Here is a 115,343-nt window from a genome sequence, read left to right as displayed (position 1 = left end):
CCATGCTGGCGGAGTGGAACGCATGGGGGACGGTAGTTCACCGACGGCCGTGGCCTCGGGGTCCGCACACGGCGGCCGGTGCTTGTCGGTCGTCGAGTGTGCGGGCGGCCCGGTCGCCTTGACCGTGCCGGGGCGGCCGGCAGTATCCGAGCCGCCCTCGAACCGCGCTCGGAGCAGCACTCGGTGGTGGGGCTCCGCACCCATGTCGTATTCGCGATCTTCCGCAGTGCCGGTGCTCGCCCTGTCCGTCGTCCCCGCGCCCACGGCCGCGGTGCCCGACACGACGGCCGCGACACCCGGCACGGCGGCCGCAAGGGGCACGACCAGCAGCAGACCAGCCCGTATCCCGCCGAACCGGAGGAACCCATGGACGGCGACACCCAGTCCTATGTGGTCGTACTCAACGACGAGGAGCAGTACTCGATCTGGCCCGCGGACCGCGACCTGCCTTCCGGTTGGCGCGGGGACGGTGTCAGCGGCTCCGAGGCGGAATGCCTGGCCCATATCAGCGAGGCCTGGACGGACATGCGCCCGCTGGGCCTGCGCCGGGCCGCGGAGTAAGCCAATCCAGCCACCCACCCTCAGCAGTGAAGGATGACGTGCGAGATGGTGCTCAATGAATTCCACGCCCGGGTGGCCGAGGCACCGGATGCGATCGCGGTGCAGGACGGTGACCTGAGGCTGACCTACCGAAGCCTTGCCGCGCACGCGTCCGCTCTGGCGGCCGACCTCACGAAGCGGGGGGTCGGCCCGGACAACGTCGTGGCCGTCTACGCCGACCGGTCGGCGGAACTGGTCGTCGCCGAGCTGGCCGTGCTGCTGGCGGGCGCGGCCTACCTGCCGCTGGACCCGGCCCACCCCGCCGCGCGGATCCGCCAACTGCTGGAGGCCTCCCGCGCCTCCGCGGTCCTCAGCACCGCGCCGCTGGTGTCCGGCGGGGCGCCGCTGGGCGACGACGTCCTGCTGGTCGACCTGACCGAGGAACCCTCCGGCGCGGCCCTCCCGCCGCCGCCCCGGCCCGACGGCGCCGCGCTGGCGTACGTGATCTACACCTCGGGTTCCACCGGCCGGCCCAAGGGCGTCGCGGTGACCCACGCGAGCCTGGCCAACCTGATGCACTGGCACCACAAGACCTACCGCACGCGGCGAGAGGACCGCTCGACCCTGCTGGCCAGCCCCGGGTTCGACGTGTCCGTCCAGGACATCTGGTTCACCCTGACCGCCGGCGCCACCCTGGTGGTGCCGCCCGCCGAGGTGCGCACCTCGCCGCCCGCGCTCGCCGCCTGGCTGGCCGACGAGCAGATCACCGTGACCTTCCTGCCCACCCCGCTGGCCGAGGCCGTCCTCGACGAGACCTGGCCGGCGCACACGGCGCTGCGCACCCTGCACACCGGCGGATCGGCGATGCAGCGCGGCGTGCCGGACGGGCTGCCGTTCACCGTGGTCAACCTCTACGGGCCGACCGAGGCCACGGTGAAGGTGACGGCCGGCGAGGTGCTGCCGGGAGGAATCGTGCCGCCGCCGATCGGCGTGCCCGTCGACGGCGTGCGCTGCTACGTGCTGGACGGACTCGACCCGGTGCCCGACGGCGAGGCCGGCGAGCTGTGCCTGGCCGGCGCGTGCGTGGCACGCGGATACCTGCACGACCCGGCCGGCACGGCAGCGGCCTTCGTGCCGGACATCGGCGCCCCCGGGCAGCGCATGTACCGCACCGGCGACAAGGTCCGCCGCCGCCCCGACGGGGTCTTCGAGTACATCGGCCGCTACGACGACCAGGCCAAGATCCGCGGGTTCCGCATCGAACCCGGCGAGGTCGCCACGGTCCTCAAGCAGCACCCCGGCGTCCGGGACGCCTTCGTGGCGGTCGAACACTCCGGCCGCCCCGACGCGCGCCTGGTCGGCTACGTGGTCACCGACGCCCCCACGGCCGAGCTGGTCGAGTTCGTCGAGGCCCGGCTGCCCGCCTACATGGTGCCGGCGGCGCTCGTCGTACTGCCCGCGCTGCCGCTGACACCCAACGGCAAGGTCGACCGCGCCGCGCTGCCCGCCCCCGACCGCACAGCGGCCGGCCTGGCCGACACCGCCGTGGCGCCGAGCACCCCGACCGAGGCGGCACTGGCGCGGATCGTGGCCGGACTGCTGGGCGGCACCGAGGTCGGCGTGCACGACGACTTCTTCGCCCTCGGCGGGAACTCGCTGCTCGTCGCGGGGCTCGCGGCCCGTATCACGGCGGAGCTGCACGCCGTGGTGAGCGTGCCCGAGCTGTTCGGCGCGCCCACCGTCGCCGCGCTCGCGGCGATCGTCGACCAGCGGGCCGCCGAGGCAAAGGACAGCGGCCGCGAAGTCGTCGCCCAGGCGATCGCACCGATCGCACCGCCGGTGCGCCGAGCCGACCGCGACCGGCCGATCCCGCTGTCCCTGCCGCAGGAGAGGGTCTGGTTCTTCGAGCAGCTCTCGCCCGGCAACCTGGCCTACAACTTCCAGGCCACGGTGTCCTTGCACGGCGAGGTGGACGTCGAGGCCCTGCACGCGGCGCTGGACGAGATCGTCCGCCGGCACGAGGTCCTGCGCACCGCCTTCGTCTCCGTCGACGGGGTGGGCTACCAGCGTCCGCTGGCGCAGGCCAAGGCGTCGCTGCGGGTGCTCGACGTCCCCGCCGAGCAGGCCGACGAGGTGGTCGCCGCGCAACTGCGCGAGCCGTTCGACCTGACCGCGCCGCCGCTGGCCCGCTGGGTCCTGCTGCGCCACGGGGACGGGCACAACACCTTCCTCCACGTCGAACACCACTTCGTCCACGACGGCTGGTCGCTGTCGGTGTTCTTGAACGAGTTGCGCGCCCTCTACCCGGCCTTCGCCGCCGGACAGCCCTCACCGCTGCCCGAACTGGCCGTCCAGTACGCGGACTACGCGATCTGGCAGCGGGACTGGATGCGCGGCGAGGTGCTGCGCGCGCACGTCGACCACTGGACCGCCCGGCTCGCCGGTGCCCCGGACACCCTGGAGCTGCCCGCCGACCGGCCGCGGCCGCCGGTGATGACCTTCCGCGGCAGGGCGCCGCGGATCCGGATCCCCGCCGAGCTGGCCCGAAAGCTGCGCGCCTTCAGCCGCGAGAACCGGGTGTCGCTGTTCTCCACCATGTACGCGGGCTTCGCGGCACTGCTGTACCGCTACACCGGGCAGCGGGACATGCTCGTCGGCACCGGGGCGGCGAACCGGAACGTGCCCGAGCTGGAGCCGCTGCTCGGCATGCTCGTCAACACGCTCGTCATGCGCACCGAGGTGTCGGCCGACCAGCCGTTCAGCGACCTGCTGGCGAACGTGAGGCAGAGCGTCGCCGAGACGCTGGCCTGGTCGGACACCCCGGTGGACGCGGTGATCGACGCGATCGACCCGGCCCGTGACCCCTCGCGCACCCCGCTGTTCCAGGTCATGTTCAGCTTCCACGACTCCGCGGTGCCCGACATCGACTTCGGCGGGCTCACCGGCAGGGTCACCGAACGCTCCAACAACTCGGCCAAGGCCGACCTCAACGTGATCGTGATCCCGCGCGCCGAGCAGCGCCTGGGCCGGGAGCCCCGCCCCGAGGACGACGACCTCGCCATGATCTGGGAGCACTCGGCCGACCTGTTCGACGAAGCCACCATGGAGCGGATGGTCACGCACTACCTGACCCTGCTCGCCGACGCCGTGGCCAGGCCGCAGACGCCGGTGGGCACCCTGCGCCTGCTGCCGGACGCGGAAGCCGACCAGCTCGAGAGCTGGGCCCGCGGGCCCGCAGCGGCCGACGCCCGACCGGTGACCGAGCTGATCGCGCGGCAGGTGCACACCAGGCCGGACGCCGTCGCGGTGCGCTGGCCCGACGGGCAGCTCAGCTACGGACAGCTGTGGCAGCGCGCCGGCCAACTGGCCCACCGGCTCCGCGAATCCGGCATCACCGCCGAGGAACCGGTGGCGGTGTACGCCGACCGTTCCCCCGAGCTGGTGGTCGGCGAACTCGCGGTGCTCATGGCCGGCGGATGCTACCTGCCCGTGGACCCCGGCTACCCGGCCGAGCGGATCGCGTTCATCCTGCAGGACGCCGGCGTGCGAAAGATCCTCACCACACCCGGGACGCGGCTGCAGCTGCCGGAGACCGCACAGAGCCTGAACGTCTTCGACCTGGACGCCGACCCCACCGACGAGCCCGTCCACGCCGACCAGCTCACCTCGGACCGGCTGGCGTACCTCATCTACACCTCGGGATCCACCGGCCGGCCCAAGGGCGTGGCACTGGAGCACCGGGGGCTCGCGAACCTGGTCGCCTGGCACCTGGCCGAGTACGCCCTCGAACCGGCGGACCGCACCACGCTGTTCGCGAGCCCCGGCTTCGACGCCTCGACGTGGGAGATCTGGCCCACCCTCGCGGCCGGCGCCACCTTGCACGTCGTCCCGTCGCACCTGCGCGCCGCGCCGGCGGAACTGGTGCGCTGGCTCGGCGACGAGAAGATCACCACGGCATTCCTGCCCACCCCCGTCGCCGCGGCCGCGCTCACCGAGCCGTGGCCGGCCGACACCGCGCTGCGCACGCTGCTGACCGGCGGCGACGTGCTGCCGGCAGCGCCCTCCGACGGGCTGCCGTTCCGGCTGTTCAACCACTACGGACCCACCGAGAACACCGTGGTGGCGACAGCGGGCCTCGTCCCGCCGAACCCCGAAGGACCGCGCCCGCCCATCGGCAGGCCGATCAGCGGGATCAACGCCCACGTCCTGGACGCCGAAGGACAGCCCGTGCCCACCGGCGTCCGCGGCGAACTGCACCTCGGCGGCACGGCGGTGGCCCGCGGCTACGTCAAGCGCCCGGAACTCACCGAGCAGAGCTTCCTCGCCGACCCGTTCGCCGACCAGCCCGGCGCACGCCTGTACCGCACCGGCGACCTGGTCCGCTGGCGCCCCGACGGGCAGCTGGAATTCCTCGGCCGCGCGGACGAACAGGTCAAGATCCGGGGCTTCCGGATCGAGCCCGAAGAAGTCGCGGCGACACTCAGGGAGCACCCGCACGTACGCGACGCCGTCGTCCTCGCCCGCGCGACCGCGGCCGGCGCCGAGGCCTCACTCACGGCGTACGCCTGCGCCGACGGCCCGGCCGAAGCCGCCCCCGAGGAGAAACTGCTGGCGTTCCTGCAGGACCGGCTGCCCGTGTACATGGTCCCGGACAAGATCGTGCTCCTCGACGCCCTGCCGCTCACCGAACACGGCAAGGTCGACCACGACGCCCTGGCCGCCCTCGCGCCGAGCACCCCGGCCGAACCCGAGGCGCGGCAGGCACCGCGAACCCCCACGGAGGAACGCGTCGCGCGACTCGCCTCGGCGCTGCTCCACGACCAGCCGTTGGGACGCGCGGACGACTTCTTCCGCGCCGGCGGCCACTCCCTGCTGGCGGCCCGCCTGGTCGCCCAGGTGAACGAGGCCTTCGGCGTCCAGGTGCCGATCTCCACGTTCCTCCAGCACCCCACCGTGGCCGGCCTCGCCGACGCCGTCACCGCCGCGACGGCAGCACCGGCAACAGGCCCCGCCCCCATCAGGCCGCGCACCCGCCGCACCGCCGTGCAGCCGCTGTCCGAAACCGCCCCGCCCGCGGACGGGAAAGACGAGTCGCACCTGCGCGACACGCAGGAAACCGAGGTGCAGCAGTGAGCGCAGCCATCGAACCGGGAGCCGGCGAGGAGGACGGTCCGGCCCCGCTGTCCTACGCGCAACAGCGACTGTGGTTCCTCGACCAGTTACAGCCGGGCAGCGCGGTCTACAACGTCCCCCTCGGCTACGACATCACCGGCCCGCTGCACCGCACGGCGCTCGAACAGGCGCTGACCGAAGTCGTACGGCGCCACGAGATCCTGCGCACCGCCTTCCGCTCCACCAGCGGCACCCCGCACCAGGTGGCCCTGCCGCCCACGCCCCTGACCATCCCCGTCATCGACCTGACCGCACCCGGCCGGACTCCCGACGAGGCGGCGCGGCTCGCCGACGAGGAAGCCGGCGCCCCGTTCGACCTGGTGGCCGGCCACGTCATCCGCGCCCGCCTGCTGCGCCTGGGCGAACAGCGGCACCGGCTGCTGCTCACCGTGCACCACCTCGCCTGTGACGCCGCGTCGGTCGCCACGCTCGGCAGGGAACTCGAAGTCCACTACCGGGCCGCCCTGACCGGCCGACAACGGCCCGAGCCCGACCTGCCCATGCAGTACGCCGACTACGCCGAATGGCAGCAGAGCACGCTGGCCGGGCCCGAACTCGACCGGCTGCTGGCCTACTGGACGGACAGGCTGGCCGGCCTGCCCGCCCAGCACCTGCCCACCGACCACGCCCGCCCCCCGGTACAGAGCCACCGCGGCGCCGCGCTCACCTTCGAACTGCCGCCGGCGGCGATCCAGCGGCTCGAGGAACTGGGCAGGACGGAAGGCGTCACCCTCTACAGCGTCCTGCTCGCCGCTTTCGCGGTGCTGCTGCGGGCACACGTCGGCGAGGACGAAGTCGTGGTCGGCACCCCCGTCTCCGGACGGGAACGGCCCGAACTGGCCGACCTCATCGGGTTCTTCACCAACACCCTGGTACTTCGCTGCGACCTCACCTCCCGCCCGACGTTCCGTGAACTGATCCAGCGGCTGTGGACGGAAGTCAAGGGAGCGCTCGCCCACCAGGACCTGCCCTTCGAGAAACTCGTCGAAGAGCTGCACCCCGACCGCGACCTCGCCCAGAACCCGCTGTTCCAGGTGCTGTTCAGCTACCGCCACGAAGAGCAGGGAGCGGGACTGCGCCTGGACGGCTGCCAGGTGCACCCGGTGCTGGGCGACACCGGCGCGGCCAGGTTCGACCTCACACTCAGCCTCACCCGCACCCCCGCCGGCGTGACGGGGCGCCTGGAATACAGCACGGACCTGTTCGAGACCGCCACCGCCGAACGGATCGCCCAGCGGTACGTCAACGTCATCACCGCCGCCGCCCACGCCCCCGACCGGCCCGTCGACGAACTGACGGTGCTGCCGGCGGACGAACTCGCCACCCTGACCGGCTGGCAGACCGGCACCCGGGCCGAGATCGCCGACGCCCTGGTGCACCAACTGCTGGCCGAGCGGGCGGCCGCGACACCCGACGCCATCGCCGTGGTCGCCGCCGACACCACCTTGACCTACCGCGAGCTCGACCGGCTCGCCGACCGCTTCGCCGGCCAGCTGCGCCGACTCGGCGTGGCGCCGGACGAGCCGGTCGGCGTCCACCTCGGCCGCACCTCCCTGCTGATGGTCACCCTGCTGGGGATCCTCAAAGCGGGTGCGGCCTACCTCCCGCTGGACCCCGGCTACCCGCGCGACCGACTGGCGTTCATGGTCGGCGACGCCGGCGTACGGCTGGTCGTGGCGGACTCCACATCCGCCGCGGCCGCCGGCCGGCTCGGCGCCGCCCACGTCGTGGTCCCCGACCTGACCGGGACACCGGACGGCCCGCCCGACAACCCGCCCCCGGCCATCACCGCCGACAACCTGGCGTACGTGATCTACACCTCCGGCTCCACCGGACAGCCCAAGGGCGTCATGGTCACCCACCGCAACGTGGCCAACCTCTTCGCCGGGATGAACGACGTCTTCGGCGCCGACGAGCCCAGCACCTGGCTCGCGGTCACCAGCGTCTCCTTCGACATCTCCGTGGTCGAACTGCTGTGGGCGCTGACGCACGGCCACCGGATCGTGCTGCGCGCCGAACCGCCCCTGCCGTCGGCCCAGGCCGCCGCGCAATCGGCCGCGTCGGCCCAGGCCCGCGCCCGCGACATCGACTTCAGCCTGCTCTACTTCGGCAGCGACTCCGAAGCCAGCTCGGCCGACCGCTACCGCCTGCTGCTCGAGGGCGCGAAGTTCGCCGACCGCAACGGCTTCACGGCCGTGTGGACCCCCGAACGCCACTTCCACCAGTTCGGCGGGCTGTACCCGAACCCCTCGGTGACGGCGGCGGCCGTCGCCGCGGTCACCGAGCGGGTCCAGGTGCGCGCGGGCAGCGTGGTGATGCCCCTGCACGACCCGCTGCGGGTGGCCGAGGAATGGTCCGCCGTGGACAACATCTCGGCCGGCCGGGTCGGCATCTCCCTCGCCTCCGGCTGGCACGCCAACGACTTCACGCTCGCACCGGACCGCTACGACAAGCGCAAGCAGCTGATGCTGGACGGCCTCGCCGAGGTCCGCAAGCTGTGGCGCGGCGAGAAGGTGCCGCGGCGCAACGGCGTCGGCGCCGAGGTCGAGGTCGGCGTGTTCCCCCGGCCCGTCCAACCGGAGCTGCCGGTGTGGCTGACCAGCGCCAAGCACCCGGAAACCTTCCGGATGGCGGGCGAGGCCGGCACCGGCGTGCTCACCCACCTGCTCGGGCACAGCCTGGAAGAGCTCGCCGAGAAGATCGCGCTGTACCGCAAGACCTGGCGCGAGCACGGCCACGGACCCGGGGACGGCCACGTGGCGGTCATGGTCCACACCTTCGTCGGCTCCGACCTCGACGAAGTGCGGGAGCTGGTCCGCGAGCCGATGAGCCGCTACCTGGAGACCTCCTTCGACCTGATCGCCTCGCTCGGCGCCACCACCGGAAGCGCCGAGGACTTCAAGGCACTGCCCCCCAGGGAACTGCGGGAACTGGTCGACCGGGCCTTCGACCGGTTCTTCGCCACCGCCAGCCTGCTCGGCACACCGCAGGTCTGCGCCGACATGGTGGACCGGATGAAGGCCGCCGGCGTCGACGAGGTCGCCTGCCTGATCGACTTCGGCGTCGAGGAGAAAGCGGCACTCGACGCCCTGACACACCTGACCACCGTCCGGGAGATCAGCGACGAGCGCAGGAACGCCGCGCTGGCAAAAGCCGAGGAACCGATCGCCGAACAACTGCGCGAGCACGCGGTGACCCACCTGCAGTGCACACCCTCACTGGCCCGCGCCCTGCTGGCCGACCCGGACACCCGCGCCCAACTGCCCCGCCTCGACCGGCTGCTGGTGGGCGGCGAAGCACTCCCCGCCGACCTGGCCCGCGAACTCGCCGACACCGTCGCAGGCACGGTCCACAACATGTACGGGCCCACCGAGGCCGCGGTCTGGGCCACGACCTCCCACATCCCCCCCGACGGCAGCCCGGTGACCATCGGGCGGCCCCTGGCGAACGTACGGGCCTACGTGGTCGACCGCGACACACGGCTGTGCCCGACGGGCGTACCCGGAGAACTGCTGCTCGGCGGGGACGGCGTGGTCCGCGGCTACCTCAACCGCACCGAGACGACCGCACAACGCTTCCCGCCCGACCCGTTCACCGACCGGCCCGGCGCACGCGTCTACCGAACGGGCGACCTGGCCCGCTGGACACCCGACGGCACACTCGAATTCCTCGGCCGAATCGACGACCAGGTCAAGCTCCACGGCCACCGCATCGAACTCGGCGAGATCGAGACGGCACTCGCCGAACACGCGGGAGTCCACTCGGCGGTCGCCGTCATCCGGGGCACCGGCGCGGAACAACGCATCACCGGCTACTACGTCCCGGCAACCGACCGGCCCACCACCGGTACCGAACTGCGCGCCTTCCTCGCCACACGCCTGCCCGGCTACATGCTGCCCAGCGCCCTCCACCCCATCGACGCGATGCCGTTGACCCCGAACAAGAAGGTCGACCGCAGGGCACTGCCCGACCTGTCGGACACGCGCCCCGAGGGCACCACGGCGTACGCGCCGCCGACGAACGCGACCGAACGGCTGGTCACCGACGTGTGGCGGGACGTCCTCGGCGTGGAACGGGTCGGCCTGGACGACAGCTTCTTCGCCCTCGGCGGGAACTCCCTGCTCGTGGTCGTGGCCAGGGCCCGCCTGCTCGAACACCGCGACAGCGGACTCTCCCTGGTGGACATGTTCCGCTACCCGTCCGCACGCGCACTCGCCGAAGCCATCGACCGCAAGCCGGCCGAAGGGCCCGACGAGGCGGTCGGCGCGGCCACCGCACGGGCAGCCGCCCGCCGCGGCGCCAAACAGGCCGCCGCGCGCCGCGCGGGCAGGACGGGGACATGAGCGTGCCAGTGAACTCTTCGACACGGCATCGAGCCGATGGGAGCCTTGGGTGAGTACCGGGACGGAAGACGCAATGGAGCCGATCGCGGTCGTCGGGCTCGCCGGACGGCTCCCAGGAGCCCCCACCATCGAGGCGTTCTGGCGCAACCAGCGCGACGGCGTCGAATCGGTCTCCCGATTCAGCACCCAGCAGCTGGCCGACGCCGGATGGCCGAAGGAGATGGTGGCCCACCCCGACTACGTGCCCGCCGCCGCGGTCATCGAGGACGCCGACCACTTCGACGCGGGATTCTTCGGGTACACCAAGGAACAAGCGGAGATCAGCGACCCCCAGCAGCGGATCTTCGCCGAATGCGTCTGGCACGCGCTGGAAGACACCGGACACGACCCGTCACGGTTCGACGGCGCCGTGGGCGTCTACGCCGGCTGCTTCGCCAACAAGTACCTGCCGCTCAACCTCCTGGCCAACGCGCGGTTCCGCGGATCGCTGTCGGCCTTCTCCGCCCGCCCCTACAACGACAAGGACTTCCTCGCGACCCGGGCGGCCTACCTGTGCGACCTGCGCGGCCCCGCGATGACCGTGCAGTCGGCATGCTCCACCTCGCTCGTCGCCATCCACCTCGCCTGCCAGGCACTGCTGGGCCACGAATGCGACATGGCACTGGCGGGAGGAGTGGCCCTGCCCATCCCGCTGATCGGCGGCTACCCGGTCGTCGCAGGCGGCATCTTCGCCCGTGACGGCCACTGCCGGCCCTTCGACGCCGCCTCCAGCGGAACCGTCCCCGGATACGGCGTCACGGTCGTGGCGCTGCGCAGGCTCAGCGACGCACTCGCCGACAACGACCACATCCGCGCACTCATCCTCGGCAGCGCGGTCAACAACGACGGCTCGGCGAAATTCGGATTCAACGCGCCGAGCATGCAGGCACAGGCCGAGGTGATCACCACCGCGCAGGCAGTCGCCGACGTGCCGCCGGAGAGCATCGGCTACATCGAGGCACACGGCACCGGCACCCCCCTCGGCGACCCGATCGAACTGGCCGGACTCACCCAGGCCTTCAACACCAGCGAACGCGGGTTCTGCGCGATCGGCTCGACCAAGGCCAACATCGGCCACCTGGACGCCGCCGCAGGAGCCGCGGGCTTCGCCAGGGCCGTACTGGCCCTCGAACACGGCGAGATCCCGCCCAGCATCAACTACGACACACCCAACCCGGCACTGCTGCTGGACCGCACACCGTTCTACGTCCCGACCACCGCCCGCCCCTGGCCACGCGGCACGACACCGCGACGCGCCGGCGTCAGCGCCTTCGCCGTCGGCGGCACCAACGCCCACGTGGTGCTCCAGGAAGCGCCGACACCACAGGCCGCCACGCCGAACGCACGCGACTGGCACCTGCTCGTACTGTCCGCGCGCAGCGGCAAAGCCCTCGCGGACGCGGCAAACAACCTCGCCGACCGCCTGGACCGCCCGGACGACCTCGACCTCGCCGACGTCGCCTACACCCTGCAGGCCGGCCGCCGCGCGTTCCCGCTCCGCCGACACCTGGTGTGCCGCGACCGGACCGAGGCGACAGCCGCCCTGCGAGCACTGGCACAGCCCGGCGCCGTGGACACCGCCGACGACGTGAAAGCCCGCCAGGTCGTCTTCACGTTCCCCGGCAGCGACTCCCACCGGCCGGACGCCGCCACGGCGATCTACCGCAGCGAACCGGAATTCGCCCAGGACGTGGACCGCTGCGCCGAACTGGCCCGTCCCCTGCTCGGCTACGACCTGCGCGGCCTGCTCTTCCCGTCCACCTGGGACGGCCCGCAGCCAGCACACGACGACCCGCGCGGCATACCGGCCGCGGCCTTCAGCCTGCAGTGGGCCCTCGCACGGCTATGGCAGTCATGGGGAGTACACCCCACCGCGATGATCGGCGAAGGCGACGGCGAGTACGTGGCAGCCTGCCTGGCCGGCGTGATCGACCTCGCCGACGCCATCGACGCCACCGCCGCCCGCGCCGAGATCCGCTCCCGCGCCGGGACGGACGGCCTGCTCGACGCGCACGCCTCCGAGTTCGCCGCCAAGGTGGCGCGCTACGCGCTCACGCCACCGACGCTGCCCTACATCTCCCAGGCGACCGGAACCTGGATCACCCCCCAGGACGCCGTCGACCCCGCCCACTGGGCCCGCCACCTCCGCGAGCCGGCCCCCATCGCCCACGGCCTGCGAGAACTGGCAGACGAGCCCGACCGGATCCTGCTGGAGATCGGACCCGGCAGCACGCTCACCGAAACCGCCGCCCGGCACGAGACGGCGAAGCAACTGGTGGCACTGCCCTCGCTGACACCCGCGCACGGGAGCCGATCCGACCTCGCCGCCCTGCTCGACACCGTCGGCAAGCTGTGGCAGGCCACCGTCACCATCGACTGGGACGCCTTCCGCGGCACATCGCGACCGCGGCGAGTGTCCCTGCCGGGCTACCCGTTCCAGCGCACCCGCTACTGGATCGGCCCCGACTCCGGCAGCTACCAACCACTCGGTCTGGAGGAGGCGTCATGGACGAGCCGCTCATAGCCATCGTCGGCGCGGGCGTCATGGGCACCGGGATCTCGACGCTCGTCGTCGGCCACGGCCTGCCCGTCGTACTGGTGGACATCGACGAGGGCGTACTGCAACGCGCCACCGCCGCGTCCGCCAACGGCCTGCGGCACGCACAGCTGACGGGCGCGCTGCCGGCCGGCAGCACCCCGGCGAAGCTGCGCACCACACTCTCGCTGGACGACGTCGCGGACGCCGCGGTGGTCATCGAGGCAGTCACCGAACTGCCCGAGAGGAAAGCGGACGTCCTCGCCGCCGTATCGGCACTCGTCCGGCCCGGCACCCCCCTGATCTCCAACACCTCCGGCATACCCATCGACGAAATGGCCGCGTGGGTGAAAAGCCCGGGCGACCTCATCGGAACGCACTTCATGAACCCCGCGTACCTGATCTCGATGGTCGAGGTGATCCGCGGCCCCCAGACCACGGACACCACCGTCGCATCGGTGCTCTCCCTGCTGACCCGAATCGGCCGACGGCCGGTGGTGGTCCGCGACGCGCCCGGCTTCGTCACCAGCCGGCTCCTGCACCCGATGATCAATGATGCCGCCCAGGTGGTCAGCGCCGGCACCGCCACCGTCGAGGACGTGGACACCCTCATGCAGGGCTGCCTCGGCCACCCGACGGGCCCGCTGCGCACTGCGGACCTGATCGGCATCGACAACCTCGTCGACGCCCTGGAGGCGCTGTACGCCCGCACCGGAGACGAGCGGTGCCGCCCCAGCGAGCTCCTTCTCGAAAAGGTCCGGCGAGGCGAACTCGGCCGAAAGAGCGGCCGCGGCTTCTACAACTACAAGGAGGCACAGTCATGACCCCGGAACAGCAGACCGAAAAGGCGCCCGTCGACGCCGACGCCGTCATCGACGAGATCACCCGGTTCGTGGCCGAGCAGACCCGGACCCGCCCCGAGGCGGACCAGGACCTCTTCGCCACCGGGCTCGCCAACTCCATGTTCGCCATGCAGCTGGTCGTGTTCCTGGAACGGGCCTACTCCGTGACCGTCGCCGGACCGGACCTGCAACTGTCCAACTTCCGCACGGTCAAGAGCATGGCCGCGCTCGTCGGCCGACTCCAGGCAGAGTCTGCCGCAGACAGCGATGTCTGACGCACTCCCCTCAGGACACGAGGACATCTGGCGTTTCGTCGGGGACAACGCCGGCGCATGGGACGTCGCCGGCGAGATCCCACGAACCGTCCTGAGCGAACTCGGTGCCGCCGGCCTGCTCTGTGCCGAAGTGCGAAAGCAATACGGCGGACTCGGCATGGGCAGCCAGGAGAACGGAAACCTCACCGCCCACGCCGGAAGCCTGTGCAGCTCCCTGCGCAGCGTGATGACCTCGCAGGGCATGGCGGCGTGGACGATACAACGCCTCGGCACCCGCGACCAGCGGGACGTGTTCCTGCCACAGCTGACCGCCGGCCGCCTCGCTGCCGTCGCCTTCAGCGAACCGGACGCCGGCAGCGACCTCGGCGCCATGACCACCGAACTGCGTTTCGACGACGACACGGTGATCATCGACGGCGGCAAGACGTGGATCACCGCCGCGGCCTACGCCGACCTGATCGTCGTCATCGCAAGGGCGGGCGACAACGCGGCGGCGGTCGTCGTACCGACGAACGCCGAGGGCGTACGGATCGAGAAGATCCCGCACCCGATCGGCTGCCGCGCGGCAGGACACGCGCAGGTGCGCCTGGACGGCGTACGCCTGCCGGCCGCGAACGTCCTCGGCGGCACCGGCCTGTCGCTGCCGTTCCTGGTGACCACCGCCCTGGCCTACGGCCGGATGTCGGTGGCATGGGGCTGCGTCGGCATGCTGCGCGGCTGCCTCGGCGCGGTGACCGAACACGCCAGATCACGACGGCAGTTCGGCAAACCGATCGCGGAGCACCAACTGGTCTCCCGCAGGATCGCCGAACTCTACGCCGCCGAACGGATCGCCACCGCGGTGTGCCGGCACGCCGGCGAGCAATGGGAGTCGGGTTCCCCGGACCTCGTGATCGCCACCGTTCTCGCCAAGCACGTCAGCGCGACCCAGGCCGTCCACGGGAGCGCGTCGGCCATGCAGATCATGGCCTCGGCGGGCGCGTCGGACGGCCACGTGGTCGCCCGCGCCTACCGGGACGCGAAGCTGATGGAGATCATCGAGGGCAGCAGCGAGATATGCCAGCTCGAACTCGCCCGACACGCACTGACGACCCGAAACAGCACACACCGGCAGGAGGAGGCGCAGTGAGCGGACCATTGCCACCCGACGAACCGACCACCACCGTCAAATGCGTCGTCTGGGACCTGGACAACACCCTGTGGAAAGGCACCCTCCTCGAGGGCGACGACGTGGCCATCGACGACCAGGTCCACCGGACCATCGTCGAGCTCGACTCCCGCGGCATCCTGCAGGCCGTCGCCAGCAAGAACGACCACGGCCCCGCCTGGCAGCGCCTTGAGGACCTCGGCGTCGCCGAGTACTTCGTCCTCGCCAGGATCGGGTGGGGCCCGAAGTCGTCGTCGGTACGGGAGATCGCCGACGAACTGAAGTTCGCCCCCCACACGATCGCCTTCGTCGACGACCAGCCTGCCGAACGCGCGGAGGTGGCCTTCCACCTGCCGCAGGTGCGCTGCTACCCGGCCGAGTCGGTGCCCGACCTGCTGACGCTGCCCGAGTTCACCCCGGCGACGGTGACGGTCGACTCGCGCCGCCGCCGCCAGATGTACCAGGCCAACGTACGGCGCCAGGCCGAGCAGGAGTCGTTCGACGGGCCGTCGCAGGAGTTCCTGCGCTCGCTGGACCTCGTGATGGAGATCCGCCGAGCCACCGACGACGACCTGTCCCGGATGGAGGAGCTGACACTGCGCACGAGCCAGATGAACGCGACCGGCGTCCACTACTCCGACGCCGACCTGCGCGCTCTCCTGGACGACACACGCCACGAGGTCCTCGCGGTGACGATGAGCGACCGCTTCGGATCGCACGGCGCGGTCGGCGTCGCGCTCGTGGAGACCGCTCCGGCGGCGTGGCACCTGAAGCTCCTGGCCACCTCGTGCCGGGTCGTGTCGTTCGGCGCCGGCGCCACCGTGCTGAACTGGCTGGTCAACGAGGCGGCGACAGCCGGCGCCCACCTGGTCGCGGACTTCCGGCCGACCGTACGCAACCGGGTCATGGAAGTCGCGTACCGGTTCGCCGGGTTCACCGACGAGCTCTGCGCATGCCTCGCCGAACTGCCGCCGCCGGACAGCGAGCGAACGCAGCGACTGCACATCACACCGGCACCGAGGCCGGCGCCCGACACGCTGCGCCTCACCGCCGTCCCCCTGACCACGACCTGACACACCGTCTCCTCCGGGGAGACATCGGCCTCGCCGTACGTCCCGAAAGCGGCTCTGCCCGCACCGGTGCACACGAGGCACAAACGCTCGCCGCCCCCGCTCGTCTGCGAGGGCGGCGAGCGTTTGCGTCGTGTCACCGACGCGAACCTCCCTGCATGCGGGGCGACTTCGGCAGCCCCATGCCGCGGCCTTCTCCGCCGCCACCTCGCCGACGACCACATCCCCGCAACGGCAACGCCAATGGCAACGCCAATGGCGACGGCGACGGCGGCGGCCGACTCGCGCCGCCACCGCCACCGCCGCCGTCCCACCGGCCACGACCCGATACGTCACTTCTTCCGGGCGAGTGTGATCCCGTCGGCCATCGTGAGCATCGAGACGTCCACGCGCGGATCGTCGCGCAGCGCCGCGTTGAGCGCCCGGACCGCGAGGGTGTCCGGGTCATGGCTGTCCGGGTCGATCACCCGGCCGAAGAAGAGCGTGTTGTCGATGACGATCAGCCCCTCCGGCCGGGTGAGGTGGAGCGCGGCCTCGTAGTACGTCCCGTAGTTGGCCTTGTCCGCGTCGATGAACACCAGGTCGAAACTCGCCCCGCCCCGCTCGTCCGCGAGGGCGGCGAGCGTCTGCGTCGCGTCTCCGATGCGCACGTCGATACGGTCGGCGACTCCGGCGCGCTGCCAGTAGTCGGCGCCGATCGCCGGCCACCGCCCATGGAGGTCAAGGGTGACGACCGTGCCGCCCGGGGGCAGCGCACGCGCCATGCACAACGTGCTGTAGCCGGTGAAGGTGCCGATCTCCAGCACCGATCCGGCACCGGACAGGCCGACGAGAAGCGCCAGCAGCTGGCCCTCCTCGGCCATCACCTGCATGGCCGAGCCGCCCGGCAACCCCGCGGTCTGCGCCCGCAGTTCGGCCAGGATCGGGTCCTCCCGCAGGGACACGGCGCGGACGTACTCGCGGATTTCCGGTGTTGCCACGATCTGGTCTGCCATGCCGGGGCTCACCGCCGCCTGGCGGTGCAGGAGAACGACAGCGGGATCGGGTCGCCCGGGATCCGCCAGTTGTGGTCTCCGTCGGGCACCATCAGCGGGAGCCGCTGCCGCGCGTCGTAGGGAACCTCGCGGATGCGCTCGATGGTCAGGCCGGCGCCGATGAGCGCGTTCACGACCTCGTCCACGCTCCACCGCCAGCCGTACAGGCTGTGCGTCTCCACCTCCACCTCGTCGGCGATCCGGTCGGCGTAGCTCGTGGACATCTCGTGGTGCACGTCCCGGGACTGGAACAGCGAGCGGGTCACCCGCAGTTCCCCGTCGACGTCGCTGAAGAGCGTGAGCATCGGGTGGATCTCCACCACCGTGAGGGTGCCGCCGGGCTTGACGAACTGCGCCGCCACCTGGGCCCAGCCGTTGATGTCGGGCAGGAACGACAGGGTGCCGTATCCGGTGAAAACCATGTCGAACTCGGCGTCGAGCACCTTCGGCAAGTCGTAGAGGTTCGCCTGGACGAAACTCGCGTCGAGGTCGAGTTGCCCGGCGAGCTCGCGAGCGATGTCGATCGCCTCGTCCGAGATGTCGGTGCCGGTGACCTTCGCGCCCATGCGGGCGAGGGAGAGCGAGTTGACGCCGATGTGACACTGCAGCTCCAGCAGGGACCGGCCGCGGACGTCGCCCAGCTCCTCCTGCTCCAGCTTGCGCAGCATGTTGTGCCCCTGCTTGAACCTTTCCACGTCGTAGTACGAGGACTGCATATGCGCCCGTGCGCGCAGATTGAAGCCTTCTCGGTTGGCCGATATCTTGTCGAGGTCGCTCATGGAGGTCATTGCTGGTTCCCTTCGGCGTGGATGGGCGGTTGTGGACGGTCGCCGACGACCAGCGGGGCCAGATCGCGGCGGCTGGTCACCTCGAGCTTCTGGTAGGCGCGGCCCAGGTAGTTGTCGACGGTGCGGGCGGACAGCCCCAGCCGGTGTCCGATGGCGGGGCTGGTGGATCCGTTGGCGGCCAGCAGCGCGACGTCCCGCTCGCGGCTGGTGAGTTGGACCAGCGGGGCGGTGAGCTGTAACAGCGGGGTCGTCGCGTTCCGACACGCGATGGCGCCGCGGGGCGCGGAGGTGTGCCGTAACGCGGCCGCGGCGGTGGCGGTCTCCGTGGCGAGCAGGTCCATCCCGAGTTCGGTGAACTTCGCCGTGGCGACGTCCAGCGCTCCGGGATCGGAGCGGGCCAGCGCGGCGGCGGCGCCGGCCATGGCCGGCACGACCGGCCCCGGCACCAGGTCGGCGAGCGCGGCGAGGCGGTGCCGTACGGCGTGGGGATTGCCGAGACGGGCCACGTCGTAGCTTGCCGTGGCTTCGACGGCGTACTGCCCCAGGGCCATGGCGATGTCGGCCGCGGACAGTGCCTGTCTGGCGGCGAGAGTGGTGTTCCCGTCGGCGGCCGTGGTCCACGCCTGGCTCAGGGTCGACCACGGGAGGAACAGACGGTTCTCGGGTGCCCGGTCGGCGAGCTGCCGGGTCTGTCGTGTGCCGGCCTGATCGCCGAACACGGCGAGCTCGGCCAGGCGCGGCGCCAGCATGAGGCGCGAGCTGCCGCCGTCGAGCAGGTGCGAAGCGGTCTTCGCGTCGGCGGTGGTGGTGGCCACGTCGGCGACCTGGCCGCGCAGCGCCAACCAGCCGTCGGCCACCGCGGTGTTTCCGGCGGCCACCTCGTCCCGGTAGCCGTTCTCGGCTATCCGGCACGCGTGCCGCACCTGGCCGGCCATCAGCAGAGCGAAGCAGTGCGCGTAGCCGATCTCGGCGAACCAGGGCCGGCCCGGGCCGGGCCGGTCGGCCGGGCTGGCCGCGACGACCACGGTGGTCACCGTCGGCCGGATCGCCCCGTCGGGCACGTGCCGGTCGCACGGCGCTTTCCCGTGTACGGCCGGTGCCGCGCGGGGACAGTCGTCCAGCAGCAGCAAGCTGGCCCAGTGCGCCTCGGCCGCCGGATTGCCGACGTCGTCCGGCCCCCGGTGCGCGGCCCCGGCTCTGCCCGATCCCCAGTAGGGGATGGCCGCCGCGGTCACTGCCCAGTGGGTGCAGTGCGCCGGCGGGGTGTTGCTTGGTGGCTGGTGAGAAGGCGGGTCGGCCACCGCGACGGTGCCTAATCGGTGTTCGGTCGCTTCGTTCGCCAGAGCCGTGCCGACGGCGTCGTTGCCGACGATCACGACGCCGGCTCGAGCCGCCGGTCTTGCCTTGGTAATTGACTGCACAACAAGTACCCCCCCGTGTGCTTGTAAAAGATTCTGTAAAGAAAACCCTTCGTGCTGAGCCCACTGCCCGGATCGGACCGTGCGTGAGTGGAAAACATTATGCTCGTCCGGTTTTCGGGGCGAAGCGAAGTGGCGTCACACTATTCGTGACGGCGTCCCGAGCTGATCTCTCAAGAACTGCATCCGACTCGGGAGCCCGAACCGCTACCGGTATTCGCGGAGCCCTTGCGATGTCGCCGGAAACCCCACCGGTTCCGGGTTGCACGACCGTGGTCCACGGGACGCGTCCTATACGTCGATCGCCTTTTCGACAGGGGTATCTCCACCGGTCACGACGTAGATTCGGCCGGCGGTGTCGGGCCGGTCGATGAGCGCCACGAGCACGGCGGCGACGTCTTCCCTGGCGACTTGGTCGAACCTGGCGTGCCGGGGCCCGACCCTGTTCCCGGCGGTGAGTTCGACGGTGCCGTCGCCGGCGGCGTCGGTGAGCACACCGGGCCGCAGCACCGTCCAGTCGAGCGTGTCCCGGGCGAAGATGTGTTGTTCGGCTGCGTGCTTGGCCCGCAGGTAGACGGCGTACCCGTCACCGATGCCGCGCTCGTCGGCGCAGCCCACGTTGATGGAGCTGACGTGCAGGAACCTTCGTACGCCGGCCTGTTCCGCCGCGTCCATGACGAGCACGACGGCGGCCCGGTCCATCTTGTCCCGGCGGGCGGCGGTGGCGCTGTTGCCCGAGCCGGCCGAGAAGACGACGGCGTCCGCGCCGACCAGGGCCGCGGCCACCTCGTCCACCGTCGCACGCTCGAGGTCGAGCACGACGGCCTCCCCGCCCGCCCTCCTGACGTCGTCGACGTGGCGGGGGTTGCGCACGATGCCCGCGACGGAGTCGCCGCGTTTTGCGAGGCGCCGGGTTAATCGCATGGCGATCTTGCCGTGGCCGCCGGCGATGACAATCTTCATTCGATACCCTTTTCCGGAATTCGTGCTTCGGGTTTCCCCGGATTCGGTGCTGCGGGAGTGTAACTACCCCGCCAAGTCTGCGCCGTGCCGAATGATCAGTGCCAGCGAATTGGCTCGGCCCGGTCATTGACGTGCAAGTTCCGACAAGCAAGTGATGCTATCGACCTGCCGGCCGCCATGGCGGCCTCAGGTACGTCGCTCGAATGATGAATGAGTCAAGCACCGGTCGCACCTATTGGTCAATCGTGGCCGCCCCATTCTCCCCGGAGTCGGAGTCGGAGTCGGAGTCGGAGTCGGGTTGGGGCCGGGCGGCGAGTGACCACAGATAGCTCAGCGGCTCGCCGTCGGGTTCGTCGGGGTACTCGGCGATCAGGTCCTGGATCCGGCGGTGGAGCGACTCCACGGACTCGGGCCGCAACCGCAGGACGCCCCGCTTGGAGCCGCGGCCGGAGTCCTTGCCCGCGGCTATCAGTTCGGTGCGGTGGGCGCCGAGCACGGCCAGGTCGACCTGCTGGGCCAGACCGGAGTCGTCGGGCGGGATGATCAGGCCCCGGGTGCGTGCGGTCGCGCGGTAGGGCCGCTGCAGTGCGCCGTGCTCGCCGGTGTTGACCGGTTCGGCGACCAGGAAGTCCGTCTTCACCAGGGCGCGGACGTGGCGCAGGGTGGTCGCGGGAGCGAGGTCGAGCTCGACCGACAACTCCTTGTTGGTGAACGCGCGATCCAGGCACAGCCGCAGGATGCGCCAGCGGACCGGGTGCCCGAGTGCTTTGAGATCTTCGATCGTCGCTTCCACATCCGGGACTGTACCTTGCCAAGCCGCCGCCGGTTTGCTTGACTGCCATCGATTTCATTCTGTGCAATCGGTTGGAGGGTCTGTGATCGAGCAGCTCCGAGACTGGGTGGATGCCCAGGACCTGGATGGTGAGCTGGCGGACTGGATCTCCCGGCCGAGCGTGAGCCGGACCGGTGAGGGCATGGCCGAGGCCGCGGCCCACGGTCTTCGGCTGTTACGGGCGTCGGGCCTGCGGGCGCGCGAGGTCGAGACCGGCGGCTGGCCCGCGCTGGTGGGGACGGCGGACGGGCCCGGGCCGCACGTGCTGATCTACGGTCACTACGACGTGCAGCCGACCGGACCGCTCGAACTGTGGACGACACCGCCGTTCGTCCCGTCGATCCGTGACGGCCGGATGTACGGGCGCGGCACGGGCGACAACAAGGGACAGCACCTCGCACAACTGCTGGGGCTGCGCGCCCTGCGGGACCTGACGGGCGGATTCCCCTGCCGCGTCACGGTGTTGCTCGACGGCGAGGAGGAGATCGGCAGCCCCAACCTGGCCGCGGCCCTACGCCAGGTCGGTCAGCCCGATCTGGTGATCTGGAGCGACGGGCCCGTGCACGACTCGGGCCGGTCGTGTGTGGTCCTCGGCGTGCGCGGAATCCTGATGTTCGAACTGCGTGCGCGAGGCGCGAGACGGCCGCTGCACTCGGGGAACTGGGGCGGAGTCGCGCCGAATCCGGCGTGGACACTGGTGCAGCTGCTGGCCACCATGCGGTCGGCGGACGGGACCGTGACCGTGCCCGGCTTCGCCGACGGCGTCGCACCGATGACCGATGGCCAGCTCGCCGCGCTGGCGGACCTTCCGGTGGACGTGGCCGGAACGCTCGAAGCGATCGGGGCGGCCGGCATGGAGCCGTCGGCCGGACTGGGATTCCACGAACGCCTGGCCAGTCCCACGCTGACCGTGAACTCGCTGAGCTGCGAGGACTCCGGCGACCACCGCGCGGTGATCCCCGACGTCGCCGTCGCCCGGTGCGAGGCCCGGCTGGTCGGCGGCCAGAGACCGGAGCAGGTCGCCGACGCCATCCGGCGCCACGTCGCGAGGTACGCCCCGGATGTCGAGTTCGTGCCCGGCGCGGCGATGGCACCCTCCACCACACTGCCCGAGTCCCCTTACACGGCAACGATCCTCCAGGCGGTCGAGGACGTGCTCGGGCAACGGCCGCTGCTGGTGCCCACACTCGGCGGAAGCCTGCCGATGGCCGTGCTCAGCGACGGGCTCTCATGCCCCTGTTACGGCGTGCCGTTGGCCAACGTCGACGAGGCCAACCACGCGCCCGACGAGAACTTCGAACTCGACCGGTTCCGCGGTGGGATCGTCACCGCGGCGACGATCCAGCTCGCACTGGCGGCGCACTCATGACCGTCTGGGGCGCCTGGCCCGCGCAGGATGGCTTCGCCTACGTCAGCGACGAGTCCGGCCGGCCGCAGCCGTGGTTCCAGACCTGGGCGGGGGAGCGGCGGATGCTCCCGGTCGACGGCGCGGTCACCCGGCTGGCGTGGCGGCCCGACGGGACACGCCTGCTCGTCGTGACGGACGTGACCGGCGGCCAGGACTACCGGCTGGCCGAACTCGATCCGCTCACCGGCGAAGTGGAGTGGATGGCGGCGGAACCCGGCGTCAGGCGCGAGATAGGCGTGCCGTATTCGAGCGGGAGCCAGCCGTACAGCCCGGACGGCCGCCTGCTCGCGTACGCGACCAGCGCGCGCGACGTCACCACTCTCGACGTCTACGTGCGGGACCTGACGACCGGCGACTCCAGGATGGTCATGGAGGGCGACGACCGGTACGTACCGATATGTTTCTCACCGGACTCCAGGCACCTGCTCGTCCTGAAATTCCATCAGAACACCGACCAGGACCTGTACGCCTGCGATCTCGCGACCGGCCAGACCCGGCACCTCACCCCGCACGAGGGCCCGGCGAAGTACCAGCCGGGCGGGTGGAACGAGGACGGGATCTACCTCTGCACCACCGAGGGCCGCGACCACCTCGGTGTCGCCCTGCTCGTGCCCGGCCGGCCGTTGAAGTGGATCGCCACGCCGGACGCCGACGTGGAGAACGTGATCGTGGGCCCGCAGATCGTCTGGGCCCTGCCCCGCGACCAGCACACCGTGCTGTGCACGTCGCAGAGCGCGGTCGAACTGCCCGGATTCGCCTCCCAGCCGTTCGGCTACGACGGCTTCGTGCCACGGTTCGCCGGAGACCGCCTGCTCGTACAGGTCGGCGCCGGTGACCGGGCGACCGAGTTCTCCTTGGTGGACCTGGCATCCGGTGAGGTGCGCCGGCTCACCGACTTCAGCGAGGGGCTGCCGGACGACCTCGTCGTGCCGGAAACGGTCTGGTTCACCGGAGCGGACGGGCTGGAGATATCCGGGCTGCTCTACCGCCCGCGTTCGACGACCGGTCCCGTCCCCGCGGTGCTGACCATCCACGGCGGTCCCGAGTGGGCCGCGCTGCCGGTCCACGATCCGATGATCCAGCGGCTGGTGCGAGCCGGATTCGCCGTGCTGGCGCCGAACGTGCGCGGGTCGACCGGACGGGGGCTGGCCTACCAGCGGCTGATCTACCGGGACTGGGGAGGCGGCGACCTGGCCGATTTCGACGCCGCCGCACAGTTCCTGCGGAGCCTGGACTGGGTGGACGGCGACCGGCTCGGTGTCCACGGGATGTCCTACGGCGGGTTCGCGGCGCTCAGCTGCCTGACGAGGCTGCCGCACCACTGGCGGGCCGGTGTCGTGATCTGCGGGCCGGCGGACCTCGAAATGGACGTCCGGGCCCTGCCGCCGACATGGAGCCGGCGGGTCGTGGAGTGGATCGGGGACGTCGACGACCCGGCGGATCTGGCGAGGCTGAAGGCGGCGAGTCCGCTGACCCACGCGGCCGACATCCAGGCGCCGCTGCTGCTGGCACACGCGGTAGGCGACACCACCGTCGTCATCAGCGGCACCGAGCAGCTGTACGAGACGCTGACCGACCTGGGCAAGACCGTGCGGTTCATCCGCCTCTCCCGCGGTCATCTCCCGGACGACCGAGACGAACGGGACGCACTCGACGCCGCCGTCGTGCAGTGGTTTCGCGACCACCTCGAGCCGTGCCCGAACGACGCGGAAAAGGCCACCGAACACCCATAGCCAACGTGTCCGAACCTCGGCTGAGGCACGGCACAAGCACCGAACCAGTCACCTGCGGCACCCGCTCGACCGGCAGGGGCACGACCGCCGAGGCGCTGTCGACCGCCACCGGCCCTGCGTACGCCCCGCGTTACCGACCACCACCCGAAAACCCGGAAGGGACAGGCACAGAGAATGCCTTCTGCAGTCGCCGGCGCCGAGGCGCCACCCCGCCGACGCCTCGGCTTGATCCTGGCACTGCTGGCTTTTGCCCAGTGCATCTACGCCATTGACTACAGCATCGTCTTCGTGGCGTTACCCGAGATCAGTACCAGCATCGGCTTCTCCGCACAGACCCTCCAGTGGGTCGTCAGCGCCTACGCCGTCGCCTTCGGCGGCTTCCTGCTGCTCGGCGGCCGTGCGGCAGACCTGTTCGGACGCCGCCGGATGTTCACCTTCGGCCTGTTCCTGTACGCGGCTTCCTCGCTCGCCGGAGGGCTCGCGGACGACCCGACGACCTTGATCATCGCGCGTGCGGTGCAGGGCATCGGCGGCGCTTTCCTCGCCCCCGCAACGCTTTCCCTGGTCACCACGACCTTCGCCGAAGGCCCTGAGCGCAACCGCGCACTGGCGATCTGGGGCGGCGCCGGCGGCAGCGGCATGATCCTCGGTTCGCTGCTCGGCGGCGTGCTGACGGGCTCGTTCGGCTGGGCATCGATCTTCTTCGCCAACGTCCCGCTCGCCGGCGGTGCCATGCTGCTCGCGTTCGCCATCATCCCCAAGGACACCGACCAGGCAGCCTCCGGGCGCAAGTTCGACCTGTCCGGTGCGCTGACCGCGACCGTCGGTTCGACGCTGCTGGTGTTCACCCTCGTCCAGGGACCGGTGTCGGGCTGGACCTCGCCGACGATCCTGATCACCGCGGCCATCGCGATGGCCGTGCTCGCCGCGTTCTTCACCATCGAGGGCCGCGGCCGCGACCCGCTGCTACCGCTCCGCCTGTTCCGCAACCGCAACCTGAGCACCGGCACCGTCGTCACCTTCATCTTCATGGGGACGTTCGGCGCGCTGCCCTACTTCTTCACCGTCTACTTCCAGAGCGTGCACGGCTACTCCGCGACGAAGAGCGGTATCGCCTTCCTCCTGCCGTGCGTAGGGGTGCTCATCGGCAACCTCTCCGGCGGGAAGCTGGCCACCCGCTTCGGAGTGCGTGCCACGCTGATCGGCGCGCTCCTCATGGGTCTCGTCGGTACCGTGCTCTTCGCCTTCTCCGTCTCGCCGACCGGTTCGTACCTGCAACTGGTACCGGGCGTGCTCATCCTCAGTCTCGGCCAGGGCACCGTCTTCACCGCGATGTACGCGGCGGCGACCACCGGGGTCGCGGCAGAGGACCAGGGCATCGCCTCGGGTGTCGCATCGACCGGCCAGCAGGTCGGCGCCGCGGTCGGCCTCGCCCTCCTGGTGGCGGTCGCCAACTCCGGCCACGAAGGACTCACCGGCGAGGCGCTGCGCGTCGCCACCGCCGACGGCGTGCGCTCCGCCATGTGGGCCACCGTGGCCGGCATCGTCGTGCTCGTGCTGGTCGTGCTGAACTTCAGGCGAACCCCGGCGGTCCCGGCCGCCAAGGAGCCCGAGAAGAAGGACGGCGTGACATCCGCCGTCTGACCTCCCGACATGAATAAGTAAAAGGTGATTCCACTTCGTGTTCATTGCGCACGGGTGGAATCACCTCTTTATACGGAGCCGCTTGCCCCGGTGACACCCCCACGTACCCGAAAGAGAAGGAGGCGCAACCCCAGTGCACTCGATCGTGAACGTGGTCGGTGTCGGCGGTTCGAGCCGGCCCGGATCAACCGCCGAGCAGGCCCTGCGGGTAGTACTGGACGCGGCGCAACAACGCGGCGCATCAGTGCAACTGATCAGCGGCCCCGCACTGGCCATGCCGCTGTACGACCCCCGGCACGGCGCCACCGCACCGCAGGCCCGACGGCTCCTGTCCGCCATAGCCGGCGCCGACGGCCTCGTACTCGCCAGCCCCGCCTACCACGGCGGAATCTCCGGCCTGGTGAAGAACGCCCTCGACCACGTCGAGGAACTACGCGAGGACACCCGGCCCTACTTCAGCGAGCGGGCCGTCGGATGCGTCGCGGTCGCCAGCGGCTGGCAGGGCGCCGTCTCCACACTGGCCGCGCTGCGCGACGTGACCCACGCGCTGCGCGGCTGGCCCACACCACTGGGCGCCGCGATCAACACGTCAACGGCACGCTTCTCACCCGCCGGAGACTGCAAGGACCCCCACGTCCAAGGACAACTGGAAGACATAGCGGAGCAGGTCGTCGAGTTCGCCACCATGCGCGCCCTCGCGATGTCCAGGACGGAAAGCGCCCGGTGACCGCTGACCGCCGTCACCACCGGCGCCTCCGGCCCGCTGACGACGCCCTGGACCAGGAGGTCTCCGAGCCGTCCGAACTCGCCGAACTGTGGGGCGAAGCCGCGGACGGCCCGAAATGACGCCAAGACGTCACCCGCCTCCACGACGTCCTCGGGCCCTCCGATCCCGCCACAAGAGGAAGCCGGACTACGCCTCCGACAGCCGTGCCATGTCGGAGACCGGTCCGAGATGGCCGAGCTTGTCGGGGTTGGATACGGAGTGGATCGCCCGAATCACACCGTCGACGATGTCGAGCTCGACCACGTTGACCACACGGCCCTCAGGGTCGTACGTCACGGCGCCCGGGCGGCTGTTGACCCAGGCCGCACGGAGGTCGGCACCCAGGCTCCGGATCCGGCGGAACCCACCGACGAGCAGCTGCCCGACGCGCTGCGGCTCGGCCACCGGATACCTGGTCGCGCGCGCCTTGCCGCCGCCGTCCCCGTAGTACACGACATCGGGCGCGAGCATGCCGAGCAGCGCGTCCAGGTCACCGCCCTCGGCCGCCTCGAAGAACCTGCGGGCGAGTCCCTCGCCCTCGGCCCGCTGCGCGGGAGGCGGCGCGTTGTCCGCGTCCGGCCCGGCCGCGGCGATGCGCTTCTTGGCGCGGGCGAAGATCTGGCGGCAGTTCGCCTCCGACTTCCCGGTGGTCCTCGCCACGTCCGGGTAGTCGTACGCGAAAACCTCGCGCAGCACGAACACCGCCCGTTCCACCGGTGAGAGCACCTCCAGCAATACGAGGAAGGCCATGGACAGCGAGTCGGCCAGCTCGGCGTGCTCGACCGGTCCCGGCCGGTCGTCGGTCACGACGACCGGTTCGGGCAGCCAGTTCCCCACGTAAGTCTCCCGCCGTACCCGTGCCGAGCTCAGGTGGTTGATCCCCAACCGCGTCACGGCCGTGGTCAGGTACGCCTTCGGTGCGGAGATCGCGGTACCCGCCTGGTGCGCCCGGGTCAGGCCGAGGAAGGCGTCCTGGACGAGGTCCTCGGCGTCGCCCACCGACCCGGTCATCCCGTAGGCGATGGAGAACATCAGCGGTCGGTAGCCGGCTACGTCCGTCACATCTGTTGTTCCCGACATGGGACCCCCTCCTTCGACTCGCGGCGGCGATGCCCAGTCCGAGCGCGCCGCCCCGCCTGCTCATTCCAAGATCCACAGGACGCCCAGAGGGTATCCGAGGGGTCTCGGTCGGCCGCCGTCGGACCGTCGCCGGACCGTCGCCGTGCGACGGAGAGACGCACGTCACATCGGCCCCTGTCACAGGCTGCCGGGGTGCCCTGTCTTAGAGGGAGACAGCGAACAACGGGAACAAGGAGTGCACGATGAACGCTCGACTGAACTTCATGACCAGCCCCGTCGCCGCCAAGGCCATGAAGCACATCGTCGCCGCGAGCAGGGCACTCGCGGAGTCGACCGTTCCGGCTTCCACCCGGGAACTGGTGATGCTCCGCGCCAGCCAGATCAACGGCTGCGCCGGATGCATCGACATGCACACCAAGGACGCCGCGCACGCCGGTGAGAGCGCGGTACGACTCAACCTGGTCGTGGCCTGGCGGGAGGCCACGGTGTTCACCGACGCCGAACGCGCCGCCCTGGAGCTGACCGAAGAGGGCACCCGTATCGCCGACGCGGCCGGCGGGGTCTCGGACGCCGTCTGGGCGAACGCGGCCAAGTACTACGACGACGACCAGCTCGCCGACCTGGTCGCCCAGATCGCCATCATCAACGCCTTCAACCGCGGAAACGTCATGATCCAGCAGCCCGCGGGCGACTACCAGCCCGGCCAGCACGGCTGACCAGCCGCCCGCCCCCCGGCTCCCCGAGCCGACACCACGCAAGGACACATCCCATGAACCTCGCCCTGTGGATCGTCACCGGACTGCTCGCCGCCGCCTACCTGCTCGGCGGCGCCTTCAAGGTGATCACACCGAAGGAGAAGATCGCCGCGAGCGGCCCCAGTGCCCGCTGGACCGACGACTTCAGCGCCGGCGGCATCAAAACCATCGGAGCCCTCGAGGTGCTGGCCGCGGCGGGCCTGGTCCTGCCCGCCCTGCTCGGCACAGCGCCGATTCTGGTCCCGCTGGCGGCTCTCGGCCTGGTGCTGATGATGGCCGGCGCGGCGATCACCCGCCTACGGCGTCACGAGACCACATTCATGGTGGTGGACCTGGCCTACCTCGCCCTGGCCGCCTTCGTGGTGTGGGGCCGCTTCGGCCCCGAGTCCTTCACCGCCTGACCGGGGCATGGTCCGGCTACCCCGCTGCGATCAGCCGGTGCGCGCAGCGGGGCCGATCGGAATCGAGGACAGCACGGCGAAACGCAAGTCAGGAAGCCTGCACGGGCGTTCATGCCGAGCGCGCCTGCGCGACTGAACTTGTGTGAGTTACGCACGGGAGGGCCGTGCGGGAGCGGATCCGGCTGCAGGCCGTGAAACGCCTGCGGCGTCGACTCCGTCGACGAACGGCTGAAGGAGCGCACAGAAGTCCGCGACAGAGCCATCTCGCTGACGTCGTTCCGCGCCCAGCTGAAGGCCATCCGCCGATGGGGCCTCCAGCCGCCGGCCGACCTGTCCCGCATCGGACCGGCCGGTCCTGGTGCCAACGGGGAGAGCGACCGGATGGTGCCCAGCGAGAACACACTCGACCTGGCCGGCAGCGCACGCGACTCAACTCGTCACCTGCCGCTCCCCGGTTGCTCACAAGCGATGGCGAGCTCAAGCGGTCAGCGCATCACCGCTGTTCAGGAGGCGTGCTACACGGGCCGGTAGTGCTCGCCGAAGAGTCGTGCGACGAGTTCGCCTCGGCTGGAGACCTCTGCCTTGCCGAAGACGGCCTTGAGATGGTCGCGCACGGTGTGCGGGGAGATGAACAGTGTCGCGGCGATCTCGGTGGTGGGCAGCCCGCGCGTGACGAGCTGGGTGATCTCCAGCTCGCGCGGCGTCAGGCCGTACGCCTCGGCGATGAGGACCGCCCGGTCGGTGGCGGCCGCCGGCTCGATGACGAGTGCCACGGGACCGGGTTTCCCAGCGGGGCCGCTGAGACAGGAGGCGTGGCAGGTCAACCAGCGGCCGTCAACCGTTCGGATGCGCGTCCTCGCGCCGCCTGCCCGGTCGCGGCCCCGGGCGATCGCCCGGGCCTGCAGCGCGGTGGCGACCACCCAGATCGGCAGCCTCAGGCCCAACTGCGAGGGGATGGAGGGACCTTCAGGGAGCTGGAAGAGATGCTGCCGCGCCTCTTCGTTGATCGACGTCGGCTCGCCGGAAGGATCGAAGAGCACCAGTCCGGGCGCGGGTGCGCCGGTTCCGCCGCCGGACGCGGACGGGCGGGCGAACCGGCGCACCCGCGCGGCCAGCGGACCGGACAGACCGGCGAGCAGCCTCGTCTCGGCCGGGCCGAACGGGGCGCCACCGCTCATACGGAACAGACTCACCACGGCCCACGGCCGGTCGCCGACCCGCAGCACGGCCCGCAGCTCGTCGTCCACGCCCTGACTCCCGAGGAGCCGGCGGAAGCGCGCGCTGCGCGCGGGCAGGTCGCCGGTGGCCGCGCGCAGACCGGCCACCGGGACGGCGGCGCGGGCAAGGTCCCGAAACGGCAGGACGTTCTCCTCCAGGAGTTCGCTTTCCCAGTACTCGGCGCAGCCCTCGCCGGAGCCGAGGTTCTCCACCAGCATCGGCGCGGTGATGAGACCGGTTTCCGGGTCGGTGGCCGCCCATACGGCCGAGTCGAACGGAATGACCCGTCGCAGCCTGGCGGACGTCCGGCTGAAGAGTTCGCGTGTGTCGGTGACCCGATCCGCACCCGACAGCACCTCGGCGTGAGCTGACAACGCCTCGGCGTGGCGGCGCGCATCGGACATGGACATCCCTCCCGTGGTCTGGACGCAGGCCAGCCTGCCCGCCCTCCCGTCCTGCGCCAACCCCCCGTTTGAGGGGGTTATTTCCGGCCGGTCACCCCTCGCGGGGGATGGGGCTCGGCACCGCGGACGGCGAGTCTCGATGAGGCCGCGGCTCCTTCCAGCGGCGGCCCGGAACGTGAAGGGAACGAAGAACATGGACATCGCAATCGTCGGAGCGGGTGCTGCCGCGGTCGGTCTGCTGGACAGCCTGGCGGCCACCGCCGACAGCCCCGGGGCCATCACGGTGTTCGAGCCGTCCCCGCACCTTTGGCGAGGCCGCCCGTACGGCCCTGACCTGAACACGGTGCTCGTCAACGCACCACCGGCCATCATGTCGATCCGCCACCCGGACTTCGGCCACTACGCGGCCTGGCTGGGCACACGCGGCCCGGCTCACCTCGACGAACAGCTGGGCCGGCCGCTGGTTCCGCGCGCGCTCTACGGCGAGTACCTGGCACACACCGCGGAGACGGCGTTGGCCACCCTGCGCGAAGCCGGCTGGCGGGTGAGGGTCGTCACCGCCCGCGTCATCGGGGTAGCCCGGTCCGGGAGCAACTGGTCGCTGCGCACCGAGGACGGACGTGGACACGAGGCCGACCACGTGGCCCTGTGCGTGGGCGGGGGGACGCCGCAAGACCCCTACGGTCTCGCCGGCGCCTCCGGCTTCGTGGACGATCCGTACCCGCTGGCACACACACTCGACCAGGTCGCGGCCGGCAGCGACGTCGCCGTCATCGGCAGCGGTCTGACCGCGGTCGACATCGTCGTGTCGCTCGCCGCGCGCGGGCACACCGGGCCGATCACGCTGCTGTCCCGCAGCGGTGTGCTGCCCCACGTCTGGCAGCGCCCGGCCGAGCACCGCCCCCAGCATGTGACCGCCGAGCGGGTCGCGATGCTGCACCGGCAGCACGGTGCCGTCACCCTCGAGGACCTCATCCGGCTCCTGCGAGCCGAACTGGCCGAGACGGGAGAGGACTTCGCAGCCTTCGTGGCCGAACTGCTGGCGACCACAACCGAAGATCCGGTCCGGCGCTTGCGAGCACAACTGGACGCTGTCGACGACTCCAGGATCGGCCGCCGGGTCCTCCAGGAAACAGCGCACAGCGTCGGCCCGTACGCGTGGCGGCTGCTGCCCCAGCCCGACCGTCTGCGGCTGCAGCGCCACTTCCGCACGGCGACGAGCGTGGCCTCACCAATGGTCCCGGTGAACGCCGCCACCATGATGCGGCTGCTGGACTCCGGGCAACTCACCGTCGCCGCGGGCGTCCGCAAGATCGAGGCGACGGACGGAGCGTTCCGGGTACGCCACGACGACGGCGAACGCACTTTCGACGCCGTCATCAACGCCGTGAACCCGCCACCGCGGGCGATCCCCCGGGGGGCCGGACAATTGGTCACGGCCCTGCTGGCCGACGGCTCCGCCGCACTGCACCCGGCCGGTGGGCTGGTTCCGGCTGACCCGCGCCTGCACGTGGTGGGAGACCTCGCCGGGGGCGGTCCGTTCATCACGTCAAGCATCGCGGGCATAGCCGCCCAAGCGGCACGGGCCGCGCAGACGATCGTCGCGGCCGGCGATCGAGGAGCCATGTCTTGACCGATCATGGAACGTGCGGGTCACACGGGCTTCCCGCCGGGGTGCACAGACGGCGCACGATCTCGCGGACCGCCTGACCCTCAAGGACCTGTGGGAGCCAGGGCTGTGGGGGAACGCTCGCTTCTCTTCGCGTAAGGCCGGCCATCACGGCAGTTCAGACGCTGCCGTTTCGGGTGAGTAGTCCGGCCTTGCGGTTGCGGACGTGAGTCCCCTACCGGGTTAGGGGGGTGAGCGCCGCGTTTGCATGACACCCCACACAAGATTCTTTTCTCGCCTCCGGCCGCAGGGCACCAGGAGCAGGGCTCCACACCGAAAGTGCATGGCCCGTGTCATGCAGACGCCGCTTTCGCGCCCCTTCCCTGGTGAACGGCTCGCACGGAACCGCCGCGCGAGCCCCCGGAGGGAACACAATGGAGCTCCTCATCGCCGCGGTCCTGGTCGTCCTCGTCCCCATGGCCGACAAACTGATCAAGATCATGCAGGACCGCAACCACACCCGGGGGGAGGCCGAGGTGATCCACGCACACGCCCTCGCCGACTTCGCCCGCGCCCACGGCGAAGCCGAAATCATCCGCGCCCAGGCCACCCTCCCCACCGCCCGCACAGCCCCGAACAAGGGCGTCGGCCGTGCCTGACACCGACACCCCATTCAACGAACAGCTCCTCGCCGTCTACCACGACAAGGGCCGGACGCTCCTGCGCCTGGCCCGGCGCGAACTCCAGTACGAGGGCCTGCCCTCCTCCCGCGCCGACGCCGAGGACATCGTCCAGGACGCCCTTGTCACCACCCTCACCAACAACGAGAAGACGGAGATCGACGACCTCTACAGCTATCTGTGCGCCGTCATCCGCAACCGGGTCAGGGACGTCGGTCGCCGCAAGGCGGCCGAGCCTGTCGACACCACGGCCTCGACATCCGAAGGCCACAAGGCTCTGTGGGTCTCCGACCTCGAAGAGGACACCGACGCCGTCCTCGATGCCGGGCGAGCCCTCGGGAAGCTCTCCCCGCAGCAGCGCCGGCTCATCCTGCTCAACGAGGGCTGGGACTACACCCACGCCGAGATCGCCCAGATCACCGGCATCCACCGGGGAACCGTCGCCACCCACATCCGACGTGCCAAGGTTGCACTCACCGCGGCATTCGTCGCCGTCATCGCGGCCTTCGTCGGCTGGGCACCGGAGATCACCACCCGGCTCCGCTGGAACGATGCCGCTTCCGGGCGCTGGATCGACGAAGTCTCCCCTGCCTCCCCCGGCCTCGCTATCGGGGTGGCAGCGTTCTCACTCGGCGTCGGCTACTTGTACTTCGAGTTCCAGAAGGCGAGCCCGAAGCTCGCACGCGCCACCCAGGTACTCCACGCCATGATCGACGCATCCCCCGAACTCTCGGATGGCGGGGACCTGCCCACCCCCTCCGACTACGCCGCCCACCTGGGAATCCCTGAGGAATGGATCACCCTGGACACGCTCCGGCTCGGACGCGTACCCGAACCAGTCGGTACAAGGAAGCTCGTGAACTGCGAGTTCGACGCCCAGACGGTCAACGCCATCATCGTCAGCCGCGGGGACAACCAGATCGTCTCCGGAACCCGTACCTACTTCCCCTCGAACCGGAACGCAGACTAGCCGGAATCCGGTCGGGGCTACGCCGGCGACAGCGGCGAAGGAGCACGGTAGGAACAGGGCCAGATGGCCTCTTTCGGGGAGGATCACAACGGCCAGTAGCGGCAGCGGTCAGCTAGCGGTGAGCTGGTTCGGAACGCGGCCGCGAGAAGTTCCTGTAGGTCTGGGATGTGGTTGAAGAGGTGCCAGGGCTGACGCCGAGGAGCTTGGCAATCGAGGCGATCGAGTCCTCGGGGTTGCCGCATGTCGCGGGCGGCCCTGCTCCCGGCGCGCGCGTCCCGGCGCCGCCGGTCTTCCGCTTCCTGGTGCTGCTCCAGGTCCTGGATGAGCGCTTCCACCTCAGCCGGCCCCGGACGGCCCGGTACTTCTCCAGCCGCTCGGCTATCTCCACGGCGAGCGCCTCTCCCTGCTCATGCCGCCTCGGCGACCGCGGGCTCGCCGGCGGTGACGACGTCGGGGAGGTGCTTCAGCGCCGTACGGGCTGCGGGCCGGTGGCCTGCTCGTGGGCCGTCGGCTCAGGGGAGTGTGTGGACGAAGTGGTAGTGCTGGCCGATGCCGGGGACGGTGTACTGGTCGCCGACCGCTGTGAAGCCGTGGTGTTGGTAGAAGCCGGCTGCGGCGATCCGACCGCTGCACCAGACGAGCCGGCCTCCACGTGCGGCGCACGCGTCGAGGCCCGCGGCCAGTACGGCCTTGCCGAAGCCCTGCCCGCGTACCGCCGGGTCACTGGCCAGTTTCCGCAGCCGCCACACTCCCTCGGCGGCGAAGGGGGCCAGTGCGGGGGTGTCGGGCAGGGGTTCGGCGCTGAAGGTGGCGCAGGCCCCGAGTTCACCGCTGTCGGTGCGGGCGGCGAGGTGGAAGGTGTCCGGGAGCAGGTCGACGTCGGTGAGGGCGCTCGCGCGGGGCTGCCCGGGGCGCAGGACCCGCTGGCGAAGATCCAGGATCTCCTCGACCGAGGCGAAGGCGACGAACACGGTGCTCCCTCTCGTGGCATGGTGTGCGGCGCCCCACCTGACCGGGCGCACCCCGTACGCACTGAAGTCTCCCAGCCGCGAACACGCATCGAATCACCGGGGCCGCGCCTTCCCCACCTTCTGGCTCCGCCCGCACCCAGCTCCAGCGCGGCAAACTCGACGAGGCGTGCCACCCGACCATGGATGCCCTGGTCCCGGCAGCGGCCGTCAGCTCGCAACGAGTCATCGACCACCTCAGGGAGTTCTACGAGCAGTTGGAGCCCTTCCGCCGCGAACCGGCCGCGGTGGCATTCGAGGCCCGCCTGCGGCAGACACTGCCCCGCCAGATCAGCGGATCGCCTCATCCATGAGCACGTACAACAACCCCACGAGCGAACCGCTGCTGACGATCTCGCGACGGTCGATCATGCACCGCACGCCGGCCATCCGTGATGAAGCGGTGCCGCCACATCGGGAGACGAGGAATCAACAGGCCCACGACGACGGGATCGTGGTCCCGGTAGATCAGGTGGATAAGGAGGAGTCAGAAACCGCCGAGGGGGTTGCCACGCTGACAGCGTCGTTCGCCAGGCGGGATCGACGTCGGCGTCCGTTGTGCGCGAAGGGTGTGCCCGAGCGCGCCGCCACGGCCGACCAGCCGACCGGCTCGTCCCGTCCTAGGCGATCACAGCCGGGCGAACTTCGAAGGTCACGGCACCGCGATGTCACGCGCACGCGGCGACGCGCCCCGCCAGAGGGCGATCGTGGTCCGGGAGGGGCCCCGCGGCTCCTGGCATGTCACGTTCCAGGGGCACCGATTCGTCCATGTGGTGAACACCCAGCTGTCGTTTCTCGCGCAGGATGAAGGAGCCCCACGTGTTCGCCGCGTACCTCGTCGCCACCCTCCTCGCTTCGGTCGTCAATGGCATGGCCGCCGTCGCCAACCTCATCGGACACGACTACCCGAAGAGCCAGGCGGACAAGTTGGGCGTGCCCCACTCCTGGATGCGACCGCTCGGGATACTCCTGGGGGCGGGCGCACTGGGTCTGCTGGCCGGGTTTGCCGTGCCGGTGCTGGGGGCGCTCGCCGCTGCCGGTCTCGTGCTGTACTTCATCGGCGCCCTCTGGGCCCATCTCCGGGTCGGCGACTATGCGTTGGGCCCCTGGTTCGTGTTCCTCTGCCTGCCCTCGGCCGCTCTGGCCGTGAACCTGGCCTATCACGGCCACCGGTGAACCGGTTGCGTCGTCGGTGAGCTCCGGCCCGCGTCGTGTCATGCCTCGACCGGCCGCAACGTCGCGGTAATTGCCCATCCACCGGGCGAGAGATCCAGTTCGACTGGCTGGAGCTGCCCGATCCGCCCGAAGGCTGGAGGTGGGTTCCACGCGCGTCTGCTCGGCGGGGCCCTCGCACATTCGGGCCGGTGGAGGGCGGTGCGGGCTGAGTCGGAGGACTTCCCTCAACTGGTCCAGGCCCTGGACGACGTCGTGCGCGAGCTGGGCGGGACTGCCCGCCGGTGGCGCTTCGACCCGGATGGCCACCGTCTGTCATCCCTCCAGCGGGCAGGTCACCGCGGCGTTCGCCGCCGTCGCCAAGTACTACGGGGTCGGGGTGGACATCTGCCCGACCCGCCGCGGCAACCGCAAGGGAAGTGGGGGAGAAGGCCGACCACTCGGCGGCCCAACGCTGGTGGCGCACGGTTCCCGACGGGGATGGCCTCGTAACCGGACGAGACCGGCGACTGCATCAGCCCCAGGGTGTAAACCCGTGGGCCAATGCCCTCGCGTCGCAATCAAACGGTGGGCCGATGCCGCGCATGAGGGTCGCGTGACAGCGTTCCTCTGTGCCCACGGACTGTCCGTCGCGGCATGGTTGACGATCCGTCACCACGGGAGGGACCCATGACCACCACGTCGTTCATCAGCCGGAAGGGCATGACGCGCCGCAGCATGCTGGGAGCCGCGCTGGCCGCCGGTGCCGCCGTGCCGCTCGCCGCCGCTGCCGGCCCCGCGTGGGCCGACCAGGCCGCGGCCGCCCCCGCCGCGACGCGGCTCGAACTGCCCGGGCCCACCGGGCCGTACCCGGTCGGCACGGTCCAGCTGCACCTCGTCGACCGGTCGCGTCCGGACCACATCGCGGGCCCCGGGCACTTTCGCGAGCTGATGGCCACCGTCTGGTACCCCGCCCGGAACGTCGAGCGGTACCCGGTGGCGCCCTGGATGCCGGCCGGCGCATTCCAGGCGTTCCTCGCCGACGCAGGGTTCAGCGAGCTGGCCTCCCTGGGGCCGCTCACCGCCGGTCACGTGGGCGCTCCGGTACGGCGATCGGGCCGACGGCTGCCCGTCGTCGTGTTCTCGCACGGCGCGCACAGCCACCAGGGCGACCACACCGTCATGGTCCAGGAGCTCGCCAGCCACGGATACGCGGCTGTGACGGTGGCTCACCAGTACGACACGTACACCGAGTTCCCCGACGGTCGGGTCGCCGTCCCGCTCCGCGACAGGCAGGCGCCGACGCTGCCCGGGGACTTCGCCGCCGACCTGCGCTTCCTCCTCGACTGCGTCGAGCAGCTCGCCGCCGGGTGCAATCCCGACGTCGACCACAGGGAGCTGCCGGCCGGGCTCCTCGGCTCCCTCGACCCGACGCGCATGGGCGCGTTCGGCTGGTCGAAGGGCGGGACGGCCACCGCCTGCGCCATGCTCGCGGACGGGCGCATCCGGGCCGGACTGAGCGTCGACGGCCCGATGCAGATGAACCCGCCGTTGACCGGCGACCTGGACCGGCCGTTCATGATGATGTCCGCCGAGTTCACCCGGGCCACGACACCCGAGGCCGCCGCATTCTGGTCGCACCTGCGGGGCTGGCGGCTGAACATCCAGGCCCAGGGCGCCCTCCACATCTCGTACGGTGACAATGAGGCGCTGTTCCCGCAGGTGGCGAAGCTGTTCGGATGGAGCGGGCAGCAGCTTCAGGACGTGATCGGCACCCTCGATCCCGACCAGGCGGTCAAAATCCAGCAGGCGTACCCCCTCGCGTTCTTCGACGAGCACCTGCGCCACCGCCGCGGGCACCTGCTCGACGGGCCGTCCCCAGCCTTCCCGGCAGTGGCGTACCTCCCCTGAGTGATGGTCCGCGGGGGAGTGCCAGTGGAGGTTCGTCCTCTGGTTGGTCGGCGGTGTAGCCCCAACGCCCTGGTAGTTCACACTGACCGGCCGTGGCGGGCTGATGCTGACACGAGTGACGAACAGCCATGCCATTCGCACGCTGACCATCACCTGCTGCTGGCCGTATGAGTCCCCTCCGCCTCGCGAGGATCAGCCAGTCGGACGGTCAGGCGGCTGGTGTTCGGCTGCGCGGAGGTTCGGTGGAGAGTAGCGACCAGATCCTGCGACCTTCGTCGGAGGCGTCGGCGCCGCAGCTCACCGTGCCGGTGACGGAGGCGAGTGTGGTCAGCACGGTCTGGTCGGGCTCGGCCTCGGTGTGGCTGAGGACGACGACGAGGATCATGCCGTCCTGGTCGGCCAGGTGGACGCTGACGCGCTTGCCCGCGTCTCTGACGGCCGTGTCGACGAGAAGCCGTACGGTCTCCTCCAGAAAACCGTCCTGGGGGTGGCTGTACTCCCAGCCGCGCACAGTGTGTGTGACATGGCGGACCGCCTTGCCGGCCGCCCAGGGGTCAGCCATCAGGACCCAGTTGCTGACGCGCCGGTTCCTCACAGCCATGCGAGGGCGACGGGTCTCGATACGGGCCTGGCCCGGGCCTGGCAGGGGGAGCGCGGTGCTGACGGGCTTCGTCTTCGGCTCGGGCCGGGGGAGTTCAACCGGCTTCTTCTGCGGGGGCGGTGTGCGGGGCGGGTAGGCGGGCGGGATCTTTGGACCCTTGCTCTCCGTCGGCTCGTTCAACGGGACCTCCTCGCACACGGACTGATGTCCCCTTACCCATCGTGGCAGCAGTTCAGGACCGCGGACTGCCACTTCACCGACTTCCCGCCCAGAAACCCCAGGTCAGGAATCACCCCACGCCCGTAACTGACGGCCGATCAGGCCGACCGCCATCGCGCAGGCCTCCCCGGTCCCGCACCAGAGCGACCGCCTCCTTCGGCAGGTACTCCAGCCGACACCCGTTCAACGCCAGTGATGGTCTGCGGCGGGTGTCAGTTGGGGGTCGTCATCCAGGTGTCAGTGACGCATGCTTCGTGACCTGGCCGTTCCTACTGACAGCGGTTGCCTATGGGCCACTGACACGATGGACGATAGGCCAGGTCCTTTTCATGCAGACCCCCACCAGCCGCGTCTGGCGCGGAATTCGCGGCGGTCGATAGTGTCGGCCTATGTCCAGTCCTGGAGACGTGCCGCCGGAGATCCTGAACAGGTTGCGGTCGATCTGCCGGCAGCTGCCCGAGTCCTACGAGGAACCAGCCTGGGTCGGCGTGCGCTGGCGGATCCGTACGCGCACGTTCGCCCACGTCTACACGCCGGACGTGGATCGCTCCCCGGTCTACGCCTCGTATGTAACCGCAGATCAGGAACCGGTCGTGATGACCTTCCGGGTACCCGCCGACGACCTGCTCGGCCTGACCGCCACCGGGTTCCCGTTCCTCCGTGCCGGCTGGGGGCATAACGTCGTCGTTGCCATTCTCGGTGACCACACCGACTGGACCGAGCTTGCCGAACTGGTCACCGACAGCTACCGCGGGATGGCTCCGAAGTTCCTCGCCGCCCGGCTCCCCCTCCTGCCACCGCTCAGCTGACCGGAGTGATGGTCTGCGGGGGAGTGTCAGCGGAGATTCGTCAGCCGGCTGTCAGCGGTGTACCCCCACGACCTGGTAGTCCACACTGACAGGCCGTGACGGACTGGTGCTGCTACGAGCGACGCATAGCCAAGTCATTCGCACGCCGACCATCAGTTGGGGTCGGCCCCCACTCGCCACCCCGTGTCGAGCAGGCCCCGTTCGACATCGAGGCGCATGCGCCATACCCCTGTATGCGGGCTTATCGTCTGGCCTGGACAGGCGACGATACTCCTGACCAGGAGAAACAGGTAGGCGGAAAGGCTGTCGCCGTCAGTTGGGGGTCGGTGCGCGAGGCTAGCCACGGTTCGAGTCATAGCCTCACCGGGCACGGCCGTCCTTGCCCGTGAAGCACTTGGCCGGGCGTCCGTCCTCCGCGATCCCCAGAGCGCCGACAGGAGAGCAGGCGTATCCGAACGGGATGCCTACCTGGGCATCGGAGCCGTCGTGGTCCGTCCCACCGCTACCGTCTGTCGCTGGTGCTTCCTCTTCCCTGTCTCTGGGAGATCGGGTGAGCAGCCGTTTCCGTCTCCGTCAGCGTGATGGCAGGGGGTGTCGATGGCTCCGGGTCCGGCTCGTCGGAGTCGCAGCTGAAGACCAGGACAGCAATGCTCCGGCGGCATGAGCCCGGTCCCTGCGGACCGTGCCCGCAACCGGCAGAACCAGCGCTTCGTAGCTGCGGCCGCCGCGTGTCTTCAGCGCGCGCAGCCGCGCCGAGAACGCCTCGACAGCGGTGTCCTTCGACTTCCCCATCCGGCCGACCGTCCGTCCGATTCAGTCCCGTACCACCGGATCCCACGCCAACCACGTTCTCCCACGTCAACGGGGGTGGAATGGTTCCGGGACGAGAAGGGGCGCGGCGGCGTTGCGAGGCCCGTGCCCCGGCGTCGACGCTGGTGGAGCACCGACCGACCCACAGGGGGAATCACCAGTCATGGCAAAGCTCCGTTCCGCGCTCACCGTCACCACCGTCGCCCTCGGCCTCGCCACCGTGGCCGCCGTCCCGTCGTCCGCGTCCTCGGCTCCGGCCGCGCACCTCGCCCAGGCCGCCCGGGCCGTGGCCGCCCAGGCCGCGCTGCCCCAGTTCCTGGCCGCCCGGGAGATGCCGGCGTCCCTGACGCCGTGGGCGGCCGACCCGGTCGTCGCCGGCCTGCCGGAGGGCGGGGCCGTCTGCGCCCCGGGCGTCGTCCCGTCCCAGGGCACCCGCCACCGCGAGTTCCGCACCGAGCTCGACACCAACGGCACCCAGATCACGACGGTCGCCAGGACCGAGGCCGACGCGGTCCGCCTGGTCGACGCGCTGCGCAAGTCGCTCGCCGGCTGCGGCGCCCGCATCGAGCGCCAGAGCCCGGGCGTGGACGCGGTCAGCCGCTACCACGGCGCGCTCGCGGTGGAGGAGGGCGCGCACGTCTACAGCCTGGACACCGCCGACCCGGAGGTCGGCAACACCGACATCCACCTCTTCTCGGTGGGCCGTGACGGCCGGACCGTCACCTATGTCCGGTGGGGTCAGATGGGCGACCTGAAGGACGCCCCGCTGACGGCCTTCAAGGCGACGACCCGTACCGCCGTGAACAAGCTCTGGTCCTGACACAGCGTCACCCTGGCGCGTGCTGAACTACCCAGAGTGACAGTAGGGTCGCAGAATATCCCCATTCGGGGGATACTGGGACATGAGTTTCCGACGTCGGCACGCTCGCGCGTCGAGCCGAGCAGCCCACCCGTCACCAGACCGGTACCGGTTGGGGGGACCGTTTCGAATGTGATGCGAAAGGACGCGTCATGGAACTCGAATCTCTCCCTCTCGAATCCCTCCCCGATGAGGTCGTCGCCCAGATCGAAGTGCGGGACCGCTGGAGGCGCGCATCGGCCGCCGGTGGCCTGGAGTTCCTCGTCACCGACATCGGGAGATGGCCACTGGGCAAGACGGTGCGGGTCGCGTTCCTCGACGGGAACGACCAGCTGCACGCGGACATCGCGGGAGCGACGAAGCAGATCACCGACGCCTGCAACCTGACGCTCGACTTCGGGCAGAACGGCGGGGGCGGAACGTTCCGGCGATGGACCACGTCCGATACCGCCCTCGCCGCCGAGATCCGGGTCAGCTTCGACCTGCCTGGCTTCTTCTCCCTGGTGGGCACCGACAGCACGGACGGTGCCATCGGTGCGGGAGGAGGCCAGGTCGGTGGCAACCCCGGCCAGCGCAGCCTCAACCTCGGGCGATTCGTGTCGAACAGGCCCGCCCAGTGGGAGGGCACCGTGCGGCACGAGTTCCTGCACGCACTGGGGTTCCACCACTCCCACCAGAACATGCGCGGCACCTGCGAGGGCGAGTTCCGCTGGGAGGACGAAGTCGGGTACGTCCCCACGCAGGACCCGAGTGGTGTCTTCGTGGCGGACGCCCAAGGCCGGCGTCCCGGCATCTACACCTTCCTCGCGGGTGAGCCGAACAAGTGGCCGCGCGCCAAGGTGGATCACAACCTGCGCACCGTGGACGCCCCGGATCTCGTCGCCGGGCCCTTCGACACGAAGTCCGTGATGCTGTACCGGTTCCCGGCGTTCTTCTACAAGTCCGTCCCCAGCAGCTGCGCGCCGGCCGGCAACGGGCAGAACCTGTCGGACGGCGACAAGCGCGGGCTCGATCTGCTGTACCCGCACACCATGGGCGGGTTGGCGGACCGTCAGGCCCGTGCCGACGCGGTCCTGCAGTCGCTCGGGGCCGGTCCGGAGGGGCTTCCCGGTGCGGACGGCGGCGACCTGGCCGAGGCGTACCGCAGCCGGGTCGAGGAGCTGGCCGCCGCCCAGGCCGCGGGCGTCCACTGACCCGAGCCGAGCGGCAGAGGACCGAATCGAGGACCGAGTCGAGGACCGAGTCGAGGACCGAGTCGAGCAGGGGACGCCATGTCCGCCGGCAGCACCTACGAGCGGCTCCTCGGCGAGTCGCAGAGCGGAGGACTCGAGCACGCCGACGGGGGTGGCGTGCCGAGTCCGCCGGATCCCGAACGCCTGATCACGCAACTGTCCGACGAGGTCGGCCGGCTTGAGGAACGTCTCGGGACGAGAGCCGATCCGACGGCGCGGAATCTACTCATGCACGGCGCTGAAGACGCGCTGCGGGAGGTCGCCGACCACGGCGCCGATGCCCAGCTCGACATGCGGGACATCGCGAGGCTGGAGGCCGTCGTCCACAGCGACGGAACTCGCCCGGTGCTCTTCGTCGAGGACGACTTCTTCGACGTCACGGCACCGGCGGCGGCGAACTGGGCGGCTTCCCTGTCGCGGATCCAGGCCGAGCTCCGCACCGTCTGCCGGGCGGTCGGCCGGGTGAACGACCCCGCCGCGCTCCTCGGCTACCAGGGCACGGCGTGGGCGATCGACGACGGCGTCGTCGTGACGAACTACCACGTCCTGGAGGCCATCTCCACGCATCCGTCCCGTACCGACGGGGAGTTCGGCGGGGAGCTCAAGCCCGGTGTGGCGGTCGACTTCGGCGCGGAGATCGGCGGTGGGCCGTCGGACCGCGTCTTCCGGATCAGCCGTGTACTGGGCGTGGGGCGTGCGGGGGCGCCCGAGCACGCTCACCCCACCATTCCGAGGATCAACTTCGACGGCCTCGACCTGGCGGTACTCGAGCTCGACCGCGTGAGAGGACGGCCGTTCCCCACCCCGGTCCAGGTGGCCCGAGGCGACGACCCGGCAACGCACGGAGCGCTCGCCTCCCGTGGACGCGGCGTCTACCTCGTCGGCTTCCCCGGCAGCGCGGCCTCGACGAGGCCGGACGTCTTCGCCGAACTGTTCGCCGGGGTCAAGGGCGTGAAGCGACTCACGCCCGGACTGCTCACCGAGGGCCGGGGCGAGGTGGACAAGGACGCACGGCGCTGGATCATCAGCCACGACGCCAGCACGCTCGGTGGCAGCTCCGGGTCGCTCGTCGTCGACCTCGAGGCCGAGGGCCGGAAGGTCCTCGGGCTGCACTTCGCCGGGGTACCCGACCGTGTGAACTGGGCCCACGGCCTCGAAGGCGCGACGTCCGAACTGGCCGCCGCGATACCTGGGTGGTGATCCCCGTGACGGAGTCCTGGTCCCCCGAGATCCTCGCCATGGCGAACTCCATCACGCGCGACATCCCGCGCATCCGGGCCATCCTGGATCAACTCGGGATCCGCAACGTCGACTACGAGGATCCTGCCGACTACGTGCCGAGCGCGATCACCAACGCGATGGGCCGGGGGAAGCTCGCCGCGTTCCAGGCCGCCCTGGCCAAGGCGGACCTGATCACCGACGGGCCGGTCGACATCGGCGGGAACGTGTTCGAGCGCCTCGCCGAACTCCACTCCTTCGTCACGCCTGCCCACACACCCGTCGATGCCCGCGTGGTCGCGCGGCGCCTCCTCCTCGCCTCCGACCTCGTGTGCCGGATCGACGCCGGCCCTCGGCATGGAACCGGCCTCCTCGTCACCCCCACCCTGGTCGCGACCGCCGCCCACCTGGTGTCCGACCTCGTCGACGCGACGGGTCCGGGGCGCGCCGCACCGCGCGCCGGCTCGACGAGCCGCCTCCACGTGACTTTCGGGGACATGACGGATCAGCTCGACGACGAGGCACCGCCCACGCGTCTGACGCCGACGCCGGCCCCGCTCGCGGCCTCATCCCGGCGACGGCAGGGGCGGGGTCCTCCCGCTGCTGTGGTCGGTCGGGACGGTCGACAGACCCCTCGGAGATCCGCCTGTGCGGCTCCTGCATTCCGCGAACACGTCCGGCGGCTCTTCGGGCGCGCCGGTCTTCGACGCGGAGTTCCGCGTCGTCGGCCTCCATCAGGCGGGACTCGAACAGAGGCCGGCCAGGGGCGGTGCCGCCTTCAACCGTGCCGCCGCCGTGTCGGCTCCAAGGGCGGCCGGCCGCCGAAGTTCGACAAGAACGACTACAAGCAGCGGCACGCGGTCGAATGCGGGATCAACCGCCTCAAATGCCACCGAGCCGTGGCGACTCGATACGACAAGCTCGCCGTCCGATACGAAGCGACCGTGCTGATCGCAGCCATCAACGAATGGCTCTGACCTCCGTAAATGCTTTGGCGACAACAACTGCCGAGCAGTAGCGTGCCCCCATGGGGATCAGCGTTCTGGTTCGGACATTCACCGCCGATGGCCACCGCAAAGGGCAAGAGTCCAACCTCAGTTACCGCTCGGCTGGATCATTTTCCGGCCCGTGGTGCTTCCGCCGTCCACGCTGACCGACGCACCCGTCATGTAGGGGAAGTCGTCGGACGCGAGCCCGAGCACCGCGCGCGCGATCTCCTCGGCATCGGCCATCCGTTCGAGACCGTCGACGTTGAGCGGCCCCCACGCCTGCTTGTACTTGGCCCAATCCGCGTCCGGGATTCCCGGCGGGCGGACGAACGGGGTGTCGGTGGTGCCGGGCAGCAGGGCGTTGAGCCTGATTCCCTTGGGTCCGTACGCGAGCGCTGCGGACTTCACTATTCCCTGCACCGCCCGCTTGCTCGCGGTGTACGCGGCGCCGTTCGGCCGCGCCTGTTCCGCCGCTGACGACGAGGTACAGATGATGACGCCGCGCTGCGCCCTGAGCATGTGCGGGATCTCGTACTTGATCGCGAGGAACACGCCCCGGGCGTTGGTGGCCTGGACGTCATCCCACTCCTCGACGCTCATCTCATGGGGCAGTTTGCCGCCGCCGATGCCGGCGTTGTTGAAGGCCACGTCGATGCCGCCGTAACGGCTCGCGACCCGGTCCACGAAGGTCTGTACCTGGGCGGCTATCCGGACATCGGCCTGGATGTACGTGGCTTCGCCGCCCGCGTCCCGGATCTCCCGTTCCACCTGGCGCCCCAAGTCGGCTCGCCTGCCACAGAATCCGACATGGGCACCCTCCCCGGCGAACGCCTTCGCCGCCGCCCTGCCGATGCCCGATGTGGCACCCGTGATGAGCACCGACTTCCCCGCGAAGCGGCCGGCCGCTTCGCGGGACCTGGACTGGGCGCCGACCGCATGGGCGGTGGTGCCGAAGGCCGCGCTCGCCAGGCCCAGGGCAGCCGCACCACCGAGCAGCGCCCGCCGCCCCGTGCCCTCGGATGTCGCGTTCGCATCCGCACTCATATCCGTGTTCGCATTCGCATCCATGACGAGCACACTGGCAGCCCGCCCCGGGCACACGACTCCCTCCTCGGGCCGGACCTCGCGGCCGCTAGAAGGAGTTGCCCTCCTCCCATGGCAGGACCCCAGGAGCACGGGCGCCCGCCTATCGTGGGCAGCGTGAACCGATCTTGGATCGAGCTTGCCTTCGACAGGAGATTCGCCGTCACACGGGTCCTTGCGCTCGCCGGCGTACTGCTTGGCAATCTCCTGCTGCTGCAGCGGCCGTCCGGAGCACAGGACTGGGTCCTTGCCGCAGCCGGGCTCGTGCTGTGCCTGGCCGCGGGCAAGTGGGCGTTCGGCGCGCTCCTGGCGCAGTCGGGCCTGCTCGTCGTCGCACACGCGCTGGGCGCGAGCACCGTTTCCTCGTTGAAAGTGCTGGCCGCCGTGACCCTCTTCGAGTTGGCGGTTCGCCAGTCCGGGCGCCGCCTGGCCGCCGGAACGACGGCACTGGCACTTGCCGTCGCTGTCAACCGTCTTGAGGACCTGCCCGGCGAACTCCTCCCGGTGCTCTACAAGATGGGCATCGTCGCAGGCCTGCCACTGCTCCTGGGCGCGTACGTACGCGTGACCCGCGACGCCGCAGCGCACGCCCGTCAGTACGCACAACAGCAGGAACTGCGCGCCGAACAACAGCTGCTGGCCGCCCGCGCAGCGGAGCGCACCACCATCGCGCGCGAGTTGCACGACCTCGTCGCCCACCACGTCTCCTCCATGGTGCTGCGCGTCGGTGTCGCCCGGCATGTCATCGCCGCCACCAGCACCACCGACCCGCGGATCACCGAAGTCCTCGACGACCTGCACTCCAGTGCCGGAGCGGCACTGACCGATCTGCGGCGCCTGGTGGCCGTACTGCGCGCCCCGGACCGTACCGGTCCCGACACCGGTTCCCTGGTCTCACCCGGGGCACTGCCGGCGGCATTGGAGTCGGTGGTGCAACACAGCCGCCAGAGCGGCCTGGCCGTAACCGCTTCCGTGGACCCCCGAGTCGCACGGCTCGACGCGGTACGCGGCCTCGCGGTCCTCCGCCTGGCCCAGGAGGGCTTGGCCAACGCGGCCAAACACGGCGGGCCCGGCGCACACGCCGAGCTGGCCGTGCGGGTGGCCGATAACGCCGTACACGTGACGATCCACGACGACGGGGCCGGAAGAACCCGGCCCCCGGCCCCGGGCCCATCCGGACACGGCTTGATCGGCATGCGCGAACGCGTGGACCTGCTCGGCGGCCGGCTGGATGCCGGCCCCGCGGCCCGGGGCTGGCGGCTCACGGCCGAACTCCCCACCTCCGCACCCGACATGGAGCCCCAACGGTGATCCGCATCCTCGTCGTCGACGACCAGCAGCTCGTCCGCATGGGACTGCGCATGCTCTTCGAACAGGCTCAGGACATCGAGATCCAGGGCGAGGCGGACAACGGGGCGGAGGCGGTACGACTGGCCGAACGCCTCACTCCCGACGTCGTCCTCATGGACCTGAGAATGCCCGGCATGGACGGCATCACGGCCACCCGCCGCATCCTGGCGGCGCGCCCTGCCACCCGGGTCGTCGCCCTCACCACGTTCGACGACGACGACCACCTGTATCCGGTGCTCGCGGCCGGAGCCTGCGGTTTCCTCGTCAAGGACACCCCACCGACCGAACTCCTGGACGCCGTACGCCGGTCCGCCAACGGAGAGGCCCCCTTCAGCCGGGACGTCCTTAACCGCCTCGTCACCCAGGCTCTCCACGCCCGTCCCTCCTCCGACACCCCTACGGACCTCCCGGTACCGGCCGTCACCCCGCGCGAGCGGGAGGTACTCGGGCTGCTCGGCGTGGGCCTGTCCAACAAGGAGATCGCCGACCGGCTGCACCTCGGGGTCACCACGGTGAAGACGCACGTGGCGAGCCTGATGGCGAAGACGGGCCGAGACAACCGCATCCGTCTCGCCGTTCTCGCTGTCCTCACTGGCATCACTCCGGACTGACCCGCCCCTGCCCGAGAGAGCCGCCGCGCTGAGACGGGCGCAGCACTGCCCAGCCACATCAGTGAACCGGGGCCGGCCTTCTTCGACCTGGGCAGTGGCGGCTACGTTCACGAGTCATTCGACTGGTGGGCGTATGACCGCACGATGCGTCGGCCGACCGTGGCCAGGATGCGAGGGAGGTGTTCGTGCGGTTGGTGCGGGGCTGCGAGGTATCCATCGACTGGGAGAAGGCCCTGGCGAGTCGGTCGGTGAATACGACACCACCGGAGCCCTGGGCGGACTGGGAGGGCACACCCATGAGGGGGCCGCGCGAGCTGTGCCGCTGCCCGGAGGATACGGCCGGCCAGCTGGGGCGGCTGCATGAGCGCCTGGACGTGATTGGTGGGGACGAGCCGCTGGTGGCGCTCAAGGCGGCCGGGGAGCTGGAGGCGATCGCCGCGTCGACCGATCCCCTCGCGGCCGCGTACGTAACGGGGGACGAGATCCCGATGCCGCGGGTCGCGGAAGATTCTCGGCATGACCGAGTCGGCATGACCGAGACGGCAGCACGCTCATGCCTCTCGCCAGGAGAAATGCGACCCCTACCTGGAGGCCGTGCCGTGCGTCGCCGACCTCGTCAGCTACGGCGGCGACCTCCTCGACATGCTCGTCAACCTGGGAATCGGCGAGAAGTAGCAGTGGCCCGCACGGTGGCCCCGTAGACGAAAAGCCGGCCCGGCAGGCGGCAACCGAGAGCACGACGGCGATGTGGGTCTTGCCGACCCCGACCCCGGGCGGGCCCAGCAGGGCCGCGTTGGCCTTGGCACCGACGAAGGCGAGGGTGGCCAGGTCTTCGATCTTCCGGGGGCGAAGCAGCCGTAAGCGCTGGAGGCGTGACGGCGGTGTGCGGCCTTCCCCGGCGCGGCACCTGAGGGCCCCGCCGGGGAAGCGGGCGACGAACGGGTGCCGGGGCTCAGTCGGTGTCGATGCCCCGCGCGGCGAAGACCTCCGCCGCGTCCGGCACCGCCAGGACGCCGTCCTCCACGAAGGTGACCTCCCGCAGGTTGGGCAGCAGGGCGAGGTCGTCGAGCGAGCGGACGTCGAACAGGTCGTCCTCGCCGTCCCAGGCGGGGGCGCAGTGCCGGAAGACGTCCGCCCCGGCGTCGAAGCACAGCTCCTCGACACGGGCGAGCAGCTCGGCCGGGATCTCCAGGGCCTCGAAATGGGCCCGGGGCTGCGGCAGCACCTCCGCGTGGAGGCCGTTCTCCAGGGCGTAGGACGCGGGGTCGCCGATCCCCCGCTCGGCCAGCCGCGCGGGCAGGTCGTAGACCGGGAGGAGGAGCGGCTCGGGGCCGTACATGAGCTCCTCGATGACGAGCAGCTTGAGGTTGAAGTCGCGGAACTGGCTCATGGGACATGGGTACCACGGAGGTACGACACGGCGTCATCGCGGATGGTGCTGACGATCTTCTTGATTTCGTCGACCTTGGCGTCCAGCCGCTTTGGGTCGTGATCCATGCCACTCCTTCAGCCTGGCGGCAGCCCGCGGGTTGCAGGATGCTGACTGACAGCCCGAGCGGTACCAGACGGTGCGTCAGGTCATTCATTCCGCCACGCGGCTCGCCCGCTCTGCGCTTCCGTGCGGCCAGGAATCAGGCGGCTCGCCGAGCCGTGGCCACTGACACGTTCCCCGACAGCGACGTTCCCCCCGTCAGCCACCTGTTGAGCCGGGTCGTCACGGTGGCCGCCGGCCGGGTTGAGGCTGACGCCGCGGCCGCCTGGCGTGATGTGGAGGAACGCATCGGAGAGGTGGCGGGGGAGCTCGCTGCCAGCGGCGTGCTGGAAGACGCCACGACCGCGCCCACCCGCCGGATCAAAGCGGCCGACTTTCTCACCAGCCTGACCGGTGGCTTCCCGCCCCCGACACGGACGCTCACCCTGCTGCTCGGCCACCCGGCCCTCACAGTTCCCGGCCCTCGCACCGCCTCCCGCCCCGCGCCTGACACCCTGCCGCCGCTCTAGGGCGACGCCCCGCACCGCCCCGCCTGACCGCGGCATCCGGTACGTCTGACCGTCGCGTTGCCGGTGCGCCCCAACGGCTCTGCTACGAGGCCCGGCGCCCCTTGCGCGCGCACGCACCAGAGACCACCGGCCCTGCCCCACAGGGAGACGGCACACACCCGGACCGCCGGCTGAAAGCGGGGGTTCGTGGCACCGGTCCTGCGGGGGAGCGGATCCACGTCGGCAGCGGGACCGGACCGCTCGCGCGGGCTGCGCCGGACCGAGTCACCCCTTCCCTTCTTGCTCTTCTCTTCTCGGCGGCGGTTCGGACGTCCGTGAGTCGCCGGCGGGAGGCCACTCCAAAGGATCATTCATCATGAAATCCACCTACAGTGTTGGCCTTTGTGGTTACGGTGTGTGCGCATGAGGATTCTGCACACATCCGACTGGCACCTGGGCCGCCAACTTCACCGTGTGCCGCTCATCGACGAGCAGCACGAGTTCCTGCGGTTCCTTGTGGACACCGTCCGGGAACATCACGTAGACGTCGTGGCAGTGGCGGGCGACGTGTTCGACCGGGCCATCCCGCCGCTCGATGCGATCGGCCTGTTCGACCAGGTCCTGGAAGAACTCGCCGACATGCGCGTGCCGCTGGTGATGATCAGCGGCAACCACGACTCCCCGCGCCGACTCGGGGTCAACGCCCGCCTGATCGAACGCGCCGGAATCCACCTTCGCACCGCAGTGGACGACTGCGCCCGCCCGGCAGTCCTGCACGACGAGCACGGCCCGGTGGCGTTCTACGGACTTCCCTACCTCGAACCCGGCCTGGTCCAGGCCCATTTCGACGCGGACAAGCCCAGCCACCAGGCCGTCCTCGGCGCGGCGATGGACCAGGTACGCGCCGACCTCGCCACCCGCCCCGGGAGCCGGTCGGTCGTCCTCGCCCACGCCTTCGTCACCGGCGCCGAACCCAGTGACAGCGAACGCGACATCACCGCCGGCGGCGTGCCCTCGGTCAGTGCCTCGGTGTTCGACGGCGTCGACTACGTCGCCCTGGGCCACCTGCACCGCTGCCAGAAGATCGCCGACCGCGTCCGCTACAGCGGATCGCCCCTGGCCTACTCCTTCTCCGAGGCCGACCACCCCAAGGCGATGTGGCTCATCGACCTGGATGCACAGGCCCGCCTGAGCGCACAGCGAATTCTCTGCCCCGTACCCCGCGCCCTAGGCCGGCTCACCGGAACCCTGGACGCCCTGCTCACCGATCCCGAGCACACCCAGCACGAAGGTTCCTGGCTCCACATCACCCTCACCGACCCCGACCGCCCGCACATGGCCATGGAACGCCTCAAGGAACGCTTCCCCCACACCCTCAGGCTCAGCTTCACCGCCGAGCACCACACCAGCGACGAGTCCTACGGCACCCGTGTCAACGGCCGCAGCGACCACGACATCACCCTCGGCTTCGTCGAGCACGTGACCAACATCCCCGCCACCTCCCAAGAGCAGGACCTGCTGCGCGAAGGACTGGAAAGCGTCCGTATCCAGGCCGCGGTACGAGAGGCACACTGATGCACCTGCACCACCTCACCGTCCAGGCCTTCGGCCCCTTCGCCCGCACCGAGACCGTCGACTTCGACGCCCTGGCCGGCAACGGCCTGTTCCTCCTGCGCGGCGACACCGGAGCCGGCAAGACCAGCGTCCTCGACGCCGTCTGCTTCGCCCTCTACGGCACCGTCCCCGGGCTCCGCCCCACCCACCGCCTGCGCAGCGACCACGCCCCCACAGGCACCCGCACCGTCGTCACCCTCGACTTCAGCTCCGCCGGCCGCCGCCTGAAGGTCACCCGGACCCCCAAGCAGGACCGCCCCAGCACCCGCGCCAAGAGCGGCTTCGCCACCGACGACGCCACCGTCCAGCTCCACCAGCACACCAGAAGCACCGACGGCCACGACCAGTGGGACCCTGTCTGCGCGAACCACCAGGACGCGGCCAGAGAGATCGAAGCAACCCTGGGCCTGAACAAGGAACAGTTCTGCCAGGTCGTCCTCCTGCCCCAGGGCGACTTCGCCAAGTTCCTCCGCTCCGACGCCAAGGACCGAGCCGGCCTGCTGCGCCGCCTCTTCGGCACCGGCCGCTTCCAGGAACTGCAGACCTGGCTGACCACCCGCAGCAAAGACACGCGCAAGAAACTCGACGAGGCCCTCACCGAGATCCGGCAGCTGGCCGAACGGATCGACCAGGAGACACGCACCCTCCACCCGCAGGACGGCGAGACTCCCACCCGCCCCGCCCTCGACGACCCCGCCGCGGTCCTCACCTGGACCCAGCAGCTCCTCGCCCTCTCCCACAAAGCCCACGCCGCAGCGCACGCCGACGCCGCGCGCAGCGACGACGAACACGACGAGGCCAAGCGCAACCACGAAAAGGCGACCGACCTCGCCGAACGACAGACCAGGCACCTCGACGCCCACACCCGCCGTACCGCACTCGACGACCAAGCCGCCGGCCATACCCCCCGACGGGAAGAACTCGACCGCGGCCGGAGCGCCCAGACGGTCCGGCCCCTGCTCGACGGACTGGACCGCGCCGCTGCCGCATTGGAGAAAGCCCGCACCGACGAACACCAGGCCCGGACCCTGCTCGCCCCGGAGCATCAGCGGGAAGACCTGCGCCACCTGGGCGCGCATCTTGAGCGCCAGCATGCCGAACGAGGCCGAATCGAAGGCCTGATTCCCGACGAACAGCTCCACACCCAGCTCGGCATCCAGCTCGAAGACCTCGCCACCAAGGAACAGCAGGCACACGCAGACCTCGACGAGGCCGAGAAGTGGCTCGCCGCATGGCCCGCAGAAGAGAACCGGCACACCAGCGCCGTCGACGCCATGAACAGGGCCGCGGACAGCATCGCCCACCTCGAGCAGACCGCCATCGACGCCACCACCCGCCACGAGGCCGCCCTCCTGCGCGACAGCCTGGCCACACGCCTGACAGCCGCCGCGGATGAAAGGACGGCCCGCGCCACAGAGGCACTCCAGGCAAAGCAGGAATGGCTCGACCTGCGAGAACGCCGCCTCGACGGCATGGCCGGAGAACTCGCCGCCCAACTCAGCCCCGGAACGCCCTGCACCGTCTGCGGCTCCCCCGAACACCCGGCCCCCGCCCGCCCCCGGGCCGACCAGCCCACACGAGAGGACGAGAACAAAGCCCGGACCCTGCACGAGCAGACCGAACAAGCCCTCACAGAAGCCGACCGCGAGCACGCGGAGCTGGCCGAACAGCACGCCATGGCCATCGGCGCCGCCGGCACCACCCCCGCAGCCGAACTCGCCACCACCCTGCAAAACGCACGCACCGCCCATAAGGAAGCGTGCGACACCGCCGCCGGCCTCCCTGCCGCACAAGACGAACTCGCACGCCTGCGCACCGAACACGACACCCGCACCCGACTGCACCAGGAAGCAAGAGAACTGCTGACCGAGTGCCAGGCCCGCAGCCGGACACTGGCCCAGCAGCAGGCAGACCTCGCCCGCACCCTCGACGACGCCCGCGCCGGCCACACCAGCCTCCCCGCACGCCTGGCCGACCTCACCCGCACGGCCGAGCACCTCGACCACGCGATCGCCACCGCACAGACCACCGCGGCCGCCGAAACCGCCCACCACGACGCGCTCACCGCAGCGGACCAGGCGGCCCACAGCGCCGACTTCACCACCCGCGACGACGCAGCCGCCGCATTGCGAACCCCCGCCCTGCTCCAGCAGTGGGCCGACCAGCTCGAACAATGGGGCAAGGAGGACGCCATCGTCACCAGCATCCTCACCGACCCCGGCCTGGTCGAGGCAAGCCTCCAGCCCACCGCCGACCCCACAGCCGCAGCCCATGCCCTCCAGCAGGCCGAAGCCCGCCTCAAGGACACCGCGGGCGCCTCCCGCCGGGCCGAGGAGCGCGTCACGGCACTGACCGAGCTGGCCGCCGACATCGAGACCCGCCGCGCCGGCCTCGAACCACTCCAGCAGAGCCATCGCATCGCCGACCGCCTGGCCTCCATCGCCTCGGCCAACTCCGCCGCCAACACCCTCAGCATGGAACTCGAGGCCTACGTCCTGGCCGCACGACTCGAGGAGATCGCCGCCGCCGCCAACACCCGCCTGCAGAACATGACCTCGGAGCGCTACCTCCTCGTCCACAGCGACGAAAAGGAAACAGGCCGCCGCGGCCGCCTGAAAGGCGGGCTCGGCCTGCGAGTCCTCGACACCTGGACCGGCACCGAACGCGAGACCTCCACCCTGTCCGGAGGCGAGACCTTCACCGCCTCACTCGCGCTCGCCCTCGGCCTGGCCGACGTCGTCACACAGGAAGCCAGCGGACGCCCCCTGGGAACCCTCTTCATCGACGAAGGCTTCGGCACCCTCGACGAACAGAACCTCCAAGACGTCATGGACGTCCTCGACCAGCTCCGGGCAGGCAACCGCACCGTCGGGATCGTCAGCCACGTCCCCGAACTCAGCCGCCGCATCCCCAGCCAGCTCAACGTGAGGAAACACCGCGACGGATCCACCCTGCGCCCTCTGACCAGCGCCGACCTGTAACACCCGGGGTGTACCGCGCGCCTGCCGACGCAGCCGCGCGGTACACCCTCAGCGTCAAAGGTTTGCTCCCGCTCCCCGTGCGGTTGTCACCGGGGCTTTCTCCAGGAAGGAGGGGAGGGAAAGTTTGACCGGTGCCGCCGGCATCGCCGCGCCTCGCCGTACTCAACCGCGACGAATGATGTTGATCAGGCGATCAGGTGCCCGTCCTGCGGATCGAAGCAGACGAGACCGAGAGTCCGGGCGAGATCAGCCGCAAACGATGCGCCATCCTGGCACCTGCTGAAGACCATGCCGAGGACAAGAGCGCCTGACCCGTCTCATCGAAGCGTGACCAGTGTCAGCGAAGTTTGACCGGCACGGCTGCTGTTCTGCGGCTGGTTCAGTCGGTGGAGCTCTCCGCTGGGGGCCACGGCCCTTCGAATGCCGGCCCGCAGTCGTGCGGCAGGTGGGCCACCACCAACGCGGCCGCCTCATTCGGTGCGAGTGACTCGCCCAGGACGCGCGGCAACGCACCCAGTGGCGCGTACACGATGCACGATTGCGCGAGCTGGTCCCCTCATCCCTCGACGAGAATCATTCGATAGGGTTAAAGATGCAGGTTAAAGAAGGGGTTAAATGCTGCTAGTGTCTGTGGCATGGGCCTGAGTGAGGAAGAACTGCTCGCCGCCGCTGACGAGTTGCTGGCGGAGGTGCCGCAGCTTCCGTCCCCGGCTGAGCGTGCCCGTCTGCGTGAGGCCGCCGGTATCACGCAGGCCCGACTCGCGGTCGCGCTGAAGACCACGACGCAGACGATCAAGAACTGGGAGAACGGCAGGAGCGAACCGCGCTCGCCGCGCCTGGAGGCATACCAGCGGATTCTGAGCGGCTGGGCGGCAAAGCACCCCACACACGGCACACCGACCGCAGCGCCGGCTCCCGCCCCAGCACCACAGCCGCAGGCACCGGCCGCGTTCACCAGACCCACCACCCCTGCCTCGCAAGCGGAGCCTGTCACACCGCTACCGGCTCCCGCCGCGGCGAGCGCACCCGAGCGTCCGATCGAGTCCGAGCGTCCGATCGAGTCCGGGCGTCCGGCCAGACGCTTCACGCCATCGCGGCTGCCGACGGTGAACAAGGCCGCCACGCCCGCGTTCGACCCCCGCTTCCCAAGCGGACCGCTCGCCGTCCTGGACGGCGACGGGACCGCGTACGGCATCGGCGGGATCGCACTGGACTGTCCGGCGACCACGATCGTGGAACTGGTCGAGTGGACCCTCACGCAGTCCGGTCTCGGGGCACCGAAGCTCCACCGCTACGGGACGGACTCCGACCCCCTCATCGTCCTGACCACGACCGCGGCCGCCAAGTTCGGCCTGCCCGAACGCCTTGAGGACCGCCGCAGCCTGCGCCTGCCCGAGGATCACCCGGTCGTCAAACAGGTGACGAAAGCCAAGTGGCAGCTCACCCAACGCGGCTTCGGCCCCTGGCCCCGCATCTACCGCAAAGCCCAGGGACGCGACCGCCAGTGCGTCCAGCTCGCGATCCTGCCCTGGGACGCCCTGGACTCCCGCTCCTGGCCCGGCGTCAGCGAGGCGGAGATGCACCCGGCCGACATCGCCCGCGTCCTGGGCATCTACGCACAGCGCGTCATCACCCCCCGCGGATCCACAGCCGTCTCCGGCCTGGAGCTGATGACCGCACTACGCCCCCCGACCCGCCCGGTGCGCGACGAGGAGACCGGCAACTGGACCCGCGGCCACCACACCGGAAGCCTAGGAACCGAGCCACTGCCGCCGGCACCCCCGGAAGCCCGCCCCGAACACCCTGTCGTCGCCAAATCCGGCTGGACGGGCGGCTTCGTCAACGAAGAGGCCTACCAGTGGATCCGCGACATCGACCTGCTCACCGGTGACGAGGCAGCGCTACCGTACGCGGTCGGCCTCGACCTCAACACAGCCTTCCTCGCCTCCACCGCCCGCCTGATGGTCGGCCTCTGCGAACCCGACCACTTCGTACGCCCGAAGTTCTACCCCAAGGTCACCGGCTCCTGGCTCGTCGACCTCTCCCACATCGACCTCGACCCCCGCCTGCCCAGCCCGTTCACACCGACCGGCCAGCGCCCCACAGGCCCGGCCTGGTACCAGACACACACCGTCGCCTACGCCCAGGAACTCGGCTACAACATCGACGTCCTGGAGGCGTACCTGCGCCGCGAGACCGGCGCCTACCTCGACCCCTGGCACGACCGGCTCAAGACCGCCTACGCCGAGACCCTGGCCGACCTCGGCGTCACCCCCGACCTCACCGACGCCCAGTTCCTCGCGGCGATGGAGGTCCACAAGCAGGTCGACCCCGCGATGGCCGCCGTCCTCACCGCGATCAAGGCAACGGTGAAGGGCGGCATCGGCAAGCTCTTCGAGGGACCGCAGGGCACGGGCTACAAGGACGGCGAGGAGTGGCCGGCCATGAAACGCCCCACCTGGGCCCCCTGGATCCGCAACGCGATCATCTCCAAGACCCGCGTCAACATGCACCGCAAGCTCGCCAACATGGCCAAGTTCACCGGCATGTACCCGCTCGCGGTCCTCTCCGACTGCGTCGTCTACCCCGCCGCGAGCACCAGCCCGCTCGACTTCCTCCCCTACGCCGAGTCGGGCAAGCCGATCCCCGGCGCCTTCCGCCTCGGCTCCACACCGGGCCGGGCGAAACTGGAAGGCGCGCAGCCGATGACATGGGCGGTCGACCTGATGGAACAGGGCTACAACCCCGCCCGCCACATCAAGGGCGACGGCCACGACGCCGTCATGGACGAAGGCGAATAACCACACGCCCGCCCGGCCTCAGCTCTTCCTGAGCCCCCACCAAACCGCCCACCGACATCGGTGCCCACCCCCACTCCGCCCTCCGACGGGAGCTCAACCAGATGACCGGAGAGATCGACGACGCCCTGGAGCGCGCCGACCAGGAGCACTTCACCAGAGAGCCCCCCAAGACCCTCCAGGCCCGGATCAACTACCTGATCAGACAGCTCGGTACCGCCAAGGCCGTCGCCGCGGAGATCGGCGTCACCCCCGACTCCATCAACCGCTACCGCCGCGGCGCCCGAAAGAACCCGCCCAAGAACATCGCCACCCGGATCGAGACCGCCGTCAAAGCCCGCTGGCAGCCAGGCGTCCGCCGCCGCCGGCGCAAGCAGGCCGCCACCACCGGCATCAAAGTCTCCACCCGCGCCCGCTTCGGCTACACCGCCCCCATCGGCACCACCGACGACGGTCGCCTCCGCCGCCTCACCATCAACCTCCCCGCCACCTACGCCCAGCGCCTCTTCGACGCCCAGGACCAAGACCTCAGCGACCAGCAGAAGCGCGCGATCATGGCCGAGGGATTCAAGGAGGCCTACTTCCAGGACAACGGATCCCGCGCCGCAGGACTCTCCGAGGTCAGACTCACCGACATCGACTACCTCGACATCGAGTACTGAGCCAGCCGGACCCCCAGTCGCTGGAACATGTCCACATGAGCCACAGTACGTGAGGTGTGACAAAGGTAGGCTTGTTGTCACAGATCACCTCATCTCGCCTTCTACCCGCGGGTCATCGAGGCACTTCACGGTCTACGACGTGACCACCCACTCCGTCGCCGCTCCCACTGCGACGCAGCCCGTGCCGCGTCCGGCGCGCACCACCGGGAGCACGTCGACATCGCGCCGCCCCCGCCGCGCGGAAGGCGGCCCCGGCCTGCACCCCGACGGCCGGATCATCTTCCTGGATTCTGAGGGGGCGGGGTGTATCTGGGGCGGGTACGTGCCAAGGGCTTCAAGTCGCTCTTGGACACCGACGTTGCGCTGCGGCCGGGCGTCACGGTGGTGGTGGGGGAAAACAATGCAGGGAAGTCCAACTTCATCGATGTCCTGCGGCTGCTGACTGATCATGACGGCCAGTATCGGGGCCGCCCCGGCGGCCCGGGCAGGCTCTTTCCCCGCCCGCCCGGCGCCGGTCGTTCAGGCGGCGGGCAGGCCGGGCAGCGCGAACGAGGCACGGCCAGCGGCCATGCTGGTGGTTGCCGCCAGCGGGAGCTCAGCACCTATCCCACGGCGCGAGGGCCGCGGGTGCGAAGGAGGGCGCGCGCCGCCGTCACCCGCCCTGGAGCAGATCTCCATGCCCTCGACCTGAATGTGTACGGTCGCCGACATTCACTGATACCGAACCGTGACGGGTTCGGCGCTGGTGAACGGCAATGCCGCAGCGGAGTCACGGCCCCGGCACTCGCCGTTCTCACTGGCCGGAAATGACTGTTGGTCGGTCATGACGAAGCACTCACACGAACACGACGAGTACGTCTCCGGAGTCCGGTCCGGGCTTTGGGGCACCTACCGGACGGATTGTTCTGCTCCGGCAGATCCTCACGGCGCCCCATGCCGCTTCTGCCGGGCCTTGTGCGAGTCCGGCGACGAGACCGAGCCTTCTTCGCGGAAAGGCGACAAGAAGTGAGAGGGCGCCTACGCGCCCTGGCGGCCGCGGCCGCCTGCGCATCGGGGGCATCCTCGCTGCCCTCGGCGTCCATGCGCAGCTGGCCCGGCCTGTGCAGGGCACTGCATTCACCTCTGGCATCAACGCCGCTCTCTATGTGCCCGGCGACGTCCGCGCCCCTGGTGTCGGCGCTGTGGCGGGCCAACGTTGAGCCCGGCCTCACGACGTCGAGTGCGGGCGAGCGCGGGGCCGCCCGCACGGTGGGGGCCGCGCACCGCATGTGGCCACTGGGGTCGGGTGTGGCGGGACACTTCGAGGCGTCGGAGCTGCGTAACCGCGGCGCCTCCCGCCGGTTACGGAGGCAGGCCGCGGCGGGGGCCGCACCCCGACACCTGCACGAACGCCCGTCGGAGGCTCTGGCTGGGGCCGGGCCGCTACCGCGCGGCCGTGGACACTAACCCGTGGGGAACGTGACGAAGCGTCACGCCGGTTCCGGGGTAAAGGGGCACAGCGCGTCGGCCCCGGCGCGTACGACTCCGTAGCAGCTCTCGGGTACCTCGTTCCAGGCGCCGGGCAGATCGCCGAGGGGCTCGGACACCACCAGGCGGGTCTCGTCGGATACTTCCTGGAGGAAGGGTACGTCGGGATGCAGCTTGCGCAGCGAGTCCACGCGGGTGCTGTAGAAGAGCGACCGTGAGGAGCCCTGGCTGGAGTAGCGGAAGGCCCACACCGTCGTCCCGTCGCTGACGGCGACCGTCATCTGCATCGGGAACTCCACGCCGTGCTCGCGGCCGACGCGTTCCACCACACCCACCATCCTGGCGACGGCGCCCGGCGGATCCTCTTCCAAGCCGAAGGTGAGCGCCAGGTAGAACATCGTCTCCGAGTCCGTCGTCCCCTCGATTTCGGAGTACAGCGCGGGGTCCACGAGCAGGGTGAGGTCCCGCCGCATCGAGTGGAAGCCGGCGATGGAGCCGTTGTGCATCCACAACCAGCGGCCGTGCCGGAACGGATGACAGTTCGTCTGCTGCACCGCCGTACCCGTCGACGCCCGGATATGGGCGAAGAACAACGGGGAGGTGACGTGGTCCGCAAGCTCCCGCAGGTTGCGGTTGTTCCAGGCGGGGCCGACATCCCGCATGAGCGCGGGGGTGACATCGCTGCCCTCCGGGTACCACCCGACACCGAAGCCGTCGCCATTCGTCGTCTCGGCACCCAGTTTGGAGTGCAGGCTCTGATCGATCAGCGAGTGGGCGGGCTTGTAAAGGATGGTGTCGAGCAGCAAGGGTGTTCCCGAGTAGGCGAGCCATCGACACATGAGCGATCACCTGCGTTCCGATCCTGCGCCTGCGGGAAGCTGCGGTGTCCCGCGCGCCCTCGACTTCCCGACTCTTCGATGAGTCCGACGGCTGCTGCGCTCCGCACCTTGCCGGCTCGGCCTTGACCCCGTAGAGGACGGAGCCCCGCGTCCCGGGTCTGCCGGGCGATGTCTTGTCCGCTGATCTGCCGCTCTCCTCCGGTCACATTCAATTTTCGCCTCCCCTGCCATGCATTGCCATGCGGGCGCAGGTTCAGCTGGCTTTGATCACGACTTCCGACAGCGATTGTTCAGTGCGTGGGGAGGCGGTCTTTCGTGAGGGAAGTCGCTGTTCACGAGAATGGGCGGCACCGTGTGGAGGCGGCCGCAGCCGGTACTGGGGGTCGAACATCGCCGGCCCGCCGTGACGTGACGCAACCGCCATCGCGGCTCTTCCCCCGATGGCGGTTGCGTCGTGTCTCAGTTCAGCCGGGTGGTGGCGTAGGCCTCGATGGCGTCGCGCTGGTACGCGGCCAGGCCGGGAACGATGGCCTCGTATGCGGCGCGCCACGTCTCGTTGTCGACGATGGAACGCCCGATGGCCCGGTAGTCCTCGGCGGAGACAGCGCGCAGTTCGGTCAGTGCCCGGTACTGGGCGTCGATTTCGGCCTGGACCGGATCGGCGTCGGCCGGGTGGCCGGCAGCCATGAGTTCGGCCAGCCGGATCATCTGCGCGGTGCGCTCACGGTGCGCGGCGTCGGCGTCGGCCTGGCTCATCGCGCCGGCGCGTCGTGCGACCTCTTCGGCGAGTTCGGGGAAGTCGCGCATGTTCTCCTCGTACTGGGAAGGCGTCACGCCCTCGAAGAGGTTCTCCGGTCGGTTGATGGTCATGGGGTTGCCGTCCTTCCTGGACTGCTCCAGTTCGGCGATCGTGCGGGAGACCGTGCCGGCCAGCGCGTCGAGGCGGTCCCGTTCCGCGAGGAGGCGCTGGTGGTGGCCCCGCAGGGCATCCACCTCGTCGACCTGATCTGACAGGATCCGGCCGATCTCCGGCAGCCCGACGCCCAGCGCTCGCAACACGAGGATCTGTTGCAGGCGCAGCAGCTGGCGCTCCTCGTAGTGGCGGTGACCGTTGGCCCCGATCCGGGCCGGCGGCAGCAGGCCTGTCTCGTCGTAGTGGCGCAGTGTACGGGCGGTCACGCCCGACATCCGGGCCACCTCTGAGATCGGCCAGTCCATCACGACTCCTGCACGTGTGTGTCGCCGGGCCGGTGTCTCCGGCCCTGGTCACGACGGTAGAAGCTGCCGCAACGGCAACTTCAACCTCGTGACCCAAGATCCTCGCAATCGAACAGGCACGGTCCACGCCCCAGGCGGAACGGGCTCCGCCCGCTACCGAAACTCGTGAACATCAGGACCGCGCCTATGGCCCCCGGTGCCTCCCGAATCCCCGCAGAAAAGCTGTCGTCTCCTCGCGAACAGAGCCACCCACACCCTCCCCGGCGGCCTCAAACTGTCCAGCGAGTGAAACATCCCCGCAGCTGAACGCCACAGGGCAGGCCATCGCCGCCCCCGGGGTGCCCGGCCAGCCGCGACGGGCGGCTCGTAGCGGTCACTTGTCGGCCGTGGCCAGGAATTGGGTGGCGGCGAGCTCGGCGTACAGCGGGTCGGCGGCGATGAGTTCGCGGTGCGTGCCCACGGCCCGGACGCGGCCCGCGTCCATGACGACGATGCGGTCCGCCATGGTGACCGTGGACAGCCGGTGGGCGACCACCATCACGGTCGTGGTGCGGGCCACATCGGCCACGGTGTCGCGCAGCGCGGCCTCGTTGACGGCGTCGAGCTGGCTCGTGGCCTCGTCGAGCAGGAGCAGCCGGGGACGGCGCAGCAGCGCGCGGGCGATTGCGACGCGCTGACGCTCGCCGCCGGACAGCTTCGTGCCGCGGTGGCCCACGAGTGTGTCCAGGCCCTTGGGGAGCCGCTCGACGAGACCGTCGAGCCGAGTGGTCCCCAGCACCCTCAGTACGTCGTCCTCGCCGGCGCCGGGGTTGCCGAGCAGCAGGTTGTCGCGCAGGGTGCCGGAGAGGACGGGCGCGTCCTGTTCGACGTACCCGATCGCGGCACGGAGCTGGGGTATCTCCCAGGCGTTCAGGTCGCGGCCGTCAAGGGTGATCCGTCCGGCCTCCGGGTCGTAGAACCGCTCGATGAGCGAGAAGACGGTTGTCTTGCCCGCACCGGACGGACCGACGAAGGCCGTCATGCCTCGCTGCGGTACGGAGAAGGTCACGCCGTGGTGGACATGCGGCAGATCGTCCGAGTACCGGAACCTGACGTCCTCGAAGGCCAGCGCGGCGGGTTCGGCACCGGGTGAGGGCAGCGGCGCGGGCGCGGCGGGCGGCTCGGCCGGCAACTGCAGAGCCTCGCGGATACGGGCCAGGGCGCCGGCTCCGGCCTGGTACTGGGTGACGGCGCCGACGACCTGCTGGATCGGCGACATCAGATAGAAGACGTACAGCAGGAAGGCGACCAGCGTTCCCACGTCGATCGCGCCGGTGGCGACCCGGGCGCCGCCGACCGCGAGCACGGTGATGAACGCGATCTGCAGGGAAAGGCCGGCCGTGTTACCGGCCAGCGCGGACCACTTGGCGGCTCGAAGGCTCTGCCGCCAGGACTCCTCGGCCGCCGCGTGCACGGCCTGCTCCTCACGGTGCTCGGCGCCGGACGCCTTGACGGTGCGCAGTGCGCCGAGGACGCGTTCCAGCGATGCCCCCATCGCCCCGACGGCGTCCTGTGCCTGCCTGCTGGCCTTGTTGATACGGGGCACGAAGACACCGATCACCGTTCCCGCGACCACCACGACGCCGAGCGTGACCGCCAACAGGACCGGGTCGACCACGCCCATCATCACCAGCGTCGCGACGAGGGTCAGCCCCCCGGTGCCGAGACCCACCAGGGAGTCGGTGGTGACCTCGCGCAGCAGGGTCGTGTCCGAGGTGACCCGGGCCATCAGATCGCCGGGTTCACTGCGGTCCACGGCCGCGATGCGAAGTCGCAGCAGATACGACGACAGGGTGCGCCGCGCGCCGAGGACGACCGACTCCGCGGTGCGCTGCAGGACGTACCCGCCGAGCGCGCCGATCCCCGCGTTGGCGACGACCAGAGCCGACATCAGCAGCAGGGCCCCGGCGATCGGACGGTCGTCGGAGAGCGCGTCGATGAGGAACTTGGCCACCAGTGGCAGCGCGAGCCCGGTGGCTCCGGTGACCAGCGACAGCACCGCCCCGAGGAGCAGCGTCCAGCGGTGCGGACGTACGTAGCCCAGGAGCATGCGCCAGGCGGGCGTGGCGGTTTCGGTCGGCTCATCGTTCGCGGGCCGGTCCAGCGGTGCGGGCTCGGCGGGTGGGGCGGACTCTGTGGTGGTGGCCACGCGTGCTCCTCGTTGTCGTGCCGTGCCGGGTGGGGCGCCGGGGTCCGCCCGGGCGGGAGGAGGCATCAATGTACGTCCGAGCCGGGGGGGTACGGGCCGTGGTGTGAAACTCCAGGAAGCCAGACGCGGCGAGAGGCCCTGCGGTTGAGGAGGGCAGCCGTGTCAGCGCGCCCGCTCACCCCAACCCCAGCCGGCCGTCGTCCGATGCGTCCAGGGCGGCTCGCTCAGCTCCGAGCTGCTAGCCGTTCTCCCTGGTCCAGATCAGCGGCGGCCAGTTGTCGGCGGAAGTACCTCACCCGCACGGCTCGGTCACTCTCCGGCGGCGGTCAGTCGCCGAGCACGCCGGGGTTGAGAATGCCCCGCGGGTCGAGGGCGCCCTTCGCGGCACGCAGCGCGAGGGCGGGCCGCGACGACGCTGACATCGAGGAGCTCCTCCGTGATGTCCGCAGCACCGCAATGACCATGACCCCTTTCACCCTGACCTTCGACCGGCCCTCGGCCGGCGCGCTCGCCGTCGAGATCAGCGGATGGCCCGGCGCGCCCTTCACCGCCCTCATGGACATGGTCACCGCGGCGATGGGCCGCACGGGAGCCGCGTACAAACCCGGCCCGAGCCGTTACCCCCACATCGCCCTCGGCTACACCACGGACGCCGCCGACGTCCTGGACGCGGTCACCCTCCGGGCATCTCTCGCCTCGATCGAGAAGTCCCCGGCGGCTATCCCTGGTCAAAATGCTTTGGCGAGGGATTCACCCGGTGGCAGGGTGGCTTGGTGAACATGGCACAGAACCCCAAGCCCCCTGTCGTGCGTCCCATCACCGACGCCGACATTCCTGCCGCGGTCGATACCCTCGCCCGCGCCTTCGCCGACTACCCCTACACGCGGCACGTGATCGCGGCGGACGATCACGAGGAGCGGATCCGGCGGTCCCAGGAGCTGTGCCTGACCCGCATCGGCATGGTGTACGGCCGAGTCTGGGTCGCCGACGAAGGGCGCGCCGTGGCTGTGTGGGCCATTCCCGGCCAGGATCCCTCGCCCGTCTTCGCCGAGCTCGGGCCGATCCTCGGCGAACTCAGCGGCGACCGGGCCGCCGCTTCTGCGGCTGCAGACGCGGCCGTCGCTCCGTACCGGCCCAAGGAGCCCGGATGGTTCCTGGAAACCGTGGGAACCGCCCCCGAGGCCCAGGGGAAGGGCCTCGGCAGTGCGGTGCTGATTCCCGGCATCCAGGAGGCCGAGCGGGCTGGGTATCCGGCGTTCCTGGAGACTTCCAGCGAGGCGAACGTGCGGTTCTACGAGCGCCTCGGCTTCGAGGTCACAGCCGATGTCCAGCTCCCCGACAACGGCCCCCGCACATGGTGCATGCGCAGGGACCCGCGCTGAGAGCCTGAATTCTCACCTTCGACGGGGGGGCCGTGCTCAGACCACCTCGTCGTCCTCGTCCCACTCCGACACATCCGGATTTGCGCAGCGGGCGCAGAACGCTGCGCTGCCGCGGCGGCCTGCCGGGGGCCGGAGGAACGCCGCGATGTGCCGCTGCCCGTGCGCCCCCCACGTGCTGAGAACTGCGCCGGAACGCCCCGGCCGGTAGGAGGAACGAAATTGGCCGCCCGTACCAGCTGCCACGAATGGCAACTCAGTGACGGATACCAAGTTCTCTGCCACTTCTGGGACGAGCCGTACACCTACCGGGCGTATGCCAGCTGCGGTTACCAGGCGGAACGATCTACCGCATCTTCGGACCCACACGGCAGGCAGTCCGTGAAGGAGAGGGCGCCCAGGCATCCATCGCCGAATGCGGCTCCTTCGGGCCGGCCGTCGGAGGAGGACTGGACATCAACCCCTGAGTACACATCGGCCCCGACTGTTGGCCGGCCCGAGCCGGGCGTCTGCCGGAGCCGATGTCGTGACCGGACCAGTCGCCCGCCCGATTCCCCCGCGGCGAGTCGCAGTGCGGACAGGCCGGTGGCGGCGGCCTGGTCGGGCTCGCCAGCGGCGGCGAGGTGGGCGGTGAAGGGTTCCGTGGCGCAGCATTCGCACGCCCAGGTCAGGTCTCGTAGCGGGCGCGCATCACCTCCGCCCACTGCTGGGGCCGGGTGGCCTCGCGGCCCTCGCAGCGGTACCCCGTGAACCAGACGCGGGCGGGCTGGTTCCGCTGGGCGGAGGGGCGGAGGGCCGGCTGTGGCGGTACTCGGCGCGGAGCGGTCGCGAGCACAGCGGGCAGAGGCCGGCGTAGATCAGGTCGTTGGTCATGCGGCGGACTCTGCACACGCGGTGGGCCTCCCGTCTCGGGCTCGAGGAGTTCGGTGAGCGAGTTCACCGCCTGGAGCATGAGTTGCAGGAGGCTCGGCATACCACTGCCGGCAGGGTGGCGATTCGGGTGCTGCCGGGTCCTACAGGGTGCGTCGTTCGAGGTAGATGGAGGTGAACACCGCGACTTTGGCCCGCAGGGACCAGGGGTCGAAGGGCTTGCTGATGTAGTCGACGGCGCCGGCGGCGTATCCGCGGGCTGAGTGTTCGAAGTCCGCGCCCATGGCGGTCAGGAAGATGATCGGGACGTCGCGGGTGCGGGGTCGGCGTGTGATGTGTGCGCAGGTCTCGTAGCCGTCCATTCCCGGCATTTGTACGTCCATGATGACGACCGCGATCGTCCACCCCCAGCACCCGAGGTGTCTCCAGCGGCGGGAGTGGCACCCGCATCAGCTAGGACAGGACGGTGCACCGCGAGAGCGTGACGTTCAAGATCCTCAGCGCGCAGTACAGACGGCGTACGGACAAGTCGATACGCATCCGGCCGACCCCCAACAGAGACGTCGGCGAGGCGCCGTATATAGCGGCTGTGGCACCACTCGCTGAGTCGGCCGCATACCGTACATCCTGTGGAAACACCGGACCTCGTACGGGCGAGAACCGCCACACCGGCATCAGAGACATCAACCGAGACAACCAGCACATCAGCCAACTGCGGTAAAAGACTCGACAGTTCAACAGAGTGCAACCACAGGCTGCCCGCATCGCGGACCGGCCGACCGTGTCACCGAGATGATCTCCGCCTACGAGATTCTCGCCAGAGCCACGTTCACGTGTACGCCGACACCTGGCCGCCCGCCGCGTCGCAGGACGCCGAGCACCTTCACCAGGCGATGAACCAACCCACCCCATGTCGGCGACCACGGGCAACGGGCGACAGAAGGAGGATGCATGAACGGACCCTCACGACGCGGCTTATTGGCCATGGCGGGCGCCGCCGCCGCCGCGGCCGCTGCGGCGGTCGCCGCTGTGACGCTGCCCGACCACAGCCCACCCCACAGCCCACCCCACAGCCCACCCCACAGCCCACCCCGCACCCCACCCCGCACCCCACCCCGCACCCCAGCCCCCACCTCGTCCCCGCCCTTGTACAACGGAAATCTCCTGCGCCCCGTCTCCAGCGGCCGCCTGCACACGACGTTCGAGTTCGGTGACCTTCAAGTGACCTCCCTGCGTGACGGCTACGTCGACATGTCGCCCACCCTCCTGCGCGACGAGAAGGGCGACGCCCTCGACGAACTGCCCGGCGCCGTCCCGCTTGTCGACGGCAGCCTGCGCCTGTCGGTCAACGCCTTCCTCGTCACCGGCCCCACCGGCTCCGTTCTCGTCGACACCGGCGCCTCCAACGCCTTGGACTCCACCACGGGCTCGCTCCTGGACGCCCTGGACGAAGCCGGAATCGACCGCGCGTCCATCACGGACGTGGCGATCACCCACAACCACGGAGACCACGTCAACGGCCTCATCGCGCCGAACGGCTCCGAGTCCTTCCCCGCCCTTGAACGGGTGTGGATCGGAGAGAGCGATGCCTCCGTCTTCACCGGAAGGCTCGCTCCCGTCCGCGAGCGCGTCGTCCCCATCACCGGCGAGGTCGCCGTCAACAAGCACGTCACGGCGCTTCCGACTCCCGGCCACACGCACGGCCACACCGTCTACGAGGCCACCAGCAGCACCGGGCGCCTGCTGATCTGGGGCGACACCGTTCATGTTCCCTCGCTGCAGTTCACCGAGCCCAACGTCTCCTGGGGGTTCGACGGCGACGAGCCCCAGGCCCGCGCCGCCCGCAACGCCCTCCTCGAGCGGCTGACCCAGCCCGGACACTTCGTCGCCGGCGCGCACCTCGACTCACCCGGAGTGGGACGCGTGACCCGCCTCGACAACGGCTACGCCCTCGAATACGTCGCCCCCTCCATCGCCTGACCCTCTGACCGTCCGCATCTGTCCCCACAGGACAGCCTGCACCCGCCGGTCTCGCGTACCGCCGCCCTTACCTCCCGGCAGCACACGAGACCGGCGTAGGGCTGCGCCGACCCGCCGGGCCAGCCGGCCGTACCGCTCGCCACCACCCGTGAAAGGACCACGATGACCACACCACGCTCCCGTCCACGGACCCGGACTGGCGAGCTTGCTACCGCAGCTGGCCGATGTCCTGGTCGCCCCGGTTGATGTCTCTGATGTTGGTGTGACGGTCACGCCCGTACGAGGTCCGACGTGCCCGCAGAATGTACGTGATGCGGCCGGCTCAGCAAGTGGCGCCACAGCCGGGCCATCGAACGAGAAAACCGTTGCGGCTCTGTTGGACTGAGCAGAAGTCCTGAGCGTGACCTGCGGATTGCTCCCATCAGCTGAGCGCTTTCGGGGGTTCAAGGAAGGAGCTCTGGGGTCGGGGGAGTGGTCCTGAACTGCGGATTCTGGAGGTTGCTCTGTTGGAGCGGATGTTGCTCAGTCACTTCAGCCGTCGGGGGAGTGGTCGAAGTTCCGGGTTCGCCGCCGAATGGCCGTGTCGGTCGCCGGGCGTCGGCGAGGCGAGTCCATGATGAAGCGGTGACAGGCAAGCTGAGGTGGTACCACCAGGGCCAGGCGTCGGGTGGATGGCACGCCCCGCGCCTGATGCGAGTACGGATCGTCGCCCCGCTCGCCGTTGCTGCGGTCAGCGGCGCCGGTCACGTGATCTACCGCTTCGTCGTGGACCGCCTCGTTGCCAACACCTCGGACGCCATCAGGACCACCACCCTCGCCATCCTGACTCTGACTGGCGCCGCGCTGGCTGGCGTGTACGCCTACCGCAAGCAGGCCCCTGAGCGTTGTACTTGGCCCGGCTGAGCGTGATGGTGGGCCCGGGCCGTCCGCGGGTGGCGCCCCGCCGATCTGTTCGGCTGCAGCGTCATGGGTTTCTCGTTACTCCACGGCGCGGTCGATGAGTTTGTGGCTCCCGGCCGGTCCAAGCTCGTGACACCCCAGGAAAGGACACCGTCATGTCGGAGCTTCTCGTCGACTTCATCACCTCCCTCGACGGCCACGCATCGGGAGAGGGATGGCCCGGGTTCTGGGGCCTCGAGGGCCCGGAGTACCTCGCATGGCTCGGCGAGCAGCCCGAGGCCACCTACCTGATGGGAGCGAACACCTACCGCCTTATGTCGGGCTTCGCTGCAGGCCAGGTCCCCAGTGGCCAAGACGAGTTCAGGCCCGAAGAAGAGGCGTCCGTCGACGAGCTCACGCAAGCGTCCAAGGTGGTGTTCTCCTCCTCACTCGAAGAGCCACTGACGTGGGCCAACTCCACGCTCGTCCGCGACGACGCCGTCGAGGCGGTCCGCGCCATGAAGTCGAGTGGCTCGGGGCTCCTCAGTACGATTGGCAGCCTCAGCCTGTGCCGGTCCCTGCTAGGAGCCGGACTCGTCGACCGCTTCCGGGTCGTAATGTTCCCGGTGATCACCGGGAACACGGGCGAAGAACGCATCTACGACGGCTATCCGGACGTTGCCCTCGAGATGATCGAGCACCGCACCTTCGACGGCCGCATCCAGCTGGTCGAGTACAAGCCCCGCGTGCTCGAGCACCCGCCGCTCGGCGTCCCTGCGTGACGTCGCCCGTCCGCTGGTCTGGACGGCCGCCAGGCCGGCGCCGGCGGGTGCGGAGCAAGACCTGATAGGGGGCCAGTCAACGTCAGGACGCCGAGCCGTCGCAGGTCAGCCCATGTAGGCCGCTCCCAGACCGCAGTCTCCGCAAAGGTCCACCTTCCGGATACGGATGCGCCGCTCGACGCTTCCCTGGGCAGAACCTCGCGGCCTGAGCGCTCTACATGGCCGATGGGGCCAACTGAAGCGCTCAGTCACAAGGGCTGTGGCTCTACCTCTGCTCCCCGCCCGCGCGGGGATGGTTCCGACGGAGGTCCACGCTCACGTTCGCCGAGCCGCTCCCCCCCGCTCGTGCGGTCGGAAGCCTTGGAAGGGGGGCGGCGACAGCCCGGAAGGAGGCTGGTAGGGCAGATGATCACTGTGGGTGGCTGTAGGAGGCAACTTCGATGCCCGATGCCACGTCTGGCAGTCCGTACCAACCCTTCCGGAATGGAGCCACTCGGTGCTCGTAGGACTGCTGACCGCCATCGCCGCCTCGATCTGTTACGGCACGGGTTCCGTCCTGCAGGCCGTCGGGTCGCGCAAGTCCGCCCGGCGTGAGGCGGCCGCGGGTCGGCTCACGGAGCGCGGCGGGCCGAGTCTGTCCTCCACCGCGAAGGCGGCGACGACCTGGGAGTTCGTCGTCGGCACGATCCTGGACTTCATCGGTTTCGGTCTCGGGGCGTTTGCGGCCCGGCTGCTGCCGCTGTTCCTGTCCCAGACCGTGATCAGCGCGAATCTGGTCGTCACGGCGGTCCTGAGCGTCCGGCTGCTCGGGATCCGACTCACCCGCGCGGAGTGGACATCGATCGGTGTGGTCTGCTCCGCGCTGGTACTCCTGGCGAGCGCCGCGGGCCCGGAGGGCAGTGGGCACACTCAGGTCGCCACGCACTGGTGGCTGCTCGCGATCTCCCTGCTCCTGATGGCGGGTGGCACAGTTCTCGTACGACTCCTGGGCGCGCGGGCGGCGATCCTGGCCGGTCTGCTTTCTGGGCTCGGCTTCGGCGCGCTGGGCGTCGGGGTGCGGATCCTGAACGGCGTAGACCCCTTCGACCTCGGCACGCTCCTTACCGACCCGGCGCTGTACGCGATCCTCGTCGCCGGGATCGGCGGCATGTATCTGCACACCGTCGCGCTCCAGATCGGCTCGGTGAACGGGGCGACGGCGGCGTTGGTGGTCGGCGAGACGGTGCTTCCCGGCATGATCGGGGTGTGGTGGCTGGGCGATGCCTCACGTCCGGGTTTCGCCTGGCTCGCCGTCCTCGGCTTTGTCCTCGCGGTCGTGGGCGCGGTCGCGGTGGCGTGGTTCGGCGCGCCGGAGGGCCACGGGGCGGAGGACGGGGCCGCGCCGGAAAGCCTTGGGGCGGTGCCCGGGAGCCTTCCCAGTCCCGTACGGGTTCCCTGAGTACGCGATTCGCAAGGGACGGCACTGCGGGACTGTCCTGGTGGATGTCGAGATACACCGGCCGATCGACCTGCTGCGCGACCGGGAAGAGGATGGCGCCAAGCAGGTGAGTGAAGGATCTGTTGCGCGTTCTGTTCTTCGTGTCCGTGGGGTTGGTTCGGTGTGCGGGGGAGAGGGTGTCTGGTTTGCCGGTTTCGGTGAAAGTGGTTCAGGTGGGGGTGCTGTGCGGTAAGACTGCAGGTCACGGAGTCTGCTCCCCGCACTTGTGGGGATGGTTCCTCGGGTGGCGCGAACAGCAACGCTTGGTCGGGGCCGTGGTCCACGCCGCGGGCGGGCAGGTGCTGGCCTGTGGGTCGGTCCCGTAGGCGTGCCCCCCTCGTGGTGAGCGGGGGGCCGGCCCCGCCCCGTGGTGTGTGCCGCCCTGTGTGGCTCACAGGCTGTTTTCCCTAGTGGGAGGGCCTGTTGTGTGGGACTGTCCATGGCAGGTCTTGAGCACGGCCTTGGAGGGCTCCTGGCCCTGGTCCTCCTCAGGCGCTTTCCGAGCTTCGTGTCCCATTCAGGTTCCTCTGGCGTAGCCCGACCCGCCCGAGGTGCGTCTCGGCGGCAGTCCGGCCGACCCTGGCACCACGCCCGCCCCGGCCTGATCCGGGGGCAGCGTGTGTGTCGTGCGTGGCGGTGGAAGTGCGTGATGGTCGATGGGGGACTGGCAGTGGAGATTCGTCGGCTGGGTTGTCAGCGGTGTAGCCCCAACGACCTGGTAGTTCACGCTGACAGGCCGTGACGGACTGGTGCTGCTACGAGCGACGAATGGCCAAGTCATGCTCACGCAGACCATCAGAAGGCCTGCTGTAAGCCGTATTGTGCCGAAGCGCGATGGGGGTCGTGTGACCGAAGCTGCAGGTCCCGATGCCGTACAAGTTGTCGTCTGTCCGGACCTGGTGGTGGCATGGCCCCAGGACTTCGTCTGCGGCGGTCATGACCAGGCCGGCTATGTGGTGCCCCCAGTCGTCGAGCGGATAGAGGACAGAACCCTCCGGAAGGTCTCCCTGAAAAGTGAGGAAGACTTCATCGTCGCCAGATCGACTGCCGAGCTGGACGGCACCGGTCGCAATCATGATCGCTTCGACTGTTTCATCCACCGCCTGCGCAGCGTTGTTGATCCAGATTCCCTGCGGCCCGAGCTCGGAGCGCATCGCCTCGTCCAGTGGCCGACCAGTCCGTGACCAGGGCCTTCTTCCGAGCTTGGTTGCGCCGCGATGCCTTTGCCGGGCCGGGAGCCAGAATGGCGATGTCGTTTCGCGGGAAGGAGAACCCGCAACCCCTGCTGGAGGCTGATGTGGCGCGTGACCGGATCGGGCTGGCCGAGGTACTGGCGGCGGCGGAGACTGCCGCGCCGGTGGACTCCCTCGACGTTGTCGCACGTAATCTGCGGGACCGGTTCGGTGCCCGGTATGTGTCGTTCCTATTCGTCGACATCGTGGGCCGGCGGATGCTGCGCGTCCACGACACGGAGGGCACGCATCTGGAAGACCGCGCCGTGCGGATTCCCCTCGTGGACAGCAGCATCTACGACAAGGTCCTGCGCACCCAGCAGCTGGTGCGTGCGCCGGAGGGCGATCACGGGCAGCGGGTCCTGGCCCCGGTGACGAACCGCGGCGACACCATCGGCGTCCTGGAGCTGTTCCTCACCGAGGTCACCCCAGATGTCCTCGCCCAGGTAGAGGAGGCCGCGCACGCGCTGGCCTACATCATTGTCACCGACCGCCGATTCACCGACCTCTACCACTGGGGCAACCGCACCACCACCGTCAGCGTCGCCGCTGAGATCCAGCGCCAGCTCCTGCCCTCCGCCGCCGCCTGCGAAGCTCCCCAGTTCACGCTGGCCGGCGCTCTGGTTCCGGCCGCCACCATTGCAGGTGACACGTACGACTACAGCCTCGACAACGCCATCCTGCACCTGTCGATCACCGACGCCATGGGCCACGACGTCCACGCCTCCCTGATGGCCACCCTCCTGGTCAACACCTCACGCGGTGCCCGCCGCGCCGGAGAAGACCTCGCCGAGCAGGCCCGCCAAGCCCACCAGGTCCTCCTCGACCACGGCCACCGCACCTTCGTCACCGGCCAGCTCCTGCGGATCGCCCTCGACGGCAGCGGCGCCCAGCTCGTCAACGCCGGCCACCCCAGTCCCCTCCTCCTGCGCGACGGCACGGTCACCGAACTTGACCTGGCCGTGAACATGCCCTTCGGCTTCGGCCACCACCCGGGCATCTACGAGGTCCAGGACCTCGACCTGCGCCCCGGCGACCGCCTCCTGCTCCACACCGACGGGATGCAGGAACGCGAAGCCGAAGCGGTCGACCTGCCCGGCCTCCTTCGTAAGACGGCCGACGAGCACCCGCGGGAGGTTGTACGCGCGCTGGTCGGCGCGGTCACCGACGTCTATGACGGCCAGCCGCCGAGAGACGACGCGACCGTCCTGTGCCTGGACTGGCACGGCCCCGAAACGCGCATCCACGCGACCGCCTGAGCCCGAGCCACAGCGGATCAATCACGCGACCGGGCGGTGGACCAGGGCCGGGGTGCTCCGGCACCCGATGCGGGACGCATCCTCGGCCGTGACGTCCAGGCGCAGCCGCTGGCACCACGTGACCCCCGCTGCGCGCTCGCTATCCGCGAGACGCTCGCCATGGCCCCGCCCCGCCGCTGCGCTTCCTCCAGGTACTGCCCGACAGCACGTCACCGAACTTGACCTGGCTGTCAGTCCTTGAGGTGCGCGACATGGTCTGGCGCGAGACCAGAAGGCGCATGGGATACGGCGAGGGCAAGGGCCCGAGCACCGTGAACGGACTCGCCCCCACCTCGGCGGCGGCCAGGCGACTCCACCTCGTCTACATGGAGGTCGCCACCGAGGCCGGCGTTGCCGCACGCCACCTGGTCGACGGCGCCGCCGCGCGCGCCGGACGGGCCGGGGCAAGCTACGCCCAGCTCGGGGAGGCCGCCGGAGACCTGTCGCGGCAGGCGGCCCGCAAGCGGTGGCCCGAGGCCGTCGGCACCCATCGGGTCCTCTACACCATCACCGGCAAGGAGCCGCCCCACGGCCGGGCCACCACTCTCTACCGCAGCGCGGAGAAGGCGGTCGAGCGCGGTCGCACCGCCGTGGACGAGGGCGCCCTGGCCGACGACGGCGCCATCGCCGCGGTCGTCATCAACTCCGCGCGCGAGGTCGTGTGGGCCTGCTGGTTCAACGACGCGATCTGGGGGCCGGAGGAGACCGAGCAGCACCCCGCCCTCGCCCTGCCGGGCCGCCGCCTCGGTCGTGCCCCGCAGATGGTCGAAGAACACCTCCCGGTCCACGGCCGCCAGCTGCGGCGCGACGGCGACCGGCCCGCGCCGGGGCCGGGGTAACCGTCCGGCGAGCGCGACCGCGCCCTGGCCGAAACGATCCAGCGTCTGACCGCAGCCGCCGAGACCAACCCCGCCCTGAAGCTGCTGATCGCCCTCGTCGGCATCCATGCGCTCTACCCGCACCAGGCCCGAGCGCTGCCCCTGACCGCCATCGACTTCACCCGCGGCCGGCTCACGCTCGGCGACATCGATCACCCTCTCGACGCCTTCACCCAGCAGGCCGCCGTCGACTACTTCCACCTCCGGCACCAGCGCTGGCCACATACCCGCAACCCTCACGTGTTCATCAGCTCGCGGACCGCGCATACCCGGGCCCCGGTCACGACCGGCTGGATGCAGCCTCTGCTGCGCGGCCTCCCGGTCACCGCCCAGCAACTGCGCGAGGACCGAATCCTCGAAGAGGCCGCCGTCACCGGCGCTGACCCACAGCACCTGTGCGCGGTGTTCAACATCACTCCGGAGACCGGACTCCGCTACACCCGCTTCTTCCACCCCGACCCCACGGACAGCGACGACGTATCCGGCTGCAACATGGAGACATCGTGACCGACCACCACGCTCACCTGCTCGCCGCCATCGTCGAGCTCGGCGGTGAGCTGGAGCTCCCAGCTACCCGTAACGGGCGCTCAGGGGCGCGGTCATCCCACAGAAGGCTGCGCGGTCAGCGACGCCGACCGCCGCCGATGCGGCGGTCGTCGGCCAGTGCGGTAAGCGGGCCGAACTCGCGGGCAAGCTGGTTCCACGTCAGAACCTCGCCACAGCGGGCCGGGAACTCCTTCGGGTTGAACTCGGGCATGGTCCAGGTGCCAGTGCCCCGGTCCCGCAGCCACAGGTCCCCGTCACCGTCGACCACAGTCGGCGGGACCGGTACGGGCTCGGCCTGATCGGTGGGCTCCCAGGTGACCCGGCCCGGGTGGGAAACGCGGCGCAGCTCGGTGGTGGCCAGCCGCGCGGCCAAGTCACGGGTGGACTCTTCGGCGTCCTTGACCGACGCGAGTCGGAATGCGTCGTCAAGTACGGGCAGGGCTGGATTCTTGCTGCGCTTTGAACTCATACGCTGACTACCTCCGGTGGGGGGCGTCACATCCGTTATGGCACCCCGTAGAGGAACACGGTATCCGAGGCGGGAGCCGGGCCGGCTACGACCACTGTCCAGGTGGAGGCGCTGGCCCACCGGGCGGTGGGGCTAGAGCCTGTCTCCTTGATGGGGCGATCTACTGATCGGCGCCCCTGAATGCTTGCGGCATCGTGCATGGAAGCCTGTCCACATGGACACATTCGCGGACCGATTCGACGGCGGGTGGAAGTGGTGGGAGGCCGCCATCGAACAGGGCCGTTGCCCTGGGTTCACGTCATGGAGACGACGACCTTGCCGGCTTTTGCGCGGCCCTTTTCGACGTACTCCATGGCCTGAAGGGTCTCGTCGAACGGGAAGACGCTGTCGACGACGGGGCGGATCTTCCCGGCGTCGATGAGGGGGGTGAGTTCGCGCAGCTGGTCGCCACTGGCCTTCATGAACAGGAAGGAGTACGTGACACCGAGACGCTTGGCCTGGCGCCGGGTCTTGGCGCTGAGCGCGGCGATGCCCAGGCGGAGCACCAGGTTCGAGCCGAGTTCGCGGGCGGTGGCCGGGTCGGGCGGGCCCGCGACGGAGATGGCCAGGCCGCCGGGCTTGAGGATGCGCAGGGACTTGGCGAGGTTCTCGCCGCCGAGGGAGTCCAGGACGAGGTCGTAGCCGGTGAGGAGTTCGGAGAAGTCCTGGGTGCGGTAGTCGATGACCTCGTCCGCGCCGAGGTCCTTGACGAGGTCGACCTTGGCGGTGCTCGCGGTGGCGGCCACGTGCGCGCCCAGTGCCTTGGCCAGTTGGATGGTGATGGATCCCAGGCCGCCGGCGCCCGCGTGGATGAGGACCTTCTGGCCCGGCTGGACGTTCGCCCGCTCGACCAGGGCCTGCCAGGCGGTCAGCGCGACCAGGGGGAGGGAGGCGGCCTCGGTCATGGTGAGCGTGGCGGGCTTGGGCGCCAGGTCGTCCTGGTGGACGGCGAGGAGTTCGGCGAAGGTGCCGATGCGGTCCTTGTCGGGCCGCGCGTAGACCTCGTCGCCCACCGCGAAGCGGGTGACGGACGATCCGACGCGGACGACGGTCCCGGCGAGGTCGTTGCCCAGGACGAGCGGGAGACGGTAGGGCAGGATCTGCTTGAGGTCACCGTCGCGGATCTTCATGTCCAGCGGGTTGACACTCGCCGCGTCGATCCTGACCAGGACGTCGTCGGCGCCCACCTGGGGGTCGGGTATCTCGGCGGCACGCATGTTGGACGCGTCACCGTACTTCTCGACCATGAAGGCCTTCATCGTCATCTCCGTTCGTGTGGCCTCCCGTCCAAGCGGGAGGGGTGTTCTGTCCGTGAGGGTTTTGTCTCGTTGCAAGACGGTTTGTGGTGTTCTTCTAGTCCGCGCGCTCCGCGTCGGCACGGCAGTGGCCAGTGCCTGCGCGGAGAGCTCTGCTTCGGTCGTGTTTCCGGGCTCAGGCCACCGGCACGACCGGGGCGATGACGCTGCTCGCGTCGCCGCCCTGGAGGTGTCCCAGCGAGCCCGCGACGCCCTCGTGCGGTACGCCGAGCGGCATGGCGCTGACCTTGTCGAGGCGCGCGTACTGCTCGTCGGTGAGCTGGACGTCGAGGGCTGCGAGGTAGCTGTCGAGCTGGGAGAGGTTGCGCGGGCCGATGATCGGGACCAGCGTGGCCGTGGAGCGGGCGGCGTGCTCGCGGACCCAGGCCACCGCCACCTGGGCGGGCGTCGCACCGGTCTCCTGGGCGATGGCCAGGACGGTGTCGACGACGGCGGTCTTCTGGTCGGTGCTCTCGGTGTGGATGACCATGCCCAGGTCGCTGAGGCGCCCTTCGGCGGAGCTGCGGTACTTGCCGGTGAGCAGTCCGCCGCCGAGCGGGGACCACAGCGCGGCGCCGAGTCCGAGGCTCTCGGCCATCGGCAGCAGCTCCCGGTCGGCGGTGCGCTCGACGAGGCTGTACTCGTGCTGGATGCCGATGATCGGGGACTGGTTGCGCAGGTCGGCGAGGGTCACCGCGCGGGAGACGCGCCAGGCGGGGAAGTTGGACAGCGCGGCGTGGTGGATCTTGCCCGCGCTGACCAGGTCGTCGAGACCGCGCAGGAGCTCCTCCATCGGAGTGAGCTGGTCGGGGAAGTGCACCCACAGCAGGTCGATGTAGTCGGTGCCCAGGCGCTTCAGGCTGGCCTCGACGGAGGCGACCAGATTCTTGCGGCTGTTGCCGGTCTTGGAGATGTCCGGCCGCGGGGCGGCGCCGAGGGCGAACTTGGTGGCCAGGACGAAGTGCTCGCGGTCGGCGGAGACGAGCTTGCCGGTCAGTTCCTCCGACTCGCCGAACTGGTAGCCGTCGGCGCTGTCGAGGAAGGTGCCGCCGGCCTCGGCGAACCGGTCGAAGATGCGGCGGGCCTCGTCGGGCTCGGCGCCGGCGCCCCAGCCGGTGCCGAAGTTCGCGGTGCCGAGCGCGTACTCGGAGACGCGCAGTCCGGTCCGGTGTCCGAAGGCCGTGTAACGCATGAGATGTCCTTGCCTGAGGGGTGGGAAGGCGGTCGCGCCGGGGTGGAGGGGCGAGCGTCAGCCCGCGTTCGGCTGGGGTGCCGCGGACAGGCTCTGCTTGACGTACCGGCTGGTCTCGTCGGCGAGGATCTCGGGCAGGCCGGTCTCGATGCCGTCCAGGGCCTGGGCCGCGACGTCGGCGGCGGCGACCTTCTGATCGGCGGGCACGCCGGCGGCCATGTCGGTGTCCATGTAGCCGACGTGCAGCGCCGAGACGGTGATCCCGCGCGGTGCCAGCTCCTCACGGGTCGCGTCGCTCAGCGCCCAGGCGGCGGCCTTGGAGGCCGCGTAGGAGCCGAGGCCGGCCGGGTGGAACCAGGACAGGGCGGACAGGACGTTGAGTACGGCACCGCCGCCGTTGCCCTCGATGACAGGGGCGAAGGCCCGGGTCGCGGCGAGCGGGCCGAAGAAGTTGGTCTCCATCTCGCGACGTACCTCGTCCAGGCCGCCTCCGACCAGCGTCGCGCCGGTGGAGATGCCGGCGTTGTTGATCAGCAGTGTCGCGTCGGAGGCGATGCGGGCGGCCTCCCGTATCGACTCCTGGTCCGTCACGTCGAGGCGCAGCGGGGTGACGCCCGGCAGGTCGACCGTCTCGGGACGGCGGGCCGCCGCGTAGACCTTGGCGCCATGCTCCACGAGCTGGGCGGCCAGGTGCCGCCCGAGGCCCCGGTTGGCGCCGGTGACCACCGCGACCGCGTTCTTGAGTTCCATGCTCGCTCCTGTCCTTCGGCGGGCGCCGTCGGAGCACCCGCGTCAATTAGATTGCAAGCACAATCTAAACACAGGACTATGATAGATGCCAGTCGACATCCAAACGGGAGGTGGCCATGGGCCGCGTATCGCAGGCGCAGGCGGAGGAAAATCGCAGGCGGGTGGTGGACACCGCCTCCCGGCTGTTCCGAGAGCAGGGCACGCAGGTCAGCGTCGCCGACCTGATGAAGGCGGCTGGTCTGACCCATGGCGCGTTCTACAAGCAGTTCGCCTCCAAGGAGGCGCTCGTCGACGAGGCCACCGCCCACGCCTTCGCCGAGCTCACCCAGCGCTACAGCGCCGGGCTCGAGCGGCACGACGGGCAGCGCGAAGCCGCCCAGCAGGCGCTGATCGACACCTACCTCTCCGTCGAGCACCGCGACGACCCGGCGGACGGCTGCCCGGTCGCAGCCCTCGCCACCGACATCGCGCGCGAGGGCGGGGGGCGCGAGGCCCGTCGCGTCTACGCCGAGGGGGTGGCCGACTTCGCCGGCTTCCTCGCCACCGATGACCAGGACGGCATCGTCCGCCTCTGCACCCTGTTCGGTGCGCTGATCCTGTCCCGGGCCACCGTGGGTTCCCCGCTCTCCGGAGAGATCCTCGACGCCGCGCACGCAGCCTTGACGGAAGCAGGCTGATCAAGGGGCGGTGCGGGTGTACGTCGACGGCACGCGTGGGCGCCGAAGCATCCGCGGCCAGGCGGAGGCGGTTGCGCAGCCGACATCAACGTGTCAGCAGGACTGCGATCTGGCGCCGGACGCGTACCCGACCGGCGGCTACGTCGCCGCGATCCGCGCAGGCGGCGCCGTTAGCCCGGGCGGGCAGCCGGGTGATGGCGGAATGCCCTGGCACTGGAGACGCCGGCCGCTCTCAAGAGGGTGATCGCGACGGCAAGTTCGCCGAACGGGCGACCGCGCTTCCGAACACACCTGCGAAACCTGCGTCAAGCCCGGCCGCCTCCGCCTCCACGGCGACGGGCCGCGAGCCGGGATGCAGAGCAGCTGCGAAACCTGCCGCACCTCCTGACACCGGACAACGCATCAGCGGGCAGCACCGAAACCAACCGCCCAGGCGCCTCCCGCCCGTAGAGTTCTCCTCGGCAGCCGAGTTCGGCGAGACATGATGTTCGCCACACCCACAGCGGGGAATCGGACACCGTGCTCCGTCATAGCGCCACACGCGCCACAGGCTCGGCTCTAGCCCAAAGCGACACGACCTGCGAGGGACACGGTCTCCGCGGAAACAAACCTGCTGCGGACTCTCACGGTGAGCGCGACCGCCTTCGGTGTAGTTCTCGCCCTGGGCGCCCTGGACGAGACCGCCGGGGCACTGACCGCCCCTTGCCCTCGCCCACCGGTGGGGCCCGGGGCCGATGATGCTGACCACGCTCGCGATCACCCCGCTGACCCAGCTCCCGCTGCTGCTCGCCTCCCCAGGCCTTCGATGGCAGATCGCGATCGGAGCGGCGCTGTTCCTGCAGTTGGCCTGCGCTGGTGCCGCGGGCACCACCCAGCGATCGATTCGTCAGATCATTACCACAGCCGGGATGCAGGCCCGGATGCAGACCGTGAGCACGTGGCTGACGGCTGGCGCCCGTCTCGTGGCCGCGCTGCTCGCCGGCGGCCTGGGCACATGGATCGGAGCGCGGCCCACCCTGACCGCCGGGACCTTCCTGCTGCTCGTCCCCCTCGCAGCCCTCGCCCGCTCCCCGCTGCGCGCGCTGCGGCACATGCCGGACCCGCCGCCCGCCGCCCGCCGCGCCCGGCACAGGCGGCGATCCCGTGCCGTCGCCGCTCGCACTGCGGATGCCCTCTCCGGCCGTACCCGCACCCGCACATACGGAAGACGACCGTCCCGACCGCTCGCCCGGAGGAGATGCCACGTGAACAAGGTGCCGCACGCCGCAGCGGTGACGTCTGCCGTGCCCGCCCTACCCGAGCCCCTGGAGTGCAACAGGCGCAGTGAACCTTCCCAGTCCGCCGCGCCCTTCCTGCCGGCGCAGCCCACGGGCGACACCTCCGTGGCCGCGGACGCCCGGGCGGCGATGGTCGCCCGGCTCGAGGAGAGCGGAGAGCTGCGCCCCGGGCCTGTGCGCGAGGCCCTGCTCGCACTGCCCCGCCAGGTCCTGATGCCTCAGGCCTACGTGCGGCGCAGCGCCGCGGACGAGACTCCGCCACGCTGGGATCTGCTGGACTGGACCCGCCCGGCCGACCAAGAGGAGCTGCTGGAGCGACTGCACAGCGGGGACAGCGTCGCGATCCAGCATGAGGGCGAGCCGGTCCTGGGCCGTACTGCCGGGTCGCGTCGCGGGGGCTCCATGACCGCGATGTCGAGCACGATGGGCATGACCGCGGACCTGCTCCAACTCTTGGACCTGCGGCCCGGGCAGCGCCTGCTGGACGTCGGGACCGGCGCTGGGGTGACCGCGGCGGTGGCGTGCTTCGTGTGCGGCGACGCCGGCGTCGTCACCCTCGACATTGACCCGCACGTCACTGCCGCCGCCCGCGAGCGCCTGTCCGCACTCGGCTACCAGCCGACCGCGGCGACCGGGGACGGCACCACAGGCTGGCCCGACGCGGGCCCGTACGACCGGGTCTTCGTCTCCTTCGCCGTCCGCCGCGTACCGACAGCCCTGGTGGAGCAGCTGGCGCCGGGCGGGCGCGCGCTGATGACGCTCGGGACGTCGTCGCCGTCGTGGCCGGGCCTGGCCGTGATCGACAAACGACCGGACGGGACCGTGGAGGCGGAACTGCGCGCGGTCGAGTTCGGGCACCGCGCTGGTGCCGGCTTCGACCGGCTGTTCCTGTCCGCCGCCTTCCGCGACACGATCACCACGGCCGACGGGCCAACGCAGCGCACCCGGCTCACGCCGCCGGCGGGCACGGCGCGCGGTATGTGGCTGGCCCTGGACGCCCTGCACCCCGGGCTGGTGCGCCACTTCGGCGCCGAGGACCTGACGATCGGCGCGCCCGAGTGCGGGTCGTGGATGCGCGTGCGGGCCGCTGGCCACCGCCGGTGGGACGTGACGACCTGCGGCCCACGGGACATCTGGGCGGAGATCCAGGACGCCGCCGCCCGCTGGCGGTCGGGCGGCGAACCGGCCGCTTACCGGCTCCACCTCGACACCGACGACGTTCAGCGGGCCACCAGCCCGAACGGCGCCCTGACCTGGCGACTTCCCCACACTCCTGGAGATTCACGGTGACCCGCCCCGACCAGCCGGCCCCTGCGGCCGCTTTGGACGATGCCCTGTTCGGGGCCGAGGCCGCCGACTACGCCCGCCACCGTCCCGGCCTGCCGGACGGGGCAGTCCACCTCCTGGCCGCCCCCCAGCACGGCGTAACCGACCCCGTCCTGCTGGACCTGGGCACCGGCACCGGACAGGTGCCCCGCGCGCTGCTGCCCGTCCTGCACCGGTTGGTTCACATCGAGGCGATGCCGACGGGGTCGCAACCGGAGCGTACGCCCGACGGGCGCTACATCGTCGTCGACGGCCGCCGCTGGCGTGCCACCGATCCCGAGATCCCTCCGGAGCCCGCCGGGCGGCTGCGCGGCCATCTGATGGCGGCCCGCCGAGGCGTGGCGGCGGCGCGACGGAAGGACGACACGGAGGCGGAGCGGGCGGCACGCGCGCGCGTGCACCAGGCGAAGGTCGCTCTCGGTGAACGCGGGGACCCCTGGTGGGAGCAGAGCACCACCGAGCGGACGCCGGCGGGACGGGCTCAAGGCCCTCGACGCCGCCGCCGATGCCGCCGGTGGGGCCACCGATGACAGGTGACCCGGGCGCTCAGGCGACCGGTGCCGTCGGGTCCGGGGTGAGCGCGTCCCACGGGGCCGGGGTGAGCTGGTCCGTCCACGCGGCCAGCGCCTCGCCGTCCACGCAGATGATCCCGCAGGTGCCGGCGTACTCGGCGGCGGGCGCCGTGAACGAGCTGGTGGTCACGACCACGGCCACATCCGCCTCGTGGATGGTGAAGCAGGTGCCGCCGAACCTCTGCAGGTCCTGGGAGCCGACGCGGTTGTCCTCCGCGTAGTGCTTGCACTGGAGCACGACCCGCCGCCCGTCCAGGGTCACCGCGACCACGTCGGCGCCCAGGTCGCCCGCTCCGCCGACCACCTCCACCGCCGTGCAGCCGTCCCGCGCGCAGAGCGCGGCGACCGCGTGCTCGAAGCCGTCGGCGTCGACCGCCGCGTGATCGAGGGCCTCGGCTCCGACGTCGGGCACGTCCGGGGCGGGGGCCGGGTCGTCCGGCAGGCCGGCGGGACGCGCGCTCGCGCGGTTCCGTACGGGTGCCCTTCCGCGCCGGGTCACCGCGAGTCCGACCGCGAGGACGCCCAGGGCGGCGACCGCCACGAGAACGGCGGCCGGGACACCCGATCTGCGGTCTCCCGCCACTTCCGCCGTCTTGAGGAAGAGGGCCAGCCCGCCCGCGCATATCCCTATGAGACCGACCGCCAGCACCACGTCGCGCCACACGCGTGCCCGGGGGCGCCTCGCCCCACGCCTGTCCTCCCCGGTCGCCTTCATCCGGGCCCTCCCCTCGCCGCTCGACGGCTCACGCGCGCCGAAGCCCCGACCGGAGGGGTTTCGGGGGCCGTGTCGCTCCCGGTCCGCGGGTCGGTGCTGCGGCGTCCCCTCCGAGAAATCGCTGTTCCCGACGGACGCCGCCTATCCGCGAACGCGCCCTCGAAACCCGACCGGGAGGAGTCGGCCGGCCTCCGCCACTCCGCGCGCATCCGGATACCACCGTGGCGGGAATAGCCAGTGGACGCCGGCAGCGCGAGGGCTCCCAGCGAGACCGTGAGGGCCGCTCCGGCCTTCCGAGGGGCGTTCTGGCGGGCATGGAACCGATTGACCCGATCCACGTCAGCGAGCCCGGCCTGATCGTCCTGGACATCACCGCCACCGACGAAGCGACCCTCCAGTCGGCCGTCGAGGAACTCAGCCGGCGCTGGGCGACGTCGGGGACACCGCGGGTACGGCGCGTCCCCGGAGGGCCGGGTGTGATCGCACGGCTCTACGCCGACCTGCGGCCCTGACTCAGAAGTCACCCGGCGGCCGGCTGCGTCGACCCCGGCCGGGCTGTCCGGACCACGGCCCTCCAGCGCGTGGGGGCCGTCCCTCATCAGACACTCTTCATCGGCGACACCCCAGGACACGTCGCGACCGCGAGGTCACTCGGCATGGCCGGTCACGTGCACACAAGAACCGAGGACACCATGGCCCGGATCCAGGAATTCCTGCAGCCGCGGGACTGAGACAGGCCGCCGTCCGCACCAACCGAGCCACCATCCCCTGGCGATCCTCCCTCGATATTGCCGGTCGGGGGCGCATCGATGAGGAACACGGTGATCAGCAGAGGGACTCCGGATTCTTGAGCGGCCGGTTGCCGTGCGGGAGGGGGGCGTTGCCGGTCCGGGCGAGTGCGGTGTACGCGGCCCAGGCGTCCAGGAAGGGCGGGACGACCGTGCGGCGGGGGCCGACGGCGGTGAGCAGGAGGGCGGACCGGACGTCGGCGGGTGGGGCGGCGGGGAAGGCGGACAGGAGCAGTGCGACGGCGCCGGCCACGAACGGGGCGGCCGCGCTCGTGCCGGTGACCGCCAGCGGGCGGCCGTCGACGCCGAGGCCGACGACTCCCTCGCCCGGAGCACCGAGGCCGCGTGCGCCGATCGAACCGCCCAGATTGGAGAGGTTCATCGGCCGGCCCCGCCGGTCGTACGCGACCACGGGGACGGTCCACGGGTGGCGGGTGAGGACGGAGGTGCCGACCGCGCCCTGGTTCCCGGCGGCCACGATCGTGATCACGCCCCGGTTGGCCGCGTGGTCGAGCGCCCACTCCAGCTCGCGGTGGTCCGTGCTGGAGGGGCGGTCGGGCGCGACGCTCAGGTTCAGCACCCGAGCGCCGGCGTCGACGCACTCGACGATGGCGGCCGCGAGGTCCTCCGGCCGCGCGGCCGGGGTGACCGGGACGGCGGGGGCGGCGGGTCGGCCGGTGACGCGGCCCGCCGCGAAGATGGGGCGCAGCAGGAAGGTGCAGCCCGGGCAGATGCCGGGCGGCCGCGAGGTCCGGCCGGCGCCGAGGAGTCCGACGACGTGGGTACCGTGGCGGCAGGACGCGTCGTCGCCCGTCGGGCGGCAGGGATCGTCACCCTGCCCGCCCTGGTCGCCGGCCCCGCCGGGCAGCACGCGCAGGTGTCCGCCGGCGAGTCCCGGGTGGCCGAGGGCGACGAGGCCGTCGACCACCGCCACGACGATCTCCGGCCGACCGGCGCCGCGCGCCATCAGGCGCGCGAGCCCGGTCTGTTCCAGCGGTTCCGCCATCGCACCGTCCTCGGTGTGTCGTCATCCTCGGGCCGTCCAGGCCGTCCTCACCAGACGTTCACGGCGACGCGACGCGTGAGCGGTCCGTCGGAGCCGGGATTGTTGCACTCATGACGGCAGTCCTTCAGGCACTCCTGGCACCGGAAGCCGTAGGGGTTGTCACGGCACGCCGAGCGGCAGATGAAGGGGCACTCCACCATGCTGCAGAATCCCGCCGAATCGTCCTGCGGGATGACAGCGGACAGGCGGCCGGCACGGCCACCGCCGGATGTCCGATAGTGTCCGCCGGTCCGCTGGAGCGCCGATTCGGCGGTGAAGCCCGGAACACTCATCTCTCACACCTCCTTGGTCCCGCGCCGGTTGGGCGGCACGGATCAACGGTCGTAGTAGGGAGCAAGCTTGTTCACCAGGAACGGGAAGACTTCGGTCACGTCCACCCGGACGAAGAACTTCTCGGTCACGTCCGTCTGGCGGCCCGTGTAGGAGAGCACGACGTCGAGGACCCGGCGGGCACCGCTCAGCCGGGACTCGCGGAAGACGACCCCGCTGAGGCTCGCGTCGGCGGCGAACGCCTCCACGGTCTTCTCATAGACGCGGGGGTACCGGACCGCGAGGTAGTTGATGGCGCGGTGCTCGTCGGTGTCGCCCGCGTTGTCCCCCAACTGCATGACACGGCGCAACAGTTCGTTGGACGAGCGGGTGAACCACTCGTCGCTCGTCCCCTCCGGCTTGCCGATCTCCGCGATCAGCTCGTCGCTTGTGAAGGAGTAGACCTGCTCGAAGGCCACAACCGGGAGGGTCAGGCCGTTGCAGAGCGACGGCGGGGCGAGCGGCCCCCGGTGTCCGATGACCACATCCAGGTCGGTGCCCTTGGGTTCGGGGCGGACGGCTTCGACGAGCCGGTCGAAGTCCACGGGATCCCGGGGCCGGAGGATGTACGTCTCCATGCCCTGGACGCTCAGCACGTAGCACAACTGCCGTGCGAGGTAACGGTTCTCCGGCCGCGCGATGGCCGCGCAGACGGCTTGCCGGTCCGTCAGGTTCGCGTTCGCGGACCGGGCCACCGCCTGGGCGACCTCCTTCTCGACCGCCAGGCTCGGGACCCGGAAGTCGACCTGGCCGAGCACGTACACGTAGTTCTTGGCGGCGTTCGGTGCGACCTGCTCCGTCCGCGCGGCCCCGCATTCGGCACAGGTCGGGACGATGGCGGCGTCGGCGGCGGCCAGCGCGAGGACTGGGTCCGGATGCACTGGGTGTCCCTGGGCGATCGGCGAGTCCGTCGCGGGACCGGTCGGGAGGTCCGCCGGGAGATCTGTCGGGGGACTTGTCGGGAGGTCCGCCGCGGGTTCCTTCGGGTGGTCCATGGGTGACTCCTTGTGCCTTGCGGGGCTCGTGCCGTACGGGCCGTGGGCCTCACGATCGGTGACCGCGACCCGTCGAGAACACCAGCCATCGGTTGAGCGCGGCCGCGCGTTGTTCGCAGCCGCCGCAGGGCTTCCTCACCCCCATCGTGCTCGTCACGCGCTTGACGGCGTCCCCGAGGCCGATGGACTCGTCCGTGACGAAGCCGGGAAGGCGCACCCGGTGCGGGCGGTGTTCGCCGGCCCGGGCGGTGCCGTCCTGCTTCTCACCCTCGGTCATCCTTCTCACCCCTCGGGTGGCGGGCGGTCGCGGTCCGCGGCAGCCCGGCCGGGAGAACTGCCGGAAACGACCGGGTAGCAACCGGAGATCCGGGAACGGACAGTGACGAACAGTGGTGGGGGATGGGCAGTTGGGCACGAGGACTCACACACACTCGCGCTGATTCCAGACTGCGCCAGCCCGCTCTGTCGTGCACCTTGGCGCGCGCACCCTGCGCGTAACCTGGACAGTGAGGGCTGCTCACTCGGGGGCGTCGGCCGACCTGCGGTCGGTGCGGCCTGCTCGTCCGGATCACCCTGACGGGAGCGACACCATGACCATCCCCGGTTTCCACGCCGAGGCGGCCGTCCGCCGGATCTCCGGCCGGTACACGACAGGCCGGCCCACCCGGAGCCTGCGCCGCGCCGCCGCCGAGCGGATCGTGCCTAGCTTCACCGAGGAGGAGCGTCAACAGCTGATCTTCTGCAACCAGCGCGTGGACAACTGCCTGCGCGACTGCGAACCCCTGGCGGACAACTTCTACGAGTGGCAGCGGTGCAGCCAGGCCTGCTGGGAGTACTACGACCAATGCGTCGCCGATCCGCCGCTCGAATGGTAGGAGCCCGTCGCACCCGCGTCATGGCGGGGCCGGCAGTCCGGCCGCGGCCCTGGCGATGGTGTTCAAGCTGGTGGAGTCCCCGCAGGACCGCTGGCGCGGACTTACCGGAGCCCACCTGGTCGCGCTGGCTCCGTTCCGGCGCCAAGTTCGAGAACTCCTGGTCGAACGCGAGGAGGTCGCCGCAGCCTGATCACGCGTCAACCGATCCACAACTATTGACAATTACTCCTCGGTCAATTGTTCGACTGCTAGGTCCTTCGTTCCCCAGATTGGCGCCGCGAAGGTCGGCGCCGCTCAGCCCCGCGGACCACAGCAGTGCCCCCTCCAAGTGGGCGCCTTCCAGGACTGCCGATTTCAGGCAATCACTCCACAGATTCGATTTCTTCAGGTGAGCACCTGACATCCTGGCTCCTTCCAGACGAGCCTCAAACGGGTCTGCCCCCTCCAGATGCGCGTTGGCCTTGGCCTCGACGAACGCGAGGGTGGCGAGGTCTTTGATCTTCCGGGGATCGAGTTCGGGCTGGAAGGAGAAGTCGTATTCGTCGAGCGTCTTGTGGTGCGGCAGCTTGGACAGCCGCAGGCCCTGGCGGAAGCGCCGGTCGTCACGAATGGCGAGTTCCTCAGCCAGGACCAGGTCGAGGAAGTCGAGGTAGCCCATCTTGGCCTCGTCTGCCCGGCCGGTGTACTGGTTCAGGCTCTCGGCCAGGTGGGGGAGGCCGAGTTTGGCGGCCTGGTGCGGATTCGGGTGCTGACCAGCTCGCTCAACTGGGCTCCTCCGGCGTGGGGTGGGTGGTGAAGGGACGGGTTCCGGTCAGTTCGTCATAGACCGATAGAGGTCTGCGGCCGACCTCGACGCGGACGGCCGCGGCGCGGTTCAGGAGAGCCATCAGCGAGCCGGCCGTCTCCTCGGCGAGTGCGTTCTGATGACGGGGCTGCGGAGGGATGTCACCGGTGGTGGTCCGCCGGTTCCGGCCGTCGGGAAGACCGTCCCAGTGCTTCTCGTCGACGACGCAGGCGCCGCGGCCGACGGCCCTTGGGTGGATGGCCAGCAGGGTGCCGCCGTTGGTGTCGGGGACGTGGAATGCAGCGTGATCTGGGACTTAGTTGCTCTGACTTCCACCAGCTGGCGCGGGCGGACTTTCCGGGCCGGCACTGAGTAGAGGTTCGCGTCGAAGGCGACCAGGCAGTCCTTGCCGACGTAGCGAAGGTGCACGCTGGGTGACCACGTAAGGTGTCGCCGGCAGGGGCCTGAGGGCCATGTGGTCGCGGATCGCGCGGTGCCCGATGACTTCGCCGTGGGTGCCGTGGGACTTCGCCCGGCGCAACGGCACCCAGGCGTTGAAAGCGGAGTCCAGCTCCTCGATGGAGGAGAACGACCGGCCGGCAAGGACGTGGTCGCGGACGATCAGGACCTGCCGCTCGACGCGGCCTTTCCCGGTGGGGCGGTAGGCGGCCAGCACGTCGATGTCGAAGTCGTAGTGCCCGGCGAACCCGACCGCCTCCGGGTGCAGGGGAACGGCCTCGCCCGGTGCGACGTGGCGGCGGACGACGGTCTTGGTGCGGTCGTAGACGATCGACATCGGCACCCCGCCGAAAGGGGCGAACGCCTCGGTGGCAGTCGAAGAAGGTGGCCAGGTCCTGGCTGGTGATGAAGCAGCAGAACGGATCTCGCGAGTAGGACAAGGTCATGTGGAACGAGTAGACCTTCGGGATGCCCACGTGGGCGAGGATCTGCCCTTCGTCCCCCCAGTCGACTTGGGCCTGCGCTCCAGGCACGACCTCGAACCTGCGGCGCAAGCCGGCCAGCTCGCCCGGGCTGATACCCAGTTCCTCCGCGATCCGCGGCCGGGCCTCCTGCATGTAGAGCTTGACCCGCTGGTAGGTGCCGGTGAAGCCGTACTCGGCCACCAGCCGCTCGTGAACCACGGCACCTTTGATCAAAATCTCGGACCGCAGCATTGCGTCGATCAGAGGCGCGACCTCGTCCACCTCCGCCGACGGCCGTGTCCGGGCGCAGCCCGACGAGGCGGGGCGGCCGGGCTCTCAGAGGACAGGTACTTGCGGACCGTGCGGCGATTGAGCCCGTTCTCCCTCGCGATTTCCGACAGGCTCATCGCCCCGGACTCGAACAGCCCGCGGAAGCGTCGAAGCTCCATCCATCGTTGCGGGTCCAAGACCACGGTCAGCCGCCCTCCGCCGCCCCTTCACAGGCCGGCAGCAGACTGCCCACGATCAGTCCTCGGTACGTCAGCAAGTGGGCACGTTCATTCGTACGTGACGGGGCACGTTCACGTGTACGCCGACAACCCCCACCAATCAAGAAGCAACCCGACGCCCCAACGCTCCCGCACCGACGCGGAATTCACTCCTGACCAGCGGAATCTCAACGGTCACGACCGGAAGACAACGACTTCTGAGGGCGTCGTGTCAGTCGTGGTGGTGGTGGAACTTCACAGTGTGTGGAAGGCGTTAGCAGGGTGTTGCACGATGATGCGTGTCCAACGAGGGACGACGTGGCAGAAGCTGAGGTGGCACGAGTGGCGATGTGGGATCGGATCAAGGACCAGGCGACCAGAGGTCTGCAGCAGGCCCAAGGGGGGCGCGGCGGCTCCGGCGGCCATGGGCCGTCCGGCGCACGGTCCGGGGGCGGTCCCAGGGCCGAGCTCGTGAGCGCGCTGAAGACTCAGCTCACGTCGCTGAAGACGGAGCTGAAGAGCGGCGCCTTTAGGGACGCCAGCATGGCCATGTGCGCGCTGGTGGCCGCCGCTGACGGACGGGTCGATCCGGCCGAGCGCCAGCACGTCGAGTCACTCATCCTCACCAACGACGTCCTTCAGAACTTCCCCGCCGACCAGCTCCGCCAGCGTTTCAACAAGCACGTCGACCAGCTTTCGGCCGGCTTCGTCATGGGCAAGGCGGCGGTGCTTCAGGAGGTCGTCAAGGTGGCGAAGAAGCCCACCGAGGCACGGGCTGTCATCCAGACCGGCATCGTGGTCGCGGGTGCGGACGGCTTCATCGAGCCTGCCGAGGAGCAGATCATCCGCGAGGCGTGCGCTGCGCTTGGCCTGCCGGCGGCGGAGTTCGGCATCTGACCCGCTGACCTCGGCGAAGAGACGCGTGGCCGTGTACCTTCCGCTGGCCCGTCGGGTCCTGCGGGTCGTCCCGGCCGACCAGCGAGGCATAGGTGGCGAAGATGACGGGCCGCGACGACAGAGTGAACACGAAGAGCAACTCGTGATCTATCGACCTCCCCCGCGATAGTGCGCGGGTTCCCGATGCCATGCGGCTCCGCCTCCGGCGTTGTCGCCGGTAACCGACGCTCCACGTCACCTCCCTCCTCCTCCTTGGATCCGAAGCCGCATGGCGCCGCTCGCTGATCCACGTTCCATCTCGGGGAGGTCGTAACTCCCTGGACTTCCCGTCGCGCGCGAGGCCAGGATGACCCGTGGAGACTTTGAAGATCATCGCGGGGGATGCGACCAACCCCCAGGCCAAAGGCCCGAAGGTCATTGCCCACATCTGCGGCGGGACGGTGCAACCGCACCGTGAAGGCAGGCTGACCGCCACCCCCGCCGAATCTTCACGTGTCGCAGATCCTGCTCGACCAGCCGCACGGCGAACATCCGAAACGAATCCCGACACTGGCCACGCCGCTTGAACCGGGGGTAACGGGCGGGGACTCCCTTGCGGTGGCCGGCGCTCCTCCAGTTGTTGAAGGCGGCGTCCGCGTCCCGGAACGCCTGCTGGCACACAATCGCGTTCACGCCCTTCCACCATGGATACAGGAGCCGCGGCTCCTGGCCCGGCAGCAGAGGGCCGGGCAGGGGCTGGTCGCGCTGAGCCAGGAAGATCTTCTGAATGGTGAACTGAGAGGGCATGTCGACCTTTGGCGCGCTCCTGGCGGCTTCGGCGGGCGCCTGCCCCTGGGCGATGAGCCGGTCGCGTCCATAAGCCCAGAGCTGCTGCGCACCGTGCTTGAGGCCGAGGGCGTAGTTGAAGCTGCAGCGCGAGGCGTCAGCGTAGCGCTGGAGGATCGCTACCTGCGCGGGAGTGGGATCCAGCGTCTCTTTGACCACGACGGTGGTGGTGTTCTCGTCCATGCGCGCACCTTCGCACTCACCACTGACAAATACGGCATAAGGGTTAATAAGTCCACCAATGCGAACTTTTCCTTCGTTCCTCTCGTACGGTGTCGCTGGTTCGCCTCCTGCAAGAGGGGAACTCGTCCCCTGGATAGGGGAGTAGAGCGCCCGTGGACTGCACCAGCCGCAAGGCAAGGGCAGGCAACCCCTCGCCGCCCTGGTGCGGAGATGGAAGGAAGCGGTGCAGGACAAGGCTGGAAACAGCCTGCGACCAGTCAGCTGGTTGCCCAGAGCGGCCGGGCAACCGAGTCGCCCGTCCTTAACACGCCCATGGCGGAACACGCGGAATGCGACCTTTGCCGAAAACTCGAAAGTGGCGTCGGGAGCTCACCTTCTGGCGAGAAGGACCAGGTCGGTACGGGTGCGGTCCTCGCGTGCAGGGACGGTCCCGGCGGCCCCCCTGGCTTCCGGCCCCGGCAGACAGTGTGGTCCTCGCGTGCAGGGATGGTCCCACCCCATGGCTGCATAGGGCATAAGCAGGAACGATTGGTTGCGGATTTGAGGAACGACCAGGCGGGTGTTGGCCTGTAAATGTTGGCGAGAAGTAGGAACGGCAGGACGCCGTGTCTCACGATCCGTCGTCTGGATGCGTCGGGGCTCCGGGCTTTGCCCATCCGGGATGATCGCCCCTCATGGACAAAGGGCACCTGTGGCAGTTCGACCGAACCCGCTCGGGCGAATTCACGCAGTGACGAGCACCATGATCAAGGCGAAGGTGAAGCCAAGGCCCAAGCACAAGCAGCCCAGGGAGAGGACGACGTACCCGACAGTACGAAGCCCTGAGCGGCGAACGACCACGTTCCCCGGGTTCTGCGGGTCGTAGGCGACGTGAATGGTCCAGGCGCCGGCGCTGCCGGACACAGTGCGGCTCACGCCCACAGCGTCCGTGTAGACGTACGTACCCGAGGCGCGGAGCTTGCCAGGTGTACCGGCGGTCCTCTCCGCCTCAACGGTGATGCCGTGCCGGGTCAGGTGCCACCCCCTGCACGCCGACCACAGCCCCGCAGCGCCGCCCGCGGTGGTCACCGAGGCCATCGTGCCGCCGAACAGGGTGGTGACTGCCAGCATGAAGCCGTCAATCCCGCCTTCGCGGATCCCGAAGGTCAGGGCCAGGGCGACGATCACCAAGGCAGCGGCGAGCGCTCCCCGCTTGAAGAGGCTCTGTCTCCTCTCCGCCGGGGATTCGGTCAGGACGTGCGTGATGACCAGCCCGGAGCCGTCGACCGCCACGTCCTCTTCGGCACGCTCGGGCAGCGCACGGTTCACGGCATCCGCGAAAGCTCTGGCGGCTGCCTCGCTCACACCGCCGACCCGGCGGACGGCCGGCGTCGCCCCGGCCGCGGCAGTCAGCTCGACGGCTACGGACCGGCCCTCGGCGCGTACCCGTTCGATCGCCATCAGAGGAATGCGCAGCTCCTCGTGCGGGCGGCTCAGGAGCAGTGCCCTGCCGTCGGAACGCAGAACAGTGTTCTTGCTTCCCTGCAGGACGGGTATGGGCGATGTGATCGACATGATCGCGATCGTAGAGCGCATCCCGCAGCTTCGGGTACCGCCGATATCGGGGCCCTCCGTGAGGACTCGGAGTCGATGCCGTACTTCGGCATGAGCAACGGCAGAGACATGCCGGTGGCGAGGCACGGCAGACCGCGGCGTTCAGAATCGGCAGCATGGGCGCTCTCCCGCCGTGCAGAGCACAACCGTGGTCCCGGAGCAAGCACCGAGGTGTTCCCGAAACTCAGCGACATCACTCCCCCGAGGAACAGCACGTTCCTACCACTAAGCAACGGACGTTCCCGAGAGAATCCCCTACAAAGCCAGTGACGCAGAATAGTTGGCAAGCTGTCGTCACGTGCGGTGATCAGGACGAGTGGGATCTCGTAGGGGTGCGCGATGTCGAGAACGGTCCGTGACCGTACACGCGATACGCCTCGTGGCCACTGCTTCAGTCAGGGCGTGTTCTGGGGCTGTCGTGGTCGTTGATCAGGCATGAAGATCAAGTGGGTGGTCCGGCCAGATGGACGGACTGGATCCGAAGACAGCCGGCCCCTCTCGGCCCGCCGCGGCCGTCGATTTCCGTCGCCCGCGACTCACGGCTGTTCGCCCGTGAGTCTTGCCGGGAGGGCCGGCCGGTGACCTCGGGTGTGATTGACGTTCGGGAGATCGATCTGAGTGCTGTGCGGGAGCAGGTCGACGCGGTGCTGGAGGACTTCCTCGAGGACAAGGTGCGCGTGGCTGCTGGCAGGAGTCATCCGCTGGAGGTCGCGGGCATTTTGCGGGACTTCTTGGCTGCTGGCGGCAAGCGCATCCGGGCCCTGTTGTGCGTGGTGGGTTGGCATGCCGCGGGCGGGAGCGAGGACAGGGCGGCCGTGCTGAGAGTGGCGGCGTCGCTGGAGCTGTTCGTGGCGTTCGCGCTCATCCACGACGACATCATGGATGACTCGGACACACGCCGGGGCCGCCCTGCGGTCCACCGTGCCCTGCGTACGCGCCTTGGTCCGTCCCCGCGGGCGGAGAGGCTCGGTGCCGGCGGCGCCCTCCTGGTGGGCAATCTCGCCCTGATCTGGGCACAGGAGTTGCTGCACACCGCCGAACTGTCCGTCCAGCGGCGCCGGGCGGTGCATGCCTTGTACGACGCGATGCTGGAGGAGGTGATGTACGGCCAGTACCTGGACGTGATGGGCACCGGCCCCGATGACGACGTCGACGCGGCTTTGCAGATCGTCCGCTACAAGACCGCCACCGCGACGGTCGAGCGTCCCTTGCAGCTGGGAGCCGCCGTCGCCGGCGCCGACGACACCACGCTGGGCGTGTGCACAGCACTGGGGCTGCCCCTGGGGGAGGCGTTCCAGATCAGGGACGACCTGCTGGACGTCTTCGGCAGCGCGGACGGTGCGTGCGCGCCCGGCCTGGGGGACCTGCGGGAGGGCAAGCGCACCGTTCTCCTTGCTCTGGGTCTGCGTGCGGCCATCCCGGCGCAGCGGCGCCGTCTGCGCGACCTGGTCGGCCGGGCCGATCTCGACGCACAGGGGGCGGCCGAAGTGCGGGCCATCCTGGAGGAGACCGGCGCGCGGCAGCGTACCGAGCACATGATCGTTTCCCGCCATGACCAGGTCCTGCGGGTGCTGGACGAGGCCGCGCTGCCGCCGGCCGCGTCCCGGGCGCTGCGCGGACTGGCCGTCACCGCCACCCAGTACACCTCCTGACACACCAGCAGCTTCCGGCACACCTGGCCGGACACCGCACTGTCCGACTCCTGGCGCCGCGGTCGCGTGAGCGCCCGGTACTACGAATGGGACCTTCCTCGTGACCGATACCGCTCTTCCCGCCGACCAGGTCAAAGAGCGCTTCGCCGCTTACGAACGCATCTTCAACACACGGTTCGAGCAGTACTTCCGCGACCTGGCAGACACCTTCGATGCCCCGTCGTCCAGCCGTTTCACTCCTGAGTGCCTCGACCTGCTGCGGGATTTGTCGGTGCGGGGCGGCAAGCGCCTGCGGGTGGCGTTCATCTACGAGGCGGCCCGGCTGGTGACGCCGGATCCCGTGCCCGGCCTTGAGGAGGCCGCGCTGAGCATCGAACTGCTGCAGACGTACGGGCTGGTTCACGACGACATCATCGACGACGGTCCCGTCCGCCGGGGCGGCCCTTCCACCTACTACGCCTACCGGGAGAAGTTTCCCGACCGTCCGCAGGACGCGCTCGGGCTCGCCGTCCTCGCCGGCGACCTCGCGCTGGTCCTGTCCCTGCGGGTGCTCCTCGACTCCCCGGTCGCTGTCCCGGTCCGCCATGCCATGGTCGGGGTGCAGACCGCGGCGGCCTCCGCCATGATCGTGGGCCAGATCACGGATATCGAGCGGGACTTCACTGACATCCCGTCCGAGGAACTCCTGCATGCCGTGTCCGACTACAAGACCGCCCACTACTCGATTCTCGCCCCTCTGCAGCTCGGTCTGCTGGCCGCGGGTGAGGAGCCGGCCCGCTTCGATGCGGAACTGCGCCGCTACGCGCGGCTGGTCGGCATCTACGAGACGATGCGGGACGACTACCTCGACCTGTTCGGCGACGCGCAGACCATGGGCAAGTCCACCGGCCGTGACCTGCGCGACGGCAAGCGCAGCTACACCATCGCTGCTCTGCTGGCAGTCGTGAGCGGCACCGAGCGGGCGGTGGTGGAAGCCGCCCTCGGTGACTCGTCCTGCACGCCGGAGACGGTGTCTGACGTCCGGGAGATCGCCACGAGGTGCGGGGTCGAGCAGAAGGTGCGGGCGGACATGCGGCGGTATGCGGAACTGGCCTCGGCCGAGGCCGCCGGCTGGCGCCCGCGTTGGCGTGAGGAGGCCGTCACCCTCTTCGAGCGCCTGCCGCTGTGGAGCGTCGAACGGGCGCTGTGATCACTCCGTAGACGGCCCCGGCCCTGGGGCGGCTGCCGCAGTCGCGGCGGCTCCGGGGCCGGTCGGCGGCCGTTCAACGGCTGTCGACAGGTCTTCCAGGGCTTGGCGCCACCGTGCGGGGAGACTCTCGGCGCCGGGAAGGGCTTCGTCGATGCGGAAGCACACGCTCGCCTCGCCGGCGTAGACGAGCATGACAACCGCCAGGGGCGCGCCCGGCGGGCAGCACATGACGGGATCGATGCGGTTCACCACAGCGTCGCCGTAGCGAAGTCGCTTGCGCATCACCAGGCAGGAAGCGGCGAGGGTGAGCCGGCCCGGGGCAGTACTCATGGCCACGAGGCGCCGAAGAAGCCCGGCGGGCAGGCGGGTGAGGGCCGCGCGTAGTACGGCTCGGTGTCCGGGCAGCTTGAGAGCCGCGGTGACAGCGCTGGTGCGGGCGAGCCGCTGCGCGAGGGGAGGAAGGCCGCCCGGAAGGTCGACGCGGGTCAGGAAGAGACGATTGCCGGGGACCGCCCACTCGCCGGCCGTGCGCAGGCTGACGGGAACCATGACCGGAAGGGGGGCCTGGGCGGCGCGCGGCCAGGAGGTGCTCGCCCACTGCGCCAACGCGTGGCCCAGGGCGGCGAGATAGACGTCGTTGATGCTGGCGCCACTTGCACGGGCCACCGCCTTGAGGCACACCACAGGCACCTGGACCCACGAAGTGTGACGGCGGCTGGAAAGCGGCTGCGAGGGCGAGGACCACACATGGTGTTTCCTGGCATGCCGCAGCAGGACCGCGGCGCTGCGCAGTACCTGCCGCATCCGGGGCCGCGGCTCGGCGGGCAGGGTCCGTAGCACCGTCGCAAGCTGCTCGGTGGGCGCGTCCGGGCCGAAGAGGGCCTCCACGACCGCGACGCCGGTGACGCCGTCCTGGACGGCGTGATGGGCCAGGTACAGCAGCGCGAACCCGTCGGGGACATGCCCGTGCAGCAGGACCAGGCGCCAGGCCGGGACGGCCTTGGGCCAGGGGTCGCGCACCAGGTCTCGTACCGTGGTCTCGATGGCATCCGGGCCGCTGGCCACGCGACGCGCGCTGACGTGATGCGCCGGGTCGGGATCGGCGTGCACCCACTGCGCCTGCCGGCCGTCGCCGTGCAGGATGTGCGCCATGCAGGGAAGGCGGGACAGACGCCCGGCCACGTACTCCTGAAGGTCAGGCAGCTCGGGAACGGCGCCGGTCACATGCAGCACCATCCCGATGGTCGAGGCGGCATCCGCGTCCTCGGCGCGTAGTTCGACGTCGCGCAGGAAGAGATCGGCAGCGCTGGGCGCGAGGAATGTTCGCAAGTCCGTCATTTCTGTCATCGCAGGAGATCAAAAGCCGCGGCGCCGACGATCGCACCCACGCACGCCCCGACGGCCACCTGGGCGGTGGTGTGGCACCGCAACCGGACCCGTGACCAGCCGATCAACGCCACCAGCGGAGCTGCCAGGCCCACCATGGGCCCGTAGAGAGAGGCGAGGACAGCGAGGGCACCGGCTGCGACGGCGCAATGCACCGACACCTTCCAGAAGAAGGTGATCGCCATCAGTACGAGCAGTACGGCCAGCATCGCGGCCACCAGCGCACGGACGTCACGGGTGGCCTCCAGCCCGTACAGCAGCCCTGTACCGCTGACGACCGACGCCAGGACGACGGGGCCGGCCACCAGACGTTCCTGGCGTTGCCGTACGTGCCGGTCGCTCCAGTAGCTGCGGCGTTCGCCCAGGCGGAGGATCACCGAGGGCAGCACGCTCGTGAACACGGCCGCGAGCAGGCCCCACCCAAATCCCTTGGTGCCGTCGGCGTGCCATCCGAGCAGCGGTGCCAGGGCCAGCATCCAGTTTCTCGGCTCGAACCCGTCGCTGATGAGCCACGCAAAACGCGCGTCGCCCCGGGCCGGCACACCGGATGCTTCCCTGCAGTGGGCAGGAAGGGCCTGGTCCGCTGCCCGCTCGGTCACCACCGCGGTCTCCTGCTCGGACACTCCAGCCCCCTGCCCTCGCGACACCTGGTCAAGCGGATACGTCCCCCAGCCCAACGACCCCTAACAGCCCAGGTCACGGCACCGAAGGTGTCTCCACCACACCTGGCACGGATACTCGTGCCGACCGGTGGGTGCGGGTGCGCACGGCGAAGGCAGCCATACCGAGTCCCGCCATGCCCAGCGCCCACCCGAAGCCCAGCAGCAGGCAGCCCCAGGGCATCACGTGCAGGCCGGCGGCCGTCACCGCGGTCTGCACCGCGCCGTGCGCCGGCAGGTACCGCACCAGGGCACTGTCCGACGCCGGGTTGATCAGCGGGTTCTGCAGCAGCAGATCGATGGAGCTGATCATGATGGCCAGGAACATGCCGGCCAGCTCACTGCGCACCACGGCCGCGAGCACGATGCCGATGCTGCCGTAGATCAGCGCCCCGGTAAACATCCCGGCGGCGAACACCACCGGTTGCACCGGCCGCCAGAACAGACGCATCCAGGCGGTGGCGTAGACGGCGACCGCAGCCGCCATCAGGACGAGCGAGGCGCACTTCGCCAAGGCCAGACAGGAACGCGGAAAGCCGGCCTGCACCAGACGCCGGTCGAAGACGGCGGAGCGGGCCGTAGCGACGAACATCATGAAAGCGACGACCAGAGCGAGAGCCTGCAGCGCCCCGACGACCTGCGTCAGAACATTCCCGTCCATGACCAGGAAACGGCCGACCGGACGGATGTAGAACCGCAGTGGTGTCTGCGCCACGACTGCGTAGGCCAACGTGGTCCACAGCGGAACGAACAGGAGCACGATGAGTAGCGCCAGCCGGTTACGGGCCTGCTCGACCAGCGCGAACCGCATAGCCGTCACGAAGCAGGACCGCCAGCGCTTCACGAGGCCACCCCGACCGTGCCGGTCCGCTCGGTCTCCCGCAGCACTCCGCCGTCCAAGCGGTACAGGATGTCCAAGCGGGAGGCGTCGTAGGCGAGATGGGAGACCACCAGCACCGCGCAGCCCCGGTCCCGCAGAGCTGCTGCCAGGTCCCAGAACCGTAGGTAGGTTTCCCAGTCGAAGCCCTGATACGGCTCGTCCAGGAGCAATACCTGCGGATCGTGCATCAAGGCAAGGACCAGGTTGAGCTTCTGCCGGGTGCCGCCGCTGAGTGTCTCCACCCGCTCGTGCCGGTAGCCGCTGAAGTTCAGCTCCTCCAGCAGCTCGTAGGCCCGGGTCAGACGGCTGATGCCATAGGCGGCCTGGAAGAACCGCAGGTGCTGCTCGACGGTGAACGCCTGGTGGAGCACGGTCTCCTGCGGGCAACAGCCCAGCCGGCCCACCCGCTCCACGATGCCACTGTCCGCGGCGAGGTCCCCGGCCAGGATCCGCAGCAGCGTGCTCTTGCCGGCCCCGTTCTCGCCGACGATGCCCACCAGCTGCCCCGGACGGAGATCCAGCGACACCCCGCGCAGGACCGGACGCTGCCGGTAGCCCTTGCGCACATCCCGCACGTCCAGCACCGGACCGACCGCGCTCATCGCTCCGACCTCCACGCCCACCGCCTTCTTCAGAGTCAGCTTGTCGCGAGGCCGCGCCGACCGAATGCGGTCACGATCTCCTTAGCCGCACCGCCCCAGCGACGGCCGGACACCGGTGGTGCCCCGCAAGGGCCCCGGCCCAGTCGTGCAACGACGTCGACCGTCCAAGGACACGACCGATGACGCCGCGAAGGTCGGCTTCCGCGCCCGGGGCGCCCGGACGACACGGTCGGGCTCCCAAGGGGGCCACCAGAGGCTCTCGTGGGCAGGTGCTCGCTGACGTTGCTGCAGGGCAGGGCGCCGACAAAGCGCACAGCAGTGGCGTGCGCGGTCTCTCTGACGTGAGCCAGCAAATTGTCCTGTCGCACTGTGGCTGTCAGATGGTGGGCCGCTGACGAACCGGGATGCCAGGTCGGTTGCGACCGCGGAGGCTCGGGGTTCTCAAGCGACCTGGCTTTTACGGAAGTCTCGATCGCGATAGCGGCGGGCCACGGCCATGGAGACATCGGTGTGGCCCGCCACCCGCCTGCTGGTCTCGGCCGTTTCAGCCTTGGCTTCCGGGCTGGAGCCTCAGCTGTTGGCCAGGGTGCGGTCCAGGAGGGGGAGCAGGCGATCCCAGTGGCGCTTCAGCCCGGAGGCGCTAAAGGCGTCGGTGTCGGACATGGTGAAGCCGTGGATGGTGCCGGGGTAGATCTCGGAGGTGTAGCCGACACCTGCCGCATCCAGGGCCTGGTTGAGCTCGCCGAGGGCCTCAGGTGTCATGTCGCCTTCGGCGTGGCCGAGGTGGACCTGGGCGGTGAGCTTGGAGAAGAGGCTGGTCCCATCGACACCCACGGGGCCGTGGAACGCGGCGACGGCCGCCACATGGTCGGGGTGGGCCGCGGCGGTGCGCATCGCGTAGAGGCCGCCTATGCAGTAGCCGGTCACCGCGACCGGTCCGGCGCTGACCTCGGGCTGGGTGGTGAGGAACCTGAGGTAGGCGTCGGCGTCGCTCAGGACACGTTCGGCGGTGTGCGCCTCGATCAGGGGCATCAGCTGGGCGAAGACCGCGGGCCGGACCTCTTCTCCGATGTACTCGGGAAGCTCGACCAACGGTGCCGGGCCGTGCCGGTAGAAGGAGTTGGGGACGAGCACGTAGTAGCCGTGCCCGGCCAGTTCGCGGGCCATCTCCCGCAACACGGGCCGGATGCCGAAGCCGTCCGCGTACATCAGCACCCCTGGGTGCCGCTCGTTGTGGTCGGGGAAGGCGGCGAAGGCGTCGGCCTGGCCGTCCGTGGTGGGAATCCGCAGCGTCTTGGTGCGCATGAATGCTCCTGTCGTGGTTGATGTGCAGAGCCTGTGATCAACACGACGGAGGCGGAGCCCGCGCAGCAGCGCAAGAGCCTCGATCGGACAGCGGGCCCGAACCAGCCCGTACGGCGCTCAGAAGAGCCCCGGGTCACCGATCCGTGTGTGGCGCAAGGCCGTCCCGGTATTCATAGCCGCACAGCGTAGCCCACCGGATACGAGCCGACGCCAGCACTCCAGCCCGAGCGGATGCCTCGATCGGATGAGAACCGACACGCGCCGCATGCGACACAGTGAGAATCCGACAGCTTCAGTGCGACAGGACACAAATCCGCAGAGTAACCGCAGAGCAACGTCAGTGCCGTTTGCCAACCAGCGTGCTGATTTGCCAACTGCACTGCGTCGTCATATCCACAGATCGCCGCTCCCGGCCCAGAAATCGCCGTCCCTTATCCACAGGTCCGCGCTCATACGTTCGGTGTCCGCTTCCGGGTGTGAGGTGCCGGGACGCAGATCGAAAGGGCACGGCCATGGCACAAACGAAGTTCGATGGAGAAGGACGCCAAATCCCTCGTGTTCGGCATCGGCAGGGTGCTGGCCGGCCGGGACCTGGACGGCGTGAAGCGAACCGACGCCACGTTCTGGCACTCAGGCACCCGAGTCCTGCCGAAGGTGGAAATGCTGGACGGCGCCTATCCCGAGGACCTGCTCGCCGACACGTGGAGGGCAAGGTCCGGCGCCGCTCCTACAAGCCCGGGTGGCGCCGCCTGTCCTTCCGTATCGCTCTGGGCGCCGGCGTCTGGGAGATCGGCTACCTGTCCACCCAGGACCTGGACGCCACCGCGCAGACCGCCCAGGAGCTGTGGAACAACCGGGAGACGGCGCTTGCCGCGCTGGAGCCCGGGGGGGATTGGCGCGGCCTCCGTCCTGACCGTGGGCACCGCGGCGTACATGGTGCTGACCCGCGAGCGCCGGGAGCTGATGCGCGAGTGGGTGCTCCCGCTGCACGAAGCGCTCCACCGGCCGCTCGGGCTGGCCGAGCAGACCGACCCGCGCCGTTACCTCCACATCCCGAAGAACTTCTCCGACGACGACGCGGAGATATGGATCGACCTGCCCACGCACCTGGGCTTCCCCCGCGACGTCGTCGCCGACCTCATCTAGCAGAAGCTCGCCCTGGAGAGCGTGACGTTCGACTGGCATCCCGAGGGCCGCAAGCCGTACGTGCGGGTGAAGAAGACTCGCAAGCCCCCGGCGAAGGCCCTCTTCAGCGACTCCAAGATGCGGGAGCTGGTGGCCAAGGCCCCCGAGTCCGCACCGGTCATCGGAATCGGCGCAGGCGGCCGGGGCGTCTCCGTCGACCTGGACGCCGAATCCCCCCACATCCTGGTCAACGCCTCCACCGGCGGTGGCAAGTCGGTGACCCTGCGCTGCATCGCCTGCCAGATGCTCCACCACGGCTCGCTCGTGTACGTCCTCGACACCAAGCGCATCTCCCACCCGTGGGCCCACGGCATCGACGGCGTCACCTACTGCCGCGACATCGCCGACATCCACGACCAGCTCATCGAGCTCGGACAGATAGGCCGGCTGCGCACCCGGATCGCCGACGAACTCGGCATCGACGCCGACCCGAAAGCCATCGGCCCGCGCATCTTGATCCTCCTCGAAGAGATCAACGCCACCATGAAGCAGCTGGCCCGCTACTGGGAGAAGATCCGCGAGTCCGGCGACCCGAAGGTCTCCCCGGCCATCGACGCGCTCAACGAGATCCTCTACATGGGCCGCCAGCTGCGCATGCACGTCCTCCTGGTCGCCCAGTCCGCCACCGCCCGCGCCCTCGGCGGCCCGGAGGTCCGCGAGCAGTTCTCCACCCGCATCCTCGCCCGCTACAGCGTCAACGCCTGGCGGATGCTCGCCCCGGAGGTCCACCCGGCGCCGAAGTCCACCAAGCACCGCGGGCGCGCCCAGGTCGTCATCGGCGGCTACGCCCACGAGACGCAGGTGCTGTTCTTCACCGAGACCGAAGCCCGCGAGTGGGCCACCAGCGGCAAGAAGGCCGCCGACGGCCCGAAGCCGGCACCCCTCCCCGCCCAGGCCGGCCTGGTGCACCTGCAGAAGCCGCCCTCGTCCGATGCACAGCCCGCCGCGCCCGCGGACTGGCTCGCCGACGCATGGAGCACCGCGCCGACCACGACCGCGCCCGACCCGGCCCCGGCCGACGACGACCAGGCGGTGGGACTCCGCGAGGCCCACGAGCGTCTCCTGCCGGACATCACCATCGCCGCCCTGCGCTACGCCCGCGCCAACGACCCCACCTTCCCCAAGCCGGTCGACAAGCGCGGCGCCGAACTCCTCTACCGCGCCGGTGACCTCAAGAAGTGGGCCTGCAACCGGCCCCGCGCCGCGTCCGGGCCCACCGACCTCGACTGACCGCCCGGCCTACCCGGCGGCAGCCGGGCGGGACCTGTCCGGTCCGGCCGACACGATCGAACGACAGGATCAAAGCCCGGTACGTCGCACGAGATGTCAACCGCGAGGCCCGCAAACTGCGGGTTCCTCACGGCCAGCGAGCGTCCCACGCACAGATTCGCCCAGTTCGTGCCGACGTCACAGCCCGCCGGAGTAAGCAGATCGAGACCGGTGACAGGCCACCGGCTCACCCATCGATCACCCCAGGGAGCCAGAGGCCCGGGACGGACGAGATGCGGCCCCGGTCGGCCACGAGCGGCGCCTGATCACCATCAGCGGTCATCGCGCCATGAACCCCGAGACCATCCGGGCCAGCTGGTCCAGTGACTCGGACCGGGAGACGTCGACCAGCCGACTGACCATTTCGACACCAGTACGTTCCTCAAGGACCGTCCCCAACTCCATCAGAGCAAGGGAGTCCAAGCCCAGTTCGTCGAGAGTCGTCGTGAGGGCGAGCGAGTCGGCCGGGAACCCGAACAACTCCTCCATGAGGCTACGAAGGGTCTCCGTGTCGAACCCCGCGTCTACGGGGCAACGACACCGAAGGCGGACGGTCACGGCACCAGGACACGGCTTCCGTGGCATCCGCAGACCATGCGCCAACGCCACTGATTGCTTCATGGCAACCGGCACGCCGCTGGCCGAGACCGGTTCGCCCGCGATCACCACGGCCATCGGGCGCCGGTGGGCAGCACCGCTGGCGAGCTCAGCGACGTGCCGTCCCTCGGTGCGCGACGTGGCGGCCTTCGACGTCCTCCAGAACGGAGGCGCCGCGTCGCCCACGAGCAACGCGAAGCCCACCTTGCGGTGGTCGGCGACTTCGACTGCTCTGGCGAGGACATCGAGCGGGACTGGGTGGAGCGCACGGGTTGCTGGAGCTCGGTGACTCGGGTGCTGCTCACCTACGAGTAGATGCGTGCTACGGCTCCTGGCGACTGAGGGGAAGAGCGGCGACCCGAGGTGGCCGGCCTTCGCCCGCCGCTACGGCTTCGACCCCCGCCGCCCGGTGCAGTGGGAGGTCGAAGCCCTGGAGCCGGACGAACTCCAGCGCCTGGTCCTCGCCGCCGTCGACCGTACATCGACCGCGACGTCCTCGAGCAGCAGATCGTCCGCGAAGAACAGCAGCGTCGGGCCTTGGAGGACTTCACCGACCAGTGGCGCGCGGAGGGTGAGGGGCGGTCGTAGGCGCCTGGACGTGACTGTCGATGACGTGCTCGGGTTCGGCGAGGGCCCGGGTCTCGGCCGCTGGGTGATCGACTACCCCAACTTCACGGGGTGAGCCTGCCTGGGTGCCTTCCTGAGGGACCATTCGGGGTGATATCACTACCGTGAGTGATCTTGCGTGGCAGTAGGGGGCGGGGGTGGGCTGTGGCAGGGAGGCTTGAGCCGGGTAGGGATGGAGCCCGGCCGGTATTCGAGGGCTTTCCGGAGCCCAAGTCGCCAGAGGTCGTCGTGGTTGCCCCACCGACCCACAGCGCGCCTCTTCCCACGCCTCGGGTGTATCTGCAGTGGATCTATGACGCGGACGACTGGGAGGACTTCACCGTCGAGTGGGTCCACCAGTTCGGTACATGGTCCGGTCGCCCCTATGCCCGGGTGCAGAGGATGGGTGGGGCCGGCGACCGGGGAGCGGACGTCGCAGCCTGCCTCTCCCAGCATGGGACGGCGGGGGAGTGGCACTGTTATCAGTGCAAGCACTACGCCAAGGCGCTCGGGCAGGCGGACGCCTTCCCGGAGATGGTCAAGATCTTCGTCGCGAAGATCCTCGGTGCGTGTTCCGTAATGTGCGGAGCGCCGGAAGGGGGCTCGTGATGGCCGGCTTGAGGCTGGGACCGCTCCTGCGGCACGTCGACTGGGAGTCGGGCACGAGCGCGACGGTGTGGGTCGAGACCGACCGGGCATGCACGGCGGAGGTACGGTGCCCGGGCGACGCGGGGGGTTCGGCTCCGACGTTCCGCGTCGCCGACCACCACTACGCGCTGGTGGTCGTGACCGGACTCGCCCCTGGGGCCTCCACGACGTACGAGGTGCTGCTCGACGGCGAGCGGGTGTGGCCCCTCGCGGACTCGCCCCAGCCGCCCAGCACCATCCACACGCCGCCGGTCCCGGCGACGGGCGCGGTGGTCGCCTTCGGCTCGTGCCGGTGGGCGGCGCCTGCCGTGGGCGAGTCCGATCCGGTGGGCCCCGACGTCCTCGACACCCTTTCCGCCCGGCTCGCCGCCGACCCGGAGGCCGAGCGTCCGGACGTTCTCCTCCTCCTCGGCGACCAGGTGTACGCGGACGAGACGTCCGCTGACACCCGCTCCTGGATCGCCCGGCATCGGCAGGCCGCCGGCACCAGCTCCGCCGCCCCGCCGGACCAAGTCGCCGACTACGAGGAGTACACCCACCTCTACGACGAGTCCTGGGGCGACCCCGAACTGCGCTGGCTGCTTTCGACCGTGCCCAGCTGCATGATCTTCGACGACCACGACGTCATCGACGACTGGAACACCAGCGCCGCCTGGGTGGCCGACATGCGGGCGACGCCCTGGTGGCACGAGCGGATCACCGGCGGCCTGATGTCGTACTGGGTCTACCAGCACCTCGGGAACCTCTCCCCCGCCGAGCTCGCCGAGGACGAGCTGTACGCGGCGGTCCTGGCGGCCGACGACGCCACGGAGGTACTGCGCGCGTTCGCCGAACGCGCCGACGCCGAACCTGCGTCGGTGCGCTGGAGCTACCGCAGGGACTTCGGTCGCACCCGGCTGCTGATGGTCGATACCCGGGCCGCGCGAGTACTGGAGGAGCAGCACAGGACGATGCTGGACGCCCATGAAGCGGCCTGGCTGCGGACACAGGCGCTCGACGAGCTCGGCGGCGTCGACCACCTGCTGGTCGGGACCTCACTCCCGTGGCTACTGCCTCCGATGGTCCACTTCGCGGAGGGCTGGCACGCGGCGCTCTGCCGGGGCGAACGCGGTCCGCGCTGGGCGCGCTTCGGCGAGTGGCTGCGTCGGCGGGCGGACCTGGAGCACTGGGCGGCGTTCACCTCGTCGTTCGAAAAACTCACGGAGACGGTCGCCGAGGTAGGGAGGGCCGACACCGCCCCAGCGACGGTGTGCGTGCTTTCCGGGGACGTCCACCACGCGTACGTGGCGGAGCCCGTCTGGACCACCGGGCAGCCGCCGCACTCCCGCGTCTTCCAGTTCACCTGCTCACCACTGCACAACTCGGTGCCCGCGGCCATGCGGGCCGGGTTCCGTTTCGGCTGGAGCCGGTTCGCCAAGGGGATCGGGCATCTCCTCGCCCGCCACGGACGGATCGCGCGACCGGCGGTCCGGTGGGAGCGCACCGGCGGACCGTGGTTCGGCAACCAGTTGATGACGCTGACACTACGTGGACGTACAGCACGGCTGCGACTGGAGAGGGCCTCGGCGGATGCGAAGCAAGGGCGCCGCGGGACCGACCGCGCGGGAGCACGGCTCATCGGCGTCCTCGACCGGAATCTGACGAAGGAAAGTTGACGTCTTGCCGGATGGCGCGCACCCCCGTCCCGCCCTCCGAAGCCGCCGAGCCGCCGGGCGGGACGACCAGAGCCGGGACGCGGATCGTGCCTGGGCCGCGGGCTACACAGGAGTGGCTTTGTAAAGAGCTACGTCTTCGTCTCGACGGAGCCACCAGCCAGAAGCCGCCGCCGAAATGGGTCAAAGAATCTTGGCGCACGACGTCACGGGACGGCTTACGACAGAGCACTCCCCTCCGACAGACCTTTCGGACCGGTAGATCGGATGTGTGACGTGTCGGAAGTAGTAGTTGCTGCCTTCGTGGTGGTGGTAGGGAACCTGATCCCCTTCCTCGGTGTTTGGGTGCGAGTGCGAGGGAAAGTTCAGATCGAGCGTTTCAGGCGAGAGATGTACCGGGACGCCGCGAGGCAGCTGCCCGTAGGCAGCCGGGTTGTCGAGGACAAGCGCGGTACGACGATCGAGGTTGGTCCCCGACGTGGCGAGGAGCGTGAGGAGGCCAGTCGTGCCGGAGCCTGATGCGTGGGGTTGGCAGCTGGATGCCGTTTGCCGGCACGACCCCAACGACCCCGACGGGAATGAACGCCTCGCGGCGAAGTTCTGGGCGAAGTCACTTACTGAGCTTCTTCAGCGTTGCAGCTCCAGTGTGAGGACGGCCTTGGCGATTGACGTCATGCGGTTGGGACTGCATCGGGACCTGCGGAAGATCCGCCAGGACTTCAGGCGGGCGACGCCGCGTTCGACGGGTGCCCGTGTGGCGGCCAGGGCACGGTTGCGGGTCTTCTCAGTGGGGGTCAGTTCCTGCAGGGGCCTGCGTTTGATGCCCGTGGTCAGCCACGGACCGGCGCCCTGGTAGGCGAGATCGGCCACGATGGGAACGCCCTGGCGCTCGCAGATGCGGATGATCCGGTGGGTGCGGGCGGCGGTCAGGTCGTGAGTGCGGCCCGGCAGGGCGGGCGAGAGCCACAGCAGCCGGCCGCCGGGATCGGTGACGACCTGCACGTTCACGCCGTGGCGCCGGTGCTTGTGGGAGTAGTCGGCCCGGCCGTCGCCGACCCGGTCGCACTCGGCGAGGGTTCTGTCGAGCAGGACGAAGTCGGGATCATGCTCGCGCAGCGTCCTCAGCAGACCCGGCGCACGCGCGGCGAGCAGGTCGACGACCGCGCTGATGTAGGCATGGGCGGTGGACTCGCTGATCCCGAACCCGGCGGCGATCTTCGCCAAAGTGGTGTGCTCGCGCAGGTACACCAGTGCCACCATTGCGCGCTGGGACGGACGGAGCTTGCAGCGCCGGTCGCCCTCACGGGTGACGATCAGCATGGTGACCCACTCCACGAGTGCGTGCGGCAGGTCGATTGCGGCAGGATGGACAACCAACGAGGCCCCCGAGCAACGTAATTGAGACGTCAGACATCTCGATCAACAGCCCGGGGGCCTCGCTCGTTTCGCTTCACGGACCGTCACCCGATCGGTGGCCACATCGAAGAAGCTCAGTGTGGCCACTAACGAGTTGGTGCGTGATCGCCACAGCGGGATCACGCCATCTGCCTGGCACGACGCCTCATCCGCTATCACGCACCAACTCGTTAGCTGATCCCCTTGCTCGAGCCGAACCCGCCTTGTCCGCGGCCGTGTCAGCCGGCCCCGCCACAAGCCGGACTCGCTGTTCGCCGACCGGGGCTACGACCACGACGTCTACCGCGACCAGGTCCGCGCCCGCTCACCGACAACTCGTCTCATTGCGTTAGCCGTTGTTATAGGTAAATCGGATGCCAGCGGGACTTCTCTGGGCCGCTGGGAATGTGGAGCCACCCTGAGGGCCACACATCCTCGTTGGCCTGCAAATCTGGCAGCGTCAGGGCGTTGACCGTGTACCCCTGAGATTCCAGAAAACGCTTCAGGACCCCGCTTGGGTCCGCCTTCAGCTTCTCTCGTGATGCTTCATCGAGGTCGAGGGACATCGTGTAGACCTCAACCGTTTCCTCTCCTGCTTTGCTGACGGTACCGCGAATATCAGCCTCTTCGGGCATGACAGGCTCCCTTCTACGCCGCTATTTGCTTCTGCCCGCTCTGCAACGAAGGCGAGCGCATCGGCAACCCTGTGACGCGGGCTCAATCTCCAGTGTGCGCCGAACGCAGATGTGTACAACGGTCACGCGACCGCCCGTTAGATCCCGCCGAGATGAGGCTGTCGAGGAGCGCGCCCGGCTCCAACTCGGCTTCGAGCAGTGCTGGACCACCACATGGATGGGCGACGCCAACCGGTGAACCGCACCGGCCCTCGGCCTTCCAGACCGTTCGTCGGGGGTGCGTTGGCCGGCGTACTCGGCAACAGCCGTTCTTGCGGCCGAGTAGTGCGCGGACGTAGTTGCGCATGCGCCAGCGCAGATCGGCGCGGTGGAAGCGGTGGCCGATCCGGAGGAAGAGGTCGTCGAGTTCAGGTCCCAGGTCGCGTCCGCAAGGTCGTCGATCACGTTGGGAGGCTGCCCGGATCACAGCCCGGTCAGTTCTCGGTCCACTCGTTGGAGGGCGGTCCGGCAAGACTGCCCCTGACGCACCATCAGCGAACTACACTCTGGACGATGCCGCTGACCAGGCCAGATAGCGAACCGCTGCTGGAGTGCTAGTGGCCACTGCAATGGAAGAGAATGTCTTCCAACAGAACCTCCAGTTGGGCTTCGTCGACCTCTATTTCAGTTTTCAATTTTTCAATCGCCTCCTTCAGTTGTTGAGCCTTTATCGGATCCGTTTCATGCGTGAGCTTGAGCTTGAGCTCGGAGAGCTTTGTTCTCTTGTCTTTTAGTGCCTGTTTACTCAGCTCAGCTTCGTGGCGCATCTTGGCGCAGATGTCAGTGTTGGAGCCAGCGTGAGGTGTCGTTGCCATGCCAGCATCTCTCCCGCATAGGGCGGATGGTAGGCAGTGCCGGTCCGCTACTTCTAACGTCGCACTGCCGTGCAGTCCACGCATCTGGGGGGGAGTTGGGATGAAGCTCCACCGGCCGAACACGCCGCACACGATGGGGCGCCTGGGGAAAAGTGAGCCAGAACCGCGAAATCCGACCGACCGCGGCAAGCCCGGATCGAAAATCCACTTGCTCACCGACCGGAACGGACTGCCGCTCTCGCTCGGCATCTCGGGCGCGAACATGCATGACAGCCTCGGTCTGGAACCGCTCACTGGGCCCTGACGGAGCCGGGCGCGCGGATGATGGTCGGCGGCGCCGGTGACGTGGGGTTGGACGGTCTGATGGAGTCGTGGCAGAGCACGTGGCCGGAAGGTGCGGAGACGTTCGGGCGTATCCGTGCCGCCCACCGCGAGGCCGAGCTCGCCGGCGTCGACCTGATGGCGCAGTCCCCGATGGCGGAGGGGCTGCCCGGGCTGCTGCGGGCCGTCGGGCGGGCCGACGACCGGCTGCTGTCCGCTGCGGTCCGCGCGTGCACGAAGGCGTCCGGCACGCTGGCGATGCTGTGGACCAAGGCGTTGGGGAAGCCGGAGATCGTCCCGCAGCTGATGAGTAACGTCATGTGGGACCAGTGGGTGCGCGTTGGGGGTCTTGCTCCGACCGGAGCAGCCGGCGAGGCCGCGGTCGCCATCAGCGCCGTCCAGTACCTGCTCGTCCCCGGGTGGGCCGAGGACCTCGCCACCTACCAGGACTTCATGGACACCCTGTTGCTCGGCCAGCCGTCACACGGGCGCCGCGAAACTCGATGACCTCGCCCAGCGCCACGGGGAGGGAGCGACTGTCGGACCGTGGCTCTTTCGCTGCTGCTTGCCCGAGGGCTCGGACAGCCCCTCCTCATCAGCCGATCGTGACAGTGATGCCGTTGGCCCCTAGCTGCTGGTTCACCTGCTGCGACACCTGTGCGGCGTTCTGCAAATGCTGGGGCTGGTACAGGTGGTGGGCGCGAATGGTGATGCGGAAGCGGTGGTTGGCATTCTGGCCGAACCGAACCTGGGCCAGCCGCGTGAGTCGCTCCGCGCAGCCTTCTGCATGGGTTTTGGTGCTGGTCCCGAGCGTGGTCGAACAGGGGCTTGCCGACAGGTTGATGTGGAGGTGGTGCGCAATCTGATTCTGGTGGACGTCGATACCCGCCCGCTCCAGCGCGTTCAGATGGCCGGTGAGGGCATTCAGAATGGGTGTGCCGGCGCCGGCGGCGGCGATCGCGGGGTTGATCGCCATGAATCCGATCGCCGTGTCGATCGCGTCGATCATCTGGTCCTCGGCGTGATCTTGCGCCACCTGGCCGAAGTCGTTCGCGCTCGTCCAGGACCCGATGCCCACGCCGTTGAGGGTGGCGTCCAGGAAGACGGTGAAACCGGGGTGGCCGAGGGCCGGCTCGCCGGGTCCGAAGTATGTCATCCGCTGGACAGCTCTGTCGGACGTGGAAGTGGCCTGCTGGTCCCGTTCGGCGGCGGCGCGGGAGACCGTGGTCGGGGCCGGGCCGCTCATGACGCGGGTGGCGTTGGCCTCGGCTTCGCGTTCGAATCGGTCGGAAGGGTCGGAGACCTTCAGGCCGTCCCCGTTGTCGGTGCCGGCGACGGGGCCCTGGCGTTGCTGGATGACGTGGGTGAGCTCGTGGGCGAGCGTGTGCCCGTCTCCGCCACCGTCGCCGATGACGACGTGGTTGCCGGAGGTGTAGGCGCGGGCACCGACCTCAGAGGCGGAGGCCCGGGCAGCGGAGTCGTCGTGGACGCGGACGTCGGAGAAGTCGGCGCCGAGCCGCGCCTCCATGTCGGTACGTGTGGCGTCATCGAGGGGACGTCCGGAGCTGCGCAGCACATCGTGGACGGCGGAACGCTGTACCGCGGGCTGTTCGGCCCGCGTGTTCTGCTGGTGGCCGCAGCCGGCCGTGTGCTGGTGCTGCTCCTGGGCCCAGGGGTGACCCGCCTGGTGTAGGAGCTGAACCAGCGCGCTGTTCCCGGCGGTGCGTTGGATGTGGGGGGCCTCGGACGCGGGGAGAGGGACTCGCGCCGCCGTCTGCTGGTGTCGCTGCTCGGGATCTGGAGACCGGTCGGCTTCGCGGGCCATCGAGAGGGCGCCTTTCCGTGGAGGCAGTGGGTTCCACCCCACGACACCGCTTCAAGCAGGCCGGAGGAATGCCTCAGCGGACAGGAAGGAGGGCAGCGATCGCTGCCCGAGCGGCACGGGGCCCGCCGCGGCCCCGTGGGCCCGCAGTGCCGCCCGGTGCGGCAGGCGATGAGCTCGTAACCCCATCAGGGGGTGAGGTGGTCGACCCAGCCGAAAGTGGCGGCACAGGCCCGTCGAACTGCTTCCCTGGGGCGCCGCACCGGACCCAACGGGGACCTCGCCGGCGCCCCCGACAGTCCCTAGTGCACAGCTACCGGCTACTGAACTTGATTGAGTGATGTCGGGGCTGGCCGCCTGGCAGGAGTCGCGAGTCTCGCGGGCCTGTGGGTGTTGCCGAGCGGTCCGTTGGGAGAGGATCCTCCCGTGAACCAGCCCCTGCCGCAGTTGCCGAAACCCGAGTTCGTCTTGATTCCTATCGAGGCCCCGCCTGAGGTGCCCATCCAGGTTGCTGTCGATCTCGGGAAGACTGGCATCCCAGGCGGGCTGATCGGTTACGAGTACCGACCGCTGAGCGAGCCGGTGTACTTCGCGGGGGCTGGTGAGCGGGGGCTGGTAGGTATCGCGATGAGTGGCCTGTTCGGACATCTCGCCATTGACGTGGCCAGCGGTCGCGTTGTGGAGACTTCCGCGATCGAGTCAGCGGCGGTCAGTCACGTGAACAGGGACCTCGTCTCGTTCAACCGATGCGTCGCGGCCGTGATCGCACGCTTCCCGTTCTACGCCGAGGGCGACGAGGAGACATACGAGGTGGCGGAAGAGTTGCGCGACCTCCTCTCCGGCATCGACGAGACCGCGCTCGTGCCCGATGGGTTATGGGAGACCTTCTGCGACGACGTAGAGATGGGGGACTACGCGGACTGGGATGCATGATCCGGGACTGGTCCCCGGTTACGGTCAGCCATCCAGACTCAAGCCGGTGGCAGCAATGCAGCCGTCGACGAGGGCAGGGCGGTACTGGAGCGCGATGCCCGGAGGGGGTCGTACCGACCGCTGCCGGCACGGCCCGTCTTGACGATGGCGACGTCAGGCTGCCGCCCACTGGAGTCCGAGGGCGGCGAGCGCGGCGAGTTTGTCGGCGGTGAGCTTGGCCCGCCTGCTCTTGCTGTTGGACAGAAATACGCCCAGCCGCACCGTGTGTTCTTGGCCGCCGATCACGATCCGTTCTTCGTGACCTCTGGGGACGGTCACGGAGCCCGTACGGGTCTTGTACTGCGCCAGGGCGGCAACGCCCCGCTCGAAGGCCCCCACGGGTGTCGTGGACGGTTCCGCGGACGCGGGTGCTTCCGGCTCCGGGGCGTGCGGGACGATGCCGAAGGCCTCCAGGCGCTCGCGCTGCCCGTCGGTCAGGGCGGCCCACACCTCCGGCTTCCTCTGCCGGGCCAGCCACTTCCCGATGTCCATCCCGTGCACGGTGACCCCCGGCTCGATGTACCCGAGGATGGTCTCTTCCGCGAGCATCTCCCGCACCACCGCGTAGTGCCGCTGCCAGTCCGCCGGCCACATCGGGTTCCAGTCCTTGTCCACGGCCTCCAGCGCCGTCTTCCACTCAGGGCGGCCCTCCAAGGCACCGGGGCGGCGGAGGTTCGCGAGCCACTGCCCCACCGGCCGGTCCAGCGCAGTGACGGACCGGGGCGCGCACAGCGTCCAGTGCTCCTCGTAATACGCCTTCGCCGCCTGAAGGTTCTCCTGGAACCGCTCATCCGCCACCGACCACACCATCCCGAGCCGCTCCAGCCGCCCGGCCCGCTGCCCGCTCATCTCCCCAGCCGCATACGCCCGCCGCTGCTCCGCCACCCACTGCCCCAGCGGGTACGCGCCCTCCTTGTACCCGTACAAAACCCGGGCATGATGCTCACGCTCGGTGAACCTCTTCAGCGACGCCCAGCCACGCACCCAGTCCTGCTTCTCCGTGTCGATCACATTGAACGACACCCACTCCGCGACCATCACCGGATCACGCGGAACCGCAAAACGCAGCAACAGACGGGACTCGTCCTCGCCTTCCCCGGGCGGCGGACCGATGTACCCGGACGGCTGCGCCACGTCCTTCTGCGGCTCCTGCGGAATCGCCAACAATTCCACAGCCTCTTCATCGTGAGCCCGCAACCCCTCAAGAACTTTCACCAAAGGCCGATACGAACCCGACGTGAACATATCCTCCGGCTTCTCATCGGGCTGGAGAAATACCGGCACGATCAAAGACGCAAGCTTTCCCTCTCCCGGCTTCTGACGCAAAGCGCGGCCGATCGCCTGCACGATGTCATGGGGCGCGCCCTTCGGGTCCAACAAGGCCACGCTGTCCACGACCCGGATGTCGACGCCCTCACCCAGGACACGGCAGTTCGACAGCACGGCCCGCTGCGCCGTGGACCCGAACCCGCCCAGCACCTCCCGTCGGCGCTCCGGGACATGCTCACCACACAGCCAGTCCGCCCAGATCCGCGCCGGATACTTCTCAGGCTGGTCGGCGTGCAGCTTCGCCGCCACCCGCTCGAGACCCTCCGCGTACGCCTGCGCCTCCATCGTCCGATGGTGGAACGTGATGCACGTGCTGAGGTTGTGCTGCGCCATGGTGTGCAGCAGCGCGGCCTGGAGCGCCCCGAGGCGTTCCCCGCGCACCTTCTCGGTGTGCCGGTCCTCGCCCATCAGCCGCTCTGGTGTGACGACCGGGTCCTTCAGTTCCAGGACGATGATCTGGTACCGCGCAAGCAGCCCGCGTGACACGGCCGACGCGAGCGACAGCTTGTAGAGAACCGGCCCGAAAACCCTCTCGTCGTCCATGGAGGCCGCCATCTCACGCGGCAACGGGTCACGCACCCCCTCCGCCACCTCGCGGTTCAACCGCTCCTCCCAGATCCGCGGCGTCGCCGTCAGGTACAGCCGGCGGTGCGACGGGATCACGGTCTGGTCGTGGACATCAGCCCACGCCTTACCCATCGAGCCCGACGTCCTGTGCGCCTCATCCACCACCGTCAGATCCACCGGCGCCAGCCGCTGCCCGTAGACGCCCTCGAAAGCCTCCGCCAGGACCCCCAGCGAGGCGTACGTGCCGAAGATGGTTACCGGCCCCGTGCCATGCCACAGAGCCAGCTGCACAGGATTCGTCGTGGAGCGCACCTTGAGACTCCACAGCTCCGGGTCATCGGTGAGGCTGCACACCGCAACCGCCGACCCCGCATGCCCGGCCCCGCGCCACGCCTGCACGGTCTGGGTCAGAAGATCCAGCGTTGGCACCAGGACGAGAATGCGGCCCTTGGGTACGAGCCGCTTTGCCGCCGCCGCCGCAATGATGGTCTTCCCTGTTCCGCACGCGGCGTTCACCTGCCCACGCAGGCCATTCCAAGGAATACCGCCCGGCGGGACATCGAGACCGCGCACAATGGCAGCAACGGCCTCGGTCTGGTGGTCACGCAGTTTCACGGCCATTCCCGTGTTCTCCTTTTCGCGGAATGTGGCGCGCAATCAGAAAGAAAGTCCGGCGCGGCGAGTGGTGGGCCAGGGTGGTGGTGTCTGATCCCAGACTCTACACAGCCAAGACTAGTGATGCATCACTCACGCGGCAGGTTCGTCCTGGAGGCTGATACTTGGGTGGGTCTCGCCTCGCCGCATGGTTCATACGTCATGCTGACGGGGTATTGGTGAACGTGAGAGGCGGCGTTTCGAGTTTCGAGGGTGGGGGAGTGGTTCGGGTGGAGCGCAGCGGAGCCCGTCACTGCGGTGGGGCCGGCACCCCGTCAGGCCGATGGTCCGTCACTCTCGTTGCAGGGGTGGTGGCTGGGACTCCCAGACCCTACACAGGCCCGCACGTGATGCACCTTCCCTTGCAGCCAGCCATGGCGATCGCGCTTGCGCGGTCGCCATACAATTCGCGCTTGCGCGAATTGTATTCCCTTTAGGAATTCCGTTTACGGAATTCCATTCCGGCGCTTGCGCCGGAATTCGAATTACGCTTGCGCAATTCGTACTCTATGCCCCGGCTTGCCGGGGCATATCCCGCTC

The 115,343-nt window shown here is 69.8% G+C and carries 97 protein-coding genes and 8 pseudogenes; 61 read left to right on the top strand and 44 right to left on the bottom strand.

All coding sequences use genetic code 11. The features are described 5' to 3' along the window. Positions 1 to 366 precede the first annotated feature (366 nt). From ACFWWU_RS29230 to ACFWWU_RS29195, 8 genes are all read left to right on the top strand, one after another. Positions 367 to 561 carry an MbtH family protein gene (locus ACFWWU_RS29230; protein ID WP_384149498.1) on the top strand — a complete coding sequence of 65 codons (195 nt, stop codon included), beginning with the start codon at positions 367 to 369 and terminating at the stop codon, positions 559 to 561. Positions 562 to 606: 45 nt separating this feature from the next. Next, positions 607 to 5,673, top strand: a complete 5,067-nt coding sequence (locus ACFWWU_RS29225) for an amino acid adenylation domain-containing protein (RefSeq protein WP_384149406.1) — start codon at positions 607 to 609, stop codon at positions 5,671 to 5,673. Beyond that, positions 5,670 to 10,055 (top strand): MupA/Atu3671 family FMN-dependent luciferase-like monooxygenase, encoded by a 4,386-nt coding sequence (locus ACFWWU_RS29220; protein ID WP_384149404.1) that lies wholly within the window; start codon positions 5,670 to 5,672, stop codon positions 10,053 to 10,055. The genes ACFWWU_RS29225 and ACFWWU_RS29220 overlap by 4 nt, the downstream gene beginning before the upstream one ends. A gap of 73 nt (positions 10,056 to 10,128) precedes the next feature. After that, positions 10,129 to 12,618 carry a type I polyketide synthase gene (locus ACFWWU_RS29215; RefSeq protein WP_384149402.1) on the top strand — a complete coding sequence of 830 codons (2,490 nt, stop codon included), beginning with the start codon at positions 10,129 to 10,131 and terminating at the stop codon, positions 12,616 to 12,618. Continuing rightward, a complete protein-coding gene (locus ACFWWU_RS29210; RefSeq protein ID WP_384149400.1) occupies positions 12,600 to 13,454 on the top strand; it encodes a 3-hydroxyacyl-CoA dehydrogenase family protein in 855 nt (284 codons plus the stop codon). Before ACFWWU_RS29215 ends, ACFWWU_RS29210 begins: the two co-directional genes overlap by 19 nt. Then, positions 13,451 to 13,747, top strand: a complete 297-nt coding sequence (locus tag ACFWWU_RS29205; RefSeq protein ID WP_384149398.1) for an acyl carrier protein — start codon at positions 13,451 to 13,453, stop codon at positions 13,745 to 13,747. The genes ACFWWU_RS29210 and ACFWWU_RS29205 overlap by 4 nt, the downstream gene beginning before the upstream one ends. Beyond that, positions 13,740 to 14,876 carry an acyl-CoA dehydrogenase family protein gene (locus ACFWWU_RS29200; RefSeq protein WP_384149396.1) on the top strand — a complete coding sequence of 379 codons (1,137 nt, stop codon included), beginning with the start codon at positions 13,740 to 13,742 and terminating at the stop codon, positions 14,874 to 14,876. The genes ACFWWU_RS29205 and ACFWWU_RS29200 overlap by 8 nt, the downstream gene beginning before the upstream one ends. Continuing rightward, positions 14,873 to 15,967: an HAD-IIIC family phosphatase gene (locus tag ACFWWU_RS29195; protein WP_384149394.1), complete on the top strand. Its 1,095-nt coding sequence runs from the start codon at positions 14,873 to 14,875 to the stop codon at positions 15,965 to 15,967. Before ACFWWU_RS29200 ends, ACFWWU_RS29195 begins: the two co-directional genes overlap by 4 nt. Before the next feature lie 329 nt (positions 15,968 to 16,296). Here the strand turns inward: ACFWWU_RS29195 and ACFWWU_RS29190 are convergent, their stop codons facing one another. The 5 genes from ACFWWU_RS29190 to ACFWWU_RS29170 form a co-directional block, all read right to left on the bottom strand. Then, the gene (locus ACFWWU_RS29190) at positions 16,297 to 16,959 is read right to left on the bottom strand and encodes an O-methyltransferase (protein WP_384149392.1); all 663 of its coding nucleotides are present in this window, start codon (positions 16,957 to 16,959) and stop codon (positions 16,297 to 16,299) included. Positions 16,960 to 16,967: 8 nt separating this feature from the next. Then, positions 16,968 to 17,786 carry a class I SAM-dependent methyltransferase gene (locus tag ACFWWU_RS29185; RefSeq protein ID WP_384149390.1) on the bottom strand — a complete coding sequence of 273 codons (819 nt, stop codon included), beginning with the start codon at positions 17,784 to 17,786 and terminating at the stop codon, positions 16,968 to 16,970. Beyond that, positions 17,783 to 19,162, bottom strand: a complete 1,380-nt coding sequence (locus ACFWWU_RS29180; RefSeq protein WP_384149388.1) for a LuxR C-terminal-related transcriptional regulator — start codon at positions 19,160 to 19,162, stop codon at positions 17,783 to 17,785. The genes ACFWWU_RS29185 and ACFWWU_RS29180 overlap by 4 nt, the downstream gene beginning before the upstream one ends. A 333-nt stretch (positions 19,163 to 19,495) precedes the next feature. Then, the gene (locus ACFWWU_RS29175) at positions 19,496 to 20,167 is read right to left on the bottom strand and encodes an SDR family oxidoreductase (protein ID WP_384149386.1); all 672 of its coding nucleotides are present in this window, start codon (positions 20,165 to 20,167) and stop codon (positions 19,496 to 19,498) included. 232 nt (positions 20,168 to 20,399) lie between these two features. Further along, the gene (locus ACFWWU_RS29170) at positions 20,400 to 20,960 is read right to left on the bottom strand and encodes an ArsR/SmtB family transcription factor (protein WP_384149384.1); all 561 of its coding nucleotides are present in this window, start codon (positions 20,958 to 20,960) and stop codon (positions 20,400 to 20,402) included. 82 nt (positions 20,961 to 21,042) lie between these two features. Between ACFWWU_RS29170 and ACFWWU_RS29165 the strand changes: the two genes are divergently transcribed. The 5 genes from ACFWWU_RS29165 (at position 21,043) to ACFWWU_RS29145 (ending at position 26,630) form a co-directional block, all read left to right on the top strand. Then, positions 21,043 to 22,368, top strand: coding sequence for a M20/M25/M40 family metallo-hydrolase (locus ACFWWU_RS29165; RefSeq protein ID WP_384149382.1), 1,326 nt, complete (start codon positions 21,043 to 21,045; stop codon positions 22,366 to 22,368). Then, on the top strand, positions 22,365 to 24,140 hold the full coding sequence (locus ACFWWU_RS29160; RefSeq protein WP_384149380.1) for a S9 family peptidase: 1,776 nt from the start codon (positions 22,365 to 22,367) through the stop codon (positions 24,138 to 24,140). The genes ACFWWU_RS29165 and ACFWWU_RS29160 overlap by 4 nt, the downstream gene beginning before the upstream one ends. A 174-nt stretch (positions 24,141 to 24,314) precedes the next feature. Continuing rightward, a complete protein-coding gene (locus ACFWWU_RS29155) occupies positions 24,315 to 25,784 on the top strand; it encodes an MFS transporter (protein WP_384149379.1) in 1,470 nt (489 codons plus the stop codon). Between the two features lie 133 nt (positions 25,785 to 25,917). After that, positions 25,918 to 26,511 (top strand): NADPH-dependent FMN reductase, encoded by a 594-nt coding sequence (locus tag ACFWWU_RS29150; protein ID WP_384149377.1) that lies wholly within the window; start codon positions 25,918 to 25,920, stop codon positions 26,509 to 26,511. Continuing rightward, entirely contained in the window at positions 26,508 to 26,630 is a 123-nt protein-coding gene (locus ACFWWU_RS29145; protein WP_384149375.1) for a hypothetical protein, read from the top strand. The genes ACFWWU_RS29150 and ACFWWU_RS29145 overlap by 4 nt, the downstream gene beginning before the upstream one ends. A 67-nt stretch (positions 26,631 to 26,697) precedes the next feature. Here ACFWWU_RS29145 and sigJ read toward each other — a convergent pair whose 3' ends face one another. Further along, complete coding sequence (sigJ, locus tag ACFWWU_RS29140) at positions 26,698 to 27,630, bottom strand: RNA polymerase sigma factor SigJ (RefSeq protein WP_384149373.1); 933 nt, start codon at positions 27,628 to 27,630, stop codon at positions 26,698 to 26,700. Between the two features lie 242 nt (positions 27,631 to 27,872). Between sigJ and ACFWWU_RS29135 the strand changes: the two genes are divergently transcribed. Then, entirely contained in the window at positions 27,873 to 28,346 is a 474-nt protein-coding gene (locus ACFWWU_RS29135) for a carboxymuconolactone decarboxylase family protein (RefSeq protein WP_384149371.1), read from the top strand. 53 nt (positions 28,347 to 28,399) lie between these two features. Continuing rightward, positions 28,400 to 28,786 carry a DoxX family protein gene (locus ACFWWU_RS29130; RefSeq protein ID WP_384149369.1) on the top strand — a complete coding sequence of 129 codons (387 nt, stop codon included), beginning with the start codon at positions 28,400 to 28,402 and terminating at the stop codon, positions 28,784 to 28,786. A 515-nt stretch (positions 28,787 to 29,301) separates the two neighbouring features. On the opposite strand, the gene ACFWWU_RS29125 is transcribed toward ACFWWU_RS29130, so the two are convergent. Further along, complete coding sequence (locus ACFWWU_RS29125) at positions 29,302 to 30,408, bottom strand: LuxR C-terminal-related transcriptional regulator (RefSeq protein ID WP_384149367.1); 1,107 nt, start codon at positions 30,406 to 30,408, stop codon at positions 29,302 to 29,304. A gap of 193 nt (positions 30,409 to 30,601) precedes the next feature. Between ACFWWU_RS29125 and ACFWWU_RS29120 the strand changes: the two genes are divergently transcribed. The 3 genes from ACFWWU_RS29120 (at position 30,602) to ACFWWU_RS29110 (ending at position 33,667) form a co-directional block, all read left to right on the top strand. Beyond that, on the top strand, positions 30,602 to 32,041 hold the full coding sequence (locus ACFWWU_RS29120; protein WP_384149366.1) for an FAD/NAD(P)-binding protein: 1,440 nt from the start codon (positions 30,602 to 30,604) through the stop codon (positions 32,039 to 32,041). 410 nt (positions 32,042 to 32,451) lie between these two features. Continuing rightward, on the top strand, positions 32,452 to 32,676 hold the full coding sequence (locus tag ACFWWU_RS29115; RefSeq protein WP_384149364.1) for a hypothetical protein: 225 nt from the start codon (positions 32,452 to 32,454) through the stop codon (positions 32,674 to 32,676). Continuing rightward, complete coding sequence (locus ACFWWU_RS29110; RefSeq protein WP_384149363.1) at positions 32,669 to 33,667, top strand: RNA polymerase sigma factor; 999 nt, start codon at positions 32,669 to 32,671, stop codon at positions 33,665 to 33,667. The genes ACFWWU_RS29115 and ACFWWU_RS29110 overlap by 8 nt, the downstream gene beginning before the upstream one ends. 512 nt (positions 33,668 to 34,179) lie before the next feature. Here the strand turns inward: ACFWWU_RS29110 and ACFWWU_RS29105 are convergent. Beyond that, on the bottom strand, positions 34,180 to 34,638 hold the full coding sequence (locus ACFWWU_RS29105; RefSeq protein WP_384149361.1) for a GNAT family N-acetyltransferase: 459 nt from the start codon (positions 34,636 to 34,638) through the stop codon (positions 34,180 to 34,182). A 76-nt stretch (positions 34,639 to 34,714) separates the two neighbouring features. On the opposite strand from ACFWWU_RS29105, the pseudogene ACFWWU_RS29100 reads away from it, so the two are divergent. After that, positions 34,715 to 34,988, top strand: a pseudogene (locus tag ACFWWU_RS29100) (hypothetical protein); the annotation flags it as partial. On the opposite strand, the pseudogene ACFWWU_RS29095 reads toward ACFWWU_RS29100, so the two are convergent. Continuing rightward, positions 34,966 to 35,064 (bottom strand): annotated as a pseudogene (locus tag ACFWWU_RS29095) (NUDIX hydrolase); the annotation flags it as partial. The pseudogenes ACFWWU_RS29100 and ACFWWU_RS29095 overlap by 23 nt on opposite strands. 429 nt (positions 35,065 to 35,493) lie before the next feature. On the opposite strand from ACFWWU_RS29095, the gene ACFWWU_RS29090 reads away from it, so the two are divergent. Together ACFWWU_RS29090 and ACFWWU_RS29085 are read left to right on the top strand one after the other, a co-directional pair. Continuing rightward, positions 35,494 to 35,850 carry a DoxX family protein gene (locus ACFWWU_RS29090; RefSeq protein WP_384149359.1) on the top strand — a complete coding sequence of 119 codons (357 nt, stop codon included), beginning with the start codon at positions 35,494 to 35,496 and terminating at the stop codon, positions 35,848 to 35,850. A 666-nt stretch (positions 35,851 to 36,516) separates the two neighbouring features. Next, positions 36,517 to 37,737, top strand: a complete 1,221-nt coding sequence (locus tag ACFWWU_RS29085) for an alpha/beta hydrolase family protein (RefSeq protein ID WP_384149357.1) — start codon at positions 36,517 to 36,519, stop codon at positions 37,735 to 37,737. Between the two features lie 208 nt (positions 37,738 to 37,945). Here ACFWWU_RS29085 and ACFWWU_RS29080 read toward each other — a convergent pair whose 3' ends face one another. Then, positions 37,946 to 38,518 (bottom strand): hypothetical protein, encoded by a 573-nt coding sequence (locus tag ACFWWU_RS29080; protein WP_384149355.1) that lies wholly within the window; start codon positions 38,516 to 38,518, stop codon positions 37,946 to 37,948. Between the two features lie 428 nt (positions 38,519 to 38,946). Here ACFWWU_RS29080 and ACFWWU_RS29075 point away from each other — a divergent pair, with 428 nt between their 5' ends. From ACFWWU_RS29075 to ACFWWU_RS29055, 5 genes are all read left to right on the top strand, one after another. Beyond that, a complete protein-coding gene (locus tag ACFWWU_RS29075; RefSeq protein WP_384149354.1) occupies positions 38,947 to 39,366 on the top strand; it encodes an MmcQ/YjbR family DNA-binding protein in 420 nt (139 codons plus the stop codon). 973 nt (positions 39,367 to 40,339) lie between these two features. After that, complete coding sequence (locus ACFWWU_RS29070; protein WP_384149352.1) at positions 40,340 to 40,996, top strand: hypothetical protein; 657 nt, start codon at positions 40,340 to 40,342, stop codon at positions 40,994 to 40,996. 191 nt (positions 40,997 to 41,187) lie between these two features. Further along, positions 41,188 to 42,228, top strand: coding sequence for a hypothetical protein (locus ACFWWU_RS29065; protein ID WP_384149350.1), 1,041 nt, complete (start codon positions 41,188 to 41,190; stop codon positions 42,226 to 42,228). A 78-nt stretch (positions 42,229 to 42,306) separates the two neighbouring features. After that, on the top strand, positions 42,307 to 43,467 hold the full coding sequence (locus tag ACFWWU_RS29060; RefSeq protein ID WP_384149348.1) for a trypsin-like serine peptidase: 1,161 nt from the start codon (positions 42,307 to 42,309) through the stop codon (positions 43,465 to 43,467). A gap of 5 nt (positions 43,468 to 43,472) precedes the next feature. Continuing rightward, positions 43,473 to 44,462 carry a hypothetical protein gene (locus tag ACFWWU_RS29055; RefSeq protein WP_384149346.1) on the top strand — a complete coding sequence of 330 codons (990 nt, stop codon included), beginning with the start codon at positions 43,473 to 43,475 and terminating at the stop codon, positions 44,460 to 44,462. Positions 44,463 to 44,579: 117 nt separating this feature from the next. On the opposite strand, the gene ACFWWU_RS29050 is transcribed toward ACFWWU_RS29055, so the two are convergent. Further along, entirely contained in the window at positions 44,580 to 45,542 is a 963-nt protein-coding gene (locus ACFWWU_RS29050) for an SDR family NAD(P)-dependent oxidoreductase (protein ID WP_384149496.1), read from the bottom strand. Positions 45,543 to 45,674: 132 nt separating this feature from the next. Between ACFWWU_RS29050 and ACFWWU_RS29045 the strand changes: the two genes are divergently transcribed. Both ACFWWU_RS29045 and ACFWWU_RS29040 read left to right on the top strand, forming a co-directional pair. After that, positions 45,675 to 46,868: a sensor histidine kinase gene (locus ACFWWU_RS29045; protein WP_384149344.1), complete on the top strand. Its 1,194-nt coding sequence runs from the start codon at positions 45,675 to 45,677 to the stop codon at positions 46,866 to 46,868. Further along, positions 46,865 to 47,518, top strand: a complete 654-nt coding sequence (locus tag ACFWWU_RS29040; protein WP_384149343.1) for a response regulator — start codon at positions 46,865 to 46,867, stop codon at positions 47,516 to 47,518. The genes ACFWWU_RS29045 and ACFWWU_RS29040 overlap by 4 nt, the downstream gene beginning before the upstream one ends. A gap of 702 nt (positions 47,519 to 48,220) precedes the next feature. On the opposite strand, the pseudogene ACFWWU_RS29035 reads toward ACFWWU_RS29040, so the two are convergent. Both ACFWWU_RS29035 and ACFWWU_RS29030 read right to left on the bottom strand, forming a co-directional pair. Further along, a pseudogene (locus ACFWWU_RS29035) lies at positions 48,221 to 48,370 on the bottom strand (ATP-binding protein); the annotation flags it as partial. Between the two features lie 100 nt (positions 48,371 to 48,470). Further along, complete coding sequence (locus tag ACFWWU_RS29030; RefSeq protein ID WP_384149341.1) at positions 48,471 to 48,908, bottom strand: DUF6892 domain-containing protein; 438 nt, start codon at positions 48,906 to 48,908, stop codon at positions 48,471 to 48,473. Between the two features lie 260 nt (positions 48,909 to 49,168). Between ACFWWU_RS29030 and ACFWWU_RS29025 the strand changes: the two genes are divergently transcribed. The 3 genes from ACFWWU_RS29025 (at position 49,169) to ACFWWU_RS29015 (ending at position 54,093) form a co-directional block, all read left to right on the top strand. Next, positions 49,169 to 49,519: a hypothetical protein gene (locus ACFWWU_RS29025; protein WP_384149339.1), complete on the top strand. Its 351-nt coding sequence runs from the start codon at positions 49,169 to 49,171 to the stop codon at positions 49,517 to 49,519. 402 nt (positions 49,520 to 49,921) lie between these two features. Next, positions 49,922 to 51,073, top strand: a complete 1,152-nt coding sequence (locus ACFWWU_RS29020) for an exonuclease SbcCD subunit D (protein ID WP_384149337.1) — start codon at positions 49,922 to 49,924, stop codon at positions 51,071 to 51,073. After that, positions 51,073 to 54,093 (top strand): AAA family ATPase, encoded by a 3,021-nt coding sequence (locus tag ACFWWU_RS29015; RefSeq protein ID WP_384149335.1) that lies wholly within the window; start codon positions 51,073 to 51,075, stop codon positions 54,091 to 54,093. Before ACFWWU_RS29020 ends, ACFWWU_RS29015 begins: the two co-directional genes overlap by 1 nt. A gap of 379 nt (positions 54,094 to 54,472) precedes the next feature. Here ACFWWU_RS29015 and ACFWWU_RS29010 read toward each other — a convergent pair whose 3' ends face one another. After that, complete coding sequence (locus ACFWWU_RS29010; protein ID WP_384149333.1) at positions 54,473 to 54,622, bottom strand: DUF6193 family natural product biosynthesis protein; 150 nt, start codon at positions 54,620 to 54,622, stop codon at positions 54,473 to 54,475. Between the two features lie 106 nt (positions 54,623 to 54,728). Here ACFWWU_RS29010 and tap point away from each other — a divergent pair, with 106 nt between their 5' ends. From tap to ACFWWU_RS28995, 3 genes are all read left to right on the top strand, one after another. Next, a complete protein-coding gene (gene tap, locus ACFWWU_RS29005; RefSeq protein ID WP_384149331.1) occupies positions 54,729 to 56,894 on the top strand; it encodes a telomere-associated protein Tap in 2,166 nt (721 codons plus the stop codon). Positions 56,895 to 56,995: 101 nt separating this feature from the next. Beyond that, positions 56,996 to 57,553 carry a telomere-protecting terminal protein Tpg gene (gene tpg / locus ACFWWU_RS29000; protein ID WP_384149329.1) on the top strand — a complete coding sequence of 186 codons (558 nt, stop codon included), beginning with the start codon at positions 56,996 to 56,998 and terminating at the stop codon, positions 57,551 to 57,553. A 303-nt stretch (positions 57,554 to 57,856) separates the two neighbouring features. Next, the gene (locus tag ACFWWU_RS28995) at positions 57,857 to 58,363 is read left to right on the top strand and encodes an AAA family ATPase (protein WP_384149327.1); all 507 of its coding nucleotides are present in this window, start codon (positions 57,857 to 57,859) and stop codon (positions 58,361 to 58,363) included. Positions 58,364 to 59,022: 659 nt separating this feature from the next. Here the strand turns inward: ACFWWU_RS28995 and ACFWWU_RS28990 are convergent. From ACFWWU_RS28990 to ACFWWU_RS28975, 4 genes are all read right to left on the bottom strand, one after another. Continuing rightward, positions 59,023 to 59,859 (bottom strand): class II glutamine amidotransferase, encoded by an 837-nt coding sequence (locus tag ACFWWU_RS28990; RefSeq protein WP_384149325.1) that lies wholly within the window; start codon positions 59,857 to 59,859, stop codon positions 59,023 to 59,025. Between the two features lie 459 nt (positions 59,860 to 60,318). Beyond that, complete coding sequence (locus tag ACFWWU_RS28985; RefSeq protein ID WP_384149323.1) at positions 60,319 to 61,077, bottom strand: MerR family transcriptional regulator; 759 nt, start codon at positions 61,075 to 61,077, stop codon at positions 60,319 to 60,321. 373 nt (positions 61,078 to 61,450) lie between these two features. Then, positions 61,451 to 63,166, bottom strand: coding sequence for an ABC transporter ATP-binding protein (locus ACFWWU_RS28980; RefSeq protein ID WP_384149494.1), 1,716 nt, complete (start codon positions 63,164 to 63,166; stop codon positions 61,451 to 61,453). Positions 63,167 to 63,591: 425 nt separating this feature from the next. Next, positions 63,592 to 63,687 carry an FAD-linked oxidase C-terminal domain-containing protein gene (locus ACFWWU_RS28975; protein ID WP_384149321.1) on the bottom strand — a complete coding sequence of 32 codons (96 nt, stop codon included), beginning with the start codon at positions 63,685 to 63,687 and terminating at the stop codon, positions 63,592 to 63,594. A gap of 40 nt (positions 63,688 to 63,727) precedes the next feature. Between ACFWWU_RS28975 and ACFWWU_RS28970 the strand changes: the two genes are divergently transcribed. Both ACFWWU_RS28970 and ACFWWU_RS28965 read left to right on the top strand, forming a co-directional pair. Further along, entirely contained in the window at positions 63,728 to 64,042 is a 315-nt protein-coding gene (locus ACFWWU_RS28970) for a hypothetical protein (protein ID WP_384149319.1), read from the top strand. Between the two features lie 2 nt (positions 64,043 to 64,044). Further along, positions 64,045 to 64,647, top strand: coding sequence for a GNAT family N-acetyltransferase (locus tag ACFWWU_RS28965; protein WP_384149317.1), 603 nt, complete (start codon positions 64,045 to 64,047; stop codon positions 64,645 to 64,647). Between the two features lie 664 nt (positions 64,648 to 65,311). Here ACFWWU_RS28965 and ACFWWU_RS28960 read toward each other — a convergent pair. Together ACFWWU_RS28960 and ACFWWU_RS28955 are read right to left on the bottom strand one after the other, a co-directional pair. Then, on the bottom strand, positions 65,312 to 65,479 hold the full coding sequence (locus tag ACFWWU_RS28960; protein WP_384149315.1) for a hypothetical protein: 168 nt from the start codon (positions 65,477 to 65,479) through the stop codon (positions 65,312 to 65,314). 178 nt (positions 65,480 to 65,657) lie between these two features. Further along, positions 65,658 to 65,909, bottom strand: a pseudogene (locus tag ACFWWU_RS28955) (two-component system response regulator); the annotation flags it as partial. 751 nt (positions 65,910 to 66,660) lie between these two features. Here ACFWWU_RS28955 and ACFWWU_RS28950 point away from each other — a divergent pair. From ACFWWU_RS28950 to ACFWWU_RS28915, 8 genes are all read left to right on the top strand, one after another. Next, complete coding sequence (locus ACFWWU_RS28950) at positions 66,661 to 67,494, top strand: MBL fold metallo-hydrolase (RefSeq protein WP_384149313.1); 834 nt, start codon at positions 66,661 to 66,663, stop codon at positions 67,492 to 67,494. Between the two features lie 624 nt (positions 67,495 to 68,118). After that, entirely contained in the window at positions 68,119 to 68,397 is a 279-nt protein-coding gene (locus ACFWWU_RS28945) for a hypothetical protein (protein ID WP_384149311.1), read from the top strand. 152 nt (positions 68,398 to 68,549) lie between these two features. Continuing rightward, positions 68,550 to 69,155 carry a dihydrofolate reductase family protein gene (locus ACFWWU_RS28940; protein WP_384149309.1) on the top strand — a complete coding sequence of 202 codons (606 nt, stop codon included), beginning with the start codon at positions 68,550 to 68,552 and terminating at the stop codon, positions 69,153 to 69,155. A gap of 496 nt (positions 69,156 to 69,651) precedes the next feature. Then, on the top strand, positions 69,652 to 70,593 hold the full coding sequence (locus tag ACFWWU_RS28935) for a hypothetical protein (protein ID WP_384149307.1): 942 nt from the start codon (positions 69,652 to 69,654) through the stop codon (positions 70,591 to 70,593). 818 nt (positions 70,594 to 71,411) lie between these two features. Beyond that, complete coding sequence (locus ACFWWU_RS28930) at positions 71,412 to 71,816, top strand: hypothetical protein (protein ID WP_384149305.1); 405 nt, start codon at positions 71,412 to 71,414, stop codon at positions 71,814 to 71,816. Between the two features lie 113 nt (positions 71,817 to 71,929). Further along, a complete protein-coding gene (locus ACFWWU_RS28925; RefSeq protein ID WP_384149492.1) occupies positions 71,930 to 73,123 on the top strand; it encodes a PP2C family protein-serine/threonine phosphatase in 1,194 nt (397 codons plus the stop codon). A gap of 218 nt (positions 73,124 to 73,341) precedes the next feature. Next, on the top strand, positions 73,342 to 74,001 hold the full coding sequence (locus tag ACFWWU_RS28920; RefSeq protein ID WP_384149303.1) for a hypothetical protein: 660 nt from the start codon (positions 73,342 to 73,344) through the stop codon (positions 73,999 to 74,001). A 333-nt stretch (positions 74,002 to 74,334) separates the two neighbouring features. Continuing rightward, positions 74,335 to 74,547, top strand: coding sequence for a hypothetical protein (locus ACFWWU_RS28915; RefSeq protein ID WP_141746920.1), 213 nt, complete (start codon positions 74,335 to 74,337; stop codon positions 74,545 to 74,547). Between the two features lie 115 nt (positions 74,548 to 74,662). Here the strand turns inward: ACFWWU_RS28915 and ACFWWU_RS28910 are convergent, their stop codons facing one another. The 4 genes from ACFWWU_RS28910 to ACFWWU_RS28895 form a co-directional block, all read right to left on the bottom strand. Continuing rightward, complete coding sequence (locus ACFWWU_RS28910) at positions 74,663 to 75,055, bottom strand: hypothetical protein (RefSeq protein ID WP_073775444.1); 393 nt, start codon at positions 75,053 to 75,055, stop codon at positions 74,663 to 74,665. Positions 75,056 to 75,348: 293 nt separating this feature from the next. Next, positions 75,349 to 76,353 (bottom strand): NADP-dependent oxidoreductase, encoded by a 1,005-nt coding sequence (locus ACFWWU_RS28905; RefSeq protein ID WP_384149490.1) that lies wholly within the window; start codon positions 76,351 to 76,353, stop codon positions 75,349 to 75,351. A 172-nt stretch (positions 76,354 to 76,525) separates the two neighbouring features. Continuing rightward, positions 76,526 to 77,581 carry an aldo/keto reductase gene (locus ACFWWU_RS28900; protein ID WP_384149300.1) on the bottom strand — a complete coding sequence of 352 codons (1,056 nt, stop codon included), beginning with the start codon at positions 77,579 to 77,581 and terminating at the stop codon, positions 76,526 to 76,528. A 57-nt stretch (positions 77,582 to 77,638) separates the two neighbouring features. Beyond that, positions 77,639 to 78,331: an SDR family oxidoreductase gene (locus ACFWWU_RS28895; RefSeq protein WP_384149298.1), complete on the bottom strand. Its 693-nt coding sequence runs from the start codon at positions 78,329 to 78,331 to the stop codon at positions 77,639 to 77,641. 116 nt (positions 78,332 to 78,447) lie between these two features. Here ACFWWU_RS28895 and ACFWWU_RS28890 point away from each other — a divergent pair, with 116 nt between their 5' ends. From ACFWWU_RS28890 to ACFWWU_RS28880, 3 genes and pseudogenes are all read left to right on the top strand, one after another. Further along, positions 78,448 to 79,008, top strand: coding sequence for a TetR/AcrR family transcriptional regulator (locus tag ACFWWU_RS28890; protein WP_384149296.1), 561 nt, complete (start codon positions 78,448 to 78,450; stop codon positions 79,006 to 79,008). A gap of 734 nt (positions 79,009 to 79,742) precedes the next feature. Further along, the gene (locus ACFWWU_RS28885) at positions 79,743 to 81,575 is read left to right on the top strand and encodes a protein-L-isoaspartate O-methyltransferase (protein ID WP_384149294.1); all 1,833 of its coding nucleotides are present in this window, start codon (positions 79,743 to 79,745) and stop codon (positions 81,573 to 81,575) included. A gap of 230 nt (positions 81,576 to 81,805) precedes the next feature. After that, positions 81,806 to 82,148, top strand: a pseudogene (locus ACFWWU_RS28880) (hypothetical protein). Positions 82,149 to 82,157: 9 nt separating this feature from the next. Here the strand turns inward: ACFWWU_RS28880 and ACFWWU_RS28875 are convergent. After that, on the bottom strand, positions 82,158 to 82,847 hold the full coding sequence (locus ACFWWU_RS28875; RefSeq protein WP_384149292.1) for a restriction endonuclease: 690 nt from the start codon (positions 82,845 to 82,847) through the stop codon (positions 82,158 to 82,160). 365 nt (positions 82,848 to 83,212) lie between these two features. Here ACFWWU_RS28875 and ACFWWU_RS28870 point away from each other — a divergent pair, with 365 nt between their 5' ends. Then, positions 83,213 to 83,410, top strand: coding sequence for a DUF6207 family protein (locus ACFWWU_RS28870; RefSeq protein ID WP_384149290.1), 198 nt, complete (start codon positions 83,213 to 83,215; stop codon positions 83,408 to 83,410). 313 nt (positions 83,411 to 83,723) lie between these two features. Here the strand turns inward: ACFWWU_RS28870 and ACFWWU_RS28865 are convergent, their stop codons facing one another. From ACFWWU_RS28865 to ACFWWU_RS28855, 3 genes are all read right to left on the bottom strand, one after another. After that, the gene (locus ACFWWU_RS28865; protein WP_384149288.1) at positions 83,724 to 84,692 is read right to left on the bottom strand and encodes a S8 family serine peptidase; all 969 of its coding nucleotides are present in this window, start codon (positions 84,690 to 84,692) and stop codon (positions 83,724 to 83,726) included. A gap of 374 nt (positions 84,693 to 85,066) precedes the next feature. After that, positions 85,067 to 85,942, bottom strand: coding sequence for a hypothetical protein (locus tag ACFWWU_RS28860; RefSeq protein WP_384149287.1), 876 nt, complete (start codon positions 85,940 to 85,942; stop codon positions 85,067 to 85,069). Between the two features lie 163 nt (positions 85,943 to 86,105). Beyond that, entirely contained in the window at positions 86,106 to 86,333 is a 228-nt protein-coding gene (locus tag ACFWWU_RS28855) for a hypothetical protein (protein WP_384149285.1), read from the bottom strand. A 313-nt stretch (positions 86,334 to 86,646) separates the two neighbouring features. Between ACFWWU_RS28855 and ACFWWU_RS28850 the strand changes: the two genes are divergently transcribed. Both ACFWWU_RS28850 and ACFWWU_RS28845 read left to right on the top strand, forming a co-directional pair. Continuing rightward, positions 86,647 to 86,931, top strand: a complete 285-nt coding sequence (locus ACFWWU_RS28850) for a hypothetical protein (protein ID WP_319770496.1) — start codon at positions 86,647 to 86,649, stop codon at positions 86,929 to 86,931. A 55-nt stretch (positions 86,932 to 86,986) separates the two neighbouring features. Further along, complete coding sequence (locus ACFWWU_RS28845; protein WP_384149283.1) at positions 86,987 to 87,121, top strand: hypothetical protein; 135 nt, start codon at positions 86,987 to 86,989, stop codon at positions 87,119 to 87,121. On the opposite strand, the gene ACFWWU_RS28840 is transcribed toward ACFWWU_RS28845, so the two are convergent. The 3 genes and pseudogenes from ACFWWU_RS28840 to istA form a co-directional block, all read right to left on the bottom strand. Beyond that, a complete protein-coding gene (locus ACFWWU_RS28840; protein WP_384149488.1) occupies positions 87,122 to 87,349 on the bottom strand; it encodes a pentapeptide repeat-containing protein in 228 nt (75 codons plus the stop codon). It lies immediately after the preceding gene. A 21-nt stretch (positions 87,350 to 87,370) separates the two neighbouring features. Continuing rightward, positions 87,371 to 87,696 (bottom strand): annotated as a pseudogene (locus ACFWWU_RS28835) (ATP-binding protein); the annotation flags it as partial. Beyond that, positions 87,693 to 89,111, bottom strand: a pseudogene (gene istA / locus ACFWWU_RS28830) (IS21 family transposase). The pseudogenes ACFWWU_RS28835 and istA, both read right to left, overlap by 4 nt. 357 nt (positions 89,112 to 89,468) lie before the next feature. Here istA and ACFWWU_RS28825 point away from each other — a divergent pair. After that, positions 89,469 to 90,023 (top strand): tellurite resistance TerB family protein, encoded by a 555-nt coding sequence (locus tag ACFWWU_RS28825; RefSeq protein WP_384149486.1) that lies wholly within the window; start codon positions 89,469 to 89,471, stop codon positions 90,021 to 90,023. A gap of 414 nt (positions 90,024 to 90,437) precedes the next feature. Here the strand turns inward: ACFWWU_RS28825 and ACFWWU_RS28820 are convergent, their stop codons facing one another. Together ACFWWU_RS28820 and ACFWWU_RS28815 are read right to left on the bottom strand one after the other, a co-directional pair. After that, positions 90,438 to 91,031, bottom strand: a complete 594-nt coding sequence (locus tag ACFWWU_RS28820) for a hypothetical protein (RefSeq protein WP_384149281.1) — start codon at positions 91,029 to 91,031, stop codon at positions 90,438 to 90,440. Positions 91,032 to 91,754: 723 nt separating this feature from the next. After that, positions 91,755 to 92,585 (bottom strand): hypothetical protein, encoded by an 831-nt coding sequence (locus tag ACFWWU_RS28815; protein WP_384149279.1) that lies wholly within the window; start codon positions 92,583 to 92,585, stop codon positions 91,755 to 91,757. A 617-nt stretch (positions 92,586 to 93,202) separates the two neighbouring features. Between ACFWWU_RS28815 and ACFWWU_RS28810 the strand changes: the two genes are divergently transcribed. Beyond that, complete coding sequence (locus ACFWWU_RS28810; protein WP_384149277.1) at positions 93,203 to 94,276, top strand: polyprenyl synthetase family protein; 1,074 nt, start codon at positions 93,203 to 93,205, stop codon at positions 94,274 to 94,276. Between the two features lie 100 nt (positions 94,277 to 94,376). Next, positions 94,377 to 95,465 (top strand): polyprenyl synthetase family protein, encoded by a 1,089-nt coding sequence (locus ACFWWU_RS28805; RefSeq protein ID WP_384149275.1) that lies wholly within the window; start codon positions 94,377 to 94,379, stop codon positions 95,463 to 95,465. Here the strand turns inward: ACFWWU_RS28805 and ACFWWU_RS28800 are convergent, their stop codons facing one another. The 5 genes from ACFWWU_RS28800 to ACFWWU_RS28780 all read right to left on the bottom strand — a co-directional run bounded on the left by ACFWWU_RS28800 (position 95,466) and on the right by ACFWWU_RS28780 (position 100,297). After that, a complete protein-coding gene (locus tag ACFWWU_RS28800) occupies positions 95,466 to 96,812 on the bottom strand; it encodes a wax ester/triacylglycerol synthase domain-containing protein (protein WP_384149273.1) in 1,347 nt (448 codons plus the stop codon). After that, positions 96,809 to 97,474: a hypothetical protein gene (locus tag ACFWWU_RS28795; protein WP_384149271.1), complete on the bottom strand. Its 666-nt coding sequence runs from the start codon at positions 97,472 to 97,474 to the stop codon at positions 96,809 to 96,811. The genes ACFWWU_RS28800 and ACFWWU_RS28795 overlap by 4 nt, the downstream gene beginning before the upstream one ends. Positions 97,475 to 97,547: 73 nt before the next feature. Next, a complete protein-coding gene (locus ACFWWU_RS28790) occupies positions 97,548 to 98,354 on the bottom strand; it encodes an ABC transporter permease (RefSeq protein WP_384149269.1) in 807 nt (268 codons plus the stop codon). After that, the gene (locus ACFWWU_RS28785) at positions 98,351 to 98,992 is read right to left on the bottom strand and encodes an ABC transporter ATP-binding protein (protein WP_384149267.1); all 642 of its coding nucleotides are present in this window, start codon (positions 98,990 to 98,992) and stop codon (positions 98,351 to 98,353) included. The genes ACFWWU_RS28790 and ACFWWU_RS28785 overlap by 4 nt, the downstream gene beginning before the upstream one ends. A 570-nt stretch (positions 98,993 to 99,562) precedes the next feature. After that, positions 99,563 to 100,297: a dienelactone hydrolase family protein gene (locus ACFWWU_RS28780; RefSeq protein ID WP_384149265.1), complete on the bottom strand. Its 735-nt coding sequence runs from the start codon at positions 100,295 to 100,297 to the stop codon at positions 99,563 to 99,565. A gap of 915 nt (positions 100,298 to 101,212) precedes the next feature. Between ACFWWU_RS28780 and ACFWWU_RS28775 the strand changes: the two genes are divergently transcribed. After that, positions 101,213 to 101,443 carry a hypothetical protein gene (locus ACFWWU_RS28775; RefSeq protein WP_384149263.1) on the top strand — a complete coding sequence of 77 codons (231 nt, stop codon included), beginning with the start codon at positions 101,213 to 101,215 and terminating at the stop codon, positions 101,441 to 101,443. A gap of 21 nt (positions 101,444 to 101,464) precedes the next feature. Continuing rightward, positions 101,465 to 102,712, top strand: coding sequence for a hypothetical protein (locus tag ACFWWU_RS28770; RefSeq protein WP_384149261.1), 1,248 nt, complete (start codon positions 101,465 to 101,467; stop codon positions 102,710 to 102,712). 318 nt (positions 102,713 to 103,030) lie between these two features. Here ACFWWU_RS28770 and ACFWWU_RS28765 read toward each other — a convergent pair whose 3' ends face one another. Next, complete coding sequence (locus ACFWWU_RS28765) at positions 103,031 to 103,552, bottom strand: acyl carrier protein (RefSeq protein WP_384149259.1); 522 nt, start codon at positions 103,550 to 103,552, stop codon at positions 103,031 to 103,033. A 115-nt stretch (positions 103,553 to 103,667) separates the two neighbouring features. Between ACFWWU_RS28765 and ACFWWU_RS28760 the strand changes: the two genes are divergently transcribed. The 3 genes from ACFWWU_RS28760 (at position 103,668) to ACFWWU_RS28750 (ending at position 106,257) form a co-directional block, all read left to right on the top strand. Then, positions 103,668 to 104,030 carry a hypothetical protein gene (locus tag ACFWWU_RS28760; protein ID WP_384149257.1) on the top strand — a complete coding sequence of 121 codons (363 nt, stop codon included), beginning with the start codon at positions 103,668 to 103,670 and terminating at the stop codon, positions 104,028 to 104,030. An 89-nt stretch (positions 104,031 to 104,119) separates the two neighbouring features. Then, positions 104,120 to 104,563, top strand: coding sequence for a hypothetical protein (locus tag ACFWWU_RS28755; protein WP_384149255.1), 444 nt, complete (start codon positions 104,120 to 104,122; stop codon positions 104,561 to 104,563). Further along, the gene (locus ACFWWU_RS28750) at positions 104,563 to 106,257 is read left to right on the top strand and encodes an alkaline phosphatase D family protein (RefSeq protein WP_384149253.1); all 1,695 of its coding nucleotides are present in this window, start codon (positions 104,563 to 104,565) and stop codon (positions 106,255 to 106,257) included. The genes ACFWWU_RS28755 and ACFWWU_RS28750 overlap by 1 nt, the downstream gene beginning before the upstream one ends. Positions 106,258 to 106,881: 624 nt before the next feature. On the opposite strand, the gene ACFWWU_RS28745 is transcribed toward ACFWWU_RS28750, so the two are convergent. The 3 genes from ACFWWU_RS28745 to ACFWWU_RS28735 form a co-directional block, all read right to left on the bottom strand. Next, the gene (locus ACFWWU_RS28745) at positions 106,882 to 107,631 is read right to left on the bottom strand and encodes a transposase family protein (protein WP_384149251.1); all 750 of its coding nucleotides are present in this window, start codon (positions 107,629 to 107,631) and stop codon (positions 106,882 to 106,884) included. Between the two features lie 377 nt (positions 107,632 to 108,008). Continuing rightward, a complete protein-coding gene (locus ACFWWU_RS28740; RefSeq protein WP_384149249.1) occupies positions 108,009 to 108,284 on the bottom strand; it encodes a hypothetical protein in 276 nt (91 codons plus the stop codon). 593 nt (positions 108,285 to 108,877) lie between these two features. Then, complete coding sequence (locus ACFWWU_RS28735) at positions 108,878 to 109,138, bottom strand: hypothetical protein (RefSeq protein WP_384149247.1); 261 nt, start codon at positions 109,136 to 109,138, stop codon at positions 108,878 to 108,880. Between the two features lie 169 nt (positions 109,139 to 109,307). Between ACFWWU_RS28735 and ACFWWU_RS28730 the strand changes: the two are divergent. Together ACFWWU_RS28730 and ACFWWU_RS28725 are read left to right on the top strand one after the other, a co-directional pair. Continuing rightward, positions 109,308 to 109,430, top strand: a pseudogene (locus ACFWWU_RS28730) (IS5/IS1182 family transposase); the annotation flags it as partial. Positions 109,431 to 109,459: 29 nt separating this feature from the next. Next, positions 109,460 to 109,966 (top strand): hypothetical protein, encoded by a 507-nt coding sequence (locus ACFWWU_RS28725; protein WP_384149245.1) that lies wholly within the window; start codon positions 109,460 to 109,462, stop codon positions 109,964 to 109,966. Positions 109,967 to 110,054: 88 nt separating this feature from the next. On the opposite strand, the gene ACFWWU_RS28720 is transcribed toward ACFWWU_RS28725, so the two are convergent. Further along, on the bottom strand, positions 110,055 to 111,284 hold the full coding sequence (locus ACFWWU_RS28720; protein WP_384149243.1) for a DUF4157 domain-containing protein: 1,230 nt from the start codon (positions 111,282 to 111,284) through the stop codon (positions 110,055 to 110,057). Between the two features lie 423 nt (positions 111,285 to 111,707). Between ACFWWU_RS28720 and ACFWWU_RS28715 the strand changes: the two genes are divergently transcribed. Continuing rightward, positions 111,708 to 112,214 carry an SUKH-4 family immunity protein gene (locus tag ACFWWU_RS28715; RefSeq protein ID WP_384149241.1) on the top strand — a complete coding sequence of 169 codons (507 nt, stop codon included), beginning with the start codon at positions 111,708 to 111,710 and terminating at the stop codon, positions 112,212 to 112,214. A 153-nt stretch (positions 112,215 to 112,367) separates the two neighbouring features. Here the strand turns inward: ACFWWU_RS28715 and ACFWWU_RS28710 are convergent, their stop codons facing one another. Then, complete coding sequence (locus ACFWWU_RS28710) at positions 112,368 to 114,770, bottom strand: Helicase associated domain protein (protein ID WP_384149239.1); 2,403 nt, start codon at positions 114,768 to 114,770, stop codon at positions 112,368 to 112,370. Positions 114,771 to 115,343: the final 573 nt, after the last annotated feature.

It is taken from the genome of Streptomyces sp. NPDC058650, assembly GCF_042717315.1.
Taxonomy (GTDB): domain Bacteria; phylum Actinomycetota; class Actinomycetes; order Streptomycetales; family Streptomycetaceae; genus Streptomyces.
Note: the sequence above shows the minus strand (reverse complement) of the source record. Positions and strands in the feature narration are given on the sequence as shown.

Coding starts and splice junctions, on each gene's coding strand:
- ACFWWU_RS29230 (WP_384149498.1), top strand. CDS start 367: ATGGACGGCGACACCCAGTCCTATGTGGTCGTACTCAACGACGAGGAG.
- ACFWWU_RS29225 (WP_384149406.1), top strand. CDS start 607: ATGGTGCTCAATGAATTCCACGCCCGGGTGGCCGAGGCACCGGATGCG.
- ACFWWU_RS29215 (WP_384149402.1), top strand. CDS start 10,129: ATGGAGCCGATCGCGGTCGTCGGGCTCGCCGGACGGCTCCCAGGAGCC.
- ACFWWU_RS29210 (WP_384149400.1), top strand. CDS start 12,600: ATGGACGAGCCGCTCATAGCCATCGTCGGCGCGGGCGTCATGGGCACC.
- ACFWWU_RS29205 (WP_384149398.1), top strand. CDS start 13,451: ATGACCCCGGAACAGCAGACCGAAAAGGCGCCCGTCGACGCCGACGCC.
- ACFWWU_RS29200 (WP_384149396.1), top strand. CDS start 13,740: ATGTCTGACGCACTCCCCTCAGGACACGAGGACATCTGGCGTTTCGTC.
- ACFWWU_RS29190 (WP_384149392.1), bottom strand. CDS start 16,959: ATGGCAGACCAGATCGTGGCAACACCGGAAATCCGCGAGTACGTCCGC.
- ACFWWU_RS29185 (WP_384149390.1), bottom strand. CDS start 17,786: ATGACCTCCATGAGCGACCTCGACAAGATATCGGCCAACCGAGAAGGC.
- ACFWWU_RS29175 (WP_384149386.1), bottom strand. CDS start 20,167: ATGAAGATTGTCATCGCCGGCGGCCACGGCAAGATCGCCATGCGATTA.
- ACFWWU_RS29160 (WP_384149380.1), top strand. CDS start 22,365: ATGACCGTCTGGGGCGCCTGGCCCGCGCAGGATGGCTTCGCCTACGTC.
- ACFWWU_RS29155 (WP_384149379.1), top strand. CDS start 24,315: ATGCCTTCTGCAGTCGCCGGCGCCGAGGCGCCACCCCGCCGACGCCTC.
- sigJ (WP_384149373.1), bottom strand. CDS start 27,630: ATGTCGGGAACAACAGATGTGACGGACGTAGCCGGCTACCGACCGCTG.
- ACFWWU_RS29135 (WP_384149371.1), top strand. CDS start 27,873: ATGAACGCTCGACTGAACTTCATGACCAGCCCCGTCGCCGCCAAGGCC.
- ACFWWU_RS29130 (WP_384149369.1), top strand. CDS start 28,400: ATGAACCTCGCCCTGTGGATCGTCACCGGACTGCTCGCCGCCGCCTAC.
- ACFWWU_RS29125 (WP_384149367.1), bottom strand. CDS start 30,408: ATGTCCGATGCGCGCCGCCACGCCGAGGCGTTGTCAGCTCACGCCGAG.
- ACFWWU_RS29120 (WP_384149366.1), top strand. CDS start 30,602: ATGGACATCGCAATCGTCGGAGCGGGTGCTGCCGCGGTCGGTCTGCTG.
- ACFWWU_RS29115 (WP_384149364.1), top strand. CDS start 32,452: ATGGAGCTCCTCATCGCCGCGGTCCTGGTCGTCCTCGTCCCCATGGCC.
- ACFWWU_RS29085 (WP_384149357.1), top strand. CDS start 36,517: ATGACCACCACGTCGTTCATCAGCCGGAAGGGCATGACGCGCCGCAGC.
- ACFWWU_RS29075 (WP_384149354.1), top strand. CDS start 38,947: ATGTCCAGTCCTGGAGACGTGCCGCCGGAGATCCTGAACAGGTTGCGG.
- ACFWWU_RS29070 (WP_384149352.1), top strand. CDS start 40,340: ATGGCAAAGCTCCGTTCCGCGCTCACCGTCACCACCGTCGCCCTCGGC.
- ACFWWU_RS29065 (WP_384149350.1), top strand. CDS start 41,188: ATGGAACTCGAATCTCTCCCTCTCGAATCCCTCCCCGATGAGGTCGTC.
- ACFWWU_RS29060 (WP_384149348.1), top strand. CDS start 42,307: ATGTCCGCCGGCAGCACCTACGAGCGGCTCCTCGGCGAGTCGCAGAGC.
- ACFWWU_RS29050 (WP_384149496.1), bottom strand. CDS start 45,542: ATGGATGCGAATGCGAACACGGATATGAGTGCGGATGCGAACGCGACA.
- ACFWWU_RS29030 (WP_384149341.1), bottom strand. CDS start 48,908: ATGAGCCAGTTCCGCGACTTCAACCTCAAGCTGCTCGTCATCGAGGAG.
- ACFWWU_RS29020 (WP_384149337.1), top strand. CDS start 49,922: ATGAGGATTCTGCACACATCCGACTGGCACCTGGGCCGCCAACTTCAC.
- ACFWWU_RS29015 (WP_384149335.1), top strand. CDS start 51,073: ATGCACCTGCACCACCTCACCGTCCAGGCCTTCGGCCCCTTCGCCCGC.
- tap (WP_384149331.1), top strand. CDS start 54,729: ATGGGCCTGAGTGAGGAAGAACTGCTCGCCGCCGCTGACGAGTTGCTG.
- tpg (WP_384149329.1), top strand. CDS start 56,996: ATGACCGGAGAGATCGACGACGCCCTGGAGCGCGCCGACCAGGAGCAC.
- ACFWWU_RS28990 (WP_384149325.1), bottom strand. CDS start 59,859: ATGTGTCGATGGCTCGCCTACTCGGGAACACCCTTGCTGCTCGACACC.
- ACFWWU_RS28985 (WP_384149323.1), bottom strand. CDS start 61,077: ATGGACTGGCCGATCTCAGAGGTGGCCCGGATGTCGGGCGTGACCGCC.
- ACFWWU_RS28980 (WP_384149494.1), bottom strand. CDS start 63,166: ATGCTCCTGGGCTACGTACGTCCGCACCGCTGGACGCTGCTCCTCGGG.
- ACFWWU_RS28975 (WP_384149321.1), bottom strand. CDS start 63,687: ATGTCAGCGTCGTCGCGGCCCGCCCTCGCGCTGCGTGCCGCGAAGGGC.
- ACFWWU_RS28970 (WP_384149319.1), top strand. CDS start 63,728: ATGACCCCTTTCACCCTGACCTTCGACCGGCCCTCGGCCGGCGCGCTC.
- ACFWWU_RS28965 (WP_384149317.1), top strand. CDS start 64,045: ATGGCACAGAACCCCAAGCCCCCTGTCGTGCGTCCCATCACCGACGCC.
- ACFWWU_RS28940 (WP_384149309.1), top strand. CDS start 68,550: ATGTCGGAGCTTCTCGTCGACTTCATCACCTCCCTCGACGGCCACGCA.
- ACFWWU_RS28930 (WP_384149305.1), top strand. CDS start 71,412: ATGCTCACGCAGACCATCAGAAGGCCTGCTGTAAGCCGTATTGTGCCG.
- ACFWWU_RS28915 (WP_141746920.1), top strand. CDS start 74,335: ATGCAGCCTCTGCTGCGCGGCCTCCCGGTCACCGCCCAGCAACTGCGC.
- ACFWWU_RS28910 (WP_073775444.1), bottom strand. CDS start 75,055: ATGAGTTCAAAGCGCAGCAAGAATCCAGCCCTGCCCGTACTTGACGAC.
- ACFWWU_RS28905 (WP_384149490.1), bottom strand. CDS start 76,353: ATGAAGGCCTTCATGGTCGAGAAGTACGGTGACGCGTCCAACATGCGT.
- ACFWWU_RS28900 (WP_384149300.1), bottom strand. CDS start 77,581: ATGCGTTACACGGCCTTCGGACACCGGACCGGACTGCGCGTCTCCGAG.
- ACFWWU_RS28895 (WP_384149298.1), bottom strand. CDS start 78,331: ATGGAACTCAAGAACGCGGTCGCGGTGGTCACCGGCGCCAACCGGGGC.
- ACFWWU_RS28890 (WP_384149296.1), top strand. CDS start 78,448: ATGGGCCGCGTATCGCAGGCGCAGGCGGAGGAAAATCGCAGGCGGGTG.
- ACFWWU_RS28885 (WP_384149294.1), top strand. CDS start 79,743: ATGATGCTGACCACGCTCGCGATCACCCCGCTGACCCAGCTCCCGCTG.
- ACFWWU_RS28870 (WP_384149290.1), top strand. CDS start 83,213: ATGGAACCGATTGACCCGATCCACGTCAGCGAGCCCGGCCTGATCGTC.
- ACFWWU_RS28865 (WP_384149288.1), bottom strand. CDS start 84,692: ATGGCGGAACCGCTGGAACAGACCGGGCTCGCGCGCCTGATGGCGCGC.
- ACFWWU_RS28855 (WP_384149285.1), bottom strand. CDS start 86,333: ATGACCGAGGGTGAGAAGCAGGACGGCACCGCCCGGGCCGGCGAACAC.
- ACFWWU_RS28850 (WP_319770496.1), top strand. CDS start 86,647: ATGACCATCCCCGGTTTCCACGCCGAGGCGGCCGTCCGCCGGATCTCC.
- ACFWWU_RS28845 (WP_384149283.1), top strand. CDS start 86,987: ATGGTGTTCAAGCTGGTGGAGTCCCCGCAGGACCGCTGGCGCGGACTT.
- ACFWWU_RS28820 (WP_384149281.1), bottom strand. CDS start 91,031: ATGGACGAGAACACCACCACCGTCGTGGTCAAAGAGACGCTGGATCCC.
- ACFWWU_RS28815 (WP_384149279.1), bottom strand. CDS start 92,585: ATGTCGATCACATCGCCCATACCCGTCCTGCAGGGAAGCAAGAACACT.
- ACFWWU_RS28800 (WP_384149273.1), bottom strand. CDS start 96,812: ATGACAGAAATGACGGACTTGCGAACATTCCTCGCGCCCAGCGCTGCC.
- ACFWWU_RS28785 (WP_384149267.1), bottom strand. CDS start 98,992: ATGAGCGCGGTCGGTCCGGTGCTGGACGTGCGGGATGTGCGCAAGGGC.
- ACFWWU_RS28780 (WP_384149265.1), bottom strand. CDS start 100,297: ATGCGCACCAAGACGCTGCGGATTCCCACCACGGACGGCCAGGCCGAC.
- ACFWWU_RS28750 (WP_384149253.1), top strand. CDS start 104,563: ATGGCCGGCTTGAGGCTGGGACCGCTCCTGCGGCACGTCGACTGGGAG.
- ACFWWU_RS28740 (WP_384149249.1), bottom strand. CDS start 108,284: ATGCCCGAAGAGGCTGATATTCGCGGTACCGTCAGCAAAGCAGGAGAG.
- ACFWWU_RS28735 (WP_384149247.1), bottom strand. CDS start 109,138: ATGGCAACGACACCTCACGCTGGCTCCAACACTGACATCTGCGCCAAG.
- ACFWWU_RS28725 (WP_384149245.1), top strand. CDS start 109,460: ATGATGGTCGGCGGCGCCGGTGACGTGGGGTTGGACGGTCTGATGGAG.
- ACFWWU_RS28720 (WP_384149243.1), bottom strand. CDS start 111,284: ATGGCCCGCGAAGCCGACCGGTCTCCAGATCCCGAGCAGCGACACCAG.
- ACFWWU_RS28710 (WP_384149239.1), bottom strand. CDS start 114,770: ATGGCCGTGAAACTGCGTGACCACCAGACCGAGGCCGTTGCTGCCATT.